General features: G+C 44.8%; 107 protein-coding genes, 1 tRNA gene and 1 pseudogene (1 of these 109 running past the window's edge). 12 read left to right on the top strand and 97 right to left on the bottom strand.

Translation table 11 applies throughout. From position 1 onward, the window contains the following. Window positions 1–100: 100 nt before the first annotated feature. From KH180_RS07030 to ruvA, 24 genes are all read right to left on the bottom strand, one after another. Window positions 101–940: a 3-hydroxybutyryl-CoA dehydrogenase gene (locus tag KH180_RS07030; protein ID WP_137329019.1), complete on the bottom strand. Its 840-nt coding sequence runs from the start codon at window positions 938–940 to the stop codon at window positions 101–103. 45 nt (window positions 941–985) lie between these two features. Next, window positions 986–1,762, bottom strand: coding sequence for an enoyl-CoA hydratase-related protein (locus KH180_RS07035; RefSeq protein ID WP_137329020.1), 777 nt, complete (start codon window positions 1,760–1,762; stop codon window positions 986–988). A gap of 25 nt (window positions 1,763–1,787) precedes the next feature. Then, window positions 1,788–2,969: an acetyl-CoA C-acetyltransferase gene (locus KH180_RS07040; protein WP_290758360.1), complete on the bottom strand. Its 1,182-nt coding sequence runs from the start codon at window positions 2,967–2,969 to the stop codon at window positions 1,788–1,790. Window positions 2,970–3,671: 702 nt separating this feature from the next. Further along, window positions 3,672–4,094 (bottom strand): DUF2000 domain-containing protein, encoded by a 423-nt coding sequence (locus tag KH180_RS07045; RefSeq protein ID WP_290758363.1) that lies wholly within the window; start codon window positions 4,092–4,094, stop codon window positions 3,672–3,674. 232 nt (window positions 4,095–4,326) lie between these two features. Beyond that, window positions 4,327–4,773, bottom strand: a complete 447-nt coding sequence (locus tag KH180_RS07050) for an Hsp20/alpha crystallin family protein (RefSeq protein WP_290758366.1) — start codon at window positions 4,771–4,773, stop codon at window positions 4,327–4,329. Between the two features lie 206 nt (window positions 4,774–4,979). Next, on the bottom strand, window positions 4,980–5,477 hold the full coding sequence (ilvN, locus tag KH180_RS07055) for an acetolactate synthase small subunit (RefSeq protein WP_290758369.1): 498 nt from the start codon (window positions 5,475–5,477) through the stop codon (window positions 4,980–4,982). Between the two features lie 11 nt (window positions 5,478–5,488). After that, window positions 5,489–7,228, bottom strand: a complete 1,740-nt coding sequence (gene ilvB / locus KH180_RS07060) for a biosynthetic-type acetolactate synthase large subunit (RefSeq protein WP_290758372.1) — start codon at window positions 7,226–7,228, stop codon at window positions 5,489–5,491. Window positions 7,229–7,241: 13 nt separating this feature from the next. Further along, window positions 7,242–7,817, bottom strand: coding sequence for an SMC-Scp complex subunit ScpB (gene scpB / locus KH180_RS07065; protein WP_290758375.1), 576 nt, complete (start codon window positions 7,815–7,817; stop codon window positions 7,242–7,244). Beyond that, on the bottom strand, window positions 7,792–8,562 hold the full coding sequence (locus KH180_RS07070; RefSeq protein WP_290758376.1) for a segregation and condensation protein A: 771 nt from the start codon (window positions 8,560–8,562) through the stop codon (window positions 7,792–7,794). Before KH180_RS07070 ends, scpB begins: the two co-directional genes overlap by 26 nt. A gap of 10 nt (window positions 8,563–8,572) precedes the next feature. Further along, window positions 8,573–9,442, bottom strand: a complete 870-nt coding sequence (locus KH180_RS07075; RefSeq protein ID WP_290758379.1) for a metallophosphoesterase — start codon at window positions 9,440–9,442, stop codon at window positions 8,573–8,575. A gap of 178 nt (window positions 9,443–9,620) precedes the next feature. Continuing rightward, a complete protein-coding gene (locus KH180_RS07080) occupies window positions 9,621–9,974 on the bottom strand; it encodes a PTS glucitol/sorbitol transporter subunit IIA (protein WP_290758382.1) in 354 nt (117 codons plus the stop codon). Between the two features lie 29 nt (window positions 9,975–10,003). Further along, window positions 10,004–11,017: a PTS glucitol/sorbitol transporter subunit IIB gene (srlE, locus tag KH180_RS07085; RefSeq protein ID WP_290758385.1), complete on the bottom strand. Its 1,014-nt coding sequence runs from the start codon at window positions 11,015–11,017 to the stop codon at window positions 10,004–10,006. A gap of 23 nt (window positions 11,018–11,040) precedes the next feature. After that, window positions 11,041–11,592: a PTS glucitol/sorbitol transporter subunit IIC gene (srlA, locus tag KH180_RS07090; RefSeq protein ID WP_290758388.1), complete on the bottom strand. Its 552-nt coding sequence runs from the start codon at window positions 11,590–11,592 to the stop codon at window positions 11,041–11,043. A gap of 15 nt (window positions 11,593–11,607) precedes the next feature. After that, a complete protein-coding gene (locus tag KH180_RS07095; RefSeq protein WP_290758390.1) occupies window positions 11,608–12,063 on the bottom strand; it encodes a transcriptional regulator GutM in 456 nt (151 codons plus the stop codon). A gap of 17 nt (window positions 12,064–12,080) precedes the next feature. Next, window positions 12,081–14,003: a BglG family transcription antiterminator gene (locus KH180_RS07100; RefSeq protein WP_290758392.1), complete on the bottom strand. Its 1,923-nt coding sequence runs from the start codon at window positions 14,001–14,003 to the stop codon at window positions 12,081–12,083. Between the two features lie 38 nt (window positions 14,004–14,041). Then, the gene (locus tag KH180_RS07105; RefSeq protein ID WP_290758395.1) at window positions 14,042–14,857 is read right to left on the bottom strand and encodes an SDR family oxidoreductase; all 816 of its coding nucleotides are present in this window, start codon (window positions 14,855–14,857) and stop codon (window positions 14,042–14,044) included. Window positions 14,858–15,114: 257 nt separating this feature from the next. Next, window positions 15,115–16,299 (bottom strand): D-alanyl-D-alanine carboxypeptidase family protein, encoded by a 1,185-nt coding sequence (locus KH180_RS07110; RefSeq protein ID WP_290758398.1) that lies wholly within the window; start codon window positions 16,297–16,299, stop codon window positions 15,115–15,117. A gap of 205 nt (window positions 16,300–16,504) precedes the next feature. Further along, window positions 16,505–16,957, bottom strand: a complete 453-nt coding sequence (locus KH180_RS07115) for an NUDIX hydrolase (protein WP_137329036.1) — start codon at window positions 16,955–16,957, stop codon at window positions 16,505–16,507. A gap of 105 nt (window positions 16,958–17,062) precedes the next feature. Next, window positions 17,063–18,547, bottom strand: coding sequence for a peptidoglycan D,D-transpeptidase FtsI family protein (locus KH180_RS07120; protein ID WP_290758403.1), 1,485 nt, complete (start codon window positions 18,545–18,547; stop codon window positions 17,063–17,065). After that, on the bottom strand, window positions 18,441–19,856 hold the full coding sequence (locus KH180_RS07125) for an FtsW/RodA/SpoVE family cell cycle protein (protein ID WP_290758405.1): 1,416 nt from the start codon (window positions 19,854–19,856) through the stop codon (window positions 18,441–18,443). The genes KH180_RS07120 and KH180_RS07125 overlap by 107 nt, the downstream gene beginning before the upstream one ends. 8 nt (window positions 19,857–19,864) lie before the next feature. Continuing rightward, window positions 19,865–22,240, bottom strand: coding sequence for a peptidase U32 family protein (locus tag KH180_RS07130; RefSeq protein WP_290758408.1), 2,376 nt, complete (start codon window positions 22,238–22,240; stop codon window positions 19,865–19,867). A 4-nt stretch (window positions 22,241–22,244) separates the two neighbouring features. Beyond that, complete coding sequence (zapA, locus tag KH180_RS07135; RefSeq protein ID WP_290758411.1) at window positions 22,245–22,631, bottom strand: cell division protein ZapA; 387 nt, start codon at window positions 22,629–22,631, stop codon at window positions 22,245–22,247. 12 nt (window positions 22,632–22,643) lie between these two features. After that, the gene (gene ruvB / locus KH180_RS07140) at window positions 22,644–23,642 is read right to left on the bottom strand and encodes a Holliday junction branch migration DNA helicase RuvB (protein ID WP_290758414.1); all 999 of its coding nucleotides are present in this window, start codon (window positions 23,640–23,642) and stop codon (window positions 22,644–22,646) included. A gap of 9 nt (window positions 23,643–23,651) precedes the next feature. Beyond that, window positions 23,652–24,248: a Holliday junction branch migration protein RuvA gene (gene ruvA / locus KH180_RS07145; protein WP_290758417.1), complete on the bottom strand. Its 597-nt coding sequence runs from the start codon at window positions 24,246–24,248 to the stop codon at window positions 23,652–23,654. A gap of 126 nt (window positions 24,249–24,374) precedes the next feature. On the opposite strand from ruvA, the gene KH180_RS07150 reads away from it, so the two are divergent. Genes KH180_RS07150 through KH180_RS07160 form a run of 3 tightly spaced genes read left to right on the top strand, consistent with a single transcriptional unit; the run spans window position 24,375 to window position 26,350 of the window. Beyond that, entirely contained in the window at window positions 24,375–25,307 is a 933-nt protein-coding gene (locus KH180_RS07150) for a ribonuclease H-like domain-containing protein (protein WP_290758419.1), read from the top strand. Window position 25,308: 1 nt separating this feature from the next. Next, window positions 25,309–25,686 (top strand): CidA/LrgA family protein, encoded by a 378-nt coding sequence (locus KH180_RS07155; RefSeq protein WP_290758423.1) that lies wholly within the window; start codon window positions 25,309–25,311, stop codon window positions 25,684–25,686. Beyond that, entirely contained in the window at window positions 25,667–26,350 is a 684-nt protein-coding gene (locus tag KH180_RS07160) for an LrgB family protein (protein ID WP_290758424.1), read from the top strand. The genes KH180_RS07155 and KH180_RS07160 overlap by 20 nt, the downstream gene beginning before the upstream one ends. A gap of 54 nt (window positions 26,351–26,404) precedes the next feature. Here KH180_RS07160 and KH180_RS07165 read toward each other — a convergent pair whose 3' ends face one another. Further along, on the bottom strand, window positions 26,405–27,127 hold the full coding sequence (locus KH180_RS07165; RefSeq protein ID WP_290758427.1) for a phosphatase: 723 nt from the start codon (window positions 27,125–27,127) through the stop codon (window positions 26,405–26,407). 69 nt (window positions 27,128–27,196) lie between these two features. Next, window positions 27,197–29,017, bottom strand: a complete 1,821-nt coding sequence (locus KH180_RS07170; protein WP_290758430.1) for a serine hydrolase domain-containing protein — start codon at window positions 29,015–29,017, stop codon at window positions 27,197–27,199. Window positions 29,018–29,206: 189 nt separating this feature from the next. On the opposite strand from KH180_RS07170, the gene KH180_RS07175 reads away from it, so the two are divergent. Both KH180_RS07175 and KH180_RS07180 read left to right on the top strand, forming a co-directional pair. Continuing rightward, a tRNA-Glu gene (locus KH180_RS07175) sits at window positions 29,207–29,278 on the top strand. Window positions 29,279–29,438: 160 nt separating this feature from the next. After that, the gene (locus KH180_RS07180) at window positions 29,439–29,702 is read left to right on the top strand and encodes an AbrB/MazE/SpoVT family DNA-binding domain-containing protein (protein WP_290758433.1); all 264 of its coding nucleotides are present in this window, start codon (window positions 29,439–29,441) and stop codon (window positions 29,700–29,702) included. A gap of 73 nt (window positions 29,703–29,775) precedes the next feature. Here the strand turns inward: KH180_RS07180 and KH180_RS07185 are convergent, their stop codons facing one another. The 37 genes from KH180_RS07185 to glf form a co-directional block, all read right to left on the bottom strand. Further along, window positions 29,776–30,624 (bottom strand): MerR family transcriptional regulator, encoded by an 849-nt coding sequence (locus tag KH180_RS07185; RefSeq protein WP_290758435.1) that lies wholly within the window; start codon window positions 30,622–30,624, stop codon window positions 29,776–29,778. A gap of 79 nt (window positions 30,625–30,703) precedes the next feature. Continuing rightward, window positions 30,704–31,720 carry a hypothetical protein gene (locus KH180_RS07190; RefSeq protein WP_290758438.1) on the bottom strand — a complete coding sequence of 339 codons (1,017 nt, stop codon included), beginning with the start codon at window positions 31,718–31,720 and terminating at the stop codon, window positions 30,704–30,706. A gap of 163 nt (window positions 31,721–31,883) precedes the next feature. Beyond that, window positions 31,884–33,167 carry an O-acetylhomoserine aminocarboxypropyltransferase/cysteine synthase family protein gene (locus KH180_RS07195; RefSeq protein WP_290758441.1) on the bottom strand — a complete coding sequence of 428 codons (1,284 nt, stop codon included), beginning with the start codon at window positions 33,165–33,167 and terminating at the stop codon, window positions 31,884–31,886. Between the two features lie 14 nt (window positions 33,168–33,181). Beyond that, window positions 33,182–33,976: an ABC transporter ATP-binding protein gene (locus tag KH180_RS07200; protein WP_290758444.1), complete on the bottom strand. Its 795-nt coding sequence runs from the start codon at window positions 33,974–33,976 to the stop codon at window positions 33,182–33,184. Beyond that, window positions 33,970–34,884, bottom strand: coding sequence for an ABC transporter permease (locus KH180_RS07205; RefSeq protein ID WP_290758446.1), 915 nt, complete (start codon window positions 34,882–34,884; stop codon window positions 33,970–33,972). Before KH180_RS07205 ends, KH180_RS07200 begins: the two co-directional genes overlap by 7 nt. A gap of 199 nt (window positions 34,885–35,083) precedes the next feature. Continuing rightward, window positions 35,084–36,100 (bottom strand): ABC transporter substrate-binding protein, encoded by a 1,017-nt coding sequence (locus tag KH180_RS07210; protein WP_290758449.1) that lies wholly within the window; start codon window positions 36,098–36,100, stop codon window positions 35,084–35,086. A gap of 226 nt (window positions 36,101–36,326) precedes the next feature. Further along, on the bottom strand, window positions 36,327–37,325 hold the full coding sequence (locus KH180_RS07215; protein WP_290758451.1) for an ABC transporter substrate-binding protein: 999 nt from the start codon (window positions 37,323–37,325) through the stop codon (window positions 36,327–36,329). A gap of 8 nt (window positions 37,326–37,333) precedes the next feature. Then, window positions 37,334–39,421, bottom strand: a complete 2,088-nt coding sequence (locus KH180_RS07220; RefSeq protein ID WP_290758454.1) for a polyribonucleotide nucleotidyltransferase — start codon at window positions 39,419–39,421, stop codon at window positions 37,334–37,336. A gap of 188 nt (window positions 39,422–39,609) precedes the next feature. Beyond that, the gene (gene rpsO / locus KH180_RS07225; protein ID WP_137329062.1) at window positions 39,610–39,876 is read right to left on the bottom strand and encodes a 30S ribosomal protein S15; all 267 of its coding nucleotides are present in this window, start codon (window positions 39,874–39,876) and stop codon (window positions 39,610–39,612) included. A 121-nt stretch (window positions 39,877–39,997) separates the two neighbouring features. After that, window positions 39,998–40,795 carry a pyrroline-5-carboxylate reductase gene (proC, locus tag KH180_RS07230; protein WP_290758461.1) on the bottom strand — a complete coding sequence of 266 codons (798 nt, stop codon included), beginning with the start codon at window positions 40,793–40,795 and terminating at the stop codon, window positions 39,998–40,000. Between the two features lie 15 nt (window positions 40,796–40,810). After that, complete coding sequence (locus tag KH180_RS07235) at window positions 40,811–41,728, bottom strand: RluA family pseudouridine synthase (protein ID WP_290758463.1); 918 nt, start codon at window positions 41,726–41,728, stop codon at window positions 40,811–40,813. Then, complete coding sequence (gene lspA, locus KH180_RS07240) at window positions 41,728–42,222, bottom strand: signal peptidase II (protein WP_290758466.1); 495 nt, start codon at window positions 42,220–42,222, stop codon at window positions 41,728–41,730. Before lspA ends, KH180_RS07235 begins: the two co-directional genes overlap by 1 nt. Further along, window positions 42,219–43,310, bottom strand: coding sequence for a 3-dehydroquinate synthase (aroB, locus tag KH180_RS07245; RefSeq protein ID WP_290758897.1), 1,092 nt, complete (start codon window positions 43,308–43,310; stop codon window positions 42,219–42,221). The genes lspA and aroB overlap by 4 nt, the downstream gene beginning before the upstream one ends. Further along, a complete protein-coding gene (locus KH180_RS07250; protein WP_290758469.1) occupies window positions 43,297–43,884 on the bottom strand; it encodes a DivIVA domain-containing protein in 588 nt (195 codons plus the stop codon). The genes aroB and KH180_RS07250 overlap by 14 nt, the downstream gene beginning before the upstream one ends. 10 nt (window positions 43,885–43,894) lie before the next feature. After that, the gene (locus KH180_RS07255) at window positions 43,895–44,593 is read right to left on the bottom strand and encodes a YlmH/Sll1252 family protein (protein ID WP_290758471.1); all 699 of its coding nucleotides are present in this window, start codon (window positions 44,591–44,593) and stop codon (window positions 43,895–43,897) included. A gap of 57 nt (window positions 44,594–44,650) precedes the next feature. Continuing rightward, a complete protein-coding gene (locus tag KH180_RS07260; protein WP_290758474.1) occupies window positions 44,651–45,184 on the bottom strand; it encodes a cell division protein SepF in 534 nt (177 codons plus the stop codon). A gap of 15 nt (window positions 45,185–45,199) precedes the next feature. After that, a complete protein-coding gene (locus KH180_RS07265) occupies window positions 45,200–45,892 on the bottom strand; it encodes a YggS family pyridoxal phosphate-dependent enzyme (RefSeq protein ID WP_290758477.1) in 693 nt (230 codons plus the stop codon). Between the two features lie 18 nt (window positions 45,893–45,910). After that, window positions 45,911–47,275 (bottom strand): HlyD family efflux transporter periplasmic adaptor subunit, encoded by a 1,365-nt coding sequence (locus KH180_RS07270; RefSeq protein ID WP_290758478.1) that lies wholly within the window; start codon window positions 47,273–47,275, stop codon window positions 45,911–45,913. Further along, a complete protein-coding gene (locus tag KH180_RS07275; RefSeq protein ID WP_290758481.1) occupies window positions 47,276–48,217 on the bottom strand; it encodes a TIGR01212 family radical SAM protein in 942 nt (313 codons plus the stop codon). It abuts the gene before it with no gap. Between the two features lie 4 nt (window positions 48,218–48,221). After that, window positions 48,222–49,196, bottom strand: coding sequence for a D-alanyl-D-alanine carboxypeptidase family protein (locus tag KH180_RS07280; RefSeq protein WP_290758483.1), 975 nt, complete (start codon window positions 49,194–49,196; stop codon window positions 48,222–48,224). Between the two features lie 76 nt (window positions 49,197–49,272). Continuing rightward, entirely contained in the window at window positions 49,273–49,665 is a 393-nt protein-coding gene (locus tag KH180_RS07285) for a methylglyoxal synthase (RefSeq protein ID WP_290758485.1), read from the bottom strand. Between the two features lie 11 nt (window positions 49,666–49,676). Then, on the bottom strand, window positions 49,677–50,792 hold the full coding sequence (locus tag KH180_RS07290) for an FtsW/RodA/SpoVE family cell cycle protein (protein WP_290758488.1): 1,116 nt from the start codon (window positions 50,790–50,792) through the stop codon (window positions 49,677–49,679). Window positions 50,793–50,807: 15 nt separating this feature from the next. Beyond that, window positions 50,808–51,074 (bottom strand): cell division topological specificity factor MinE, encoded by a 267-nt coding sequence (gene minE / locus KH180_RS07295; RefSeq protein WP_290758491.1) that lies wholly within the window; start codon window positions 51,072–51,074, stop codon window positions 50,808–50,810. A 15-nt stretch (window positions 51,075–51,089) separates the two neighbouring features. Beyond that, the gene (gene minD / locus KH180_RS07300; RefSeq protein ID WP_290758494.1) at window positions 51,090–51,875 is read right to left on the bottom strand and encodes a septum site-determining protein MinD; all 786 of its coding nucleotides are present in this window, start codon (window positions 51,873–51,875) and stop codon (window positions 51,090–51,092) included. 20 nt (window positions 51,876–51,895) lie between these two features. After that, window positions 51,896–52,633, bottom strand: coding sequence for a septum site-determining protein MinC (minC, locus tag KH180_RS07305; RefSeq protein WP_290758497.1), 738 nt, complete (start codon window positions 52,631–52,633; stop codon window positions 51,896–51,898). A gap of 15 nt (window positions 52,634–52,648) precedes the next feature. Next, window positions 52,649–55,564: a penicillin-binding transpeptidase domain-containing protein gene (locus KH180_RS07310; protein ID WP_290758500.1), complete on the bottom strand. Its 2,916-nt coding sequence runs from the start codon at window positions 55,562–55,564 to the stop codon at window positions 52,649–52,651. Then, a complete protein-coding gene (gene mreD / locus KH180_RS07315; RefSeq protein WP_290758503.1) occupies window positions 55,564–56,082 on the bottom strand; it encodes a rod shape-determining protein MreD in 519 nt (172 codons plus the stop codon). The genes KH180_RS07310 and mreD overlap by 1 nt, the downstream gene beginning before the upstream one ends. Before the next feature lie 9 nt (window positions 56,083–56,091). Then, a complete protein-coding gene (mreC, locus tag KH180_RS07320; protein WP_290758506.1) occupies window positions 56,092–56,958 on the bottom strand; it encodes a rod shape-determining protein MreC in 867 nt (288 codons plus the stop codon). Window positions 56,959–56,971: 13 nt separating this feature from the next. Continuing rightward, window positions 56,972–57,946, bottom strand: a complete 975-nt coding sequence (locus KH180_RS07325; RefSeq protein WP_290758509.1) for a rod shape-determining protein — start codon at window positions 57,944–57,946, stop codon at window positions 56,972–56,974. 29 nt (window positions 57,947–57,975) lie between these two features. After that, the gene (gene radC, locus KH180_RS07330) at window positions 57,976–58,674 is read right to left on the bottom strand and encodes a RadC family protein (protein ID WP_290758512.1); all 699 of its coding nucleotides are present in this window, start codon (window positions 58,672–58,674) and stop codon (window positions 57,976–57,978) included. 145 nt (window positions 58,675–58,819) lie between these two features. Further along, window positions 58,820–60,103, bottom strand: a complete 1,284-nt coding sequence (locus KH180_RS07335; protein ID WP_290758515.1) for a methionine gamma-lyase family protein — start codon at window positions 60,101–60,103, stop codon at window positions 58,820–58,822. Continuing rightward, entirely contained in the window at window positions 60,078–61,040 is a 963-nt protein-coding gene (gene miaA, locus KH180_RS07340; protein WP_290758518.1) for a tRNA (adenosine(37)-N6)-dimethylallyltransferase MiaA, read from the bottom strand. Before miaA ends, KH180_RS07335 begins: the two co-directional genes overlap by 26 nt. Beyond that, window positions 61,037–61,417 (bottom strand): cytidine deaminase, encoded by a 381-nt coding sequence (gene cdd / locus KH180_RS07345; protein WP_290758521.1) that lies wholly within the window; start codon window positions 61,415–61,417, stop codon window positions 61,037–61,039. Before cdd ends, miaA begins: the two co-directional genes overlap by 4 nt. 209 nt (window positions 61,418–61,626) lie before the next feature. Next, window positions 61,627–63,489, bottom strand: coding sequence for a DNA mismatch repair endonuclease MutL (gene mutL, locus KH180_RS07350; protein ID WP_290758524.1), 1,863 nt, complete (start codon window positions 63,487–63,489; stop codon window positions 61,627–61,629). Window positions 63,490–63,491: 2 nt separating this feature from the next. Continuing rightward, window positions 63,492–66,110, bottom strand: coding sequence for a DNA mismatch repair protein MutS (mutS, locus tag KH180_RS07355; RefSeq protein ID WP_290758527.1), 2,619 nt, complete (start codon window positions 66,108–66,110; stop codon window positions 63,492–63,494). Continuing rightward, window positions 66,103–67,515, bottom strand: coding sequence for a tRNA (N6-isopentenyl adenosine(37)-C2)-methylthiotransferase MiaB (gene miaB, locus KH180_RS07360; protein ID WP_290758531.1), 1,413 nt, complete (start codon window positions 67,513–67,515; stop codon window positions 66,103–66,105). Before miaB ends, mutS begins: the two co-directional genes overlap by 8 nt. Before the next feature lie 648 nt (window positions 67,516–68,163). Continuing rightward, window positions 68,164–69,267, bottom strand: a complete 1,104-nt coding sequence (gene glf, locus KH180_RS07365; RefSeq protein ID WP_290758534.1) for a UDP-galactopyranose mutase — start codon at window positions 69,265–69,267, stop codon at window positions 68,164–68,166. Between the two features lie 150 nt (window positions 69,268–69,417). Between glf and KH180_RS07370 the strand changes: the two genes are divergently transcribed. Continuing rightward, entirely contained in the window at window positions 69,418–71,052 is a 1,635-nt protein-coding gene (locus KH180_RS07370) for a Na/Pi cotransporter family protein (protein ID WP_290758538.1), read from the top strand. On the opposite strand, the gene KH180_RS07375 is transcribed toward KH180_RS07370, so the two are convergent. From KH180_RS07375 to pta, 15 genes are all read right to left on the bottom strand, one after another. Further along, complete coding sequence (locus KH180_RS07375) at window positions 71,047–72,972, bottom strand: glycoside hydrolase family 13 protein (RefSeq protein WP_290758541.1); 1,926 nt, start codon at window positions 72,970–72,972, stop codon at window positions 71,047–71,049. The two genes, KH180_RS07370 and KH180_RS07375, sit on opposite strands and share 6 nt — an antisense overlap. A gap of 15 nt (window positions 72,973–72,987) precedes the next feature. Beyond that, window positions 72,988–75,441 (bottom strand): glycogen/starch/alpha-glucan phosphorylase, encoded by a 2,454-nt coding sequence (locus KH180_RS07380; RefSeq protein ID WP_290758544.1) that lies wholly within the window; start codon window positions 75,439–75,441, stop codon window positions 72,988–72,990. A gap of 26 nt (window positions 75,442–75,467) precedes the next feature. Then, complete coding sequence (gene glgA, locus KH180_RS07385) at window positions 75,468–76,919, bottom strand: glycogen synthase GlgA (RefSeq protein ID WP_290758547.1); 1,452 nt, start codon at window positions 76,917–76,919, stop codon at window positions 75,468–75,470. Then, window positions 76,912–78,045, bottom strand: coding sequence for a glucose-1-phosphate adenylyltransferase subunit GlgD (gene glgD, locus KH180_RS07390; protein WP_290758550.1), 1,134 nt, complete (start codon window positions 78,043–78,045; stop codon window positions 76,912–76,914). The genes glgA and glgD overlap by 8 nt, the downstream gene beginning before the upstream one ends. Window positions 78,046–78,058: 13 nt before the next feature. Further along, complete coding sequence (locus tag KH180_RS07395; protein ID WP_290758553.1) at window positions 78,059–79,243, bottom strand: glucose-1-phosphate adenylyltransferase; 1,185 nt, start codon at window positions 79,241–79,243, stop codon at window positions 78,059–78,061. A 23-nt stretch (window positions 79,244–79,266) separates the two neighbouring features. Further along, on the bottom strand, window positions 79,267–81,528 hold the full coding sequence (glgB, locus tag KH180_RS07400; protein ID WP_290758556.1) for a 1,4-alpha-glucan branching protein GlgB: 2,262 nt from the start codon (window positions 81,526–81,528) through the stop codon (window positions 79,267–79,269). A 405-nt stretch (window positions 81,529–81,933) separates the two neighbouring features. Further along, entirely contained in the window at window positions 81,934–83,151 is a 1,218-nt protein-coding gene (ilvA, locus tag KH180_RS07405; RefSeq protein WP_290758559.1) for a threonine ammonia-lyase, read from the bottom strand. Continuing rightward, a complete protein-coding gene (gene ftsY / locus KH180_RS07410) occupies window positions 83,152–84,084 on the bottom strand; it encodes a signal recognition particle-docking protein FtsY (RefSeq protein ID WP_290758562.1) in 933 nt (310 codons plus the stop codon). 24 nt (window positions 84,085–84,108) lie between these two features. Further along, window positions 84,109–87,672 carry a chromosome segregation protein SMC gene (gene smc / locus KH180_RS07415; protein WP_290758565.1) on the bottom strand — a complete coding sequence of 1,188 codons (3,564 nt, stop codon included), beginning with the start codon at window positions 87,670–87,672 and terminating at the stop codon, window positions 84,109–84,111. Between the two features lie 2 nt (window positions 87,673–87,674). Continuing rightward, complete coding sequence (rnc, locus tag KH180_RS07420) at window positions 87,675–88,370, bottom strand: ribonuclease III (RefSeq protein ID WP_290758568.1); 696 nt, start codon at window positions 88,368–88,370, stop codon at window positions 87,675–87,677. 5 nt (window positions 88,371–88,375) lie between these two features. Continuing rightward, a complete protein-coding gene (gene plsX, locus KH180_RS07425) occupies window positions 88,376–89,386 on the bottom strand; it encodes a phosphate acyltransferase PlsX (RefSeq protein WP_290758571.1) in 1,011 nt (336 codons plus the stop codon). A 109-nt stretch (window positions 89,387–89,495) separates the two neighbouring features. Continuing rightward, window positions 89,496–89,675, bottom strand: coding sequence for a 50S ribosomal protein L32 (gene rpmF, locus KH180_RS07430; protein ID WP_006565851.1), 180 nt, complete (start codon window positions 89,673–89,675; stop codon window positions 89,496–89,498). Window positions 89,676–89,680: 5 nt separating this feature from the next. Further along, complete coding sequence (locus KH180_RS07435) at window positions 89,681–90,199, bottom strand: YceD family protein (protein ID WP_290758581.1); 519 nt, start codon at window positions 90,197–90,199, stop codon at window positions 89,681–89,683. 63 nt (window positions 90,200–90,262) lie between these two features. Then, window positions 90,263–91,456 carry an acetate/propionate family kinase gene (locus KH180_RS07440; RefSeq protein WP_290758583.1) on the bottom strand — a complete coding sequence of 398 codons (1,194 nt, stop codon included), beginning with the start codon at window positions 91,454–91,456 and terminating at the stop codon, window positions 90,263–90,265. Window positions 91,457–91,483: 27 nt separating this feature from the next. Continuing rightward, on the bottom strand, window positions 91,484–92,488 hold the full coding sequence (pta, locus tag KH180_RS07445) for a phosphate acetyltransferase (protein WP_290758585.1): 1,005 nt from the start codon (window positions 92,486–92,488) through the stop codon (window positions 91,484–91,486). 244 nt (window positions 92,489–92,732) lie between these two features. On the opposite strand from pta, the gene KH180_RS07450 reads away from it, so the two are divergent. Continuing rightward, a complete protein-coding gene (locus KH180_RS07450; protein WP_290758587.1) occupies window positions 92,733–93,956 on the top strand; it encodes a tRNA(Met) cytidine acetate ligase in 1,224 nt (407 codons plus the stop codon). Window positions 93,957–94,097: 141 nt separating this feature from the next. Further along, window positions 94,098–95,006: a sporulation protein gene (locus KH180_RS07455; protein ID WP_290758590.1), complete on the top strand. Its 909-nt coding sequence runs from the start codon at window positions 94,098–94,100 to the stop codon at window positions 95,004–95,006. Here KH180_RS07455 and KH180_RS07460 read toward each other — a convergent pair. The 9 genes and pseudogenes from KH180_RS07460 to KH180_RS07500 all read right to left on the bottom strand — a co-directional run bounded on the left by KH180_RS07460 (window position 94,989) and on the right by KH180_RS07500 (window position 102,071). Further along, complete coding sequence (locus KH180_RS07460) at window positions 94,989–95,594, bottom strand: hypothetical protein (protein ID WP_290758593.1); 606 nt, start codon at window positions 95,592–95,594, stop codon at window positions 94,989–94,991. The genes KH180_RS07455 and KH180_RS07460 overlap by 18 nt on opposite strands. Continuing rightward, complete coding sequence (coaD, locus tag KH180_RS07465) at window positions 95,591–96,088, bottom strand: pantetheine-phosphate adenylyltransferase (RefSeq protein ID WP_290758596.1); 498 nt, start codon at window positions 96,086–96,088, stop codon at window positions 95,591–95,593. The genes KH180_RS07460 and coaD overlap by 4 nt, the downstream gene beginning before the upstream one ends. Before the next feature lie 3 nt (window positions 96,089–96,091). Beyond that, a pseudogene (gene rsmD, locus KH180_RS07470) lies at window positions 96,092–96,664 on the bottom strand (16S rRNA (guanine(966)-N(2))-methyltransferase RsmD); the annotation flags it as partial. Window positions 96,665–96,854: 190 nt separating this feature from the next. Then, window positions 96,855–97,079, bottom strand: coding sequence for an alpha/beta-type small acid-soluble spore protein (locus tag KH180_RS07475; protein ID WP_006565871.1), 225 nt, complete (start codon window positions 97,077–97,079; stop codon window positions 96,855–96,857). 114 nt (window positions 97,080–97,193) lie between these two features. Next, the gene (locus tag KH180_RS07480; protein WP_290758601.1) at window positions 97,194–97,664 is read right to left on the bottom strand and encodes a helix-turn-helix domain-containing protein; all 471 of its coding nucleotides are present in this window, start codon (window positions 97,662–97,664) and stop codon (window positions 97,194–97,196) included. A 1-nt stretch (window position 97,665) separates the two neighbouring features. Then, the gene (locus KH180_RS07485) at window positions 97,666–97,938 is read right to left on the bottom strand and encodes an acylphosphatase (protein WP_290758604.1); all 273 of its coding nucleotides are present in this window, start codon (window positions 97,936–97,938) and stop codon (window positions 97,666–97,668) included. Between the two features lie 15 nt (window positions 97,939–97,953). Then, window positions 97,954–99,984, bottom strand: coding sequence for an ATP-dependent DNA helicase RecG (recG, locus tag KH180_RS07490; RefSeq protein ID WP_290758607.1), 2,031 nt, complete (start codon window positions 99,982–99,984; stop codon window positions 97,954–97,956). Window positions 99,985–100,056: 72 nt separating this feature from the next. Continuing rightward, window positions 100,057–101,697, bottom strand: coding sequence for a DAK2 domain-containing protein (locus KH180_RS07495; RefSeq protein ID WP_290758610.1), 1,641 nt, complete (start codon window positions 101,695–101,697; stop codon window positions 100,057–100,059). A 17-nt stretch (window positions 101,698–101,714) separates the two neighbouring features. After that, window positions 101,715–102,071 carry an Asp23/Gls24 family envelope stress response protein gene (locus KH180_RS07500; protein ID WP_022260796.1) on the bottom strand — a complete coding sequence of 119 codons (357 nt, stop codon included), beginning with the start codon at window positions 102,069–102,071 and terminating at the stop codon, window positions 101,715–101,717. Between the two features lie 193 nt (window positions 102,072–102,264). Between KH180_RS07500 and rpmB the strand changes: the two genes are divergently transcribed. Then, window positions 102,265–102,450, top strand: a complete 186-nt coding sequence (gene rpmB / locus KH180_RS07505) for a 50S ribosomal protein L28 (RefSeq protein WP_006565876.1) — start codon at window positions 102,265–102,267, stop codon at window positions 102,448–102,450. A gap of 89 nt (window positions 102,451–102,539) precedes the next feature. Here rpmB and KH180_RS07510 read toward each other — a convergent pair whose 3' ends face one another. From KH180_RS07510 to KH180_RS07545, 8 genes are all read right to left on the bottom strand, one after another. Beyond that, window positions 102,540–102,677, bottom strand: a complete 138-nt coding sequence (locus KH180_RS07510; RefSeq protein WP_006565877.1) for a hypothetical protein — start codon at window positions 102,675–102,677, stop codon at window positions 102,540–102,542. 116 nt (window positions 102,678–102,793) lie between these two features. Next, complete coding sequence (locus KH180_RS07515; protein ID WP_290758622.1) at window positions 102,794–103,171, bottom strand: GerW family sporulation protein; 378 nt, start codon at window positions 103,169–103,171, stop codon at window positions 102,794–102,796. Between the two features lie 4 nt (window positions 103,172–103,175). Further along, window positions 103,176–104,102 (bottom strand): DUF2953 domain-containing protein, encoded by a 927-nt coding sequence (locus tag KH180_RS07520; protein ID WP_290758624.1) that lies wholly within the window; start codon window positions 104,100–104,102, stop codon window positions 103,176–103,178. 4 nt (window positions 104,103–104,106) lie between these two features. Then, window positions 104,107–104,418: a hypothetical protein gene (locus tag KH180_RS07525; protein WP_290758627.1), complete on the bottom strand. Its 312-nt coding sequence runs from the start codon at window positions 104,416–104,418 to the stop codon at window positions 104,107–104,109. Window positions 104,419–104,468: 50 nt separating this feature from the next. Further along, window positions 104,469–105,902 (bottom strand): pyruvate kinase, encoded by a 1,434-nt coding sequence (gene pyk / locus KH180_RS07530; RefSeq protein WP_290758630.1) that lies wholly within the window; start codon window positions 105,900–105,902, stop codon window positions 104,469–104,471. A gap of 47 nt (window positions 105,903–105,949) precedes the next feature. Continuing rightward, entirely contained in the window at window positions 105,950–106,846 is an 897-nt protein-coding gene (locus KH180_RS07535; protein ID WP_290758633.1) for a rhomboid family intramembrane serine protease, read from the bottom strand. A gap of 12 nt (window positions 106,847–106,858) precedes the next feature. Beyond that, window positions 106,859–107,791: a magnesium transporter CorA family protein gene (locus tag KH180_RS07540; RefSeq protein ID WP_290758636.1), complete on the bottom strand. Its 933-nt coding sequence runs from the start codon at window positions 107,789–107,791 to the stop codon at window positions 106,859–106,861. Between the two features lie 86 nt (window positions 107,792–107,877). Further along, window positions 107,878–108,222: a LysM peptidoglycan-binding domain-containing protein gene (locus KH180_RS07545; protein WP_290758639.1), complete on the bottom strand. Its 345-nt coding sequence runs from the start codon at window positions 108,220–108,222 to the stop codon at window positions 107,878–107,880. Between the two features lie 200 nt (window positions 108,223–108,422). On the opposite strand from KH180_RS07545, the gene KH180_RS07550 reads away from it, so the two are divergent. Then, on the top strand, window positions 108,423–112,637 hold the full coding sequence (locus tag KH180_RS07550) for a 2-hydroxyacyl-CoA dehydratase (RefSeq protein ID WP_290758642.1): 4,215 nt from the start codon (window positions 108,423–108,425) through the stop codon (window positions 112,635–112,637). A 143-nt stretch (window positions 112,638–112,780) separates the two neighbouring features. On the opposite strand, the gene KH180_RS07555 is transcribed toward KH180_RS07550, so the two are convergent. Then, on the bottom strand, window positions 112,781–113,680 hold the full coding sequence (locus tag KH180_RS07555; protein ID WP_290758645.1) for a LysR family transcriptional regulator: 900 nt from the start codon (window positions 113,678–113,680) through the stop codon (window positions 112,781–112,783). A gap of 40 nt (window positions 113,681–113,720) precedes the next feature. After that, on the bottom strand, window positions 113,721–114,131 hold the full coding sequence (locus tag KH180_RS07560; RefSeq protein WP_290758648.1) for a C-GCAxxG-C-C family protein: 411 nt from the start codon (window positions 114,129–114,131) through the stop codon (window positions 113,721–113,723). Between the two features lie 144 nt (window positions 114,132–114,275). On the opposite strand from KH180_RS07560, the gene KH180_RS07565 reads away from it, so the two are divergent. Both KH180_RS07565 and KH180_RS07570 read left to right on the top strand, forming a co-directional pair. Further along, window positions 114,276–114,665: a GntR family transcriptional regulator gene (locus KH180_RS07565; protein ID WP_290758651.1), complete on the top strand. Its 390-nt coding sequence runs from the start codon at window positions 114,276–114,278 to the stop codon at window positions 114,663–114,665. Continuing rightward, on the top strand, window positions 114,655–115,343 hold the 5' portion of the coding sequence (locus KH180_RS07570; RefSeq protein WP_290758655.1) for an ABC transporter ATP-binding protein. Its footprint extends 172 nt past the window's final position; only the first 689 of its 861 coding nucleotides appear in the window; the start codon lies at window positions 114,655–114,657; the stop codon falls past the right edge of the window. Before KH180_RS07565 ends, KH180_RS07570 begins: the two co-directional genes overlap by 11 nt.

The raw sequence follows: 115,343 nt of genomic DNA on the forward strand, positions 1-115,343 counted from the left end.
AAGAGGCTTTACTTCATTTTCGGCGAACTCTTTGAACAGAGTTCTTGCCATTTCGTGTTTCTTACTTAATGCGAAATCCATTTCTTATTCCTCCATTTAATTATTTACTATAATCGTAGAATCCTTTACCAGTCTTCTGTCCTAACATACCGCCACGTACCATTTTTCTCAGCAATGGATGCGGACGATATTTGGTATCTCCAAACTCGTTGTAAAGTACTTCCATGATAGCAAGGCAAACATCTAATCCGATCAGGTCACCTAATGCTAACGGTCCCATTGGGTGGTTAGCTCCTAATTTCATTGCTGTATCGATACCTTCTACAGATGCAACTCCGTCTGCATAAATACCGATTGCTTCGTTGATCATAGGAATAAGGATTCTGTTTACAACGAAACCAGCTGCTTCTTCTACCTGAACCGGTGTTTTTCCGATTTCTTTAGAGATCTCGATGATTCTGTCAACAGTTTCCTGAGGAGTATTGATTCCTGCGATAACTTCAACAAGCTTCATAACTGGAGCCGGGTTGAAGAAATGCATACCGATCATCGGACGGTCAAGCCCTGCTCCGATTTCAGTAATAGAAAGGGAAGATGTATTGGTAGCAAAGATTGCTTCCGGTTTGCAGATATCCTGTAACTCTTTGAAAGTCTGCTTTTTAATTTCCATGTTTTCAATTGCTGCTTCCACAACCAGGTCACAGTCAGTGCAGATATCTTTCACACCTGTTGTGATCTTTGCTAAAATGGCGTCAGCTTTTTCCTGATCCATCTTGCCTTTTGCTACTCTCTTTTCGAATCCTTTGGCGATTCTTGCTTTTCCGTTTGCTGCGAATTCTTCATTGATATCGCAAAGACAAACTTCATAACCTTCTGTCTGCGCGAATGCCTGAGCAATTCCGCTGCCCATTGTTCCAGCACCGATAACTCCAACTTTCATTGTGATTCCTCCTGTATTTAAACTGTAATTGTTGCCTGCCACTGATTATTTGTTCTTGAATCCATCAACCTTCGTCTTGTTTAAGAAAGCTTCCATACCTGCTCTCTGGTCTTCACTCTCAAAGCAGCTTCCGAATGCTTTTTCTTCCACAACGATAGCCTGATCCATGTCAACATCCAGTCCGTCATTGATCGCTTTCTTGGAAGCACGCACTGCGATAGGCGCATTCTTTGCGATCTTTGCAGCCATTTTCTTTGCTGCATCTAAAAGATCTGCCTGTGGATATACAGCATTTACAAGTCCGATTCTGTATGCTTCATCTGCTTTGATGTTGAAAGCAGTATAAATCATTTCTTTTGCTTTTCCGGCTCCTACAAGACGGGCAAGTCTCTGTGTTCCTCCAAATCCAGGAGTAATTCCAAGACCAACTTCCGGCTGTCCGAATACTGCATTTTCAGCGCAGAGACGAATGTCACAGCTCATAGAAATCTCGCATCCTCCGCCCAGTGCAAATCCATTGACTGCTGCAATGGTTGGGATTGGGAATGTCTCTAACTTGCGGAACACGTCGTTTCCTTTTTTACCGAAGGCTTCTCCTTCTGCTTTTGTCAATGTACTCATCTCAGCGATGTCAGCTCCGGCCACAAAAGATTTGTCTCCTGCTCCGGTAAGAATTAAGGCTCTTGTATTTTCCAAATCAACGGCGTCCAGTGCTTCTTCGATCTCACCAAGAACCTGGCTGTTTAACGCATTTAATGCCTTTGGACGGTTGATTGTGAGGATCCCTACAAAACCTTCTGTTTCATATGTGATGAATTCCATGGATTCAATCTCCTTTCAAATTAAATTAGTCCATTTCAACGATGGTAGAGCATCCCATACCGCCGCCGATGCAAAGAGTTGCCAGACCTTTCTTAGCTCCCCTGTCTTTCATTGCATGAAGAAGAGTAACGAAGATACGGCATCCTGAAGCTCCAACCGGATGTCCGATTGCGATTGCTCCTCCGTTTACATTTAATTTGCTTAAATCGAATCCTAAGTCTTTTCCTACTGCTACAGACTGAGCTGCAAATGCTTCGTTTGCTTCGATCAGATCAAAGTCAGAAATGTCCATTCCTGTTCTTTCTAATACTTTTCTTGTAGAAGCAACCGGTCCGATACCCATGATCTTAGGATCTACACCGCCAAGAGCTCCGGCAATCCATGTAGCCATCGGTGTCACACCTAATTCTTTTGCTTTTTCTTCACTCATAACGACAACTGCTGCTGCACCGTCATTGATTCCTGAAGAGTTTGCTGCTGTAACCATTCCGCCCTGTTTGAATGCAGGTCTTAATCCTGAGATACCTTCTGCAGTTGTTCCCGGACGAGGTCCTTCATCTTTATTTACAATGATTGTTTCTTTTTTCTTTTTAACTTCTACCGGCACGATCTCTTCATCGAATTTTCCGGCTTCCTGAGCTGCAACTGCCTTCTGCTGGCTTGCTGCTGCAAACTCATCTAATTCTTCACGGGTAAGTCCCCACTGGTCACAGATATTCTCTGCTGTCATTCCCATGTGGTAATCATTGAATGCACACCATAATGCATCGTTTACCATGGCATCTTTTAACACACCGTTGTTCATACGGTATCCGAAACGTGCCTGATCTAATACATATGGAGCCATTGACATGTTCTCGCATCCGCCTGCTACAACGACGTCAGCGTCACCGCTTCTGATCATGTCTGCAGCCATGTTTACTGCCTTCAGTCCGGAACCGCATACAACGTTGATTGTTGTTGCCGGAACTTCGATTGGAAGACCTGCCTTGATCGATGCCTGACGAGCAACGTTCTGTCCTAAGCCGGCCTGGATAACACATCCCATGTATACTTCATCAACCTGCTCTGGCTTTACATTAGCTCTGTTCAATGCTTCTTTGATTACGATTGATCCTAAGTCAGCAGCCGGAGTTGTGCTCAATGCTCCACCCATCTTACCTACTGCTGTACGACAAGCACTTGCAATAACTACTTTTCTTGACATATCAATTCCTCCATAATAATTCTCTGTTCTATAGTGTTTGGCAGTTTCCCGCCGATATGTTAATAGTATCACAATCACTTTTTCATTTCAATTACAAATTTGTTTCATGCTTTCATTCAGCATTCATATCATCTTAAAAACTGCGGATTTAAGCCATTTGTTTTAGTGTTTTGTATGCAGTATAGATTGTACTTTTTTAAATACAGCCATATGTTCGCTTTTTTATTTAGAAAATTTTTATATATTTTTAGACATTCGATTCCTTAAAATTAACACAAAATCGTCACAAAATTAACAATATGAGTGTTGGATATGGGAAAATAAAACAAAGTCATCAAACCTCTCATTCATTTGAGAAGCTTGATGACTTTACGGGCTAAATAAAATTAGACGAATATAAATGATATTACTATAAGTTTTTCTTCACTATCTCCAGTCGGCTCTGGAAAGGCCTCCTTCCGACAGTGAAGAAAAACTTATCTCTAAAAGGAACCTTCTGTTTTATGGCTGCCCTTCTCCAGCAAACATTACGTCCATTTTGACCAGTTCGGAGGTCTTACATTCCTGAGACAGCAAGCCGGAGAACTGGTCAGAATGTCATACTTTATCGTGCGCAGGCACGCTCATCCGAAGGATATAAAATACGGTGTGCCCTGTGGGTATACTTTTATTTGCATTTTGTCCGAAAAATTTTGCGTTAATTTATCTTAAAAGAGGTAAATTTCCAGTTAATTTATTCACCAACTTTTTGGGTCCGCATATAGCAATTCCGAGGTAATTGAGCTGTTCCTCCGGTGTTCTTGATATTTTTTCCATAAACTCACTGTAAACTCCGCAGCTCTGGGCAACGTCAGAAAAATCTGCTGACAGCAGTTCTTTGAATTCAGGCTGGTTTAATTTATCTCTCAATTCCTTCAGCACTTCCCTGCCTGCCTTCAAAACAGGCACAGGAAATGTAATGATTCCCCTATGCTCATTGCCGTCCCCATCTCTCACATCAGGGCCGATGGCTTCCGGCATATGTTTCCCCATCGTCAGGCCGAGAATAACTCCTGTATTTACTGCAATTCCTGAAGGAAGGGCTTCATCAACCACTACGGCACACTTTTCTTTTTCAATATTCATTTTGATACCTCCGTTAGTAAAGAACGTCTTATTACTGATAGCCTGCTCTGATTTTAACGCAGAGACACAGAAAATGCTTGTATGATATTGCATATGCTACAGGCAAATAATTTCTCTGTGTATTTGTGCGCATCCTGCACGGAGTGCTTTTTATTTCATGGGACGCACTTTCCCATGAAATAAAAAAACCGGGATGCCTTTTTCAAAGCACCCCGGCCGTTTCTTGCTGTGTTTAACCTTCTATGGAAATATATTCATCTGCCGGAACTTCTTTTGTTTCCTCAGCCTTAGGAATTTTAAGTACCAGTTCACCATTGTCAAACTTTGCTTTGATGTCTTCCTGTTTTACCTCTGTTCCTACATAGAAGCTTCTGCTGCACTGTCCTGAGTAGCGTTCCTTGCGGATAAAATTACCCTCTTTGTCTTTTTCATCTTTTACTTCATTTTTAACTGCACTGATGGTAAGATAACCGTCCTTCAGCTGGGCAGACACATCCTCTTTTCTAAATCCCGGAAGCTCCATACTCAGTTCATATCCGTCTTCTGTATCTTTGATATCTGTCTTCATGCAGCGCTCACCGTCTCCAAACCCAAACTGTCCGGCCGGAAATGCATTTTTAAATGCTTTGTCCATCCAGCCTTCAAAAAGATTCTCTCCAAAAATACTTGGCATCAACATAAGTCATTCCTCCTATTCTATCTTCGATACAGGAAATCCTGTATTGTTATATGTTGTTTATTTGTTCTATATGTAATATAACAATTATATTTCAATATGTCAATGTCCTTTTGAAAGTTCACATTTTTTTCACATTTTCTACAGCAAAATAAGACCAAAGAGTATCAGATACTCCCTGGTCTTATTCATAATTATATTATTTTAAACTATCTGTCCTGCATGCTGATGGAGTCAATCGCAACACTTCCGCCCCGCACAACCTCAATACTGGAAAACCTTTTTTTGAATACATTTAATATAGAATTGTTTTTTGCTTCGGTCCGTACAGATTCAATCAGTATACTGTCTTTTCCCATATCCTTTACAAGGAACCGGAATACCTGGGCCATCTGGAAAACTTCATTCCTGTCTTTCTGCGTACAGCCCTTGACCTTGATAAACATAATCTCTTTCATGCGGATGGACATGTTTGTGTAATCCATGACTTTAATAACTTCCACGCTGCGGTTCAGCTGCTTTTTGATCTGCTCAAAAGTAGCATCATCGCTTTCCACGCTTATCGTCATTCTGGAAACTGTCTCATCTTCCGTCGTTCCCACCGTAAGGCTCTGCAGGTTATAGGATTTTCCTGAGAACAGACCCGCAATCCTTGCCAGCACTCCCACACGGTTTTCAACATATAAGGATAACCATCTTTTTTCCATAGAAAAACCTCCTATCGATCCATAATCATTTCGTTGATGGAACCGCCTGTCTTCATCATCGGGAATACCAGCTGCTCGCTGTCAATAATGAATTCTATCAATGTCGGTCCGTCGGTCTTTTCTTTCGCCTTCTCAAATGCCGCATCAATTTCCTCCGGTTTGGTTACACGGATTCCCTGAGCGCCGTAGCTTTCAGCCAGTTTTACAAAATCCGGCGTATACGGAGGACAAGGATGATGTTCCGGCGTACAATTTCCTTTGCAGCTCTTTCTGTATTTCAGGCATGTGCTTGCAAACCTTCTATTATAGAAGAGATCCTGCCATTGTCTCACCATGCCCAGATACCCGTTGTTAAAAATACAGAACACAACCGGAAGCTCCTGCACCACTGCGGTAGCCATTTCCTGGATATTCATCTGTGCTCCGCCGTCTCCGCTGATACAGACTACTTCTCTGCCTGGATTTCCAATACTGGCACCCAATGCCGCCGGGAATCCGTAGCCCATAGTGCCGAGCCCGCCTGATGTCAGCAGCTGGCGATTTCCGTGAAGCTCCACATACTGTGTGGCCCACATCTGGTTCTGACCGACATCTGTGACAACAATCGGTTCTTTAAAGTCCTTATTGATGGACTCTATAATCATCTGCGGAGTCAAAACTCCCGCTGCATCTTCCATTTTGATCGGATGAGACTTCTGCCAGCTTTCCATCATAGATATCCAGCGTTCTACATTAAGCGCAGGTTCCTTCTGTGCCAGTTCTAAAATATCCAAAATAGCTTCTTTGGCATCAGCAACAATCGGAATATCCACTGTAACATTCTTAGAAATTGCGGCAGTATCAATATCAATATGTATGATCTTTGCATTAGACGCAAAAGTACCCAGCTTTCCTGTGATCCGGTCATTGAACCTGGTTCCGATGGAAAACAGGATATCACAGTTGGCAATCGCTTCATTGGCAGCAAAATTTCCATGCATTCCGATATTACCAAAATAAAGAGGATGATCTGTAGGCAGAACTCCCCGGCCCATAATCGTAGATACTACAGGAACCTTCAGTATCTCTGCAAGTTTCGTCATCTCTTTGTGGGCTCCGGCAATTTTTGTTCCTCCGCCGATAAGAAACAGCGGCTTTTTGGACTTATAAAGAGCTTTCATTGCCCTCATCACCTGTCCGTGGTGCACTTTCGTATTCGGCTTATATCCTCTGATATTTACACTGTCCGGATACTCATCGCTTCCGAATGTTCCCATCACGTCTTTCGGAAGATCAATTAATACCGGGCCCGGTTTTCCGGTTCTTGCAATATAAAAAGCTTCTTTAATAACACGGGCTAAATCTGCCCGGTTTCTGACTACAATTACAAACTTTGCGATATTTCTGGTCACACCGACGATGTCTACTTCCTGGAAGGTATCATTCCCGATCAAAGGAAGTGCTACCTGTCCGGTAAAGCATACAAGCGGCACACTGTCATAATTTGCCGTGGCAATTCCTGTTACCAGGTTTGTTGCCCCGGGTCCGCTGGTGGCAAGACAGACACCCACCTTGCCGGTTGATCTGGCATATCCGTCTGCCGCATGAATCAATCCCTGTTCATGCCGCGGAAGAATGACATCAATCGTGTCATCTTTATATAGCTCATCAAAAATATCGATGACACAGGCTCCCGGATACCCAAAAATGGTATCTACGCCTTCTTCTTTTAATGCTTTAACCAAAAGCTGGTTTCCTGTAATTTTTCCCATATGCTGTCCTCCCTTAATTTTGTTCTAGTTCCTCTAATGCATACTTTATTTCCTCCTGAGCCTCTTGTTTCAAGTCCTCTACCTTATCCTGCCCGATTTCAGGAAGCTCTTTTATGGATTCAACTCCAAAACAGCGCAAGAATTCTTCCGTTGTCCTGAATAATATTGGTCGTCCGACAGCATCCAAACGCCCTGCCTCCCGGATCAAGTTGTACTCTAACAGCTTGTTTACCGGATGGTCGCATTTGACTCCTCGGATGGCTTCTATCTCTTGTTTCGTAACCGGCTGCTTGTATGCAATGATGGACAATGTCTCCATCATGACATCCGTAAGCCTAGGTTTTTTCGGCTGGTTTACTATTTTAATTAATTGATCATAATATTCCGGCCTGGTACACAGCTGGTATGCTCCATCGAGTTCCAGGAGACGAATCCCGCTGTCTTTTCTGTTGTATTTTCTTTTAAGCTGATCAATTAAGTAAAAAAATAAATCCTCCGGGACATCCAGAGCCGTCATCAGCTGTTTTTTCGAGACACTCTCCCCCATGGAAAATAAAATAGCCTCAATCATTGCCTGCTTCTGTTTCATGCTTCTCTAACACCTCTATTATAATTTCCTGTCCGTTCATCTCCTGAACGGCCCGGATCTTTCCAACCTTCATAAGCTCTAATATAGAAAGAAATGTGACCACGATCTGTTCCTTGCTTATCTGTCCTTCCAGAAGCTGCCGGAACGAAAGACGCCTTTTGGATGATACCAGATACTCAACCTCATCCATCTTGTCTTCCAGCCGGACTTCCTCCTGCTTGATCTCCCCGAACTTGCTTCTGATCGGATCTATTTTATCCTCCCGCTTGCGCATAACAAACTGAAAAATGCGGTTCAGATCCTCCATCGTCACATCCCTGGTAATCTCCTGAATATCGATTGGCTGACGGTATTTTAATACCTCTTCCGGAACAGCACGTTCCTTGAAAAAGGTCTTCTCTGCCTCATATTCCCTGGTTTTCAGCTCTTTGGATGCATACTTATAAATCTTATATTCCAAAAGCCTCCGTACCAGTTCCTCTCTCGGATCCCCTTCTTCTGCCTCTTCTTCCTTAGCCGGAAGAAGCATCTTGGCTTTGATTCTTAACAGCGTAGCCGCCATCACAAGGAAGTCACTCATCACATCCAGATCTTCTTCCTCCATCTGGCGGATGTAAGTCAGATACTGCTCCGTAATCTCAGAAATAGGGATATCATAGATATCCACTTTATTCTTCTCGATCAGATGAAGCAGAAGATCCAGCGGCCCTTCAAATACATTCAGTTTTATATCAATTGATGCCATATACAATGTCCTACTTTTTCTTTAATGTAATACACGATACCTCAGGCCTGTTAAAAAGCCTGATCTTAATGGAATGATTCCCAAGCCCGCGGCTTAAAATCATAATGGATCTTCCAATCTGGTATTCCCCGGAATCATACCTGGGAAACAGCTGAAACTGCGGTGAAATCACACCGCCGACCTTCGGAAGCCTGATCATCCCCCCATGAAAATGTCCGGATAAAACCAGATCACATCCCCACTTGGAGTACTCTCTGAAATAGTTTGGATTGTGTGCCAGCAGCACCTGGAAAAAATCCGGATCCGGTTCCCCGATGGCATCGAGCATATCCTCCGATGAAGGGGCTGCCGGATGGAACTTGCGGTACTGCTTTTCCTCCATATCGTAAGCCGTGAGGCAGATAGCTGAGATTCCGCTGTCTACCATGACACTTTCATTTGACAAATGAATGACGCCGAACTCTTTTAACTGATGGACATAGTCCTTATAAGCCACGCCGTATACTTCTTCATTCCGCTTAAGCCTCAGTTCATGGTTCCCGTCTGCATAGTAAATGCGGTATCTTAAAGAAAGTTCTTTCATCAAATCCAATGCTACATCGTAAGATGAGTCGGTACTGCTCACAAGCATATCTCCGCCTACAAAAATGGCGTCCGGGCTGCACTCGTCAATCATGTCGATGAGCGCTTTATTCCGGTAGTCAAATTCATTGCAGTGCAGGTCCGTCAGAAACACGATCTTATATCCATCAAAATCTTCCGGAAGCTTCGCTGATACGATCTTATATTCTTCCAATGACAGGTTTTGGTTTTCATTAATGCTTGCCAGACAGACGGCGGCAATTAAGATCAAAACCCCGGTTAAAATTATAAACAACATACGCTCTCACTTTCCCGGTATTTTAAAAGCCCTATTTCCAAAAAAGGACATTCCCGCACCTTTCTTTACGGTTCGGGTATACCTTTCCCTATTTTACTAAATAATTAGAAAAAAAACAAGGGGACGGATGCCCATCCGGGCTTCCGTCCTCCATTGTCCATTGTTATGAAGATGTAAATTACTCTGCGATGGAAATTGTGCTTCCTACTTTTAATGACGGTACGTCTGCCTTCTCTACACAAATGCTTCCCGGAAGGCATTCCCCGCTTCCGTTGAAAGAATATGTTACATGTCCCAGGTTGTTCAGGTTTTCTCTGGCTACGTCTCCGACCATAGTAATCGTATATTCCTGTCCGTCAATGACAAGCTTGCTGCCAGGTTTGATGTCCCCCTGAACAGGAGTCACGTCTACTGTATAGCAGAAATCTGTCAGAGTATCCGGAGCATTGTCCCCGAATGTTACAAAAATCCCTTCTCCTACGAATGCTTCTACCTGATCTCCCATTCCTTTGATTGTTGTCTGATAAATCATTTTCTTCTTCCTTTCATGCTAAAGCTGAATTATTTATATAATCCGATACTTGCCACGAATGCTACGAGCACACGGGGCACACCTATAATGAACCTTGAGTATAGCACAGATGGCACACCAACTTCAACTGTTTCCGGATCTGCCTCTGCAAGTCCCAGACCTACCGGGATAAAGTCACATGCACACTGGGTATTGATAGCGAACAATGCCGGAAGTGCAAGCCCTGGTGCAATATTTCCTTTACCGATTTCGACACCGATCAGAGTACCAATGATCTGAGCGATAACTGCTCCAGGTCCTAACAGACAGGACAGGAACGGAATAGAACAGATCAGTCCCAAAATTACAAGTCCTACGATATTTCCGCAGAGAGGTTTTAACAGCTGTGCAAACCAGTTACCAAACCCGGATCCCTGAATAATACCGATCAGCAGTGATACGAATCCCATGAATGGAAGGATTGTATGTAACACTGTGTTTACAGATTCTTTGGCAGCTGCATTGAATGTAGCTACGACTTTACCTGCTCCCATACCGATTTTCTGGATGAAGCTGGATTTTCCGCCGCCGTTTCCGCCCATCTGTTCAGAAACTTTCTTATCTGCACTGTATTTGAACTCTCTTTCTTCAGCCTTCGGAGCTTCCTCTTTGATCGGAGCTGCAGATCCGTCTGCCGCACTGATCTGGTTCATGCCGACTCCTGAAACGTAAATATCTTCTGTGATATATTTAGCCATCGGCCCTGATTTTCCAACCGGATTGACATTGATGGTCGGAATTCTTTTCTGAGGATAAATTCCGCAGCGAAGTGTTCCTCCGCAGTCAATAATCACAAGAAAAATTTCTTTTTCCGGTACTGTTGTCTTAAATCCGTTTACTGCACGGCATCCGGTAAGGTTTACGATCTTCTCAACGATCTCAGGTTCTGCTCCTCCTCCGGTGATAAATAATAAAACGTCTTTTCCTTCTTCAGGTTTTACTGTTAAAGGTCCGCCGAATCCGCCGCTTCCCTTTTCAATTGTAATTGCTCTGTAATCTGCCATGATGAATCCTCCTTTTCTTTCAATTAATCCTCTAACTTAATCTCGTTGCTTAATTCGATTCCCTGCTGTTTCATAACCATCTTTGTAGTAAAGTCTGTCACCCATCCTGCGAAGAAGTTCATGACAAGACCGACTAACAGATAGCGGAGAGCAAGATCTGTCTCATTTAAACCGAGTTTCTGGATTCCGGCTGCGATTCCCATGTAAATGAAGATTTCACCCGGATTGATATGAGGGAAAATACCGCTGTTTGTATGGCAGTGATAAGCTGCTGAAGCATAGTAGCTTGGTTTCTGGCGTTCCGGTAAGAATTTACCCATGGAAAGTGCCATTGGGTTTCCTAACATGAAGGCTGCGATAAAAGGCAGCACCCCATAAGCCAAAATAACATTTTTAGAGCACACCTTTGCAAATTTGTTGATCCTGTCCTGTCCGACCAATGCAATGATCGTATTCATTAAGATCAGTAACAGTAATACCTTTGGTACAATTCCTGACACCCAGCTGATAAATGTTGCAGCACCAGTATCAAATAATCCCATAAATCCTGACGCAAATTTTACAATAACGTTCATATATATTTCTCCTTCCTACTTGCAGGCTTTTCTGGATTTGCCGAGAAGCATATCTGCCACTCTTGTTAAGAGCCCCGGCGTCTCCGCTACTTCGCCTCCGTCCATGATCGTGTTATAGTTAGAGGCTGCATTGAGAACGGATCTTCTAAGGGAATATTCCATCCCTTTGCAATCTTCTTTTGTGATCAGTCCCACGTTCTTTCCGTTGAAATCATCAAACTGTTTAAATCTTGCAAAGATCGTAAATCCCCGCATGAAACATCCTTCTTTGATCATGCCACGTTTATCAATTGCAAACATTACCATAGCTCCGGCATGAAAACCGCCTTTGCTCTTTCCGATCGCCACTCTGCCGATCTTCCTCAGTCTGCCGTAATGGACATTAAAGGCCTTCATCTGAATCATTGAAAACAGAAACTGCAGTATAAATGCCGTAAGCAGTGCACCTGCAATCAATAAATAGTATGACATATGCATCCTCCTTAAACTTATTTAAAAATATTGTTCTCTTCCACAAAATACAACAGTAAATCCCGGTAAGTCTTCATCTGCCGAAGCTTCTTCACCACGTCTGGCTCATGGGCAATGGCCAGCATGTTGTCGTAAAGCTGGATCAGCACCGAATCATTCTTCATTTCTTCCGGTATGGCCAGCAGGAACACCAGCTGGACTTCGTCCTTCCCTTTTGCTTTCTCTTTTTCCGGAAATACTCCGAAAGCGAGGGCCAGCTTAGGCAGTTTATTCGTTGTGTGGGGAAAAGCAATATTTTTCTCAAATATCATTGTCGATTCCTCTTCCCGGAGCCGGAGCCTTTCGTTAAAGTCTTCATCCACAAGCCCTTGCTTAAAGAGCTCTCCGACCATCTTGTCTACATTTTCTTCATAGCCAAGTTCCGGATCCAGTACAAAGAACCGTTCCTCATCCAGCATATTTAAAAATACTGAATCGATTCCGCGGCGGATAGGGATCCCCATCTCCACCATGTTTTTTACACTTTCCACCTTGCTTTTCAGCAGATTTTTGTCAAACACCTCATCAATATCGATAATAGGCGTATTGCCTTTTGCTTTTAAATTTGTTGTCGTAATAATCAAGTCATAGGAATCTTCTTTTTCTGCTTCAAAGTCTCCGTTAAAATAGTAATCAATGGCCGGCTCCACTTCAAAAATATTTTTCAGCTGGCTGGCAATCAATCTACCGATGATCTTTCCTGACCCACAGACGATGGCAATCCTGTACTGTTTTTGTTCCGGCACCTGTTCCAACAGAAACACGCCGAAATACATAGCCAGAAATCCAAGCTCGTCCCTGGTCACTTCAACTCCGGTCCTTGTCTCGATGACATCTTTGGCAATGCCGGCCATCGTATAGGCCACGGAGTATTCATCTTTTACTTCTTCCACCAGAGCATTCCGGATATGAAATCCATACTTCAGACGGTTGATCATAAAAAATACATGATAGACAAAATCGTCAAACAGTTCATTTACAATGACTGTGACACCGATCTCATCCCGGATCCGGTCCAGGATCTCAATGATCAGGTCCGCCGCTTCCTCTGAAATCTGAATATAGTTTTCAATCCCCTCTGTATTAACCGGAGTCCTCATCCCTGCAATAGGCAGGCAGAGGAAAATTCTTTCCGGCTTTGGAATTTTAAACGGTACGGCTTTTTCTACTCTGTCCGCAAATTCGTCTGCAATCTCGTAAACCTTGCTGTCATAAAGCTCCAGGTACCTGTGGTCCAGAGACTCGATCGTATGTCCGTTTCCAAGCCGGTCAATCATAACCACAAAGGCCCTGAAAAACTGCCCGAATCCTAAAGCATCCAGGGAATATTCTGTCTGCATATCATACAGAATCTGTCTCAGCTGACTGCCCAGAGGATAGTTCAGATAAATCTGTTCGTAGACATTTTCCAGCAGAAACATGCGGATCTTAATCTCTTCTCCGCACAGAACAAGTCCTGTATTGGCTTTCCCTTCCACTGTCAGATTATACTTTTTTATCTGTTCCCGGATACGGTTCAAATCTCCTACGGTAGTTGTTCTGCCTACCTTCATTTCTTCCGACAGGTCATCGATCAGATATGGCTTTTTGGCATCCATCAGCTGCCAGAAAATATAAGCCATCCTTGTCTGGGGTGAATTAAAATATTCTTCCTGTTCATAAATCTTGTCGCGGATTTCTTCGTAACCCTTCTGATCGAATACAATAAGCTTATACTGTCCTTTTTTATTGCTGATGACTGCATAGCCGCCCATCAGGCAGTTCAGCTCTTTTACATCGTTTCTCACTGTTTTTGTGGAAACATTAAGCTTTGCTGCGATGCGTTCTACATCAGAGGAAGTCTGTACCTCTACGTTTCTTAATATTGCAGCCATTCTGTTTTCATCATTAAAAAGTTTCATAAGCTTACTTCACTACCACCTTTTCTCCGTATGTAGAATTAACCTCTGGTTTTTCCGCCGGCTACGTTGATGGTCACTCCATGTACATAGGATGATCTCTGGCTTGCAAGATATACACACATATCTGCCACTTCGGATAACTTTCCGGACCGGCCAAGCGGTGTTGTGGAGGTCTTGCTGTATCCTGCTCTTAACTCATCCACTGTGATTCCTCTTGTGTATGCCAGCGCTGATTCGTATGCCAGTGTTCTCAGCCCCGTTGCTTCCATGATTCCCGGTGCCACTCCTACCACACGCACTCCCTGTTTTCCTAATTCCTTTGCCCAGCTTCTGGTCAGGGAATTTACTGCATTCTTTGTCGCTGCATATACGCTCTGTCCCTCGGATCCTTCCAGCCCGCTCTCTGAGGACATGTTGATGATGACTCCCTCTCCCTTTTCCACCAGGATTCTTCCCACTGCCTGCGCACAGAAGAACACTCCTTTTAAGTTGACGCTGCACACTTTATCCCACACTGCTTCGTCTAACTCATACTGTCCTTTCGGCTCTTTCGGATCCACCAAAAGTCTTGGAATGTTGATTCCCGCATTGTTTACTAACACATCCACCGTGCCGAATGTATCTACTACTTCTTTTACCATGGCATCCACATCTTTGGCGCTGGTCACATCCGTCTTCACATAATGGAACTTTCCGTTTGCCGTATCAAACTCCGGCGCTTCCGGTGCCATATCAGAGACAACCACATTGCAGCCAACGTTTAAAAATTCCTGGGCTACTGCCTTTCCGATTCCGGATGCCCCTCCAGTTACGATGACGGTCTTGCCGTTAAGTCCTAACCATGATTCGCTCATAAATAATCCTCCTAACATGTGACTTGTTTACTTGATGGTTTTATTATAAAGACAAAAATGAAGAAATTTAATTCTGTCTTTTTCCACGCCAATGAAAAGAAGTGTCTTATTTATGAAATTAGCAGAAACATTACTTTATATATAATTCATATTTGTTTACAAAATATTTATATCCTTCGGATACAAGTGCTCCGTATAAGGTATTAGCATTATAACTGATTGTGTGATCATAATCTACTATTTTAGTTCACTTTCATCTAAAAATATTGCCTGGCCAGGCGTGTCAGACTTGTCAGATAGTTCATTTTTTCCACACTTTCCGCAGCCTTCACCGGCTTTTTCAAAAGGACTTCATCCCCTCTTTTATAGATAATATATCCCAGCACCTGACCCTTTTTCACAGGTGCCTTCACCTGTCCGATGCGGATCTGCTTCTTTACATCATTTTTGCTGCCCTTGACCAGAACAATTTTGGCCGGGATATCCTGATCGTAAGAAACCGTTTCTTTTTTTCCTTTTGCCACTGTAATTTTTCCGATGTCTTTTCCTTTTGTGTGATCCTCCATTACCTGACAGTGCGAAAACCCATAATCCAACAGTGCACTGGCATCTTTTACCCTGGCTTTGGAGTCATCACTTGCCATAACAACTGCAATCAGGCTGACACCGTTTCTTGTAGCCGTGGCGCTTAAACAGAATTTGGCCGTACTTGTGCTTCCTGTCTTCAATCCGGTGCAGCCATTGTACTGTTTTAACAGCTTATTTGTGTTGCTGAGCCCGAATTCTTTTGTTCCCTTTTTCGTTTCATGGGTAAATTTGTCCATCCATATTTTCGTATATTTAAATATATCCGGATGCTTGGTCGTCAATTCTCTGGACATTAAAGCAATGTCAAAGGCAGAAGTCTCATGCCCTTTGATATCCAGGCCGCAGCTGTTTTTAAAGACCGTATGCTTCATTCCAAGCTGTTTTGCCTTTTCATTCATTCGTTTTACAAAAGCCCCTTCACTGCCGGCAATATGTTCTGCCATAGATACTACCGCATCATTGGCACTGGAAATTACAATACATTTCAGCATTGTATCCACAGTCTGGCTTTCTCCCGGCTCTAAAAACACCTGTGATCCTCCCATGGATGCCGCATGCTCGCTGACGGTGACTTTGTCCGTATATTTTAAGTTTCCTTTGTCTATCTCCTCAAAAATCAGAAGCAGAGACATTACTTTTGTAACACTGGCCGGCGGCAGTTCTAAATCTTTGTCTTTTTGATACAGTACGGTGCCGCTTCCGGCTTCCATCACTACCGCAGATTTGGCTGTCAGCTCCAGGCCCTCCTCATCCTGGGCTACTGTGAGCAATGTTTCCGGCTCCGTGGCAGACACAACAGTTCCGGATGATATGCATACCAATAAAGAAAGAATAAAAATCGCTGCTTTTTTCATAAAATAACCTTTCACCTCTTATGTTACAGTTTAATAAGGAACAAGCCGATTTATTACAAAAAAAGCGCAAAACAAAGCGGACGAGGCCTCTCACTCTTTGAGAGGCTTGTGCGCATCCTGCACAGAGTGCTTTTTATTTCATGGGATGCACTTTCCTATGAAATAAAAAAAGAACCATAGACGGATCTCCATCTACAGTTCCTTTTCATCTTCTTTGCCTTATTCCCCATTGATTTTTTGATTTTAACTTTTTGTATTCTTCGTATGCTTCCTTTAAAATCTCTTTTTCATTCGGGAACTTCAACAAGTGGTAGGCTTCGTGATATTTGTAGTACCCAGAGTCAACGAAAAACTCTTCTTTCTGCGGTTTTGAATGATATCCCTCTGCCTCCATCAAATACCAGTGAACGCTTTTTACAATCTGTTCATGGAACGAATAAAAAGAATACTCACTCTTTCCTACATATTTGATGATACGGGCATTGGCATCTGTCTCTTCTTTTACCTCACGCAAAGCGGTTTGTTCGTGCGTTTCCCCTTTTTCAACTGTACCTTTCGGAAGTACCCAGCCGTCGTATCTGTTCTTGTAGCTTTTGTACAACAGCAATATCTTCCCTCTGTAAATTACGACACCTCCACAGCTTGTTGCCTCTGTCATTGCAGCCTCCAATCATCCTGCCTCAACGCTATTTTGGGTCTCTCTAGAAAATATTATAACGTTAATGGCAGTTCATTTCAACATTGGATTTTGCTTTCCCTTTACTTACCTGAAATAAGCATCAAAAACATCTTTTGCGATCGGCGCCGCCACTCTTCCCCCGGACCCGCCGCCTTCCACAATAATGCTTACCACAATTTTTTTACCGTTATGCTCTGCACAGCCGATAAACCACGCATGAGAATCCTTATCACTGTTATACTCTGCCGAACCGGTCTTTCCGTAGACTTTATATCTGGAAGAGTAAGCAGATGTGCCGGTTCCGCTTGTCACGACCTTTCTCAGCATTTTTTTCAGTGATTTACACTCTTTCGCACTCAATGGGCTGGCGATCTCTTTCGTCTTCGTCTCTTTGATGATGCCGCCGTCCACATTTTTCACCTTATCCACCAGATACGGCTCCATCATGACACCATCATTTGCAATCGTGCTCATAACAGCCGCATTCTGAAGCGGAGTGATCAGCGTACTTCCCTGTCCGATGGCCGTCTGCGGAACCTGGCTGTCCTTAGAGCTTCCGTCAAACGAAAACCTGCTGGAAACAGCTGCCAGGTTAATCGGGATTTTGGAATTATACATCATATCATCTGCAAGAGATGCAAGCTTTCCTTTATTCAGCCGGGCAGCCATATGAACAAAAGCAGTGTTGCAGGACTTTTCCACAGCCTGCTCTAAGTTTACTGTCCCGTGGGCGGTTCCCCCATAGCAGCGGATCTTTACATTGTTAATCTTTGTATATCCTGTACAGTGATAGGAAAAGTTTTTATAATTCTTGTTTTCTCTCATATACTCCAGAGCCGTAATCACCTTGAATGTGGAACCCGGAGGATACAGCCCCTGTGTCGCCCGGTTAATCAAAAGGGCATCACTGTCAGTATTTAACTCTTCCCAGTTCTCTTTTACCAACGCCGGACGGAAATCCGGCTTAGAAACCATGGCAAGAACCTTTCCGGTTTCCGGATCCATGGCAACCACTGCTCCCTTTTCACCGCTCAGAGCATTATATGCAGCGCTCTGTACTCTTGTATCCAAAGTGGTATAGACATTGTCCCCAATACTCTTCTCCCCCCTCAGATTGCTTTCGATCTGAGACAGAAGATTGGCATTGGACTTTAAGAGATCAAAATTACATTTGGACTCCAAACCTGATTTTCCTTTGGCATTGTATCCGACCACATGGGCAAACATCCGGCCATAGGGATAGTCTCTGACTTCGTTATCCCCGTCATTGACCGTCTGGGCCAGCACCTTTCCGTTGGCACTGATAATCTTTCCTCTCACCACATGCTTCTCCAGTTCCTGAAGCCTTAAATTGTGGGAATCTGTGATGACACTCTGGCTGTCCCTGACAACGAAATGAATAATATACCCGATCAGCACCAGAAACAGCCCTACAAAGATATATGTAATCTGCAGGATCTGTCTATTGGCGTGCTTTTTCTTTTTTCCCTCTTTTTGTTCGGTTTTTTGGGAGGGAGATCTCTTTGGTATCTCCGTTTCCGCTTTCTTTCTTCGTTTGAATATTTTCATTTTCTTCTTCCTCACTATCTGCTAACATGTGTAATCCCTGAATAACGCTCAAAATAATCAATGTACTCAGCACCGATGTTCCCCCGTAGCTGACCAGAGGAATTGTGACACCTGTAGACGGTATAAATTTTGTCACTCCGCCGATACTCAGAAATACCTGAAAGATAAAACAAATGCCGAATCCCAAACAGAGCAGTTTGTTAAACAAAGTACGGCTTCTTGTGGAAATATCCATAAACAAGATAAAACAGCTGATCAGCACAAAAATCAGGCAGATACCGAAAATAACGCCGAATTCTTCACTGATAACAGAAAAAATAAAGTCTGATTCCCGGACCGGAATGTCAAACGGTCTTCCCTGGGTAAGCCCCATTCCAAACCAGCTCCCTGTACCGATGGCAAACAAGGACTGGCAGACCTGTGCTCCCCTTCCCTCGATCATAGAAAACGGATCCTTCCAAACAGCCACACGTACCTGTACATGGGAAAACAAATGATATGCCACCACTGCTGCCAGAGCGCCGCCTCCCAGTCCTCCCAGCAGGTAACTCGGCTTTGCCGTAGCCACATACAGCATCATCAGATAGATCATGAAGTACAAAAGTGCTCCTCCAAGATCCTTTTCCACTACAAGCACCAGCACGTAAAGTGCAGCTATGACTGTGATCTTTACAAGATCTTTAAATTCCTTTGCCTTGCTCAGCATTGCCGCTGCGAAGAAAACAAAGATGATCTTAACGAACTCTGACGGCTGGAATGCAAGGCTTCCGAACTGCACCCAGTTATAAGCACCGTTTTTCATAACACCGAAAACAAAAACGGATGAAAGCAGTGCAAAACCGCCGATGGCATAAACCCATCCAAGCTTATTCCAGAAAGATAATTTGTGCATCATAAGCGGGATCAGTCCCGTGACAAGCACACCGATGGCCACAATGGCGAACTGCTTCATAGCCAGCTCAAAAGAAAGCCTGGTGAGAATGACAAAGCCGGTTCCCAGCAGAAAACACATATTGTTGATCAGAAGCCTTGAAGATCTCTTATATATTTTCGGATACAGGATCATAACGATCTCAAAGAAAACGATCTGTGCCGCAAAAAATATGAGAACTTTTAATTCCAACGTTCTTAAAAACAGAACCAGATTGCACAGAAACAAAAATACAAACATATAAATGACCTGGTTGTCCAGAAGTTCCTCCTGCCGTTTTTTATTCTTCGGCCGGAACATTGTAAAACAAGAAAATGTATAAACCAGGCACATAATCAGTATCAGGTATTTCGCAACCACTGCAATGATTTGAACCATATTACCACCTATAATATTCCTCTCTTAAAGTGTCCTTTTGTAAAATGCGGGAATGGGAACTCGGAAGCCCTGCCGTCCAGCGCTTTTAGTGCAGCTTCGTACACCAGGCGGGCCTCCTCCCTGTTTTCTTTGGTAAAGTGCAGACGAAGATTTTGGGGAGCAAGATTTTTAAGTTTTTCGGTCTCTGCTCCAAGCCACAGGGGCTCTCCATTGTAAATTTCATTAAAACATCCTTTACACTGATTTTTGACATAAAAATCTTTTCCATACCGGTCTTTTAACACAAGCCAGGAACTTTTTCGGTCACAGCCTCTGCTGTTTTTCCTCTGGCACTGGGCCGAAACCATCAGCGGCAGATGTCCGTAAAACAAAATATCCGCATCCTGCAGAGACAATGCCAAAAGCTCATCATAGTTAAGTTCTGCCGGCATCGTCGACCGGAAATTCTGTCCGTAAACTTGATTCAGTGTCCGGTATGCCTCATTGTTATAACAGTAGACCGTATAATCAGCCAGGATCTTTTTGGTACATCCCTTATCCCTGAGCCATATAAGCTCTTCCAGGCTCCGGATACAGATTTCATCCACATATGGACCGGCCAGCAGATCCCAGCACTGCTCCATAAGCTTAAGTTCCGGAACTCTAACAATCTGGGGCAGCATGACAGTAACCCGGCGTCCGGCTTCTCTGCACTGCTGCAGAATCTCCGGTTCCTCTGCCGCCTCGTAAAGAGACAGATAAATCTTTTCTGCCCTGTCCCATGCAAGAACCTCCGGAAGCAGTGTCCGATCCTCCAGAGAAACACTCAGCGCAGGAGACTTCAAGGCATGGTTATGCTTCTGTGCCGGCGCTGTAATTTCCAGAGATTCAGCCGGTTTCCTTCTGCTCTTTTTCAAAATCTCCTGTGTCAGTTTTTCAAAGCCGTCCCTTCTCAGCTGTTTTAAAGCCGCTACCGGAAGAAATACATCTCCCCGGACCTCTGCCCTAAGTTCTTCAAAGGTAAAATCACTCTCGCCGGTTTTGGATATCTGCTTTATAATATCCTCACTTGAGAGAGGCCGCTTCTGGGCTGCTTCTGCCAAAGCACCCGAAACCTCTGCTGTCACTTCCCCTGAAGTTAACACAAGTTTAGCACACTTCCCAGGAGAAATTATAATTTTTCCCTTAATATTTTCTTTCGATTTCTGTTTCAGGTTTTCCGCCATTTTATCTTTCAGGCTCTGGTTCTTTGTCCTGAAAATGCGCATTCCCGGTTTCAGATATTTAAGCTTCTGTCCATTTAACCGGACCTGATCCCCCTTTTTCCATCCATCCGGACAAGTGAGCTCTGCTTTGTCTCCATTTGCCAGGGAAATCTCCAGCACATCCCCTTTTCCAAGGTCTTCCGTTGTCTGGAATATCACATGTTTCCCCCGGACCGACTGAATTTTTCCTACATAAATCCCCTGATGGTTGGGCCTGTTAAGAGACATCATATCCCTGCCGTTATGCTTTTTATAATAACCGGACGTAAAACCTCCTCTGTTAAAAAGCTCCAGCAATTCTTTTTCATCTTCCTCAGAAACCTGATATGGACGGCCGCTTTCATAAAGATCCACATACTTCCTGTAAATCCGGGTCACTGCACCTACGTATTCAGGCTGTTTCATTCTGCCCTCGATTTTTAAAGAATCCACGCCGTGCTCTATCAATTCAGGAAGTTCTCTGATTGTGCAGAGATCCTTTGGGCTCAGCAGAAAATTCTCTCCTTTGCGGTTTTGCTTTGTACCGTTTTCATACAGATCAAACGGCAGCCTGCAGGTGCCTGCACAGCGTCCCCTGTTTCCGCTTCTTCCTCCCAGCATACTGCTCATGAGACATTGTCCTGAATAACAATAACAAAGGGCCCCATGGACAAAACACTCCATATCCAGCCCTGTTTCTTTTTTTATTTTATAGATTTCATTTAAGGAAAGTTCTCTGGCAGGCACGACTCTGCTGGCCCCCAGTTCCTTCACCAGCCTCGCCCCGTGAATTCCGGTCACAGTCATCTGGGTACTGGCATGAATCTCCATGTCCGGAAAACATGTGCGGATGATATTCACCGCTCCCAGATCCTGGACAATAACTGCATCAAGGCCCCTCTCATAGTATGGTTCTAAAAACCTTGAAAGTCCGGAGATTTCGTCCTGCTTCATCAGCGTATTCACCGCCAGATAAACCCTGCGTCCAAAAAGATGGGCATAATCAATGGCCCAAAGCAGCTCTTCTTTATCGAAATTATTGGCATAGGCCCTTGCTCCGTACAGGCTTCCGCCTAAATACACAGCATCTGCCCCGTTTTGTACAGCAGCCTTCAGGCTCTCTGCCGAGCCGGCCGGTGCCAGCACTTCTGTTGACTTCATACTTCTACCGTTCCTTTTTAGCAACTGATTCTTCCTCTAATACCCGGATTCTTTCCCGGTATTCGTTCAGCTGCTTTTCCAATGATTCATTCTTAATCTGCAGTTCCACCAGTTCATTTTTCATCCGGTACATCTCTGAATCCTGCTGATCCATATCTGCCCGGCTTTTCTCAAGGGTATTTTTCATGCACATATACTCATCTGCTACACTGAGTGCCAGATGGAAACTCTGCATGTCCGGAGGCAGCTTCAGATAGTGATCCGAAGCCTTCAAATCCCGGATCTTTGCATTCAGATAAGATGCAATCTGATGCATAAACTCTTCCGGCTCTTCTCCGCCCAAATAATATAATTTTCCGTCAATTACAACCTCTACGACATTTTTTCTCATAAGTAAGCCCTCCTATTCCGGGATTGGCAGTCCAAAATGCTGATAGGCGGCTCCGGTCACAATCCGCCCTCTCGGAGTTCTCTGAATCAGGCCGTTTTGGATCAGGTATGGTTCATACACATCCTCTATAGTCCCAGAGTCCTCGCCGATCGCAGCTGCCAGCGTATCAAGCCCTACCGGGCTGCCGTGAAAGACATCAATCATCGTCCGAAGCAAAGTCCGGTCAATCTGATCCAGGCCCAGAGTATCCACCTCCAAATGGTTTAAGGCTACCATGGCAACATCCTTAGTAATCACTCCGTCATACTTTACTTCTGCAAAGTCCCTGACTCTTTTTAACAGACGGTTTGCAAGCCTCGGTGTCCCCCTGGATCTTCTGGCAATCTCACGTGCCCCTTCCTCTTCAATCGCAATGTTTAGCACAGCGGCTGAATTGATGACGATGGTCATGAGTTCCTCTGTCTCATAGAAGTTCAGCCGGTTGACAACACCAAACCGGTCCCTTAACGGGGCTGTCAGCATCCCTGCCCTCGTAGTGGCCCCCACCAGAGTAAATTTAGGAAGTTCCAGACGGATTGACCGTGCAGCCTGTCCCTTTCCCACCAGAATATCAATTGCGAAATCCTCCATGGCAGGGTATAAAACCTCCTCCACCTGGCGGTTCAGGCGGTGGATCTCATCGATAAACAGTACATCCCCCTCCTGAAGGTTATTGAGCAGTGCCGCAATCTCACCCGGCTTTTCTATAGCGGGTCCGCTGGTCACTTTCAGATGCACATCCATCTCATTGGCCACAATGCCTGCAAGTGTTGTCTTGCCCAGTCCCGGAGGCCCGTAAAGCAGCACATGATCCAGGGATTCCCCCCTGCTTTTGGCGGCTTCAATAAAAATCCTCAGATTCTGCTTGACCTTTTCCTGTCCGATATAATCATCAAGGTTCTGCGGCCTTAAGTTATTTTCTATTGTAATATCTTCTTCCACCAGCTCAGTGGAAATCATTCTATCTAACATAATGTCCCTCTATATCAGTTTTGTCAGCGCCTTTTTCAGCAATTGCTCAGGCCCGTACTCTGCTGCATTCTCTACTTTCTTGATGGCCATCATTGCCTCAGACCTGGAATAGCCAAGACTGACAAGCCCCTGTGCAGTGATTGCCACAGAATCCTCTGCCGGAACTTCTCCTTCAAAACCTGCCGGGTCATCCTGCTGGAATTCTTCAAAATCCAGCTTGTCCCGCAGCTCCAGGATCAATTTCTTAGCCCCTTTCGGACCAAGCCCCGGTGTCTTTGCAATCGTCTTGGAATCATCACTCATCACTGCGATCTTTAATTCATAGACAGACAGGGTGGACAGCACGGAAAGTCCCACCTTCGGCCCGATACCGCTGACTCCGATCAGCAGTTCAAATGCTTCCAGCTCGTCCTTTGTACGAAATCCAAATAAACTCAGATCATCCTCCCTCACATGCATATGGGTATATATCTTGACTTCCTGGCCAATGCCGCCCGGAAACTCCTGACCGGCAGGCATCATAATGTCATACCCGATGCCGTGATTCTCTACCACCGCTCCCCCAGGCGTCATGGAAACTAAAATGCCCTTAATATACGAAATCACTCCATATCCTCCTTGCGACGTTTTGAAGTAATTATAACATAAATCTTTCACCTGTGGTTAGGGATTGAAAAAAATTCACACAGGAACTATAATGAAGGACAGCAGTTTTTGAAAGGAGCCCAACCCTTGAATACAAAAGAAAATCTTCTATATCTGGATATTGAGACTACCGGTCTTTCTCCTGAAACCTCTGCCCTGACTGTCATCGGATGCTGTGAAAAGGACGGAACGGCTGTTCAGTGGTTTAATGAATCCGGATTGGAACAAAAGAATATTCTATCTTCTTTTCTCTCCTATGCAGAGGCATTTGACGGATTTGTTACCTACAATGGAGGAACTTTTGACCTTCCTTTTCTTAAAAAGAAATGTGAAGAATACGGTCTCTCCTATTCCATAGAAGATAAACACTGCATTGATCTTTATAAACATCTCCGTTCCTGGAAGCATCTGCTGCCATTGCAGAATTTAAAACAAAAAACCGTTGAAGAATACCTTGGCATTAAACGAAGAGACCGCCTGTCCGGCAGACAGCTGATAAAAATTTACCAAGAATACATAAAAACCAGGCAGCCGGAATTAAAATCTATGATTTTGCAGCATAATAAGGATGATGTCTCATCTCTTCCCCGGATTCAGTCATTGTTGATTTTGGGGCTGCTGGCTGACGGCGGCTTTTCGGTAAAAGATTATCAGATGGAGGGACATATATTTTCAGTCCGCCTGTCTCTTCCGCTTGAATCCCCCAAAGCGCTTTCCATCGAAAAATCAGGCCACCTCCTTACCATCTCCCGGTCGGAGGCCTGCCTGTCCTGTCCATTAATTAAAGGACAGCTGAAGCACTATCATAAAAATATAAAGGATTACCGCTACCTTCCGCTGGAAGATCTGGTTATACCAGTTTCCATGTCTTCTTTTGTGGACCAGTCCTCAGTTGAGAAGGCAGTTCCTGAAAATTGCTATACAAGGTTTTGTCCGGATGAATCTTTTTTGTCTAATCAGGATGACCTCTATAAATACTGTACAGATATAATTTTTTACTTACTTAGAAAGGATAAATAACATGAGACACTTATTACAAATGAGCTTTCTTTTCTTCGTCTGTTTAGCCGGGGAAGGCCTGGCTAAGCTGCTCCCTTTTGCATTTCCAGGAAGTATCATCAGTATGTTCCTGCTGCTTTTGCTCCTGCTTTCAAAAATAGTGAAGGAACACCAGATTCAGGATATCTGTGACTTCCTCCTTCATCATATGGCTTTTTTCTTTCTCCCGGCCGGCATCGGCATTATGGAAAAATATCAGCTGCTTCAGGGTAAAATAATTCCGTTTCTCCTGATCTGTCTGCTCACTACCATTTTTACCTTTTTTACCACATCGCTTTCCATGCGTCTGATCCTTGGACTGCAGAAGAAAGGAGGAACCAATGAAGGAACTGATTGCTAATCCCATGTTTCCAATCGCACTTTCTCTGTGTGTATATGAAGGTTTCAGGGTATTGCAGAAAAAAACAAAAATCGCAGCATTAAACCCGCTGCTTCTCTCCATAGCTTTTATCATCCTGTTTTTAAATATATTTTCTATTCCCCTTGAGGATTATAACAATGGAGGCGCCATAATCTCCATGTTTCTGGCACCTGCCACGGCTTCGCTGGCACTGTCCATTTACAGGGAATTTGAACTGCTGAAAAAACACTGGCTGCCGATCCTTATCAGCTGCTTCGTAGGCGCTGCCACATCCATAGCCAGTGTCTATGTACTCTGCCGGCTTTTTGGATTTGACGAACACCTTACCGTCTCCTTGCTTCCCAAATCTGTGACTACACCGATCGCCATGGAAGTCAGCAACCAGCTCTCCGGTATTCCTTCCATCACAGTAGCCGCTGTAGTCATCACCGGTATCCTGGGAGCTGTTATAAGCCCTGCATTAATTAAAATCTTTAAAGTCACCGATCCTGCAGCAGCCGGCGTCTCCATCGGTGCGTGCAGCCATGCTGTCGGAACTTCAAAAGCAGTGGAACTGGGCGAGATCGAAGGAGCCATGAGCGGAATCTCCATTGGTATTTCAGGCATTATCACCGTTATTCTGGCATTAATCTTCTTTCATTAAGGATTTTACAGACATAATAACAAAAGCCCGTGCAAAACTGCGCGGGCTTTTATACTATTTACGTTTTTTCTGCAGCGCTTCCTTAAACGTCTTAACAGAGCGGTTTACAACCAGTTCCTCCGGAAAGTCTGTCTCTCTGAGCAATTTCTCCGCCTCATTGAGATCTCCCACTGCATATGGAGCATGTGCATCACTGTTGACAATCACAGGAACATTGTACTTCCTGCATAAATCCAGCATTTCAAAATAATTTTCCCTTGCATTCACCCGGAAGCTTTCAGGGCAGAGAGAACTGTTGTTGACCTCCAGCAGTGTCTTAGTCTCTTTTGCTCCCATGACCAATGCCTTATAATCAATCGGTATCTTTCCGTCATCCGGATGGCTTATGATGTCCACGAACGGATTTCTCATAGCTCCCAGATATGCCGCTGTATTCTGTTCCCTGTTTCCCACTTTATAACATAAATCGTGAATCCCTGCGATCCTGATATCCAGAAATTCCTGCATCAGATCATCATCCAGGCTCAGTCTGCCGTTGTAATCAATGATGTTGATCTCTGAACCAAACATCATCTCTATGCCATACATCTGTCTTGGAAGTACTCTTAAATTCTTAAAATACACATCCGTACAGGTTCCGGGGATCCCTTTGGCATGTTCTGTAATCCCAAACAGCTCAAATCCGCTTTCAGCCGCTGCGCTGGCCATTTCGCTTACGGTTCCGAATGCATGTCCGCTGGCAATGGTGTGAGAATGCACGTCTAACTTAAACTCCATAAATTGCTACTCCTTCTTTCCTATCACTCAAAAATCATCCCCTTGCGGGGCACACTATGTTTTATCATACTATAAAGTCAAAGAAATTGGAACCTCTCTTAAAAATCTGTCTTTGACCATGTCATCCTCTTCTCCCTTTACTTTTGGAGAGATTGTCTGGTCCAGAAGCAGATCAATCAGGCCTATCGTATCCTTCTCCATCAAACTGTCCAGAAGAAAACTGCTGGTTCCCTCGGACATAATGGAATCCAATCCGGTCATCAAAAGATCTTTCCCCGGACATTCACTCCACATCAGCTCCAAGTGATGATCCGTGAACCGTATTTTCAGAAGCCGTGAAGACGCCTCTTCTATGAAGGAAAACTTCAGCTTCAGCATAGTGTTTCCGTCCTCATCAAATGCCGCCTGTCCCTTGACTGCCACCAAATAGGGTTCTCCGTGCATATCAAGTTCAGTGATCTTTGCTTCCTTCCATCCCACTTCCATCATACAGGCCTTCCGGCCTTCTCTAAAACAGAAATAGAACTTGCGGTCCTTCAAAATAAATCCCACCTCGCTGATTCCATCTGTAAAGTTATTATGGAATACCTGCATAATCAGCGGAAAAATTCCTACATGCTGCTTCTCCAGCTTATAAAACCGTCCTGCTGACTGTAACATCATCTTTTTCCTTTTGTAGCTTTCACTTCCATACCAGAGCACCCTTTTTAACCCTTTGCAGGACACGGCCGGAAACCGGGTATCATGAATGCCTGTTTTTCGCTGAAAGCTTTGAAGCTTGCGATATGATACCGGATCTTTTCTGACATGCTCTTCCGGAATAAAATCTCCTTCAAAATACTTTGCAACGGTGTCTGACAGCAAAGAGGTATGAAACAATTCATTGCTCCCTGCATTCGTAACAATGACCATATCCAAATCCGGATATACCAAAACATTTTGTCCCAGCATGCCGTTAAATACATAGCTTCCGGGCCTGCCTGCCATCCACATCTGGTATCCGTAGCCATATGCCCCAAACTGCTTTGGTGTCTCTACATGGCAGATGCAGGCTTCTTCAAGCCACTGTTTCGGCACAAGCCGGCGCTGATTCCAGACACCCTTCTGAAGACAGAGCTGTCCGATCTTCGCCGCATCTTCCGGGCAGAGAAACAGGCCCCATCCGCCTTTTGTAATACCCTTAGGGCAGCTTTCCCAAAAGATTCTTGTTATCCCCAGCGGCTCAAACAGTCTTGGCTTTAAATAATCCATCAAAGATTCTCCGGTCAATTCTGTTACAATCGCCGACAGCATGTATGTATTCATGCTGTTATACTCAAATTTGGAGCCTGCTGTTCCATTTACCGGGGAATCGAGAAATCCCCGCACCCAGTCATTGCAGGATACTGCTCCTCTTTCATTAAACTGCACCAGGCTGGTCATTGTAAGCAAATGTTCCACGGTCAGGTTTCTCTGCTGAAATCCCCGGATAGAAAAAACGCTTTTATCAAATATATCTAATATTTTATCGTCAAGCTTCAGTTTTCCGTCTTCAATCAGCATCCCCACAGCCATCCCTGTAATACTTTTGCACAGGGAATGGGTAATATGCCATAAATTTTCCGGATAGGGAGCGTAATGACACTCTCCGATCACATGCCCGTGTCTCAGAATCATGATTTGATGAATATCCACCTTATTCAGACTTAATAGTTCTTTCATAAGCTCCATAATCCGGGCAGACCGGATCCCCTGCTCCTCAGGTGATGATCTGGGCAGCCTTTGTTCTGACTCCGGCATTTTGGTAAATGACGGCTTCTGCGGAGTAAAATCGACTTTACTGATATGATCTGTATTTCCTCTGATTAGATTAAAAATCAATTCCAGCATTGCCTGCTGTTCTTTTAACATAATGCTGCACCCTTTTCTCTTCTGCTTGTTCTTCTTTTGCCATTTATTTAATATACCATATATTTAAAATCAGAAAAAGCTTCCTAAGTATACCCTTCTTATATGTTTGAAAAAATATACAAAGAATTTTAAATTTTGTCTTTACTTTTTCTAAAAAACCTATATAATAGATAAAGGTAACAGCAAAAAGGCCCCATGGTCAAGAGGTTAAGACGCGACCCTCTCAAGGTCGAATCACGAGTTCAATTCTCGTTGGGGTCATACAGCCGGAACATCGTATTTATGCGGTGTTTCGGTTTTTTTGATTTTGGAGGGAAAAGTACCTGCCAGAGTTCCATAATGTACCATCATCATTTTCTGGATAATTATGTTATTATAATTGTGGAGTTATAAATAAATACATATATAGAAGGGAATCATTATGAGAAGTACAGGGATCGTAAGAAAACTTGACGAACTGGGCCGCATTACACTACCGATTGAACTAAGGCGCAATCTGGACGTGAAAGACAAAGACCCTCTTGAAATCTTTGTGGATGAGGATACCATAATTATGAAAAAATACAGCCCTGCGGATATATTTACGGGCCGCATAGATGATCTTATAGAGTATAAGGGAAAAAAGATCTCAAAAAATTCTATCATAGAACTGGTCAGACTTGCCGGTTTAAATATTTCTGAATAGAAAGAAACCCAGGACAGATTGATTCAGTGTCCTGGGTTTTAATTTTAAAACTTTCCTTCTGTAACCGTGAAGTTTATCCTTGATAAAATGCTTTCAATGCCTGACCGATATACACGGTTGTCCCCTGTCCATAGATCTTATCCAGCCTCTGCTGCATCTTTTCGTCCCTTTGGTATCTTTCTGCCATTTCCAGCATAAATGCGGACATATCCTTCATCTGATAAAGCTGTTTTGATACAAAATCCAGCTCGCCTACAATCTCCTTGACCTCAAAAGAGCTAACATCCATACCGGCCTTTGCTGCCAGCCTTTTGATAACATCTTCATACCGCTTGGAATACGCCTGCATGATCTTAGAATTATCCGGATTTGCAGATGCCTTCAGGGCACTTTCTTTGTCTCCGTACCATTCCACGACTTTTGCATAATTTCTTTGTGCCTGCTCACTGGATGCACTTTCCATAAAATGCTCTTCAAATTGTTTTAAACTTCCATATTCTTTGATAAAAACATTTTTCTGTTCATCGGACATGTTACCGATCATTTCACTGTACATGCCTTCAATATCTTTTTTACTGAAAACTTCAAAATCCATCTTGTTTTCTCCTTTCAGAATCTCATCAATACTTGCGATGATCCGCTCAAATCTCTCCTTCTTTAAGATCAAGATCTTTTTTTGGTCGTTCAGCAATTGCTTTTTATCAAGATCAGGATTCTGCATAAAAACTTTGATCTCCTTCAGAGGCATATCAAATTCTCTGAAAAACAAAATCTGCTGCAGAGTTTCCAGCGCTTTATCGTCATAAAGCCGGTATCCCGCTCTGCTGGTTTTTGTGGGTTTTAACAGTCCGATCTCATCATAATAATGAAGCGTGCGCACGCTGATCCCAGTGATCTCGGAGACTTCTTTTACTGTTTTCACTCATTGCCACCTCCCTTTCCTGATAAATTTATCATACCCTATCACGTAACGTGAGGGTCAACATAATTCATTAAAATATTTAAACCGGATATGAGATGTCTATGCCAACCCAGTTAATTGTTCCCGTAAGTTCAGATCCGTCAGATAATTTTCTCACCCATTCAAGATTTATTGCTCCGTCACTACCGATAATATAACGGCTGGTCACATATCCGGTCGCCGTATTCGTAAAATAATAATATCCCTCATATGAACTCCGGAACCCAACAGGCAGCTGACAGATCTTTATCAAGGTGCCTGCGGCTTTCCCTGTTACTTTAACCGTTCCCGTAATAAAAACAATGCCGTTTTTCTTTCTGTAGCGAAGTCTGCTGCCGGCTGTTCCCGGAGATGTAATACCGCTTTCCAGCGGCATGTCCAGCCAGCCTGTATCATCCGTCTTTCCCTGTAAAATGCGGATATCATTGTTTGTATTCTGCAGCGTCTGATTTGTCAAATTCAAACCATCCCCCAAACTGACGGCTTTATCACTGACTTCATTGACTGCTCCCGTAATGCTTGACTTCTCCCCCGTTTTCAGATCTTCCAGCTTCCCTATAGAGTTCTTTAAGTGTTCAATCTCGTGTGTATGAATTTGATATTCTTCCATGCTGACCAAACCTTTGGAATCTACAAGAATTTCAAATTGAGGTGAATTAGAAGTCTGAAAATAAAAATCCCATGTAATAGAAAAACCAGGACTTTCTGATTCTGCCGGAATATTCTTTCCTTTCGACGCCTGGGAAATGCAGTATAATATCTCCCCTTCATCCGGATCCTCTGCATAAAATCCAACCTGCCATAATTCATATCCTTCCTCCAGCCCTTTATTCTCCAGAAGAACCGGAATGACTACTCTATTTCCCTCTGTTCTGGACGGCTGAAGGCTGATCTTCTTCCCTCCCGCTGTAACACTTGTCTGCCCCCTTAAGTTCACTGCCGGGACTCTGCCTGCTCCGGTCTTTGCCGATGTGATTTTTAATGTCTGTCCATCCACCAGCTTAGAATGCAAAAGTGCTCCTTTATCAGTTAAAACTGTTTCTTCCCAAATATTCATGCTTTATCTCCCCTTTCTGCAATCCAATGCTTCATGAACAAATATAGCATGATAGATCCGGACTTTGTGGGCAAATATTTTAATCCCGGGTACTGTTTGCCCAATATAAAGAATGCCCGGGACTTTCTCACGAAAGTCCCGGGCATTGCCATAAAAATGGTTTTTAGCCTATCTGCTGCAGTGCCTGGTCAAGATCTGCAATGATATCCTCAGCGTTTTCAATTCCCACGCTGAAGCGGATCAGATCCGGCTGTACTCCGGCTTCCAGCAATTCCTGATCATTCATCTGACGATGGGTATGGCTTGCCGGATGAAGCACACAGCTTCTGGAATCTGCCACATGCGTCACAATTGCGACTAATTTTAGGCTGTCCATCATCTTGATAGAAGCCTCACGGCCGCCTTTCAGTCCGAAAGTAAGAACGCCGCAGGTACCATTCGGCATATATTTCTGTGCTCTGTCATAGTACTGGTCTTCTTCCAGCATCGGACAGTGTACCCAGGCTACTTTATCATTGTCTCTAAGCCATGCAGCCACAGCCTTGGCATTCTCACAATGCCGTGCTACCCTGAGATGCAGGGTCTCCAGTCCTATATTTAAATAAAATGCATTCTGCGGGGACTGGATTGATCCCAGATCACGCATCAGCTGTACTGTAGCTTTTGTAATATATGCACCTTTCCCAAACCGCTCCGTATAGACAACACCATGATAGGTCTCATCCGGCCGGGTCAGACAGGAGAACTTATCCTTATATGCATCCCAATCAAAATTTCCGCTGTCAACAATGGCTCCTCCCACACATACTGCATGTCCGTCCATATATTTAGTGGTCGAATGTGTCACAATGTCCGCACCCCATTCAAACGGGCGGCAGTTTATCGGTGTTGCAAAGGTATTATCAACGATCAAAGGCACTCCGTGTGCATGAGCTGCTTTTGAAAACTTATCAAAATCCAGAACAACCAAAGACGGATTTGAGATGGTCTCCCCGAATACTGCTTTTGTATTTTCTCTGAAGCAGCCATTTAATTCTTCTTCGCTGACTTCTGGATCCACAAACGTAGCTTCCACACCCATTTTTCTCAGTGTGTGTGCAAACAGATTGTAAGTTCCCCCATAAAGGGCTGTTGTACAGATGATATGGTCTCCTGCCTCTGCGATGTTCATGATGGCATAGAAGTTGGCTGCCTGGCCGGATGAAGTAAGCATTGCCGCCACTCCTCCTTCCAGATCACAGATCTTTGCTGCCACTGCGTCGTTGGTTGGATTCTGAAGCCTTGTATAAAAATATCCGGCATCTTCCAAGTCAAAAAGACGGCCCATCTGTTCACTTGTGTCATATTTAAATGTTGTGCTCTGATATACCGGCACAACTCTCGGCTCGCCCTTTTTTGGCTCCCATCCGGACTGGATGCATTTTGTCTCAATTTTGTAATCGCTCATCTTCCTGCTTCCTCCTATGATAATAACATTCTGTCATTTGCAAAGTCTTCTCCGCTTGTTTCTTCAAACTTCTGCAGAAGATCCGGAACCTTCAGATTCTTTTTCTCTTCTCCTGAAACATCGTAGATAATCTGTCCGCTGTTCATCATAATGAGGCGGTTTCCGATACGGATCGCATCTTTCATATTATGAGTTACCATCATGGCGGTCAGTCCGTCCCTTGCAATGATTTTCTCCGTAAGCTCCAGCACTTTTTTGGCAGTCTTAGGATCCAGTGCTGCTGTATGCTCATCTAAAAGCAGAAGGCTTGGCTTATTCAGCGTCGCCATGAGCAGTGTCAGAGCCTGTCTCTGTCCTCCTGACAAAAGTCCCACCTTGGATGTCAGACGGTCCTCCAGTCCCAAATCCAGCATCGCCAGTTTTTCTTTGTACAGCTTTTTTTCACTCTTCGTGATACCCCAGCGCAGTCCGCGGTTTTTCCCCCGGCGGTGTGCCATAGCCATATTTTCCTGAATCTCCATCCCTGCCGCAGTACCCATCATAGGATCCTGAAACACACGCCCGAGCATATAAGCGCGTTTATGTTCCGGCAGATCAGAAATATCTTTTCCATCCAAAAGAATCGTTCCCTGGTCAATCGGATATACACCGGCGATCATATTAAGCATCGTTGATTTACCGGCTCCGTTTCCTCCGATCACAGTCACAAAATCACCCGGATTTAAGTGAAGATTGATCCCGTTAAGCGCCTTTTTTTCATTGACGGTCCCTCTGTTGAATGTCTTATGCACATCAATGATGTTTAACATGTGGTGTTCCCTCCTTTTCCAGGAATTCTTTTCTGGGAATATCTCGCCCTGATTGCCGGGATTCCCAAAGCCAATGCTACGACTAATGCTGTAAACAGCTTCATATCATCCGTGCTCAGTCCCATATACAGAACAAGCGAGATGATCATACGGTAAATGATTGATCCGAACACAACGGATGCCAGAATATACATAAAATTAAACCGCTTGCCGAAAATAACTTCCCCTATCACAATGGATGCCAGACCGATGACGATAGCCCCGGTTCCCATCTTAATGTCGCCGTAGCCCTGGCTTTGTCCCACTAGTGCGCCGGACACAGAGATCATTCCATTGGAAATGACCAGGCCAATCACCTTAGATGTATTTGTATTTGCTCCCAGAGCGCGGACCATATACTCGTTATTTCCGGTTGCCCTCAGGGCACATCCAATTTCGGTTCCGCAGAACCAGTAGATACACAGCACTACAAAGATACTAATGACAGCCCCCACAAGCAGGGTGGCCATTGTCTGATCCAGCTTCAGTGCATCAATCGCCTGGGTAAATGCAGTATCTTCTCCAAGCAGAGAAGTATTCGGCTGCCCCATGATCCGTATATTGACCGAATACAGTGCAATCATAGTCAAAATACCAGCCAGAATTGCAGGAATCTTTAACTTTGTATGTAAAAAACCGGTGACTGCTCCTGCTGCCATACCTGCTGCCAATGCAATAATAAGAGATACAAAAGGGTTCACCCCTTTTACAATCATAACTGCGCTGATGCAGCCCCCGAGGGCAAAGGTACCTTCACAGGACAAATCCGGAATATCCAGTATCCTGAATGTAATATAGACACCAAGCGCCATAATCCCCCACAGTGTACCCTGGGCAATCGCACTTTGCATGTTAACTGCTAAATCCATTCTTCTTCTCCTTTTCTTACTTTACTATTCACGAGAATTTATTATACCACGATTTAAGACTTTGCACCAGTAAAGTTCCGTGAACAGGGCTTTTTATTTCATAGGACACACTTTCCTATGAAATAAAAAAGCTGTCCTCTTTCCAGAATAAAAGAAGACAGCTTCTGCATTTTATTTTATGTCCAAAAGGGACACGCATTTATTTTTTCTTTTCTGTAATCGTTGTCACCATCTTGGCTTTTTTCTCTAAATCTTTCGGAACTTTAATACCCAGCTTCTTTACAGTATCTTTATTGATGATTAAGTCAGCATTTGTCTGATATTCAATTGGCATTGTCTTTGTTTCTGCTTTGCCTTCCAGAATTTTCACTGCCTGTGCTGCTGTCTGTTTTCCAAGTTCATAGTAGTTAATTCCGTATGTAGCAAGTCCGCCGCCGGTACACATACCCTCTTCTCCTACAATAACCGGGATCTTAGCCTCATTGGCAACCATGGAAACTGTATTCATTCCGGCTGCAATCAGGTTGTCGGTAGGTGCATAGATCGCATCAACTTTTCCCTTGAGAGATTCTACAACTTGACGGATCTCGCTGGATTCAGACACGGTTGCATCCACAGTCTCAAATCCTAATTTCTTTGCTTCTTTCTTTGCCATAGCAATCTGGATCTTAGAGTTAGCCTCTGCTGAACAGTATAACATCGCTACCTTCTTGGTTTTCGGAAGCATCTGTTTTAACAGTTCCATCTGTTTTTTCACAGGTGTCAGGTCAGAAGTTCCGGAAACATTATTTCCCGGCTCTTTATTGCTCTTGACAAGTTTGGATGCCGCCGGATCTGTGACTGCTGTCACCAGGATCGGAATATCTTTTGACTCATTGGCCATAGCCTGTGCTGCCGGTGTTGCGATTGCCAGCACCAGGTCACACTTGTCACTTACAAACTGGGATGCGATCGTCTGGCAGTTAGACTGCTCATTCTGGGCATTTTTATATTCAATCTTGATCTTGTCTCCATCTTTATATCCAGCCTCTTCCAGGCCTTCTTTAAAGCCTTTGTATGCAGCATCTAAAGCAGCATGCTCTGTCAGCTGAACAACTCCGACTTTCTTTTGTTCTTTGTCTGCACTTTCTTTCTTGTCTCCGCCCCCGCATCCAGAGAGTACTGCTGCACTCATCACGGCTGCAAGGCCCATAGCCATTACTTTTTTCATTCTCATAACTCTTTCCTCCGTCCTTATTGTTGCGCCGGCACTTCAGCGCTTTTATGTGCTAAATTATAGCACTGCCGCCTCCCAATGTCAAGCAGCGAAGATAAGTGCAGTTTTCAGAAGGCAAATAATTTCTCTGTGCATTTGTGCGCATCCTGCACGGAGTGCTTTTTATTTCATAGGACGCACTTTCCTAATAAAATAAAGGACTGCCCCGGTCACCCGGGGCAGTCCTTTATTTGCTCTTATTCTGTGTTTTGACAAATCTGGCTTTGGCCTTTAATTCATTGGGAACCTGTATCCCAAGCTTCTTTACCTGATCCTCATTGATGATCAAATCATATTGGTTCTGATATCCTATCGGCATCTCGGAGACATTTTTCCTGCCTTCCAGTATGTCCTCAGCCTGTTTTGCGGTCTGTTTCCCAAGCCGGTAATAATTGATGCCGTATGTGGCAAGACCGCCTCCTGTACAGAGTGCTTCCTCACCAACAATCACAGGAATCTTGTCTTCATTGGCAACCATAGTAACCGTATTCATGCTGGCGGATATAATATTATCCGTCGGAACATAGATCACATCTGCCTTGCCCTTTAAAGATTCAACGACCTGCCGTATCTCACTCGATTCAGACACAGTTGCATCCATTGTCTGAAAGCCTTGTGCCTCAGCTGCTGCTTTTGCCTGCTTTACCTGCAGGACAGAATTGGCTTCTGCAGAGCAATAGAGGAACGCTGCCTTCTTTGCTTTTGGCACCAGCTTTTTAATCAATCCGATCTGGTCTTTTACCGGGGCCATATCAGATGTCCCTGACACGTTCGTACCCGGTTTTTTATTGTCCTTCACCAGTTTGGATGCCTGATGGTCCGTCACAGCCGTAGCCAGAATGGGAATGTCCTTTGTCTCCGTAGCCATAGCCTGTGCTGCCGGAGTTGCAATCGCCAGCACCAGATCACATCTGCTCCCCACAAACTGAGAAGCGATGGTCTGGCAGTTAGACTGGTCATTCTGGGCATTTTTATACTGTATCTCTATCGTTTTGCCGTCCACATAACCGTCTTCTTTCAGACCGTCAATAAATCCTTTTCTGGCGTCATTCAGCGCATCGTGCTCTACCAGCTGCAGAATCCCGATCCGCTTTACACTGTCTGATTTTTTCTTTGCACATCCTGTAAAAGCCATCACAGCCGCAAACACTGCCAGGATGCCAAACACTTGTGCTTTTCTTCTCATAATCTGTCCTATGATAATTTTTCTTCCAGTTTTAAGTTAATTCTGCCCATCTTGTCAATTTCCAGAACCTTGACGGCAACACGGTCTCCGATGTTTACCACATCTTCTACTTTTTCTACGCGTTCCTTGGCAAGCTTGGAAATATGGATCAGTCCGTCTTTGTTCGGTGAAACCTGTACAAAAGCACCGAACTGCATAATTCTTACAACTTCACCCTCGTAGATATCTCCCACGTTCAGAGGTTCTACAATGGATTTGATGATGCCGATGGCTTTGTCGATCATTTCCTGGTCTTCGCTTAAAATGTCTACTCTTCCGGACTCATCAATATCAATTTTAACACCTGTCTCATCAATGATTGCATTGATGGTCTTGCCCTGTTTTCCGATAACCTCAGAAATTTTCTCAGGATCAATGGTGTACTGGGAAATCTTAGGCGCATACTTTCCTACATGGTCTCTTGCAGTTCCGATCACCGGATTCATAACTTCATGGAGGATATAAGTTCTTGCTTCCTTCGTTCTGGCAATAGCTTCACGGATAATCTGATCTGTCAGTCCGTGGATTTTAATATCCATCTGGATAGCTGTGATACCCTTGTCAGTTCCTGCCACCTTAAAGTCCATGTCTCCGAAGAAATCTTCCAGACCCTGGATATCCGTAAGAATCAGATAATCATCATCTGTGTCCCCTGTGACTAAGCCTACAGAAATACCTGCCACCGGTGCTTTCACCGGCACACCTGCTGCCATCAGTGACAGAGAGGATGCACAGATGCTTCCCTGAGAAGTAGATCCGTTGGACTCCATAATCTCAGATACAGTACGGATTGCATATGGGAACTCATCTTCTGAAGGCAGAACAGGAATCAAAGCACGTTCTGCTAAGGCTCCGTGTCCGATTTCTCTTCGTCCCGGCCCTCTGCTCGGTCTTGTTTCCCCTACTGAATAAGACGGGAAGTTATAATGGTGCATATAGCGCTTGCTTGTCTCTTCTTGGTCCATTCCGTCCAGTCTCTGGGCTTCTGAAAGGGAACCTAACGTGGTCACTGTCATAACCTGTGTCTGGCCTCTCTGGAACAGGGCAGAACCATGGACTCTTGGGAGACAGTCAACCTCTGCTGCAAGATGGCGGATCTGAGTGATATCTCTTCCGTCCGGACGTTTTTTATCCTTCAGGATCATTTTTCTTACCGTTTTTTTCTGGAAAGTATAGACAGCTTCTCCTATCTGGGAAAGCCATTCTTCCTTATCCGCATAGCGCTCTGCCAGCTTTTCTTCAATGCCGCGGATATTTTCCTCCCTCACCTGCTTTTCATCGGTGAAGACTGCTTCTTCCATAGCTTCCGGAGTAATAAAGGAAACCATATCTTCGTACATTTCCTGATCAATCTCATGATGTTCATATTCATGCTTTTCCTTTCCGCATTCCGCTACAATTGTATCGATAAATGCGATGATCTCTTTGTTCACCTCATGTGCTTTAAAGATCGCCTGAAGCATTACGTCTTCCGGCACTTCGTTTGCGCCGGCTTCAATCATGATAACCTTATCTCTTGTTGATGCCACGGTCAGTGCCATCTCAGATACTTCCTTCTGTGCCGCAGTCGGATTAATGATGAACTCTCCTTCGATCAATCCCACCATAGTGGATGCTGTCGGTCCGTCAAAAGGAATATCTGAAATACATGTTGCAATGGCAGATCCAAGCATGGCTGTCAATTCCGGGCTGCAGTCCGGATCCACAGACATAACAAGGTTGTCCAGCAGAACATCATTTCTGTAATCTTTCGGAAACAGAGGACGCATAGGGCGGTCGATCACGCGGTCTGTGAGGATCGCATTTTCAGAAGGTCTTGCCTCTCTCTTTAAAAATCCTCCCGGAATCTTGCCTACTGCGTACTGTTTTTCTTCATACTCAACACTCAGCGGAAAGAAATCAATTCCGTCCCTTGGCTTGTCGGAAGCTGTAGCTGTGGAAAGAACCACGGTGTCTCCGTAGTGCATAAATGCCGCACCGTTTGCCTGCGCAGCCACACGTCCCACCTCTACGGTCAATTTCCGTCCTGCAAGATCCATACTAAATTCTTTTACCATATTTATTTCTCCTTAAATATCAATATTTAAAAGACGCCGAAACAACTAAGCGGCCCACAGCTCTGTATCCTTTTATAGGTATGGACTCCTTAGTAGTCTCGGAATACGTCTTTTACAACTTTTTTATTGTATCATAACTATACCAAAAAAAGAAGACAGGAATTTCAATTCCTGTCCCCATAATTCGGCTATTTTCTCAGTCCGAGTCTCTCGATCAGTGCACGGTATCTTGCAACATCCTTATTTTTTAAGTATGCTAAAAGATTACGTCTCTTACCTACCATCTTTAACAGACCTCTTCTGGAATGATGATCCTTCTTGTGCATGTCAAAATGCTCCTGAAGTTCTTCAATCCTTGCAGTAAGAATTGCAATCTGTACTTCCGGTGAACCAGTGTCATTGGCATCCCTTCCGAAATCTGCAACGATCTGTTTTTTCTTTTCTGATGAAATCATTTTGTTTCCTCCTTAAATAAATTAGTTAGCCGCCAGATACTAAGACTTGGTCGGAGAACTCCGAAATCTGAGTACCGGTCAACTTGATGAGTATATCACAGAAAAATTCTCTTGTAAAGACTCACCCCATTTTTTTGCTGACTTCCACAGCTGCATTGGCTGCTTCGATCACTGCGCTTCTGAGTCCTTTTTGTTCCAGAACTCTCACCGCCTCAATGGTCGTTCCCGCCGGTGAACAAACCGCGTCTTTTAATTTTCCCGGATGCTCCTTTGTCTCCAGAACCATCTTGGCGCTTCCAAGCACCGCCTGGGCTGCGAACGTATAAGCTTTATCTCTTGGAATACCGCCCAAAACTGCCGCATCGGCCAGAGCCTCTATGAACATGTAGACGTATGCCGGTGAGCTTCCGCTGACACCCACAACCGCATCAATCAGCTTCTCATCTACGATCTCTACCTTTCCGAAGCTTTCAAAAATCTTTGTAACTTCGCAGGCCTCCTCTTCCCTGACATATGGGTTCATACACATGCCGGTCATGCCTTCCCCTACCAGTGCCGGCGTATTCGGCATGGTGCGAATGATCTTTGTCTCTTTTCCGAAACTTCTCTCCACGGTCTCCATAGAAAGTCCCGCGGCTATGGTCACCACAATCTGGTCTTTACCGACTTCATCGCGGATTTCCCTGATCACCTTATCGTACATCTGAGGTTTCACAGACAGCACAAGGATCCTGGAATTTTTTGCTGCCTCTGTATTGTCTGTAGTTGTCCTGATTCCGAACTCTTCGGAAATCCCGTCCATTTTTTCTTTTGCAGGCCCGGAAGCGATGATTTCATCCTTCTGAAATGTTCCTTTTGCAAGAATTCCTGAAATCATGGCTTTTGCCATATTTCCGCATCCGATAAATCCAATTTCCATGCTGATCTTCCTTTCTTAACTCAAACGATTTAAAAGCTCTTCAAAATATACAGGAAGCTCTGACTCAAACTCCATGTATTCCTTCGTCCTCGGATGAACAAACCCGAGGACCTTGGCATGAAGACATTGTCCCTCCAGAGAATATTTTGACTTTTTCGGCCCGTAAACAGTGTCTCCCAAAAGCGGGTGGCCGATCGACGCCATATGCACCCGGATCTGATGAGTCCTTCCCGTCTCCAGACTGCATTCGATATAAGTAAACCCTTCCTTCAGTCGTTTTAACACCCGGTAATGTGTGACAGCATTCCTGCCTGTCTCACGGTCCACCGCCATCTTCTTCCGGTCCTTCCTGCTTCTTGCGATAGGTGCATCCACTGTTCCGGAATCTTCTTTTATGTTGTGGTACACAATGGCATGGTATCTCCTGGTAATGGTATGGTCCTTCAGCTGTTTCGCCAGACACTTATGGGCCATATCATTTTTACAGATCATAAGGATCCCTGTGGTATCCTTATCAATCCTGTGGACAATACCGGGCCTTAAGACCCCGTTGATCCCGGAAAGATCATCTTTGCAGTGCTCCATCAGGCCATTGACCAGAGTCCCCTCATAATGTCCCGGAGCCGGATGTACTACCATGCCCTTCGGCTTATTGATCAGGATGATATCCTGATCCTCATAGACAATGTCCAAATCCATTTTTTCCGGCTTGACAGAAAGCTCTGCAGGTTCCGGAACAGCCAGAACAACCCGTTCCCCTTCCGTAACCTTATAATTGCTTTTTTTTGCAGTGCCTTCCACTGACACAGAGGCATTCTTACAGAGCTTCTGAAGATAAGATCTGGTAAACTCAGGAAACCTGCCTGCAAGACAGACATCCAGCCTTATTCCTGCTTCCTTTTCTGAAACTGTAAACTCTCTTTCCTGTTCCATCAGATCTGCTTCCTTTTTTCTAAAAATGCAAAATCATCTTCCTTGTAAAATACCAGAATAAGGAAGAACAGTACTGCCATTGATACTGTGACATAGATATCAGCCACATTAAAAACAGGGAAATCAATCGCCTTAAAATAAAAGAAATCCACCACATATCCCCTGACAGCCCTGTCAATAAGATTCCCTGCTGCACCTGCACACAAAAATATATAACACATGCGGAGAGGAAAATATCTTTTCTCCTCCGGAAGTTTTAAATATACGATAGTCAGCAGTACCACTGCCAATACTGTAATAATGAAAAACAGCCACTGCTGGTTCTGAAGAATCCCAAACGCCGCTCCCCGGTTTTCTACATACTGCAGTTCAAATACATCTTTAAGGATTGAAATCCCCTCTTTTCCTCTCAGGCATGCTGCCGCTGCCGCCTTGGACACCTGGTCAGCCGCCAAAAGCAGGATGATTGAAACGAACACTTTTATATGCTTCATTTTAGTTCTTCCCCTAACACTTCAGTCATTTCTTCATCACTGACCGTCAGGTCGATACAGGCTTCCCCTATGTTCCTTAACAGAATAAAACGGATATGCCCGCCTGACATTTTCTTATCGGACTTTGTTGTTTCTATAATCTGCTCCGGGGTAAGCCGGTCAAATCTTTGATCCAGATGAAAGTCATCAAACAAAGCGCCGGCCTCTTTCGTTTCTTCTGCTGAAATCATGCCGCGTTTTTCAGAAAGCTTCAGTGCCAGCCGGCACCCGATGGCCACACATTCCCCATGCAGAAGCGAAAAATCCATCAAAGTCTCTACCGCATGGCCAAGTGTATGTCCAAAATTCAATAAAGCTCTTTCCCCCTGCTCTTTGGGATCCGCCTCCACAACCTGCCGCTTAATATCACAGCTTTTCTTAATCATTTTTGTCAGAATACCCGGATCCTTGGAAAGGATTTCGGATTTATGGCTTCTGATCCAGTGGTAGTATTCCCGGTCTTTAATCAGGCCGTGTTTGATAACTTCCGCCATGCCGGAGGAAAACTCACGTTCCGGCAGGGTTTTTAAAGTATTTACATTGATATAGACCAGCTTAGGCTGATGAAATGCCCCTACCATATTTTTGTACTGGATAAAATCTACTCCGGTCTTGCCGCCGATGCTGCTGTCCACCTGAGACAACAGTGTTGTGGGAACCTGAATAAAATCAATCCCTCTTAAATAGGTAGCTGCCGCAAATCCGGCCATATCTCCCACTACGCCGCCGCCCAGGGCAACGATTAAGTCCTTTCTGTCAAAATGATTTCGGATCAGCTGCTCATATAAATGTTCAATCGTTTTCAGCTGTTTGTGGGCTTCCCCCGCACTGAAGCTGAATGTGGTCACTTTTGCACAGACAGGGCTTAAAAGATCATAGATCTCTTTTAAATATAAAGGAGCCACATGACTCTCTGTTACGATACAGATCTTCCGGCCGGACAGATGAAGCCCCGACATGGCCTCTGTAAGGTCCTCAAAAGAATCCCTGAAATAAATATCATAAATCTTCTGTCCCTGTTCTCTGACTTCCAGTTTATTGTTCTTCATCATACGCCGGCTCCTCTGTGACTGCTGCCTCCGTTTCTTCTTTTTCCTGATTTTTAGATAATTCCAGCTCGTAGACCGGGTTATTCAGATAATCCAGCTGGCCGTTGATAAACTGCAGCATTCTGGATTTATAAGATATATAGTCTCCGTTTAATTTATTGATCTGCTTTTCCAGAGCATCAATCTCTTCCTGCTTTTCCTGGTTCTCTTTGTCAAAGGCTTCTCTGGCCTGTCTTGCAAAATCTTCGGCCTCTCTTCTTGCCTTATCTATGATCTCGCGTGCCTCCATCGCCGCCTGCTCTTCCATGGATTTTGCCGCCTTGTCGGCATTTGCGATGGTTTCTTTTGAAGTCTCTTCAGCAAGCACCAAAGCCTTTTTCAGTGATTCTTCAATGACCCGGTAATGATCCAGATTCTCTGTCAAAGCGGAAACTCTCTCTTTTAACTCGTTATTTTCTTTGTAAACCTTTTCGTAATCTCTGGCCACTTCCTCCAGGAACTCATCCACTTCAATAGCCTTATAGCCAAATCCTCTTTTCAGTTCCTTCCCTAATAACTCAATTGGTGTAATCATGTGCGTCCTCCTATTTATAAATTTGCAGCTTCACGTGATACCTGCCTTTTTTGGTCTCCCTTCCCAGCTCCGAAAACCGGAACTTTCCGAATCCCCGGACAGATATAACGTCTTCTGGTTTTGCCTGGTAACTGTTCCTCGTCTCCAATTTGCCCCGGATAAATACTTTCTGGCTCTGAAACAGTGAAAGAGCCTTGCTTCTTGAGAGGCCAAATGCCAGCCCAACAAGCGCATCCAGCCTTGCTGAAGACACAAAGCCATCTTTTGTAATGTACTCCTGCCGGTAGTGTATCTCCTGAAAGTCCACGGAGGCAGTTTTTACTTGAGTATTTCTCACCTTCGTAAGTTCATGGCACAGAAACTCAGCCATATGTTCAAAGCAGAAAATATACGCTTCCTTCCCCGTGACTAAAATATCTCCAATCTGGTTTCTCTCAATTCCGAGATTCATCAGAGCCCCGAGATAGTCTCTATGTGTAAGAGCTTCTGCGTACTTTTCAAAAAGAGGCGAGACTTTGGCACAGGCCAATGGAATCTCACCTTCATATCCAAACATTTCCTTTGATCCGAACACAACAATACAGCGGTCATAGTCTTCATGGCCGCCATAAAGTGAGGCATCTGCAAAGGACAGTTCCTTTCTCATTCCGTGAAAGAGGCTCTGCTCCCTCTCCGATAAAAACGGAGTATGGGTATACACCGAATTCATGTATGCATTCTCTGCCAATTCTTCTAAGCGTTTTTTAAACAGCTGCTCATCCATCGCTTATTTTAACTGTGGGGAGATGATATTCTCATTCATAATCTCACTTCTTAAATCCCCGTTGACCTCAATACTGTCCGGTGCTGCAATAAAGATATTGTTGGAAACAGCCTGTAAGGATCCGTCAATAGCGTAAGTCGCTCCGCCCACAAAATCAATGCTTCTCTGGGCCACTGTAAGTTCAACGCCCTCTAAGTTGATGACAACCGTCTTGCCTTCTTTTAAAAGGTCTGCTGCGGTCTGCGCCTCTGCAAAATCCTGAGGTTTGATCACATAAACTTCTACACCGTGTCCGTTCATAGATACCACTTTCCCTGTTCCAAAGCGTCTCGGCTTTGGCTCTTTGTTTTCTCTGCTTGTGTACGCAATCGGTTCGATCACATTGGATTCTTCTCTGACTGTTTCTTTTTTTCGAAAGAAAGAACGCCGCTCAGCCTCCTCCTCTTCGTCTTCATCTTCTGCATATTCATCGTATTCATCATACTCTTCGTCTTCTGTAAGCTTCATAAAATTTAACAGCTTATCTACTGCACCCATACTCTCTATCCTCCACTATTTGCTGTAGTCTCTTTCCCCAAAAATACCTGTTCCTACCCTCACCAAGGTAGAGCCTTCCTCCACTGCTACCTGATAATCATTTGTCATTCCCATGGACAGGATGTTCATAGATATATTATCAAAGTTTTTCTCTTTGATGTCAACAAATAATTGCCGCATACGCCTGAAATATATTCGGTTATTTTGGGGATTTTCCACGAATGGTGCGATCTGCATAAGCCCCTCTGTCTGAATGCCGGGAAGAACAGCAATTTCTTCCAGCGCATCAAAGAGTTCTTCTTCATAAAATCCGGACTTGGATTCCTCCTTTGCCAGGTTTACCTGAAGCAAAACAGGAACCTTTACCTGATGCTTTACTGCCTCTTTGCTGATCTGTCTGGCCAGCTTAACAGAATCCACGGAATGGATCAGAGCTGCTTTGTCCACGATATATTTGACTTTATTCGTCTGTAAATGGCCGATCATATGCCAGCGGACCGGTTTCGTAATCTGTTCATATTTGTTTATGATTTCCTGGACCTTATTTTCCCCGAAATCCATAACGCCGCAGTCTCTCAGTTCCTCAATCATAGAGAGAGGTTTTGTCTTGCTGACTGCAATCACGGTTACATCTTCCGGGTTTCTCCCTGACCGTTCACATGCCGCCTTCACATTTTCCTTCACTTGATTATACTGGTCGATTAACATAACAAACACTTCCTATCTTTAATATATCATCTGGTTTTCTTTGATCGTCTTGCTGTCAAGGACGACAAAATCATAAAGGCGGATGCCTTCCCGCGTATCTGTCTTTACGATGGAATAACCGTCTTTGTTTATAATAATCTGGACAGGCCGGAAATCGGCATACCCCTGATTAGTGCAGTAAACTCCTTTAATGTTCTTCTTCTCCCCTACGGTAAACCTGTCTCCGGCGTCCATAGCTTCAAATGTGGTGCCCTCATCCACCTCTTCCGGATCCAGATAGCAGTAATCCTTTGTTTTTTTGTAAATCTTAAATTCCTTCTGTTCTACCTTGACATTTCCGTCCTTGGACGTAGTTCTTACACTGAATCCTTCGCTTACTCCGTTATTGCCTTTTGTAATGTATCTGGCCGGTACCTGGTAAAATTGTTTTGAGACAACAGAAGAATCAGGAATCTTTAATCCCTGATAAGTGTCCAGAATCAAATCGATATCCACGTACCTCTCGCCGATATAGCGGATCAGATACTGGTCCAGGGACAGATAAGCAAAATAACCGCCCTTTTTCTTCGCTGTCCTTATGCCTGCCTCTGCCTTCATCTGGTCATCAGCAAATTTGACTGTCACTGACTTCCGGGTTTTGAGACTCATATACTGTTCTTTATCCAGCAGAACTGCCAACGTCCACTTCTCATTGGCGGTCACACGGCATACAGTATCTCCCTTTTTCACTTTGTCTGTGGAATTCAGTTTGGTTATTCTGTAATTTTCCTTCTCAAAATCGCTCGCCTTGATCTGGGATGCAGTCTTATCATCAAAGGAATCCGAATAAAAGCTTGCAATACCGCTGATACTGCTTTTTCTCGTGGAAAAAGCAGCATTGCCGACCTGCTCCTTTACCTGCTCCAGGACCTTTTTCAGGGACTTTTCGTTGATCCCCAGAACTGCATTTTTCAAATCATATTTCAGGTCATATACATCCTCAAAATCCTTGTCTTCATAGATAGATTTAAACTCAGAAAGCCGGTTCTTGACCCTGGAATTCTCCTGGATACTGCCCTTTCCCTTCATCTCCTCTATCTGATTTGCAAACTCCTTCTGTACCTTGCCGTTCTTGTCTAGCACGTATAAAGTACCCGACTTTTTGACCCGTTTCCCCTCTTCCGTATAATATGTAATATACCCGTCATCTTCCGCTTTCAGCAGCTTTTCATTTCTTACGGCGATGCCGGTCAGGGAGTATGTGGTTGATATTTTATCTTCTGTCACCTTATAAACCGTCAGCTTTTCTTTGCCCACAAAGATCAGCACATTGATGATCACATAGATAAGCAGTACAAGAAAAACAATGGTCCCGATATTCCATCTTGATTTTTTTCTAGCCATCTAAATCCTCCAGCGCCTTAAAGCTGCCCCGTTTAAATAATCACATTTACATCCCTGGACATATCCTTTTTGTTCCATCTTTTCGTCAAACAGATCCTTAAGCTTCCACCAGCTCACTCCCCAGTTTGAAAACACTGCATCCTCCTCGGGAACCCGGCTGAACAGGCGCTCAATAACCATATCTTCTCTTATATTTGCCACAAATTCAGTCAGCCGGTCCAGGTATTCTTCTTTGGTACACAATACAATCTTGCCGTCCCGGTAGTCCTCATACATCACAGAATTCTTTGGAATATAAAGCGAATGAGCCTTAACCACATCCACAGGCAGAGCAGAAACCACCCTGGCAGTCTCCACCGCATCTTCCATTGTATCCCCTGGAAGATTTAAAATGACGTGGGTACAGATCTCAAATCCGAACGGCGCTGTGAGCAGCACAGCATTCAGATACTCAGCCAGAGTATGCCCCCTGCTGATACTCTTCAGCGTATGATAGTTGACGGTCTGAAGGCCAAGTTCTATGGTCACTGCATAACCGCGGTCCAGCACTGCTTCTTTTAAAAACTTAAGGTAATCCTCCCGGATGCAGTCCGGCCTGGTTGAGACAGAAATCCCTACAATATCCTCTGTCTCCAGAGCTTCCAGCACATAAGCCTTAAAATCAGAAAGAGGAAGAAATGTGTTGGTATAGTTCTGAAAATATGCCAGGAACTTCTTTGCCCCATACCGTCTGCCGATCTTCTGCTTAGTTTCCTCAAGCTGTGCCCTTACCGGTACTTCTTCGGACATGGCCTCAAAACCGGTTCCCACACCTGCGCAGAAGCTGCATCCCCTGCCCTCCATACGGTTGGGGCAGGTCACCGGAAGATTCACCGGGAGCTTATAGACCTTCTCACCGAACCTTTTCTTCAAATGTGCCGAATAAGTATTGTAACGTTCCATCCTTTTAATTTTCCTTCTTCAGTATTTCCGTCATGGTGTGGTAAAGGGTCTGTTTGCTGGACGCCTTCAGTATCACAGAGATAAATTCTTCTCCGTCCTCATTCCTGGTAAGGATAATCAGGCAGGAACCCGCTTCGCCTGTGGTTCCTGTCTTTCCTCCCAGCATAAAAACCTTGTGCGGCAGATTATAATTGCCCAGCAGATATTGGTTTGTGGCAGACATATCAAATGCCTGAAGCTTATTTTTTTGATTGGTATATTCAATATAGCTGCTTGCTTTTCCTGCAATGGAAAGAAATTCATTATGCTTCACCAGTTCCTGAAAAATCAGATACAGATCATAGGCCGTGGTGTAATGATTTTTCAAATGCAGGCCGTTGGGATTGGCAAAATGGGTATTGGTAGCTCCCAGTTCCCGTGCTCTTTTATTCATCATTGCCAGAAACTTTTTATCGCTGCCCGCCACTTTCCTTCCCAGTGCAATGGCTGTATCATTGGCAGACATAACGATGAGACCGTTAAGGAGTGCCTCCACCGTAATTTTATCACCCTTTTTCAGATGCAGGCTCACCGCTGCCGGATCATCAAACGTAATATCCTTATCAATCGTCACAACATCGTCCAAATTACAGTTTTCCAACACAAGGAGAGCCGTCATAATCTTGGTGATACTGGCCGGATAAGCCTTGTCAAATACTTTCTGTGCAGTGATGACTTCATTTTTTGTATTATTGACGAGCAGAGCTTCTTTTACCCCGGAATAATTCCGTACATCGGCATCCTCTCTGGATACAACACCTACATAGGCACCCTTGGACTTCCAGTTATCACCCAGGGTCTCTGACCTGAGTTCATCATCCTTGCTGCTCAAGTGGTCTTCATAGGTCACTGAAAGCTGTGTCACCGTATTGACAGCACTGCACCCTGTCAACAAAACAAGGAATGCCGCCATCCATATGCATATTATTCGCTTTTTCATTCTGTCCTCCTGATATGAGTATAAATATTGTCTGCCTGATCCCGGGAAATGTACAAATAGACTGTCAGATGACAGCCTATTTGTACATTTCTCTCCAGTCCAGATCTCCCCGGTCCAAAGCCATGATCAGCGCTTCCGCTGTAGGCAGATTGGTTGCACATGGTATATTATGTTTGTCGCAGAGATTCAGCACATCATAAAATCCCTGGGTCCTCTGCTTGTTGTCCGGATCCTGCAGGAAGATCAGCAGATCCATCTCATTATTCTGAATCAGTGCGCCGATCTGATGCATGCCGCCGAAATGACCCACCTGAAACTTATGGATGGACAGGTTCGTCACTTCTTCTATCACTTTTCCAGTGGTCGCCGTGGCATACAGCGCGTGTTTTCTTAAAATATCCTGATATGCAATGCATAAATTCTGCATCAGCATCTTTTTCGCATCATGTGCAACTAATCCTACGTTCATAACGGTTCCTCCTAATACTTTTTACGTTGAAGATATATATTCAGCAGCAGGCCGATGGCAATGGAAGCCGACAAAAGCGAGCTTAACCCATAGCTGATAAACGGCAGCGGAAGTCCTGTATTGGGCAGGGTTCCGGTGGCAACTCCAATATTGATAAATGACTGAAATCCCATGTAAGCAGACACACCCACAGCTACCATTTTGGCTGATGCATTGTCCGCCTTTCTGGCCACGTTCAGGCACTGTGCTACCAGGAGCACAAGCAGTCCGATGACCACCAGACATCCCACGAATCCAAATTCTTCACCCACAACAGAAAAAATAAAGTCTGTCTGTCTCTCTGACACCAGATTCACATCACTGGCCGATACATCAGAGATGGTGTTGGACCCAAATCCTTTGCCGAACAATCCTCCGGATCCTATAGCCATGACAGAATTTGCCGTCTGCAGTGCCGTGGAATCCGCATAAGCGGCCGGGTTTAAAAAGGACATAATCCTGGCCACCTGATGCGGCTCCAGAAGAATCTGCCCCGGTGTCTGGACATACCATATAAAAATTGCAAAAAGAGGAATCCCAATAATCAAAACCCTGAGGATCAGCTTAGAACTAAGACCGCCTACGAACACAATGGCGAGAATAATAAAAACAATATCCAGCGTCGTAGACAGATTCGGCTGTTTCAGGATCAGATATAAGGGCGGTGCACATAAAAGCGCAAGTTTTCCCAAAACTTTCGGCTCATTCAGATCGTCCTCGTGGCGGATAACAAAATCTGCAATCACGATGATCATTATAATCTTGCTGATCTCCGACGGCTGCAGTGTCCCCAGAGGGCCCAGAGAAAACCATCGTTTTGCCCCGTTGACATCTTTTCCGAACAGCTTTACGCCGATCAGCAGTAAAAGGTTGAAAATATACAGCAGACTGGAGCTTCGAAGCCACGTCTGATAATCAATGAGAGAAACTACTGCCATGACCCCAAAACAGAGAACCAGCCCCAGTCCCTGCTTCATCACAAAGGACGGATTTGCGCTGTGAATAAAAATAATTCCTAATGTGGCCAGCACCAATACATTGAGAACCAGCTTTATATTGTAGTTTTGCAGTCGGTAGTTTCTAAGCATTTTATCACTCCATGTCTATTTTTTCTTTTTCATTTCCCGGATCGGAATATTTGCGAATAGCGCCGGTCCGCTGTGTTCCTCATCATTCTGGGTGATCTGGATGTCCAGTCCCTGGGCATCGATCTCCATATATTTTGAGATCACTTTGATGATGTCATTTTTAATAAGTTCCATCGTTTCCGGAGAGCAGTTGGAGCGGTCTGAAACAAGCAAAAGCTTTAACCGGTCTTTGGCTTCATCAGCGGAATTTTTCTTTTTAAAAAAGCTGTCAAACAAACCCATTCTTCTACCCCTCTCCTATTTCTTAAAAATACCGGCAAGTTTCTCGAAGAATGATTTGGTATCCAAATCCAAAAACGGTACTTCTTGTCCCATAACTCTCTTACAGATATTCGTATAGGCTTTTCCTGCTATACTGTCACTGCCCACAAGAGGTTCCCCCTGATTTGTGGAGACAACAATATTTTCATCGTCCGGCACAACACCGATCAGCTCGATAGCCAGGATATCCAGCACATCATCCTTGGAAAGCATGTCCCCCCTCTTGACCATGTCCATTCGGATTCTGTTGATAACCAGATCGATCTTATGTATATCATTTGCCTCTAAAAGTCCGATGATCCGGTCTGCATCGCGGATCGCGGATACTTCCGGCGTGGTGACAATCAGGGCACGGTCAGCTCCTGCGATAGCATTTTGGAATCCCTGTTCGATTCCTGCCGGACAGTCCAGAAGAATGTAGTCAAACTCTTCCCTCAGCTCATCCACAACCTTTTTCATCTGCTCAGGACTCACAGAAGATTTGTCCCTCGTCTGTGCAGAAGGCAGCAGATAGAGATCCGGATACTTTTTATCCTTAATCATAGCCTGTTTGATCCTGCAGTTTCCCTCAACCACATCCACCAGGTTATACACGATTCTGTTTTCCAGCCCCATGACCACATCCAGGTTCCGAAGTCCGATGTCTGTATCAATCAGCACTACTTTCTTTCCTTCTTTTGCAAGTCCGGTTCCTACGTTCGCCGTTGTGGTTGTTTTTCCAACGCCGCCTTTTCCTGATGTGATAACGATTACTTCACTCATTGTTTTCTTCCTCCATTGTTTTAAGCTGTAATTTCATTCAGAAGTGATTTTGATATAGGTTCTATGTAAATATTTTCGTCTTCGACAAATGCGATCTTGGCTTCCTCTTCACCGCTCTGTTTTGCCCGTTTTCCAAACCATCTTTTTTTGGCTGATTCTTCATCGGAAGACCTTGCAATGTGGCTTCCGATCCGGATCTGCATGGGCTTCATCTCCAAAGCAGCGATAAAGGCTTTATCATTGCCGTCTGCCCCGGCAAATACATAGCCTTTCACACATCCCAGTACTACAATGTTTCCTTTTGCCCTCACAGTAGCCCCCGGATTTACATCTCCTATAACCACCACGCTGGCATCAGATTCCAGGCTCTGTCCTGACCTTAATGTCCCCTGGTAAAACTGTCCGAAAGACACCCCGCCGTTTTTTAAACGGGCTTCACTCTCAGACTCTTTCAGCCTGATGGACCTCTCTTCTATTACTTTTTTAAATTTTGTTTCCAAAACCTGGTCCCCCTCCATCACATATGCGATGGAAAGAGAACTGTTTTTTGTTATTTTTTCCAGAACCCGTTCGGTTTCCTCCACGCTTAAAACCCTTCCCTCGATCTTTAGAACAACCTGGGTCTTCGTATTGAAAAATTTAGCGGCTTCCACAAACTTCTGCTCAATCACCGTGAGCAGCTCCTCAAATTCTATCTTGTCATCCAGGACAATCGTCAAACCAAAATTGTTTCCTTTCAACAATACTGGTTCTTTCATATATTTTCACCTCTCTTAATCGGATACTGAACCTGCCGCGGAAATTACTTTCTTGTCCTTCTTTAATTTCGCCTTCTCTTTATCATTTGCAAAATAATACTTATAGACATCCTTTGCCGCTGCCGCCGCATTGGATGAGGTATATCCATAGGGGATAACAGCCGTGACCGTAATCTCAGGATCTTCATACGGTCCGAAAGAAATGAACAGCGCATGGTTAGGCCGTTTCTTGTCTTCCTGAGCCGTTCCTGTCTTTCCTGCCACTTTGACATTCAGCCCTTTAAACAGACTGGTTACAGCACCTTTCTTTCCGGATACGACCCGGCGCATTCCGGACCAGACTGCATCCCAGTAAGAGTCATCCTTCAGGGTTAATTTGCTCTTTTTCTTCACCCCGTACTTCTTGACAGTTTTTCCTCCGCTTGTAGTGACTTTATCTAAAATACTCAAATCATATACTGTTCCCTTGTTGGAAAGGGTTGTCACATAATTGGAAATCTGGCTCGGCGTGAAGCTGTTTGTTCCCTGTCCGATGGCTGAACGCACGGAAGTCTCATCAGAAATATGCGGCGCCATTTCACTCAGTTCAATGCCGGATTTTTTATTCAGCCCAATCTCTGTGGCATATTTTTTCAATGCTTCCAGACCCTTTTTACTGCTGTATGATCCGCCTGTCATTCCTAAATCATATCCTACCTCATAAAAGAAGCAATTACAAGAGACTTCTAGTGCACCGGCTACATTATTATAACCGTGCTTTCCGTTAGGATAGATCCAGCAGTGCGCCTCCGGGCTGATCTTGTCAAACACACCGGTACACTGGATCTGGGTTCCGGTTGTAATCGTACTTTCATTCAGCGCCGTAATAGCAGATAAAGGCTTAAATGTAGATCCCGGAGCCGTTCTGTGGTTCAGCACCTGATTGTAAAGCGGAGTCGCTGTAGAATTGGCCAGCTGACGATAGTAATCGCTGTCGATCCCGTTGGACAGCTTATTGCTGTCATATCCCGGGTAACTGACCATAGCCTTTACCTTTCCTGTATCGGGATCAGTGATCACAATGGAACCTGAACAGGGGTCCAGCCCCAGCTGCGCCGGTGTAATTTCCCTGGAGGAAAGCTTTTTGCGTATAAAGGAGTATGCATCCAGAGAACCGTTTTTTAAACTCTGATAAGTAGATGCATCTTTCTTTTTACTCAGGCTCCCCTGCTCGTATAGCAGGAGACATACATCTTTTCCGCTGAGTTCACCCGTGCCGATCTTTTGTTCACACACTGTCAGATCAAATTCATCATCCTTTTCAAGCTGGCTTCCGACATAAGACACCAGTGCCTCAAAAATCTTATCGGTATCACTGTATTTAGATGAAATGTCCAGCATGGAAATATCAATCCATTCTTTGTTGATGGCATATTTTAAAAACTCTCCCAGACCGATCTTCTCATCTTTCCATTTCAGATAGGTTTTGTCCTTTGTATCAATGGAGCCTGTCAAAAGAACTTTTTTCCTGGAAAGCATCTTATATACATAGGTTGCATAGTTCTGCTTTTCTTCGCTCTCACTCTTGTATGCTTTTTTACTGTCCGTGAGATTCCTTTCAATGGTTCTGATACTGTCCTTTTTCAGTCTCTGTATTTTTTTATACATGCTTTTTTCATAGGAGGTTGCATGTTCTCCGTTTAAGCCTGTGATATCTACAACGCTGTTTCCGATCAGTGAATAGTAGACGTCCTTAATCGGAATCCTGATATCACTCCGGTCTCCTTTGGAATCAGAAGTGGTGAGCTTGGAGAGCACAATTCCTGTGATTCTTCTCTCCAGCAGATTATAGGCATATTCCTGTAAGTCACTGTCTATGGATAAGACTACATTATTGCCTGTACCTGCCTTCTCCGTTTTTGTGGTCTTTACGATCTTGCCTATATTATTGACAATCATTTTCTGGCTTCCGCTGCTGCCGTGCAGATAGGATTCCAGTTCCTTTTCTATGCCCGCTTTTCCAACCGCATCGTCCATGGCATAGTAATCCTTGTCACTTTCCTTTTTCCCTTTGTTATAGTCTTCCAGCTCTTCTGTATTGATGGTGCCGGTATAACCGATGACATGGGACATTGCCTCGCTCTTTTTGTAGACACGGATGGATTTTGTGCTCACATCGATACCGGTCAGCTCATTGGATCGTTCCTCGATCTCTGCAATACTTTTACTGCTGACTTCTGTTGCAAATGTCACCTTCATATATTGTGAGTAACGGCTTAAATAAGCACTGTAGCGCACAGACATGATCTTTAAGGCATCCTTATCGGAATACTTCTCATCAATGTCAAACATTTTTCCCACTCCGGGGCTTCCCATTGTTCCGTTCCTCAGATATTCAAACACTTCCTCCGCACTGGCATCCAGCTGCTGCTGGCGGAGCTTCAGTCGTTCCTTTGAAAGGCCCTTCGTATCTGTCCCGATGCCGAATGCTTCCCGCTTAAACCGTTCCAGCTTCGATCCCTTTTCAGTGAAACGGAACGTACCGTTGCCTGTGATCTCAATCGGAATATCACTCTTAAAAGAATCCTTATTTTTCTCCAGGATCTTAATCACTTCATAAATAACCTTATTCTTTTCATAGCTCTCTGAAGTATCGTTCTTTTGGGCCAGGGTTTTAAATTTGCTGTCATTTTGGAAGTTTACAGTATAAACCAGTTTGTTGTAGGCCAGAAGCTTTCCGTTGCAGTCATAAATATTCCCCCTTGTCCCGGAGGTCTTGACCGTTTTCTCTACCTTGTAAGTAAAATCATCCTTGTGCGACTGTCCCTGGACGATCTGAATCACAAACAGACGGTAGGCCAGTACAAAGAAAAGTACCGCAAACAAAACAGCCATTACCATAAGCCTGTTTGCCAATAATTTTTCAACTCGGTTTTGTATTTTTCTAAACACTAGAACATGCTCCTTTTTTCTGAATCGCTGATGCGTACGTCGATGAACAGAAGCAATTTATACAGCGGCAGCGCAATCAGCCCTGTATAGACCGCTTCCGGTATCATAATATCTTTTAAGTAACTGAAAAATGCAAATCTTCCCCTCAGTGCAAAGAAAAAGAAAAAAATCACAAAGCTGTAAGCCAGGGTATTGATGACTAAAAGCCCGAATGGCAGAAGGACATCATCCTCATAAAAAAGAGAATTAAAACATCCGTTGATATAGCCGATGAGCAGATATAGAAGAGCATACTGCCCGAGAACGTCACCGAAAAAAATGTCAATTAAAAGGCCGCTGGAAAATCCAATGCCGATACCGGCTTTCTTCCCTCTGATCAGCCCAAGGGTAACCGTGAGAATCAGCAGAATATTCGGCATCACATCAGCCAGCTTTAAAAATTGAAATACAGCTGTCTGCAGCAGAAAACACAAGATCACAGATAGAATATAAAATATTGTCCTTTTCAGTCTCATCATTCCACCGCCCTATTCTTTTGTATCTTCATCCAGATTGACATTTTCTTTCAAATCAGTGATCACCAGTACTTCTTTCAGATGCTTGAAGTCCACAATCGGCGTCACTCTTGCAGTCTTTGTAAGCTTTGTGGAATCCAGCCTGATGTCGGATACTTTCCCGATGGAGAGTCCCTCCACAAATTTAGAACTTAAATAAGAGGTTACCAGTTCATCGCCTTCTTTTACTTTGGCGTTTTTATCGATGTAAACCACATCCAGATATCCGTCGGACATGGTGCTCAGGCTGCCCTTTACAATACAGGAATCCTTTGTTTTCATAAACATGGCGCTGACCATACTCGTATCGTTGATGATAGTTCTCACCTTTGCATAATGGTCGGAGACATCATACACGATCCCCACCAGCCCATTGTCCGCAATGACGTTCATGTTCTTCTTAATACCGTCCTTGCTGCCTTTGTCAATGGCAAAGATCTCAAACCAGTTGCCGGATCCCTTGCTTATGACCCTAGCCCCCACCGTATTGTACTTTTTATACTTTGCCTTCAGCTTCAGGAGATCCTGCAGCCGGTTTAACTCCACCTGGTCCTGGGAAAGAATCCGGTTCTGCATCCTCAGTGAATCAATCTTTTCCTGCAGGACTTTATTCTCCTCTTTTAACTGCTGCTTTGTCTTTATATTTTCATTCCAGGAAAAAATGCTGTTCCCTACGGAATTGATCCCTTTCTGCATAGGGCTTAAGACCCCTGTGGCCACCGCCTTGACAGGGGACAGTACACCCCCTGCAAAAACACTGATTCCGATCAATAAAAAGCATATTCCTACAAAAATGAACAGGTAATGCCTTGAACGCATATTTTTCTTCTGAAATTTCATTTCACTTTCCTCACTAGTATTTGTTGTCTTTGTTCATAATCGTCTTTAAGCCGCGTATGACGCTCTCCTCCGGCTGTTCTGCAGCTCGGACACGGATGCCTATGGCTTCCTCCATCCACTCGGGAATCTTTGCAAAGGAGGAATTCCCTCCGGAAAGATAGATTCCTTCCACCATGATATCAGATGCCAGTTCCGGCGGAATCACTTCCAACATAGCTTTAGCTTCAATGATAATATCATTGACATAATTTCTTATTTTCTCTTCCGCCAAATCCCCCGGAACCTGAATCTTTTTCGGCAGGCCGCTGACAAGATCACGGCCTTTCACATAAACATCCTTCCCTTCTTCTTCCCTTCTGGAGTAAAGAAGCTTCAGACGCTCTGCACTTTTCATGCCAATCTCGATGTTATGGTTCCGCTTCAGCTTGGAGATAATCCACTGGTCGATCTGGCTTCCACCCTGCTTGATCAGACGGCTTCTTACGATGCCTCCCAAAGAAACCACGGAAATCTCCGTAGTGTCTGCCCCCATATTGATCACCATATTCCCGCAGGGAGCTCCTGCGTCAATACCCAGCCCGACCGCATCCGCCATTGGTTTGGGCCAGAGCTTTACTTCTCTTACCGAACGGAAGGACTCGATCATAAGATCATAAAATGCCCGGCGCTCCACTCCTGTAATATCTGACGGCACCGCCATATAAAATTCATATTTTTTCAGTTTTCTCAGATAACGTCTGAGTATCTCAGAAAGAAGCCTGCGCATATTCGTATAATCACCGATGACTCCGTGAACCATCGGTGTGATAATCTGAATCTGGTGCGGCTCTTTTTCGTACATGGAAAACGCTTCATTTCCCACTGCTGCCGTTTCCGAATCTTCGGTCAGGGCAATGACATTCTTGAGCCTTACAATCTGGTCTTTTTCTCTCGAATAAATCCTAAGATTCTTTGAGCCAAGCTCGATTCCAATCAGTCCCTTTTTCATAAACACTCCATTCCATACCGCCTGTCAGGCTATAGTAATTGCTGTTCTTTAAAACTAACGTAAGAACGGTCTCCTATAATGATATGGTCGGACAGATAAATACCAAGCAGCTCTCCTGCTTCTTTTATCCGGTTTGTGACAGAGACATCCTGCCTGCTCGGGGTTGGATCCCCGGAAGGATGATTGTGCAGTAAAATCAAATATACCGCCTCATACTTCAAAGCTTCCAAAAACACTTCCCTGGGCGACGCCACTGTCTGGTTGACCGTACCAACGGATACCTTCAGTTCTTTAATGACTTTATTCTTCCCATTAAAAAGAATTAAAATCATTTCTTCCCTGTTCAAGTGACGCATTTTCTCCATATAATAATCCGCGATGGACTTTGGAGTATGAAAACTGATTTTCTTATGTACTTTCTGTGAGGACAGCCTCCTGGAGAGTTCTGCAATACAGAGAATCTGTATGGCCTTAACCTTCCCGATCCCCCTGATCCTCATCAGTTCATTCATGGATGCGTGGCAGATGCCAAGCAGCCCTTCGTAATAGGGATGCAGTCCCAAAACCTCCACAGCCAGTGCCGTAGCCCGCTTGTCTTTTGCGCCGCTTCTTAAAACAGCTGCTAAAAGTTCTGCATCCGTCAGCGCTTCCGGGCCCAGCCGCTCACACTTTTCATAGGGGCGTTCAGACTCTGGAAGCTCTTTTATTGTGTAATGTCTCTTTTCCATAGATTCCTTTCCTCAAAGGAATACGCAAAAAAACATTTCTCATTAATAAATCTTACCATAAGATCTTTTTCTTGTATAGCCAGGAACTATGACGGTTTCCTTAAGTTTTTCTTATTGCTCAGACACAAAAAACCGGCATCCGACATTACAGACGGATCAGACCTTTTTCCGTCATTCTCTGCAGGGACATGGTTATCCCATATTTGGCGTGGGGATAGGTAAGCCCTCCCTGAAAATAAGCCGCATACGGAGGCTTCATAGGGCCGTCTGCACTGAGCTCAATCGAAGATCCCGATACAAATGCCCCCGCTGCCATAATAACCTGGCTGTCATAGCCCGGCATATCCCACGGCTCCGGTGTCACATAGCTGTCCACCGGAGAGGCCGCCTGAATCCCCTCGCAGAAAGCAACCAGCTTTTTGGGATCGCCGAACTCCACTGCCTGAATGATATCATGGCGGCTTTCACTCCCGTTCGGAACCACCGTAAATCCAAGGCTCTCGTAAAGATTTGCCGCAAATACAGCCCCTTTCAAAGCGCTGTTGACCACTGTAGGAGCCAGAAAAAGGCCCTGCAGGAACTGGCGGTTCACTCCAAGAGAAGCCCCTACTTCCTTTCCAAGCCCCGGTGTTGTAAGCCGGTAAGCACACTGTTCGATCAGTTCTTTTCTTCCGCAGATATAACCTCCGATAGGCGCAAGTCCTCCTCCCGGGTTTTTGATTAATGACCCCACCACTAAGTCAGCCCCGGCCTGGGAAGGCTCTGTCTGTTCCACAAACTCCCCGTAGCAGTTGTCTACCATAACAATAACGGAAGGCTTTATGCTTTTCACAAAGGAGATCAGCTCCCCGATCCGCTCAACAGAAAGCGTAGGGCGGGTTGCATATCCTTTCGACCGCTGGATTGTGACCAGTTTTGTTCTTTCATTGATAGCTTCTTTTATGGCTTCATAGTCAAAAGATCCGTCTTTCTTTAAATCTGCCTGGGCATAGGTGATCCCATACTCCGCCAGAGATCCTTTGGAAGGCCGGATGCCGATTACTTCCTCCAGTGTGTCATAAGGTTTCCCCACCGGAGACATAACTTCATCTCCCGGCCGCAGGTTTGCGCTCAGGGCAAGTCCCAGGGCATGAGTCCCGCAGGTAATCTGAGGGCGGACCAGGGCATCTTCCGTCTGAAAAATATCCGCATATACTCCCTCGATAGCCTCCCTGCCGATATCGTCATAGCCGTATCCGGTTGTTTCTCCTAAGTGTGCCTCGGAAATACGGTTTTTCTTCATAGCCTTCAGCACTTTCAGCTGGTTAAACTCTGCAGCTGCATCAAACTCTGCAAACCTTCCTGCTAAAGATGCTTCGATTTTTTTGGCATAGTCGTAAACCTCCCCGGATACGCCAAGTTCTTTATAGTATTGTTTTAACTGATCCATCCCAAATGCCTTTCTCTTTTATTTTTCCCAGCATAAATGCCAGAATTTCATCTTCATTTTGATAATCCTGCCTGTTGACCATAGTGACATCCTTTTCCCGGCGGAACCAGGTGAGCTGCCGCTTTGCAAAATGCCTCGTATCTTTTTTGATGCGCTCTGCCGTCACATCAAGGTCCTGTTTTCCCTCAAGATAATCAAACACTTCTTTATAACCGATACCCTGCATGGATACCATATCCTTTGTGTATCCCTGTCCGGCAAGCTGCTCTACTTCACCGATCAGCCCTGCTTCCAGCATTTTATCCACTCTCTTGTTGATCCTGTCATAGAGGATCTCTCTGTCATGGGACAAAACAAAATAGACATAATTATAGCAGGACTCCTTTTTTCTTTCTTGTTCATTGTGCCGGGAGATCTTACTCCCCGTCTTTTCGTAATATTCCAGCGCACGGATCACTCTCTTTATATTGTTTTCATGAATAGCCTGAGCTGATTCCGGATCCACCAAAGAGAGCATCTCATGCAGATATGTGTTTCCTTTTTCCTCTGCCAGCCGGCGGAGTTTTTCCCGGTATTCCGGGTCGGAATCTTCTTTAGAAAAATCAATATCATATAAAAGTGCCTGGATATAAAATCCGGTTCCTCCCACAACAACAGGGATCTTTCCTTGATCGTATATTTTCTTTAATGCCTGCTTTGCCATCTGCTGAAACCGGACTACGTGAAACTCTTCATCCGGATCCAGTTCGTTTACAAGATAATGAGGAATCCCCTCCATCTCCTCCGGCATAATCTTTGCAGTCCCGATATCCATTTTCTTATAGATCTGCATAGAGTCGGCAGAGATGATCTCTCCTCCAACTGTTTTGGCAAGCTTTATGGACAGCTCAGTCTTCCCGGCTGCTGTAGGTCCGGTCAATATAATCAACGGCTTCATAACTCATCAAATCCTTTCGGCAGCAGTTCTTTCAGTCTGAAAACCTGGTAATTGTCTCTGTCCTGGCAGATCACTTTCATATCTTTTGAAAACTCATTCATCACCTGCAGGCAGATTCCGCATGGATATACACAGCCCTTTCCCTTTGCAGCAATGGCAATGGCTTCAAAATCCCTCTTTCCCGCTGCCACCGCAGTGCTCACCGCGTTTCGTTCTGCACAGATAGCCGCACCGTAGGAGGCATTCTCCACATTGCAGCCCGTATAAATACTTCCGTCCGCACAAAGAAGAGCTGCCCCCACCATAAAACCGGAATATGGCGCATAGGCCTGTTCTCTGGCCTTCTTAGCCAATGCCAGTAATTCTTTCTCGTTCATAATCCCATCCTTTTCATATCACATTTTTGTGGTGAACCTCTCATGACATCTTGACCAGTTCTCCGGCTTGCATTCGAACTGGTCAAAATGGACGTAATGTCTGCTGGAGAAGGGCAGCCATAAAACAGAAGGTTCCTTTTAGAGATAAGATTTTCTTCACTGTCGGAAGGAGGCCTTTCCAGAGCCGACTGGAGATAGTGGAGAAAAACTCATAAGATTCGCTTGAATTTCTTTTCTATTTCATATTTTGTCATTTTGATCATAGTAGGCCTTCCGTGGGGACAGGTGTATGGATTCTCACACTCCATCAAAAGATCCAAAAGATTTTTCACCTCAGGCACTGACATTCTCTGGTTTCCTTTGGCTGACATTTTGCAGGCCATGGATGCGATTTTGTCCGTAATCATCTCAGGAGCCTTTTTCACTCCGTCAGCAGTGAGAGTATCCAAAAGCTCCATGAACAATTCTTTTTCTTTCAGGCCGTATAAGTTCGCCGGCACCTGGCGGATGCAGAATTCATTGCCTCCGAAGGCCTCAATGGTAAATCCCAGTTCTTCAAAGATTCCCTTCGTCTCTGAAAGCACCTTCGCCTCTGCCATGGACAGTGTCACCACATAAGGAGGCTCCACTCCCTGGCTGTATATCTTTTTCTCTCTGAATGCCTTCATAAGCTTTTCGTAATTCACCTTCTCATGGGCAGCATGCTGGTCCATGATAAACAGCTGGTCATCATACTCAATCATCCAGTAAGTTTTAAACAGCTGGCCAATCACTTTCCGGTCGGGCTTCGCCTCCTCGTCCAGCAGGGATGTCTCATGAAGGGTCATCTGCTTCATTTCATCCTGTTTTGCCTGCTCATAATAGTTGACTCCTGCGGACACACTCTTTTTCATCTGAACAGCCGGCTGCTCTGCCCTTTGAACTGTCTTTCCCATCGTCCACGGCTTAGGGGAAGCTTCCTTTTCAGGCCCTTTCGGCGCGCTTTCTTCCCTTTTGGCCTGCTCAAACGGCTCCGGCATTTTTGACGGAAGCACTGTCTTTTCTTTTTTTTCAGGCTTTCCGATTTCTGCTTTGGGAATGATTTCTTTGTGGGCCAGTGCCTCTTTAATCCCTGACTCCAACAGCTCATACAGTTCCTTTTCATTGCGGAACCGGATCTCCATCTTCGTCGGATGGACGTTTACATCCAAAAGCTCCGGTTCCACCTGGATATTCAGGCATACAAAGGGATACTTATGTGCCATGGTAAAGGTCTTATACCCATCCTCAATTGCTTTAAAAATAATCTTGCTCTTTATATACCTGCCGTTGATAAAATAGCTCTCATAGTTCCGGTTTCCCCGGGAAATAAACGGCTTTCCGATGTAGCCGTCTACGCTGACTGTCTGGCTTCGGACGGAGATCGGCAGAAGGGCTGCCGCCACCTCTCTTCCGTACAGGTGGTAAATAATATCTCTTACATTTCCGTTTCCGGATGTATACATCTTATTTTTGCTGTTATGGATAAATTTAAACGCAATGTCAGGGTGGCTCAGAGCCATATGCACCATAATCTGCTCCACATATCCTGCCTCCGTCACCGGACTTTTCAAGAATTTCCGCCTGGCAGGAGTATTATAAAACAGATTCCTCACGAGAAAAGTCGTCCCATCCGGTGCGCCGATCTCTTCAAATCCCTGTTCTTCCCCGCCGAAGATCTTATAGGATACCCCGGAAAAAGCACCGGCTGTCTTGGTGATGACTTCCACCTGCCCTACCGCACTGATACTTGATAATGCTTCTCCCCGGAATCCCAGAGAAGATACACATACCAGATCCTCCACTGTACGGATTTTGCTTGTGGCATGCCGCAGAAACGCAGTTTTTACATCCTCCTTGGCAATGCCGCATCCATTATCCGTCACCCGCATAAGCGTCATGCCGCCGTCCTTGATCTCCACAGTGACTGCTGTAGCTTTGGCATCTATGGCGTTCTCCACCAGTTCCTTCACCACTGAGGCAGGCCGCTCAATCACTTCCCCGGCTGCAATATTATCGATTGTCTTTTGGTCCAATAACTGAATTTCTGCCATAACTATTCCTCTTCTCTAAGCTTGTTCTGCAGAATATACAAATAGTTCAGCGCCTCCAGCGGAGTCATGCAGGATAAATCCTTTTCCCTGATCTCCGCCATGAACGGATGCTCCATTGTAGGCTCACCGTCGTTGGCAAACAAAGAAAGCTGCTGCGGTTCGTCGGAAACCTGAATTTTCTGCGCTTTGGAAACAATATCGCTGTCGCTCAATTCAGCCACGATCTCTTTTGCTCTCTGGATCACCATATCCGGCACTCCTGCAAGCTTCGCCACCTGGATTCCGTAGCTCTTATCCGCCCCGCCTTTTACAATCTTTCTTAAAAATACAATATTATCGCCCTGTTCCTTTACAGCAATACAGTAATTGTTCACACTGGAAATCTTTCCTTCCAGTTCTGTCAGCTCGTGATAATGAGTGGCAAACAAAGTCTTTGCTCCCAAAAGCTTGGAATTACTGATATACTCCACAACGGCCCAGGCAATGCTCAGGCCATCGTAAGTGCTCGTTCCCCGGCCGATCTCATCAAGAATCAGCAGGCTGTCCTTTGTGGCATTCCTGAGGATATTTGCCACCTCACTCATCTCCACCATAAAGGTGCTCTGGCCGCTGGCCAGGTCATCGGAGGCCCCTACTCTGGTGAAAATTCTGTCCACGATGCCGATGTTTGCTTTCACAGCCGGCACAAAGGAGCCGATTTGGGCCATAAGGACAATCAGTGCCGACTGCCGCATATAGGTTGATTTTCCGGCCATGTTCGGACCTGTGATGATAGATACACGGTGCCGTTTGCTGTCCAGATAGGTGTCATTTGCAATAAACATATCATTGGACATCATCTGCTCCACCACCGGATGGCGCCCCTCTTTAATATCAATCGTTCCCTTTGTATTTAATTTCGGCCTCACATATCCGTTTCTCTCTGCCGCATAAGCCAGAGAGCAGAGCACGTCCAGGTAGGCAATAACTCCGGCGCTTTTCTTAATTCTTTCCATTTCTCCCGCCAATGTTTCCCGGATTGATACAAAGGTTTCATATTCCAGGGCATACAGCCTGTCCTCAGCTCCGAGAATCGTATCTGCCAGCTGGTTAAGTTCCTCCGTGGTATATCTCTCCGAGTTGGCCAGCGTCTGTTTTCTTATGTAATGTTCAGGTACTCTGTCCTTGTAGGAGTTGGTGACATCCAAATAGTATCCAAACACTTTATTAAATTTTACTTTCAGTGTCTTGATACCGGTAGCTCTCCGCTCTCTCTCTTCTAATTCCATGAGCCACTGCTTACCGTCAGTCTTGGCACTTTTTAGCTGGTCGATCTGCTCTGAGAACCCGTCCTTGATAATGCCTCCTTCTTTGATGGCAATGGGCGGCTCTTCCAGTACTGCAGCCTCTAAAAGCCCTGCCACATCCTCCAGAGTATCCAGTTCTTCCCTAAGCTCAGACAGCAGCCCATCGCTGCATTCTTCAAGAATGGTCCTGATCGGAGGCAGCCACTGAAGAGATACTTTCAAAGCAATCATATCTCTCGGATTTACCGTCTGGTAACTTACTTTTGTCATAAGCCGCTCCAGATCATAAACCGGGTTCAGATACTCCCGGATTTCTTCCCTGACAATGGCCTGCCTGGTCAGAGTGGTCAGCGCCTCATATCTCTCTTCAATCTTATCCCGGTCGATCAGAGGCTGTTCGATCATGCTTCTTAAAAGCCTGGCCCCCATAGCCGTCTTTGTCTTATCCAGAACCCCCAGCAGGGAACCCTTTTTTCTTTTGTCCCGGAGAGTTTCGCAAAGTTCCAGATTTCTCCGGCTGGAACTGTCAATAATCATATATTCGCTGGTCTCATACGGTGAGACAGACATAAGATGATTCAGTGCGTTTTTCTGGGTCTCATGAAGATATAGAAGAATAGCGCCGGTGGCGATGACCCCCATAGGATGGTCTGAAAGACCCAGGCCGCTCAGATTCCCCACATGAAACTGAGACTTAATGGCAGCTGTCCCCTGCTCTTCATCAAAATAATAATGATCAATACTGGAAACGGATACCCCAAGCTTATCTTTGATCAGTCCAATATCTGCACCGCTGATCAAAAATGCATCGTTGCAGATGATCTCTGCCGGAGCAAACTTAAAAATCTCATCCACAACCTTGTGAAGTTCATCCATGGATGTGGTGCGGAAATCTCCCGTAGTGACATCCACCACGGACAGCCCAAAGCTGTCATCACTGCAGAAAATACACATGAGATAGTTGTTTTTTTCGTCATCTAAGCTTTGCTGGGAAATGTTTGTTCCCGGCGTCACAATTCTGATAACTTCCCTCTTCACAATTCCTTTGGTCTGTTTAGGATCCTCCACCTGCTCACAGATGGCCACTTTATATCCCTTTTCCACCAGTTTATTTAAGTAGGAATCCACCGCATGAAACGGAATGCCGCACATCGGAGCACGCTCCTCCATCCCGCAGTTTTTCCCTGTCAGTGTAATTTCTAATTCCTTGGAAGCTGTCATGGCATCCTCAAAAAACATTTCATAAAAATCTCCCAGCCTGTAAAACAGGATGCAGTCTTTATTCTGCTCTTTGATCGCCATATACTGTTCCATCATTGGAGTTAATTTAGCCATTTACCTGTTCTCCCATATAATAAAAACCTTTTTCTTCCGTAATCTTCACACGGACGATCTGACCAATCAGACTGTCCCCGCCCTTAAAATGTACTAAAATGTTGTTGGAAAGACGGCCGGTAACCATACCGTCCTGGTGGGTATTCTTCTCCTCCACCAGCACCTCTTCCACTTTTCCGACTCCGTCCTTTCTGTTGTCCTTTGAACTTTCCTTAATCACTTCAAGAAGACGCTGGAATCTTTTCTTCACCACGAAAGGCTCCACCTGTTCTTCCATGGCGGCAGCCGGTGTTCCTGTCCTTTTTGAATAGACAAACGTATAGGCACTGTCAAACTTGACCTTTCTCACCACATCCAGGGTTTCTTCAAAGTCTTCTTCTGTCTCCCCCGGAAACCCTACAATAATATCTGTGGTCATGGCAATCCCCGGTATTTTTTCTTTGATTTTTTCAGCCAAAGCAAGATAGTCTTCCTTTGTATAATGCCGGTTCATCAGCTTTAAAATCCGGCTGCTCCCGGACTGAACCGGCAGATGCATATGGCGGCAGACCTTTTTGGAGGAAGCCATCACGTCAATGAGATCATCTGACAGATCCTTCGGATGGGGTGTCATAAACCTGATGCGTGAAAGCCCTTCGATTTGTTCAATCATTGTCAGAAGTTCTGCAAAGCTGACCGGCTTATCCAGGTTCTTGCCGTAGGAATTTACATTCTGCCCAAGCAGCATTACTTCCCTCACTCCTTCTTTCACCAGTCCTTCAATCTCCCGTACTATATCTTCCGGCTTCCGGCTCCGCTCCCGTCCTCTCACATAAGGAACAATACAGTAGCTGCAGAAATTGTTGCAGCCAAACATAATATTTACCCCGCATTTGAAGGAAAACTTCCGGTCACTGGGAAGGTCCTCCACAATCTGGTCCGTATCCTTCCAAATATCTACGATCATTCCCCCGGACTCAACCCTGGCCTTTAAAAGCTCCGCCAGTTTGAAAATATTGTGCGTCCCGAAAATAAGATCTACAAACGGATAGCTTTTTCCAATCTTCTCCACAACCTGTTCTTCCTGCATCATACAGCCGCAGAGACCTATCATCATATCAGGGTTCTTTTCCTTTGCTTTTTTTACGTGCCCCAGATGTCCGTACAGCTTTGTGTTGGCATTTTCCCGGACTGTACATGTATTAAAGAGAACCAGATCCGCATATTCCGTGTCAGTTTCCTGGTACCCGATTGTCTCCAGAACCCCGAGAAGCTTTTCAGAGTCTTTCTCATTCATCTGGCATCCAAAGGTAGTGATATGGCAGGTGAGAGGCCGGCCCAGACGTTCTTCCTGTGTCTTTACCCATCCTTTCATCTCTTCCATATAGGCGTATTGTTTTTGTGCTTCATTTTTATATGTTGGCATTGGTATTTCTCCGTTCTTTTTCATTTCTTGGCATATGGAATCTATTATAACAATATTTAAAAAATCGTGCAAATTTCTATGACATTTTGACCAGTTCTCCGGCTTGCTGTCTCAGAAGCATAAGATTTTCTAACCTTCAGCAAAGCCTTTCCGGTGGCCCGTTCGGAACTCACTTGCGTTGGCCTAGAGCACTTAGGGAAGGCAAACAAAGTGCAGACTGAGCTTAGTGCGAAGGCCGTTCAAAGGAACTTCATGAGCAGGAGCCGCAGGCGAGATGCGAATTTAGTGAATCGAACCTCATTGCCTACAAGTCTTTGCTTCAGGAAGAAAAACTAATACTCCTTCGAATGCAAGTCCTCCGAACTGGTCAAAATGGACGTAATGTCTGCTGGAGAAGGGCAGCTATAAAAGAGAAGGTACCTATTACCGATAAGTTTTTCTTCACTGTCGGAAGGAGACCTTTCCAGAGCCGACTGGAGATAGTGAAGAAAAACTCATCTCTTAGGCCCATTGCTCTTTGATGAGCTTGTGCGCATCCTGCACGGAGTGCTTTTTATTACAATAGGGAGGTTCGGAGAACTATCCTATTGTAATAAAAAATACCGCTCAAAATCTTAATAAAAGAATTTGAGCGGCATAGATTTCTGCCTATAGCTTTAACTGGTCTTTTGCAAAACAAAGCGCTGATTCTATGACTTTATCCATGTCATAATACTTGTATTCCCCAAGTCTTCCGCCGAACAAAACTTTTTCTTCCTTATCGGCCAGGGTACGGTACTTTTGGAATAACTGATTATTTTTCTCATCATTTACCGGGTAGTATGGTTCCATGCCGTCTTCCCACTCCACCGGATACTCCTTTGTGACTACTGTATTCTTCTGGGTACCGAATGCAAAATGCTTATGCTCGATCTTTCTCGTATACGGAGTCTCACGGTCTGTATAATTCATGACAGCCACTCCCTGATGATTCTCTTCTTCCAAAACCTGATGTTCAAACTTCAGACTTCTGTAAGCAAGCTTTCCGAACTGGTATCCATAGTAAGAATCAATCGTACCTGTATAGATCACCTTATCTCCAAGCCCTGAAAGTTCTTCTCTTTTTTCTAAAAAGTCGGTGGAGAGCATAACATCGCAGCCCTCATACAGCCTGTCGATCAGCTTATTGTATCCCTCTTTTGGGATGCCCTGATGCGGATCGTTAAAATAGTTATTGTCGTAAATATACCGGACAGGTATTCTCCTGATAATAGAAGCCGGAAGGTCCTTACAGTCTCTTCCCCACTGCTTTTCAGTATAACCTTTGATCAGCTTCTGATAAATGTCCGTGCCTACCAGGCTGACCGCCTGTTCTTCAAGATTTGAAGGTTCCCCTTCTACAGCCTGTCTCTGGGATTCTATGATCCTTTTGGCCTCAGCCGGAGATGCAATCCCCCACATCTTGCTGAATGTATTCATGTTAAAAGGAAGATTATACGTCTCACCATGATAATTCGCCACCGGACAGTTGATATAATGGTTGAATTCTACCAGCGAAGTTACATACTTCCATACTTCCTCATTGCTTGTATGAAATATATGCGCTCCGTATTCATGGACCATGATGCCTTCCACATCCCTGCACATGATATTTCCTCCCAGGGCCTCTCTCTTTTCTACTACCAGACAGGTTTTCCCCTGTTTTCCTGCTTCTCTGGCAATGACTCCGTTAAAAAGTCCGCCGCCGACTAAAATATAATCATAATGCTTCATAAACTTCCTCCTTATATTTGGTTTATTATACCCTGTCCCGGGAAAAATGACAATCTGTTTTTCTTGTCTCCCGGCTTCTTTTAAAGTAAAATAGAAGTAACGAGTTTGTAAAATCTGTGTAAATTTTTATACAAAATCAAGGAGGCAGCAATGAGTTCTTTTCTATTACCGATGGCCGGCGGTCTTGGCCTGTTTCTGTACGGAATGAAACTAATGAGCGACGGTCTTGAAAAAGCAGCCGGAGCAAGACTTCGGGGGATCCTGGAGTTCTTCACAACGAACCGTTTTTCGGGGATGCTGGTGGGCATCTTTTTTACCGCCATCATTCAGTCGTCGAGCGCTTCAACCGTCATGGTCGTCAGCTTTGTTAATGCAGGGCTTATGAATCTTTCCCAGGCGGCAGGCGTTATCCTGGGAGCCAACATCGGAACGACAGTGACCTCCCAGCTGGTGGCATTTAACCTGTCAGATGCCGCACCTATTTTTTTAATGTCCGGTGTGGTCATGGTTATGTTTATTCAAAACCCCAGAATCAAGAAGACCGGTGAAGTGGTCTTAGGCTTCGGTGTTTTATTCACCGGCCTTACAACCATGTCCTCCACCATGTCCTTCTTAAAAGATTCTCCTGCCGTCATGAATGCACTGGCAGGATTGGACAACCATTTTGCCGCTGTCCTCATAGGCTTTGTGATCACTGCCATCCTCCAGAGTTCCTCTGTAACCGTCAGCATTGTACTTCTGATGGCTTCCCAGGGTCTCCTGAGCCTGCCTATCTGTTTCTTTATCATCCTGGGCTGCAATATGGGGTCCTGTGTATCTGCCCTTTTAGCCAGCTTAAGCGGAAAGAAAAATGCAAAACGCGCGGCAGTCATCCACTTCTTATTCAATGTGTTCGGAAGTGCAGCCATTTTTACACTCCTCACCTTTTTCCTGCATCCGATCGCCGAGACGATCTTACATATATCAAATGGAAATATGGGACGAAGCGTAGCCAATGCCCATACATTTTTTAAGATTTTTGAAGTGCTGATTATGTTTCCGAGCACCAGCCTGATTGTCAAATTGGCAGAAAAGATTGTTCCGGGCGATGAAGAAAAGCCTTCTCCTTCCGAACTGAATTTTATTGGTGAATACCACTCTCCCATATCTGCCATTCCCCAGGTCCGCCAGGAGATATCCCGTATGGCGGAGCTTGCCAACAAAAACCTTGAAATGGCCTTTCAGGCATTCTTAAACTGCAGTACAAAACATCTCGGTGAGATTTATCAGCGGGAAGAGGAGATTGACAGTCTGAGCCAGAAGATTACGGACTTCCTTGTTGATTCCAATCTTCAGGAACTTCCCGTAGGTGACCGGGAAATCCTGGGCAGTATGTTCTATGCGGTCGGAGATATTGAACGTATCGGTGACCTGGCTGAAAACTTTGCTGACAGCGCCCGGTCTGCTGCCGATCATAACTCCCGTCTGAGCAAAGATGCCAAGAGGGAACTGGTCAATATGTATAACGCTGTGTCTGCTCTTCTGGAAGATGCTGTGGTGATTTTTAAAGAACATAAAAAAGAAATGATCCCTGAATTTTATAAACATGAACAGGCCATCGATGCTATGGAACGCCGCTATCAAAAGCGCCATCTCAACAGAATGGCCCAGGGCATCTGTGAGCCCCGGGCCGGTCTTCTGTTTTCTGATATGCTTTCATCCCTGGAACGTATTGCCGATCATGGGACAAACATTGCATTTTCTGTGATGGATCCATCTGATGAAGAAATGCTCACAGAATCATGACAGATGCATGATTTTATAGTCTAATCTCTGTACCTTTGTGTGAACACGGGTGTTCTCAAGCATTTTGATGAGCCGCCTGTGTTCCTCTTCCGGTACCCCTTCCTTATAATCTGAGAAATCAAAATCAATCTCTTCTTCCTCATCTCCCGCATTGACAAGCAGCAAATAAGCTCCCTGACTGCACGGTTCTCCAAAAACATCTTTTGTTCCCGGCACAAACCGCAGAATAGCCAAAACATGTTCAGATGCGGCAATATACAAAGCATAACCTGTCTGAAGGATTTTTTCCCGGCTTCTGAAAACGGAAACGGTTTTTAATTCTTCAAATATCTTTGTATCATGCTTAAACATGGGACCCCTGTTAAACGGATCCATCAGCCCGTTCATTCCATACTCATCCCCATAATAAATCGACGGGATTCCCGGAATAAAAAACTGGATTGCAAATGCCAGCCTGGAAAGTACTGCTCCTTTGCGGTCGTTTTCCGAAGTGACTACGTAGTCAATCTGGTTCTCCCTGGACGGCAGCATCTCATTCATTCCTGAGGCCAGAGTAGTCCGGATCCTCGGGATGTCATGGGATGACAGCAGATTCATCACGCTGTAATAAAACGGCTTTGGATAGTTGCACTGCTGTCCCAGCAGAAACTGCTGCATGCCATAAGCATCTTCATTTCCCAGCAGATAGTTGACACAGTTTACCTTAAACGGATAGTTCATCGTACTGTCAAGCCCCCTGCCGAGAGCATACTTTCTCTTGACCCCGTAGCTTTCTTTTGTGGTGACGTCTTCCCATACTTCTCCGATTAAAGCATAGTTTTTAAACATCTTTTTCATTGTCTTGCGCATCAGAAAAATAAACTCGTCCGGAAGCTCATCAGCCACATCCAGCCGGAACCCGGAAGCTCCAAGCGTAAACCAATGTTTAAGAACTGAGTCCCTGCCCGTAATAATATAGGACAGGAAACGTTCGTTCAGTTCATTGACCTCCGGAAGACTCCGGAATCCCCACCAGCTCTTGTAATCTCCCTTGCTGTCAAAGGAGTACCAGTCATAAAACGGTGAATCCTGGCTCTGATAGGCCCCCACACTCTTATAATTTCCATTTTTATTGAAATAAAGACTGTCGGCTCCCGTATGGGAGAAAACTCCGTCCAGGATAATATGAATTCCTTTTCTTCTGGCGATTTCGCATAATTCTCTGAAATCTTCATTGCTTCCCAGGAATGGATCTACTTTTTTGTAATCACCGGTATTATACCGATGATTGGAACTGGACTCTACAATGGGGTTCAGATAAATACAGGTGACGCCTAATTTTTTCAGATCGTCTAAATGCTTTTTAATCCCTTCCAGATCTCCGCCGAAGAAATCACACGGATCATAAAATTCTTTCCCCTCCATCGGTCCGAAAAGCGGGCGTTCCTCCCAGCTTTTGTGCACGTAAATATCACGGCCCATTTTTCTATGGTATTCTTCTCCCTTTACGGTATTCTGCCAGTTTCCCCGGCAGAACCGATCCGGAAATATCTGATACATAATGCCTTTTGAAAGCCACCTGGGCGTTTCAAACCCTCTTTCGTATACAGTCATCTGAAAGCCGTGCACATCTTCTTCTACCCGCATGCCTTCTCCGCAGGTACGTCCCGGCTTTGCTCCGTAATAATACGTGTAATTCCTCTCTGTGATCCTGAAGTAATACCAAAGGATACACGCTTTTTCCGGCATCTCTATGATACATTCATAGAAATCCTTCCTCTCTCTCATTGGAAATGTCTTATGGTAATCTTCCGAAAATAAGACCACTTCCACATTCGCAGCCGTCCCCTCTAAGGCAAAAAGGCGAAGTCTCACTTCTTCGCCTTTTGTAACAGCCCCAACAGGTTTCCTATACTGCTCAATTGATGCATTATGGATCATGTTCTCTCACCCTGCCTATTTATATGTTGGTAAATTCCAGACTTTTTCATTGTACTCTTCAATCGTGCGGTCAGAAGAGAAAAATCCGGATTTGGCGGTATTGATCACCGCTTTTTTCACCCATTCATCATGGTGATTAATATAAGTGTCATAGACCTTCTCAAATTCTTCCACATAAGAAGGCAGATCATACAGGACAAAGTACTGATCCGGTATATTAGAATCTCCAAACAGCAGAGACTGATAGATATCAGAGTATTTTCTCCTGCCGTACCTCGGAAGTTCTCCTGCGATCAGACAGTTGCATACCTCACGTATCATTGGGTTTTGCTCAAAAATGGTACCCGGATTATAAGTCCGGTACTGTTTCATGGAATTAATTTCATCTACCGTTGCCCCGAAAATAAAGATATTCTCGGCTCCTACCTGTTCAAAGATTTCTACGTTTGCTCCGTCCATGGTTCCAAGTGTCAGTGCACCGTTCATCATAAACTTCATGTTTCCGGTTCCGGAAGCTTCCAGCCCGGCCGTAGAAAGCTGCTCACTGATATCCGCTGCCGGAATCAGCACTTCTGCCACAGATACAGAGTAATTCTCTACGAAAACAACCTGCATCTTATCTTTGGTATCAGGATCATTGTTGACCATATCCCCGATAGAGTTGATCAGACGAATGATCTCCTTGGCCCTCTGGTATCCAGGTGCCGCTTTTGCCCCAAAAATAAAGGTGATCGGCTTGCTCAGGAAGTTTGGATTTTTCTTCACCTGCTTATACAGATAAATGATATGAAGGCATTTTAAGAGCTGTCTCTTATACTCATGAAGCCTCTTGCACTGTACATCAATCAAAGAATCCGGGTTGATCTCTATTCCCTGTTTCTTTTTCAGGTACTTGGCAAGCCTTTTCTTATTGCGCTGTTTGATGGCATCATACTTTTTGCAGAACTCTGCATTATCTGCCATTGGCATGATCTTCTCAAACAGACGGTAGTCTGCAAGTACATCTCCCCTTACATTTTCCTGGATCAGGTCACATAATTCCGGGTTTGCCAGGGCAAGCCATCTTCTGTGAGTAATTCCGTTTGTGATCGCAAGATACTTCTGAGGGAAAATATTGTACGAATCATGAAACAGATTCGTTTTTAATATGTCTCCGTGAAGCTGTGACACGCCGTTTACCCTGTGGCAGACTGCCACACAAAGGTTTGCCATGCGGATCTGGTTATTTCCGATAATAGACATGTAGGCAATCTTCGCCTCGTCATTCGGATAATAAGTCCTTAAGCGCTCACAGTATTTCTGGTTCATAATGCAGATGATCTGATAGATCCTCGGCAGCAGAAGTTTGAACATATTTTCATCCCAGCACTCCAGGGCTTCTGCCATGATCGTGTGGTTTGTATAATTGAAGATCTGTCCGATGATGTCCTCTGCCTCTTCCCAGCCAAAGCCTTCCTCATCCATAAGGATTCTCATGAGTTCCGGAATTGCCAGTGTCGGATGGGTATCGTTGATCTGTACTGCCGCATATTCAGGCAGTGTATGAAGATCCCCTCTCTTTTCCTTGTGATGTTTCACCATAAGCTGCATAGTTGCAGATGTCAGGAAATAGAACTGCTTTAATCTGAGCAGTTTCCCCTGCATATGGTCATCCGCCGGGTACAGAACCTTGGAGATAACCTCCGCAAATTCTGAATCAGCGGAAGCTTTCTCATATCTTCCCTCATTGAAGGAGTGCAGGTCAAAATTCTGCTTGCTTTTTGCACTCCAGAGTCTCAGTGTCGCAGGAGCATTGGTCTTATATCCCACCACCGGTACATCGTAAGGAACTGCAAGCACGGTGTGGTAGTTATAGTGTTCGATCTTTAATCCGTCCTCTGTCCAGTTTTCTTTGATCTCACCGTTAAAGCGGACCTCCATGGTGAGTTCCGGACGTTCCACCTCCCATACGAATCCGTCTCTGAGCCAGTCATCCTCTACTTCCACCTGGCTGCCGTCAATGATCTTCTGCTGGAATAATCCGTATTCATAACGGATGCCGCATCCGATGGCCGGCAGATTCAGTGTTGACAAGGAATCGAGAAAACAGGCGGCCAGACGTCCCAGTCCGCCGTTTCCAAGTCCAGGATCGCTCTCTTCGTCCAAGATGTCATCAAAATCGATTCCCATCTTCTCAAACGCCTCTTTGTAGTCCTTAAAAACTCCGGAATTGATCAGGTTATTGCTGTATGCTCTGCCCATCAGGAATTCTGCTGACATATAATATAACTTTTTCAGTCCCAGATCCTCTGTCTTTTTCCGGCTTTTTGTCCAAAGATGCATAATATCATCCCGGATGCACCCAGCTCCCGCTTTGTAAAGCTCATCCCTGGTTGCCTCCTCCAATGTTGTTCCGAAATTATTGTTCAGTTTGTTTTCAACATTGCTGATGATTTCCTGAACTTTGCTGTTATTGTTTACAATTTTCATCCTCTGTTGCTCCTTTCACCAGTTGTCTAAAGAATGCTCTGGTATAATTCTAGATATTTTCTGGCTGATGACGCAAAACTATTGTCAGACTCCATCGCCCTTTGGATCAGGCCTTTCCTGCGCTTTGGACTGCGCAGCGTATTCAATGCGTAACGGATGACTCCAAGCATCTCGTGTGCATTGTAATTTTTGAAAGAAAATCCGTTTCCTGTTTCTTCAAACTCATTGTAGCTTTGAACCGTGTCACAAAGCCCTCCTGTTTCACGGACAATCGGCAGAGTTCCATACCGAAGTGCGATCATCTGGGAAATACCGCATGGCTCAAACTTGGAAGGCATAAGGAACAGGTCGCTGGCCGCATAAATCTGATGCGCCACCGCATTATTGTATGCGATGTATGAGCAGACTCTGCCCTTATACTTATTCTCCATAAAGCGGAAAAATTCTTCGTAGTCGTGGTCGCCGGTGCCTAACACAACAAAGGCAATATCCTCCGTGCACATCAGTTCATCCAGGATATATTTGACTAGATCCAGCCCTTTTTGTGCTGTCAGACGGCTTACCATGCCTATGACCGGAACCCCAGGGGATATATTCAGCCCCAGGTCGCTGATCAGTTTTTCTTTGTTCTTCTTTTTACCCGTCAGATCATCTTTGTTAAAATGATATTCCAGATACGGATCCGTCTCCGGATCAAACTCTTCTGTATTGATGCCGTTTACGATTCCCCATGTATCCCACGCTCTGGCATTTAATATTCCTTCCAGCCGGTAGGAGAATTCCGGAGTCTTGATCTCCTGCGCATAGGTCGGGCTGACAGTGCTGATACGGTCAGCAAATACAAGTGCTGCCTTCATAAAGCTGGCACACTCATAATTATGCATAAATTCCGGAGTATCATATCTCGGATCGATCCCCAGCCAGTGATGAAACGCTTCAAAGCTGTACTCGCCCTGATACATCATATTATGGATTGTAAAAATCGTCCTGGCACGGCCGATTTCCCAATGGCTGTACTGAGTTTTTAACAGCAGCGGAATCAGGCCGGTCTGCCAGTCATTGCAGTGCAGTACATCCGGAAGGAATCCAATCCTTCCGGCAGACTCTACCACCGCACGGCAGAAAAATGCATACTGCTCTCCTTCTGCGTTTCCGCCTCTGTAAACTGCATCGCCAAAATACTCTTCATTGTCTATAAAATAATATGTGACATCATTAAAAAACAATCCTTCAACACCCACATAGACTTCTCTCCCGGCAAAAGTCACAAAGAAATCTGTCATATGCTTTGTCTGTGCAGCGTACTTATCTTTTATCTGACGGTGGAACGGCATCATGACTCTGGTATCCACATGGAGCTTATTCAGCTCCTTGGGCAGAGTACCGATGACATCGGCCAGGCCCCCCAATTTCACAAAGGGAGCACATTCCGCTGCAACCATCAGTACATTCATCATACACTCATTCCTTTTATTCATTGACACTGGCTCCCTTCGGTATGAACACCGGATGCTGTCTGGATCCGGATAAATGGGCATTGGAGTATATCTTTACGTGGCGGTCCATAATCGTATGATTAATGTCTGCGCCTTTTCCGATAAAGCCTTCTGCCATAACAATGGAATTTCTGATCACTGCACCTTTTTCAATCTGACATCCGCGGAAGATGACAGAATTTTCAACAGTTCCGTCCACTTCGCAGCCGCTGCTGATCAGACTGTTCCTGATGTCCGCCTCAATGCCGTAGCGGGCAGGAGCGCTGTCACTTGTCCTTGTATATATTTTATTCTTACCGAAAAACAGCTCTTTTTGCACATCCTGTTTTAATAAGTCCATATTGATGTTGTAGTACGCCTCCACTGATGTGATGCATCCCACATAACCTTTATACTCATATCCCTGGATATAAAGACGGTCAAAGTTCGGTACAAGCACATCAAAGAAGAAATGCTTCCTGTTATGGGACACTGCTTCCTGAATGAAATCAATCAGAAGCTCCCGTTTCATAATGTAAACATCCATACTCTTCTTGCCGTAGCGGTGCTTTGTCTCAGAATAACACATATCAGTGATGCGTCCGCTCTCGTCCGGCTTCAGATATACACCGTCATAGTCGCAGTTAGTTGCATCATCGCTGTTGTCAAAATACATCATGGAAATGTCTGCTCCGCTTTCAATATGCTTTTCCAGCATTTCATTAAAGTCAGAGTTAAAGATGACATAAGAGCGTCCTAAAAGGATATACGGCTCTGAGGCTTTCTTCAAAAATCCAAGTGTTCCTCTCAGACCGTCCATGACACTTGCATATCCGCCGGTTCTCCCGCTTCCTGAAATGTAAGGAGGAAATGTATAAAGTCCTCCCCGTTTTCTGTTAAGGCCCCAGTCCTTTCCTGAACCTACATGATCCATCAGAGAACTGTAATTATATCTTGTCATGATTCCGACATTTTTAATTGCTGAATTTACCATATTGCTCAGGAGGAAATCTATGGTCCGATATCTTCCGCCCACCGGAAGTGCCGATAAGCTTCTGGTACGCACCAAATCCTGAAGTTTTCTGTTTTCTTCTCCTGCATTTATAATTCCAAGCATTTGATTTTCCATAGTTTCTACCTCCCTAGTGTAAAATAGATTCCGGATAGATCATTGCACCATCCTCAACGACAGCATCTTCAAGCACCACACTGTGATAGCCGATAACGGTAACTTCATTGCCTTCTCCGACTTTGCTTCCTTCTTCCACAACAACTTCCTCGTCAATAATCGCTTTATTGATCTCGCTGTTTTCCCGGACGATGGAGTCTTTCATAATGACACTGTTTTTTACCACAGCTCCCTTTCCGATCTTTACGCCGGAATGGATGACACAGTTTTCCACGGTTCCTTCAATGAACGAACCATCTGCTATGATGCTTTTTTTCACACTGGCACCATCTGCTATGTAATGAGGCGGAAGTCCGTAGGTCCTTGTATAGACTTTCAGCTTGTCGTCATTTAAGTTCAGCTGGGGATTTTCCTCCAGAAGCTCCATGTTGGCTTCCCACAGGCTGGAGATTGTTCCTACATCCCTCCAGTATCCGTCAAAGCTGTAAGCATACATCTTCTTTCCTTCTTCCAGCATTCTCGGGATGATATTCTTTCCAAAATCATGCTCTGAATCCGGATCATTGGCATCGTCAATCAGATACTGGCGGATCAGTTTCCATTTGAACACATAGATACCCATAGATGCTTTTGTGCTCTTAGGATGCGCCGGTTTTTCTTCAAACTCCTCGATCCTGTTTTCCTCATCCGTATTCATAATACCGAAACGTTTTGCTTCCTCCAATGTAACTTCCAGTACAGAGATTGTGCAGTCCGCTCCTTTTTTCTTATGGTAGTTCAGCATCTTCTGATAATCCATGCAGCAGATCTGGTCACCGGACAAAACAATGATATGATCTGGATCATAGTTATCAATAAAGTTGATATTCTGATAAATGGCATCGGCTGTACCCCGGTACCAGTTGCCTTGCTCACCTCTTACATACGGCGGAAGGACAAAAGCTCCTCCGTTCATATTGTCAAGGTCCCAGAACCCTCCGGTTCCGATATAAGAATTCAGCTCCAAAGGTTCATACTGAGTCAGGACACCTACCGTATCAATGCCTGAATTCGCGCAGTTGGATAACGGAAAATCTATAATCTTATATTTACCGCCGTAGGGAACAGCAGGCTTTGCCTTCTTCTGGGTCAACGCAAATAATCGGCTTCCCTGGCCGCCTGCCAGTAACATTGCCACACACTCTTTTTTTGTAATCATAGTTTTCCTCCTTCTCACAATGCCTATTTTGCTTCTTTTTTATCTGCACTCTTCGCTGCTGTTGTCTTTTTAGTAGATTGTTCGGTCTGCTGCTTTATTTCTTTTTTGGACTCCTCCTTCTTAGGTTTTTGTTTATCTTTTGTTGCTTGTTCTGCTTTCGCTTCTGGCTTTTCTGCTTTTTTTGCTGCTGCCGGTTCTGCGGTCTTAGGAGTCTCCTTTTTCACCGCTGCCGGCTCCGCTGCTTTTAAAGCCTTCTCTTTTTCCGGCGTTTTCACAGCCTCAGCCTTTGCTGCTTCTGCTGCTTTCGGCGCTGTCTTCCTGGCTGCTGTTTTCTTTGGTTCCGCCTTCTTTTTCGCCGGTGTCTCTTCCAGCGTATATTTATACATAACAACACTGAGCGGTTTCAATGAAAGCACCGCATAGTGTTCGTAGGCGTTTCTCTTTCCTTTGATCTTCTTTTTGCGCACTTTTGCAGACTTCTGGCTCACTTCCCCGTTTCCTCCGAAAGCCTTCTCGCTGCTGTCCAGGATCTTTGTAAGCTTGCCGTCTTTCGGCATCGGAATATGGTATTTATCCCATTCAACCGGTGTGAAGTTGCAGACACAAACGATCTGTTCCTGAGGTTTCCCTCTGCGTTTTTTTGATTTCCTGATAAATGCCACCACACTGTGGTCCGCATCCTTCTGAAGCAGCCATTCAAAACCTTCCGGTTTATTGTCCAGCTCATAGAGGGCCGGTTCGCTGCGGTAAAGCGCATTTAAGCCGGCTACATAATCATTCATCGTTTTATGTGTTTGGTATTCGTCAATCAGGAACCAGTCTAATTCTTCTTTGTCCCGCCATTCTACAAACTGGGCAAAATCATCTCCCATAAAGAGCAGTTTCTTTCCGGGATGGGCATACATAAAGCCATACAATGTTTTCAGTGATGCAAACTTCTGCTCGTATTCGCCGAACATTTTGTTGATCATAGAGCCTTTTCCATGCACGACTTCATCATGGGAATACGGCAGGATATAATTCTCACTGTAGGCATAATCCATAGAAAATACGATGGCCCCATGGTTCTCTTTCCGGAACAGGGAATCCAGTTCCATATAATAGAGGGAGTCATGCATATATCCCATATTCCACTTATATGTAAAACCAAGTCCTTCTTCATCGTCAATGTCGCTGGTCACTTTCGGATAGGCTGTAGATTCTTCCGCAACCGTAATAAATCCATCAAAGTTGGAGCGCAGAGTGTGATTTAAGTTTTTCAGAAAATCTACGGCTTCATAGTTTATATTGGTGCCGTCTTCATTTGGGACAAACTCTCCCGGCTTCTTGCCGAAATCCAGATACAGCATAGCGCTGACCGCATCAATGCGGATACCGTCAATGTGATATTTTTCCGCAAAAAATACAGCACTGGAGATCAGGAAGCTCTGCACCTCCGGTTTGCCGTAATTAAACAGCAGGGTGCCCCAGTCAGGCTGGCTTCCTTTTCTCGGATCCGCATGATCATAAATGTGGGATCCGTCAAACAGGGCAAGGCCGTGTTCATCCCTTGGAAAATGAGCAGGAACCCAGTCCAGGATTACGCCGATATCGGCCCTGTGGAGTTTGTCAATGAAATACATGAAATCTTCCGGTTTCCCGTAGCGTGAAGTTACAGAGTAATAACCAGTCACCTGATACCCCCAAGACAGGTCATACGGATATTCCGTCACCGGCATCAGCTCAACATGGGTATATCCCATCTTCTGCAGATACGGAACAAGCATGTCTGCAATCTCACGGTAATTGTAAAATTCCCTGTCTTCCTCTTTCGGCATCTTCCATGTTCCTAAATGCATCTCGTAGACAGACATAGGCTGGCTTATGTCCTGTTTTTTCTTTCTGCGGCTTATGAAACGCTTGTCCCTCCACGAAAAATTGTCCAGTTCATCCCAAACCACAGATGCTGTGTCAGGCCTGTTTTCAGAATGGAACGCAAACGGATCACTCTTATACCTGCATTTGCCGTCCATACCCTCTACATAATATTTATATAAATCCCCCTTTTCCAGACCCTCAATCTGGATTGAATAAATCCCTTCTTCTGTCTGCTTCATCGGATGTGACAATGGATTCCACTGGTTAAAATCTCCGACTAAACTGACAGACTTCGCATTTGGAGCCCATACTACAAACTCATGGGCATCCGCTTCCTTCAAGTAGTGGCATCCAAACATTAAATATGCTTTCTGCGCTTTTCCCGTCTGAAATAAATATAAGTCCTCTTTACTAATGTTTGTTTCCATGGGATATATCCTCCTCCTTCAGATACATAATAGTTATTATATGTACAAGCTAATAAAAAAAGTGCAAATTTCACCATTTTGTCCTTGCAAATGGTCAAAATCACACTTCCTAATCTACTTAAAAACATTTTCTGTATAGCTAAGAACGTAACCGATGCTGTCCTTTACAAGATCAAATTGCTGACATCTGTTTCATGAACCTATTATAACATAAAAAGGGGACTTCATACAACAAATTGTACGAAATTTAATACACTTTTTCCGTCCTTTTTTTGTTAATTTTTAAAACTTCAATTCTGCACTTTTTTATGCAGCCAAAAGCACTAAAAAGTGCAAAAAAACAGTTTCTGTTCTGAACGGAAACTGTTTTTTTGAAAGCCGCCAATTTATCTTTTGTTAAAACTGTTAAAATACACTTTTGGAACTTCTTATCTCAGGTTTATACCCTGTATCCTGAAGTGCTTTGATAATTTTATTTTTATGTTCTGTGCCGAAAGCCTCCATTGTAATTGTCAGCTCCACTGCACTGTTTCTGTTAATGCTGACAAACTGGTTATGGTCCAGTTTTACAATGTTGCCCTGGGCCTGTGAAATAACCTTTGAGACCCTTGTAAGCTCTCCCGGCTTATCCGGAAGAAAAACAGAAACTGTGAAAATTCTGTCTCTGATAATCAGTCCATGCTGTACCAAAGATGCAATTGTGATGACATCCATATTGCCGCCGCTGATGATCGGAACCACTTTCTTTCCCTCCGCTTTCAGATGCTTCAGCGCTGCGATCGTAAGAAGCCCTGAATTCTCTGCAAGCATTTTGTGATTCTCCAGAAGATCCAAAAAGCACGGAATCAGTTCTTCATCTTCCACTGTAATAATATCGTCAATATTATTCTGTATGTACGGAAAGATCTTTTTGCCCGGAGTCTGAACAGCAGTACCATCTGCAATCGTATTTACATGTTCGCACGAAACTACTTTCCCTGCCTCCAGGGAAGCTTTCATGCAGGCAGCCCCTGCCGGTTCCACACCGATCACTTTGATCTTCGGATTTAAAAGCTTTGCCAGAGTAGAAACACCAGTTGCAAGGCCGCCGCCGCCGATCGGCACCAGGATACAATCTACTGTAGGCAGCTCTTTAAAGATGTCCATTGCAATGGTTCCCTGTCCTGTAGCCACTGTCAGGTCGTCAAACGGATGAACAAACGTCAGCCCCTTTTCCTCTGCCAGCTTCAGTGCATATTCACAGGCTTCATCATAGACATCTCCGTGGAGAACTGCTTTGGCACCCAAATCCTTTGTGCGGTTTACTTTCAGCAGGGGAGTTGTGGTTGGCATGACAATAGTAGCTTTCACTCCCTGCCTTTTTGCAGCCAAAGCTACTCCCTGTGCATGATTGCCTGCGGAAGCGGTAATCAGCCCTTTTGCTTTTTCTTCTTCATTCAATGTGCTGATTTTGTAATATGCGCCGCGGATCTTATAGGCTCCGGTCAGCTGCATATTCTCAGGCTTTAAATAAACCAGATTTCCTGTCTGCTCCGAGAAGTATTCACTTTTTATCAGCTTTGTGGGAAGAACGATCTCTTGTACCTTATCATACGCTTTTTCGAATTTGTTTAATGTTAACATCTACTCATCTCCTCTTTCAAACAGTGCGTTTACAAACATATCCGGATCAAATGGCTGAAGATCATCCACCTGTTCGCCGATGCCGATATATTTCACCGGAATTCCAAGCTCTGCCTGAATCGCTATAGCGATCCCGCCCTTTGCTGTCCCGTCTAATTTGGTGAGAATAATGCCGGAAATATCTGCTGCCTCTTTAAACTGTTTTGCCTGTGCAAGAGCATTCTGTCCTGTAGTGCCGTCCAGAACGATCAAAGTCTCCTTATACGCTTCCGGATATTCCCGCTCTACAATGCGGTTGATCTTTTTAAGCTCATCCATCAGGTTCTTTTTGTTATGAAGCCTTCCCGCCGTGTCACACAAAAGCACATCCACATTTCTTGCCTTTGCTGCGGAAACCGCATCATACACTACTGCTGCCGGATCTGCTCCTTCAGCCTGGCTGATAATGTCCACGCCTGCCCTGGCTGCCCATTCTTTCAGCTGTTCAATGGCTCCTGCCCGGAACGTATCCGCCGCCGCCATCATAACTTTCCTGCCCTCGCCTTTCAGCAGGGATGCCATCTTGCCCACAGATGTTGTCTTTCCCACTCCGTTGACGCCGATGACCAATACAACACTTTTCTTATCTTTAAAATCGTATGCCTCGTCTCCAAGCTTCATCTGCTCTTTGATAGACTCTATAAGAACCTGTCTGCACTCCTCAGGTTCCTTGATCTTTTCTTCTTTGACTTTCTTTTTCAGATTCTCAATGATGCTCATGGTCGTGTCAATTCCCATATCGCTCATGATCATGATCTCTTCCAGTTCTTCATAGAAATCATCATCAATGCTGGAAAATCCTTTAAAAATAGAATCAAATCCTGAAGCAATATTGTCTCTGGTCTTTGTAAGCCCCTCTGCCAGTCTGCTGAAGAATCCTTTCTTTTCTGCCATTTCAAATCTCCTTCCCGTCTTTGATTACTCGTCCAAATCGTTTTCAATCAGACTCACGGATACCAGTGTTGAAATACCTTTTTCCTGCATGGTGATCCCGTATAAAATATCCGCTGCTGTCATTGTACCACGTCTGTGGGTAATTACAATAAATTGTGTCTCTTTTGTAAGCTTATGCAGGTATTGTGCAAATCTTGCCACGTTGGAGTCATCCAGCGCCGCCTCAATCTCATCCAGCAGACAGAACGGCGAAGGCTTCAGATTCTGAATGGCAAACAGAAGAGAAATCGCTGTCAGTGCTTTTTCTCCTCCTGACAGCTGCATCATATTCTGAAGCTTCTTGCCCGGCGGCTGTGCGATGATACGGATACCGGATTCCAGCACGTCATCATCTGTAAGTTCCAGACGTGCATACCCGCCTCCGAACAGTTCCTGAAATACATTTTGGAACATATCCTGAATATCTTTAAACTTCTCTCTGAACTGATGCTTCATGGCCGCTTCCAGTTCGTCGATGAGCCCTACAAGATGGGCCTCCGCCTTTACAATATCTTCGTGCTGCTTGTTCAGAAATTCATATCGTTCCAGAACGTCCTTATAGTCATCAATTGCATTCACATTGACCGGTCCCAGATCTTTCATCTGTCCCTTGATCTCTGTGATTTTCTTTTTCAGGTCCTGAAGACTTTCCTCCGGCAGTTCCCCTCCGGCTGATGCTGCTGCCTGGTGGTATGTAAGCTCATAGTTCTCCCACATATAGTTCAGAAGTTCCTGCTGCTTTTCATCAAACTTTTCTCTGGAAGATGTAAGCCTGTAAACTTCCTTATCAAAACCGTTCATACGCTCCATGAGCTCTTCTCTGGCTTTCAGGCTCTCTTTGTACCTTTCCTCGGTTTCCCCGAGTTTTGCCTGCAGATTCCGGATCTGCTGCTCCTCTGTTTCGATCCACCGGCTTTTTAAAAGAACAGCCCGGTTCTTTTCTCCTGTCTGCCTCTCGATCTCCTCCATAGATGCATCAATGGAGCCTGTCTGTTTTTTCAGCGCAGCCAGATCATCCTCTGTCTTTGCAATCTCAAGACGGATCCGCTCACCGTTGCTCATAATAAAGTCCTGCTGCTGCTTAAACTTCCCGGCCTTCATATGCGCTTCCGTAACTTCCCTGGCTTTTTCCTCTGCCATATTTCTGGACTCGTCCAGCTTTTCTGAAAGAATTTGGATCTTTTGCTCCTCCGACTGGTTTGCTTCCTCCAGCACCTGTTTTTTTCCTGACAAAGAAGCCACGTCGCCTTCCATGGATTGGTATTCCTGTCGCAGCCCCTGTGCCTGGTCTAAAAACTCCTGTTCCCTCTTTGCTTCCTCATCCATCTGCTTTTCAATGGACTTAAGCGTCATAACTACTGTGTTTTCACGGAGAGAGTTTTCCTGAATTCTGCTCTGCAGACTTCTGATACCTTCCTCTGCTTTCTGAAGCTCTGCTGTCTTTTCATTCAGCATTGCAGAAAGAGCTGAGATCTCGTCTCTGTCTTTCTCCAGTTTCTGCTTCAGTTCTTTTAACTCCCGGTTTCTTCCCAGGAGATTGCTTTTATTTTTGTAAGCACCTCCGGACATAGAACCGCCGGGATTCAATGCGTCTCCTTCCAGGGTGACAATGCGGAAGGAGTGCTTATATTTTCCTGCGATCCTGATACCGTCATCAATGGTTTCCACTACGAGCACACGTCCTAAAAGGGAATGAAACAGATCCGAAAACCGGTCTTCATAACTGGCGAGCTGGTCACAGGTGCCGATGACCCCTTCTTCGTTCAGCGCCTCCGGCCTTGGGAATCCTCCCCTTGCCTTAACGGCGTCCAGCGGCAGAAAGGTAACTCTTCCGTACCGGTTTCTTTTCAGAAATCCAATCATTTCTTTTGCCGTCTGCTGGGAATCCGTCACTACATTCTGTATCGCTCCTCCCAGTCCGGTTTCCACGGCAAGTTCATACTTTCTCTTTACCTTCATGATATCAGCCACTGATCCGATAATTCCCGGATACTTGGCTTTCTGTTCCATAACCCTTTTAATTCCGAAACCGTATCCTTCATAGCGCTCTGCCATATTTCTAAGGGTTTCATAACTTGACTGGCTTCTGTGAAAGCTCTCTTTTTGGGCGGATAAGTTTTCCTGTGCTGCTGATCTTTCTCTTTCCAGTCCGCTGCTGATCTTTCTTTCTGCTTCCAGTCTCTCTAAAAGATTTTTCTTCTCTTCTTCCAGCTGGTGTTTTCTCTGCTCTTCCTGATGCTTTCTCTGCTCCTGCTCCATCCTGTGCTGTCTGGATTCCTGAGCCTGGGAATCGGCATAACCAATCCTCACATTCAGCTGCTCACGTACCGTCTCCACGTGCTGCAGCCTGTTGGAGAGATTCATCTGGTTGTTGGCAAAGCTTTGCTGGTTTTTCCTAAGCTTTGCAAGCTCTTCTTCCGTGTCCTGAATCTCTTTCTGAAGAAATGCAACTTTGCTTTCACTCTCTACGGTTTCTTCCAAAGCTTCCTTAACCGCTTCTTTGATCTCCTCCTGCTCTCTTAAAAGCCGGGAAAGCTGATTCTGCTTTTCTTCCTTCTCTTTTGTAAGACGCCGGATATCAGAATTCAGATGAGTCTCCCTCATCCTTTCCGTATTCATCTGTTCTCTCAGAACCTGAATCTGGCCTTCCTGCTTTTCTTTATCGACCCTGGCTTCAGAGAGCCCTTCCGTCCTTATCTCAATTTCACGCTTCAGCTCATTTAGTGCCAGATCCTGCTTTTCATACTCAGCCTTTGTCTGCTCCAGCCGCCTGCCAGCATCGTCTGCTTCTCTCTGGGCAATCCTGATCTTTTCATCCAGAGATTCCATCTCTTCTGAGAGCCTGCCGTTTTCCAAAAGGAACATGGAAGTATCGTATTCTTTCAGCTTATCGCGGTATCCAAGATACTCTCTTGCCTTTTCAGACTGCTGCTTCAGCGGGCCTACCTGGCGTTCCAGCTCAGCCAGAATATCTGTCACCCGGTTTAAGTTCTCCCGTTCTGCCTCCAGGGACTTTTCAGTCTCCAGCTTGTTTTTCTTGTACTTGACAATCCCTGCAGCCTCGTCGAAGAGTTCTCTCCTGTCTTCCGGTTTTCCGCTTAAGATCTGGTCGATCTGGCCCTGTCCGATGATAGAGTATCCTTCCTTGCCGATTCCGGTATCGAAAAACAGCTCTACTATGTCTTTGCGCCTGCACGGACTTCCGTTCATTAAATATTCACTCTCGCCGGAACGGTAAACCCTTCTGGCCACTGTCACTTCATCAAACCCAATGGGAAGGCTTTGATCACTGTTGTCCATTGTGATGGCAACATAAGCAGAGCCCATAGGCTTCCTCATCTCAGTGCCTGAGAAAATTACATCCTCCATCTTGGCACCCCGGAGCTGCTTGGCACTCTGTTCTCCGAGCACCCAGCGGACTGCATCCGCCACATTGCTCTTGCCGCTCCCGTTAGGTCCCACGATCCCTGTGATGCCGCTGTCAAATTTAAAAATCATTTTATTAGCAAAGGATTTAAATCCGTTTACTTCAATGCTTTTCAGATACATAGCTACCTCAATATTCTGTCCTTATGTTTCATTGCCTCATAAGCCGCCATCTGCTCCGCACTTTTCTTGCTTCTTCCGGCCCCGGTCCCGATGACCGTATCACCCAGCTTGGCCTCCACTGTGAATGTCTTTTGATGATCCGGCCCTTCTTCTTTCGTCAGGCTATAGGAGAGCGGTTCCCTGGATACACTCTGCACCAGTTCCTGAAGAGAGGTCTTGGCGTCGTAAAACAGCACCTTTTCATCTACATCCTGAAGAAGATAAGTTTCCACAAACTTTCTGGCCTGTTCAAAACCCTGGTCAAGATACACAGCACCTATGACAGCCTCAAATGCATCTGACAGAATGGAACTGCGCTCTCTTCCCCCGGTCAGATCCTCTCCTTTGCTGAGCAGCAGATAATCCCCCAGCGCGATATCCCTTGCACAGAATGCAAGAGTGGGCTCGCAGACAAGACTTGCCCTCATTTTCGTCAGTTTCCCTTCCGGTTCGTCTTTGTATGTCTTAAACAAATAGTCACTCATAATCAGCTCCAGCACTGCATCCCCTAAAAACTCCAGACGCTCATTGTCTTTCCCCCGGGGCAGTTTTCTCTCATTTGCATAAGAACTGTGTGTCAGTGCCGTTGTCAGCAGTTTCTGGTCATGAAAACGAATCCCGATCTTTTTCTGAAAATCTTCCTGATTTGATTGATTCATACCTTTTATTTTTCCTTTACAATCTGTTCTTTGATCTTTTCATTGATTTTAGCTTCTGAAAATGCAATACACTGAATAATTGCATTCTTTGTCTCCTTTGCTTTGGAGCTTCCGTGCATTTTTACCACCAGGCCGTTTAACCCAAGCAGAGGTGCCCCGCCGTGTTCTGACGCATCAAAACGTTTCAGGGTCTTTTTAAGGGACGGTTTTACCAGCAGGCCTCCGATCTTGCCCCGGAAACTCTGCATCATGCCCTCTTTTACGATAGAGATCAGAGTGGATGACAGGCCTTCGGAAAGCTTCAGTATTACATTTCCCACAAACGCATCACAGACTACCACATCAGCCTGTCCTGAATGAATATCCCTTGCCTCAATGCTTCCGGTAAAGTTAATCTCCTTACATTCTTTAAGGAGAGGGAATGTGTCTTTTACCAGTGCATTTCCTTTTGCTTCCTCAACACCTACATTTACAATGCCGACTTTCGGGTTTTTAATTCCTACTACGTCTTCCATATAGATAGAACCCATCTTGGCAAACTCCAGAAGATATTCCGGCTTTGCATCCATGTTGGCACCGCTGTCGATAATCAGAGAAACTCCCTTTGTTGTCGGCATCAGAGCAGCCAGGGGCGCACGTTTGACTCCTTTGATTCTGCCTACCACAAACTGTCCTCCTACAAGGATCGCTCCTGAACTTCCCGCTGAGACAAACGCATCTGCAGTCTGGTCTTTCACCATTTTCATTCCGACTACCATGGAAGAATCTTTCTTCTTACGAATCGCCTCCACCGGTGATTCATCACAAGAAATTTCTTCTTCTGCATTGACTACTTCAACCTGCTCACTCTTATAGCGGTATTTTTTCAGTTCCTCGTGGATCCTCGGTGACTTCCCTACAAGGTAAACCTTGATATTGCTGTTTTCATTGACCGCATCCACCGCTCCTTTTACAATCTCTACAGGCGCATTATCTCCGCCCATGGCGTCCAGCGCAACTTTTACTATCTTATCCATATGCAACCTCCTTGATACAATATTTTTAGATTAAAAGAAATGCCATCCGCTTAAACTAATATAGTCTAAACGCATGGCAATTCATGACAACATGTGCTGCTGTCAACTCTTACTGAGCATTTACGATTTCTCTTTTATTGTAAGATCCGCAGGCTTTGCACACTCTGTGAGGCATCATTAATTCACCGCACTTGCTGCACTTTACTAAAGCCGGTGCAGTCATTTTCCAGTTGGCTCTACGTTTATCTCTTCTCGCTTTTGAAGATTTATTCTTTGGACAGATTGACATTGGTATTACACCTCCTTAAAATTCTTAAAAATATCCTGGATAGCTGCCATCCGTGGATCCTGGACCGTCCGGTCGCAGCCGCACTCTTCTTCGTTCAGGTTCGCTCCGCACACCGGACAAAGCCCTCTGCAGTCTTCACCGCATAATACCTTTGTCGGCAGCAGGGGAATCACTTCCTCAAGAATAAGTTCATCCACGTCCAGGCTGCTTCCATCTAGGAAAGACACTTGATCCTTACAAGTTTCTTCTATGTCATCAAAATCCAATGTTTTAAAAACATTGAGCCTAATCTTTTCCGGAACCTCGGTAAGGCACCTGTCACAAGGCATCCCGGCTGTGATGCTTGTCTCAAATGCAATGGATACCGTCCGTTTCCCTTCATTTCTTAGAACAATGGGAAAGGAAGACTTCTCAAGGATCGGATAACTGCCTCTTTTGAGGACAAGTTTGTCCATATCCATGGAACACTCCACTGTCTCTTCATGATTTGGCATTGACAATAATTTTGATAACTGAATTAGCATACTATCTCCTAAAATTTCATACTTGTCTATTATACAAACGTCATATTTGTTTGTCAAGTAATTTTATTTTACAAGAGCAACCGTGTCTCTTGCAATCATTACTTCTTCGTTGGTCGGAATACAGAGCACTTTTACCTTGGAGTCATCTGTTGAGATCACTGCGGCTTTTCCGTGTACATCGTTCTTTTCTGCGTCGATCTTGGCACCGATACACTCTAAGTATTCTCCGATGGCAGCTCTCGTCGCATCGTCGTTTTCACCGAGCCCTGCGGTAAATGCAATGGCATCCACTCCGTTCATTGCTACAGTGTAAGCTCCGATGTATTTTGCCACACGGTATACATAGGCATCCAGAGCTGCCTCTGCAACTTTGTTTCCATCTGCTTTTGCAGCTTTTACATCTCTGAAGTCAGAAGAAACACCGCCTGACAGTCCAAGCACTCCGGATTCTTTGTTTAAGATATTTACAACTTCGGATACTGTTTTGTTCTCTTTGTTTGCAATAAACTCAAGAATCGCCGGATCCAGATCTCCGGAACGTGTTCCCATGATCAGTCCTTCCAAAGGTGTCAATCCCATGGAGGTATCCACTGATTTTCCTCCCTTGACGGCTGTAACACTGGCTCCGTTTCCTAAATGGCATACGATGATATTGATGTCTTTGATGTCTTTTCCGAGCATTTTGGCAGCTTCTCCGGAAACAAACTGATGAGAAGTTCCGTGGAATCCATAGCGGCGGATTCCGTCCTCATCATAGTACTTTCTCGGAATTCCGTAGAGAAATGCTTTTTCCGGCATTGTCTGATGGAATGCAGTATCGAATACAGCTGCCATCGGTTTATCCTTCATAAGCTCCCTGCACGCTTCGATTCCAATCAAAGCAGCCGGGTTGTGAAGCGGCGCGAATACGTTGCACGCCTCAATCTCTTTTAATACATCTTCTGTGATGATGCAGGAGCTTGTAAACTTTTCTCCGCCGTGTACAACTCTGTGTCCGACAGCACTGATCTCGTCCAGGGAACTGATCACTCCGTTTTCTTTGTCTGTAAGCTGTTCTAAGACAATACCGATGGCTGTCTTATGATCCGGCATAGCCGGAGATGTCTTGATCTTATCTTTTCCTGCAGGCTCATGTGTCAGGGCTCCGTCGATTCCGATTCTCTCACAAAGGCCTTTTGCCAAAACGTCTTCTGTGTCAGAATCAATCAGCTGATACTTCAGTGAGGAACTTCCGCAATTAATAACTAAAACTTTCATTCTTAATTCTCCTATATACTCTAATCTCTAATGATTCTCTGTGAGCTGTGCCTGTACCGCTGTAATGGCCACAACACCGACAATATCTTCTGCTTTACATCCGCGGGACAAGTCATTGACCGGCTTTGCGATACCCTGGGTAACCGGGCCGTAAGCTTCCGCTTTGGCAAGTCTCTGGACTAACTTATATCCGATGTTTCCGGCATCCAGATCAGGGAATACAAGAACATTGGCTTTTCCTGCCACCTCACTTCTCGGTGCCTTGGAAGCTGCAACTTCAGGCACAATAGCCGCATCCAGCTGCAGTTCTCCGCAGATCAGAGTATCCGGATAATCTCTTTTTGCAATGGCAGTGGCTTCGACTACCTTTGTGACATCATCATGCTTGGCGCTTCCCACTGTGGAATGAGAAAGCATGGCAACTCTCGGTTCCTCTCCCACGAGCTGTTTAAAGGTCTGGGCTGAACTTCCTGCAATGGCTGCCAGCTGTTCTGAATTGGGATTCTGGTTCAGTCCGCAGTCTGCAAACACAAAAGTGCCGTTGGCACCCAGGTCACAGTCCGGCACTACCATCAGGAAAAAGGCAGAAACGATCTTTGTTCCCGGAGCTGTCTTCACAACCTGAAGTGCAGAACGCAGAACGTTTGCAGATGAGTTTACGGCACCTGCCACCATGCCGTCCGCATCCCCGGACCGCACCATAGTGGCCCCGAAAAACAGAGGGTTAGAGAGCAGGATCTCTTTTGCATCTTCCGGAAGAAGTCCTTTGCTCTTTCTTGCTTCGCATAAAGATTCAATGTATGTATTGAGTCTCTCGCAGTTATTTGGATCTACAAAGGTTGCCTGGGAAAGATCAAACCCTTCTGCACGGCTTAAAATCTCTTCTTTGTTTCCCACCAGAATGACGTCGGCAATCCCTTCCTTTAATACTGTGTCAGCCGCCTCAATGGTACGGGGATCTCCGGTCTCCGGCAAGACAATCTTCTTTCTCTCATTTTTAGCTCGTTCTTTAATCACATCAATAAAACTCATTACGTTGCTCCTTCCAACTTTCTACAAAGATGAATTCTTCTCATGGAAATTATACAATATTCGTTAGTTGTATACAATATGCCTTGTTGTACTTTTCCCAGTACATCTCATCTCATAATGTTTTCATTTTACTATCTTTTATTTTTAATAGCAAGTTTCAGCCTTTTATTTCCTCTTTTTTGTGCAATTTTACCTTTTTGCAGTTCTTTGTTATAATGATTTCACAAAAGAAAGGAGACCAGCGATGAAGACTGCGGCAATCATTTGTGAGTACAACCCGTTTCACAACGGGCATCTTTACCATATTGAGAAGACGAAGCGTATTTTAGGCGCTGATTATATCATTGCTCTTATGAGCGGAAATTATGTACAGCGGGGCGGACCGGCTGTCATGGAAAAAAAAATCAGAACGAAGACGGCTCTGATGAACGGGGCTGATCTGGTGCTGGAGCTTCCGCTGTGGTTTTCTGTTGGCAGTGCACCCTATTTTGCTGACGGAAGCACAGCCCTGTTGGATTCATTGGGTGTTGTAGACATCCTTTCCTTCGGAAGTGAATGCGGCTCATTAAGCCGCCTGCTTTCCCTCGGCAATTTTCTGGCGGACAGGGAACAGGATCTGTCAGAACAGATTAAAAAACTTTTAAAAACCGGCATTTCGTATCCCAAAGCCAGGGAAAAAGCATTTCTTTCCCTCGGATGCTCGGAAAGCGATACCGAAATACTCAGAGAGCCCAATAACCTGCTGGGCCTTGAATATATTATGGCACTGAAACGGAGAAACAGCAGCATCCGTCCTTTCTGTATCCCAAGAAAACAGAGCAGCCACCACAGTCTTGAACTGACCGGGGATATCAGCTCTGCCTCTGCTATCCGGTCGAGGCTGGCTGTTTTTGACGGACTGAATAAATCTCTCGGAAGCCTCCCGGAAAATCTGCACCCTCTGCTGAGGGACACATATCAGCGTCAGTTTCCGATCCTGCTGGACGATTTTTCTGACCTTCTGTCCTATAAACTCTGCACGGAACCTTCCTTTGAGGACTATTGGGACATCTCCGAAGATCTCAGCGACCGCATCAAAAATATGACGATACCCGGTCAGCCGTTTTCCTGCCAGATCGAAGCTGTAAAAAATAAAAGTCTCACCTGGAGCCGGATCAGCAGAGGACTTCTGCATATTCTTCTTAATATGAAGCAGTCTGACAGTGATCAGTATATCAGCTCAGGACAGCCTCTATACTTTCAGATTCTCGGTTTCCGGAAGGAAGCTTCCGTATTAATACGTGAGATCAAAAAGAAGAAAAAATGGCCGATGGTCCGCCATCTGAGACCTCTTGAAGACCCTCTGACCAAGATTCAGGAACAGATGCTTCACACAGAACAAAAAGCAGACGCTCTCTATCAGATGATGCTCCGCTCAAAATTTAAAACCCAGCTGAAAGAAGAACAAATCATAATATCCTCCACATGATTTCCGTTCGGCTCTTAAAATGCCTCACTCCAACCATGTGGAACATATCAGAAGGAGGCCTTTCCAGAGCTGAAGATCGTAAAGAAAAACTCATAATGAACTCTTCCTTTTCATAGTCTGTAGAGGACAGGGGGTTTTTCTATGGGTAAATACTTTTATCAGTTTTGTTTGATTTTAACTGCATTCCTATTATTTTTATTTCCGGAACAGTGTGTGGCAGGTGCTAAAAACGGCCTGCTGCTTTGGTCCGGCACTATTGTTCCCACACTCCTGCCGTTTTTCCTCCTGACCAATCTGATGATGAAATACCAGACAGTTCATTATATTTCCTATCTGTTTTACCCTTTATTCAAAATATTCCCGCGGCTGAATAAGGATCTGGCTTATACCATTCTTATGGGCTTTTTATGCGGATATCCCCTGGGCGGCAAAATTATCAACGACCTGGTACTGTCCGGTTCCTATACAAAAAAAGAAGGGGAAGCCCTTCTTGTATTATGCAATAATGTAAGCCCCATGTTTTCCATCGGGTTTACCCTCACTTTGATCTTAAAGGGTTCTCTTTCTGTGCCCCTTTATTTTTGCTGCCTTTATATCCCAAATCTGCTGTATTTTATTTTTATCCTGTTCAAAAATAAAGGCACCGGATTTCTGCATATCCATCAGGAAAAACCCATGACTGCGGTGATCAAATCCTTTGACGATATTGTTTTTGACAGTTTAAAGACCATCTTTACCATCGGTATTTTTATTATGGTATTTTCTATTGTATCCGCCCTGCTGCAGAGCGGGATTCTTCCTGATGCCGTCTCATCCCCGGTCATCGGTATGCTGGAGATCACAACCGGAATCTCTCATGTAAGCCTTCTGGCTCTGAACTTCAGACAAAAAGCAGCTGCCATTCTTGCAGTGAGCTCTTTCGGCGGCCTGTGCAGTATGGCACAAGTCAAGAGCGTCTGTCAAAAATCGCAGCTGTCCATGAAAAGCTATCTGATCTTTAAAATGATATTTGCTGTTATAAGCAGCGGTATGCTACTCTTCCTCCTGTGACACAAAATCTTCCACTGTTCTTGGTTTTGTCCGGGAAGCGCTGTCAAGCTGCTGCTTGATTTCTTCATAATTAGTGCTGATGGAGCCCATATCACTTTCCAGAGTGGAAAGCAGCTGGTCAAACAGGCTCTGCTGCCCTTCCTTTACTTTGGCTATGTAATCCTGTACATCCTCCATAATATCACAAGTGTACTGGAGTGCGCCGTATCTCACCTGATCCGCTTCCTCATTGGCATTGTGGATCACCTCATTGGCATGTTCCAGTGCAGCTTCCTCAATTTCTCCTGCACGCATCTTTGCCATCTCTACGATCTCATTTTCATCAATCAGCTCGCCGGCCTCTCTGGCCGCCTGATCTACGATATTCTGAGCCTTAATCCTGGCATCCTCCAAAATCGCGTCCTTGTTCATCATGACTTTATGGCTGCGCTCCACCTCACCCGGAATCTGCTTTCTCAGTTCCTCGATCACCGTAATCAGCACATCTCTGTCGATGACAACTTTTCCCGGATTAAATCTGGCCGGCTTGGCTTCATCGATCAGAATCTCAATGTCGTCAATCATTTCATGCAAATATTTCTCACTCATGCTTCTCCCTCTATACTTTCTCTAAATTTTTGCTTCATCTTCTGTTCCACATAAGGAGGCACCAGCTCACTGATATCCCCGTGATAGGATGCAATTTCTCTTACGATCGTTGAACTTAAATAAGCATATTCCGTACTGGTTGTAAAAAACATGGTATCCAGGTTAGAGTCCAGCTTATTATTAATCTGGGCAATCTGCAGTTCATATTCAAAATCCGTCACAGCGCGGAGGCCCCGGACCGTGATATCCGCATGGTTTTCCCTGGCGAAATCCACCAGCAGGCCTGAAAAAGATTGAACTTCAACATTGTCCATATCTTTTGTAGCTTCCAGCAGGAAGTCAACCCTTTCCTGGGTTGAAAACAAAGGGTTCTTTTCACTGTTGATCAGTACGCCGATAATTAATTTGTCAAAGACTCTTATAGAACGCTTAATAATGTCCAGATGTCCATAGGTCACCGGGTCAAAGCTTCCCGGATATACTGCAATGCTCATTTATCAGTCCTCCTGCAATTTCTGCAAAAAAGTATGTTTGTTTGTTTTATATTCTTTTATCTTACATATCTTAAGGTGGTCAAACATTCTGTCCTCAAGCTCTGTCTGCAGACTGGATTCCACAATAACAAAAGTCTGTTCTCCGCACACAGAAGAATGATCGAGTTCTCTGAGCACTGCTTCCTCCATCCCTTTATTGTACGGAGGATCCATAAATATATAATCAAAGGTTCTTCCTTCTGTCTCAAGCTTTCTCAAAGCGCTTAAAACGTCTGTCACAAGGACCTGGGCATTCTCAGCCAGTTTTGTATGTATCAGATTCTCCCGAATACAGCCGGCCGCCTTTTTATTGTTTTCCACAAACACAGCGTGCCCGCATCCGCGGCTCAGCGCTTCAATGCCTATGGCACCGCTTCCGGCAAATAAGTCGAGAAAACTCTTTCCCGCCACTTCATGCTGAATCATATTAAACAGCGTCTCTTTGATGCGGTCCTGGGTCGGTCTTGTATCCATGCCCTCTAATGTCTTAAGCCTCAAACTTCTGGCTTTTCCTGAAATCACTCGCATATTTTTATCTTCCTTTGTTTTTTCTCCCTACTATTGTATTATATTCAGATAATTTGTCAACTAAATAACAAAGAATTTCCTGTGAATCAAATACAACCTGAAAAGGAGCAATCAGAACTGCTGCTCTGATTGCCCCTCTTTTTTCTTTCGTTCTTTCATCGAAATTACGAGTAAAAACTAATTCGTTTTAATCCGCGGACTAACGTCCAGACATTTCTTCTTCCTGTCTGCGGATCATTTTACGAACCATTTCTCCTCCAACAGAACCTGCCTGAGCAGTTGTTAAATGTCCGTTGTATCCTTCTTTTAAGTCTACACCGATTTCGTTAGCAACCTCGAATTTGAATCTGTCCAGTGCTTCTCTTGCCTCTGGAACTTCCACTCTGTTGTTACCTTTGCTGTTTGCTGAAGTACGTTCTTCCATTTTGAAAGACCTCCGTTTCTTTTGTTGTTTTTTGTTACGAAGATAGTATGTTTAATAACACAAAAGATACACTGAGAGTTTTTACATGGAATAACATTTTTTTCAAAACAGATTTTAACGGTCATTTTTTGCGGCCGATGCAGCATAAAGACTGAGTCCGTAGGCGAAAATACAGACGCCCACAAGCTTGGTTCCGACAAAGACACCGCTGGCAAAACCGCTGATAAACGTCCCTTCTTTAAGCCCGGAAATCCACGGCATCTGTTCCGCGCACTGAACTGCCATTGCAAGAAACAGGCCAATCAAAGCAATTGACAGCTGTCTGGCCTTCTGGGACACCTTAAGAAGCCTGATCAGAACTTCATCACTCTTCGGATAGTCTTCTCCGTTGATAAATGCATAAACACTGATATCCAATAATCGGCAGAGCGATTGGATGGAAGATGCATCCGGCAGCTTTTTTCCGTTTTCCCAGTCAGCCACATTTTTTTCTTTCACTCCGAGACTGCCTGCTATCTGAGCCTGTGTCAGATTTTTTTCCAATCTTTTCTCCGCAATATAGTTGCCTATTTTCTTTTCATCCATATCAATACTTCACCCTGAAATCCTTTTCTCCTTCGGCAAGCGGACATTCTTCTACAGTCACGCGGTCAACCTTCATAAACCGATGTCCGTGTTTCATAGCCTCAATAAATTCTTCAATCTGTTTCTGCGTTCCCTGGGCCTCCGCTGTGACAGAGCCGTCATACATATTTTTCACCCATCCTGTCACGTGGAACTGGGAGGCGTTCATCTGGGCAAAATAGCGGAATCCGACTCCCTGGACCCTTCCTGTAAACCGCAAACGTACACGAATCATGGCAATTCCTCCTTTTTATATCCTGTTGGCAAGTGAGATCTGTTTCTCCAGACGGCTGTTTCTCAATACAGAGAAATCAAATCCTTCCTCACACAGCTGATGCACTGCATCACTTGCCTGTTTCAAAAGATCGGCATTGGTATAAATATCAGCCAAAACAAAATCCATCATGCCGCTCTGACGGACACCGAAAAAATCACCCGGTCCCCTCAGCTTCAGATCCTCATTTGCAATAAAAAAACCATCGTTGGATTTGTTCAGCACTTCAAGACGCTCCATGGTCTCTTTCTTTTTAGCTCCGCTCATAAATATGCAGTAGGACTGATGCTCTCCTCTGCCCACCCTGCCTCTCAGCTGGTGAAGCTGGGCAAGACCGAATCTCTCTGCATTTTCCACCATCATCACTGTAGCATTTGGTACATTGACCCCTACTTCAATGACTGTGGTAGACACCAGTATATCGATACGGCGCTCTGAAAACTCTTCCATAATTTTTTGTTTTTCCTTTGGTTTCATTTTACCATGAAGCACCCCTATATGTACACTGGGCGGGAACTGTCCTTTCAGCATATTGGCATATTGAACCACATTTTCACCTTCCATGGCTTCGCTTTCTTCTACCATGGGGCAAATGATATAAACCTGCCGCCCCTCTGTCACCTGCCGTTCCATAAAACGGTAGGCATTCGGGCGGTAACTCTGGTTCACCACACAGTTTTTAATAGGAAGACGGCTGCTTGGCAGTTCATCAATGATTGACACGTCCAGGTCCCCATACATAATAATAGCCAGTGTCCTTGGAATAGGGGTGGCACTCATGACAAGGACATGAGGCTCCTCCCCCTTCTTGGAAAGAATTTCTCTCTGTCTCACTCCAAACCTGTGCTGCTCATCGGTGATGACCAATGCAAGCTGGTCGTACTCCACTGCATCCTGGATCAGGGCATGGGTTCCGATCACAATATCATACTCATGATTTTTGATGCCCTGGTAGATCTCCCTCTTTTCCTTCGCCTTCACAGACCCTGTGAGCAATGCCACAGAAATGCCAAACGGCCCCAGAAGTTCAAGGAATGTCTCATAATGCTGGCTTGCGAGCACTTCCGTGGGAGCCATCAAAACACCTTGATATCCTGCTTTGGCACACATCAGCAGAAGAATGACGGCGAGGATCGTTTTCCCTGATCCTACGTCCCCCTGAACCAGACGGTTCATGACCTTTTCTCCCATCAAATCTTCCTGCATCTCCGAAAGAGCCTTTTTTTGCGCTCCGGTCAGTTCATACGGAAGAGAGGCTGTCAGCCTGTCCACTTCACTGCACACCGGAATCCGGTAGCGGTTTTCCTCCTCCCGCTGCTCCTGCTTCATCAAGTTCATACCAGCCATGAATATAAAAAATTCATCAAAAATCAGCCGCTTTTTAGCTTCTATCAGTGTCTTTTTATCCTTTGGAAAATGAACATTCCAGATGGCCTGGCTGTAGTCCATAAAACGGCTTTTTGAAAGAACCTGATCCGGCAGATACTCCCTGATGCTCCTGATGTATTCTTCGGTCTGTCCAACCGCTTTGCTCACCGTCTTATTGGTAATCCCTGAAGTCAGGGGGTAGACTGGCTGCAGAGTCTCCTGCTTCGCTTTGTAATCCTCCTCATGAAAAATTTCCGGATGCTCCATCAGCAGACGTCCGTTTTTGAATACAGGCGTTCCGACAAAGATATAGTCCTCTCCCCGGTGTATCTGCTTTTTTAAGTACGGCATGTTAAACCATGTGAAAGTCATGGTGCCGGAACTGTCTTTTCCCAAACACGAAACAATTTTAAGCCCCCTCACATACCGGATATTCACATCCGATGTGATCCTTACCTGCACTGCTGCCCTCTCTCCGGCTGTAAGTTCAGACAGAAAGACAGGGTCCTCATATGTCAGATAGTATTTCGGATACATTGTGATCAGGCTGTCCACCGTCTCCACTCCAAGCTTTTGGAATCCTTTATATGTTTTCTCACCGACACCCTTCAGGCACTGTATATTCGTATCCCCGTTCATGAAATAATAGCTCCTTTAAAACACGAAAAGGGAACATCCGCTGCTCCCTTTTCTGTCATAGTTACCGTTTTCTTATTCTACAGACAGCAGGAAATAGTAGATCGGCTGTCCTCCGTATTCCACCTGGACTTCACAGTCCGGATAGAGTTCCTCTGCCTTCTTGGAAAGCTCCAGCGCCTTTTCCTCCGGTGTCTCTTCCCCGTAATAAATACAGATCAGCTCACTGTCTTCATCTACCATGCTTCTTAAAAGTCCCAGCGTCGTTTCCTGGACATCTTTTCCCACTTCCTGAATTCCGTCATCATCGATGCCCATAATGTCATCTACTTTGATTTGTTTCCCGTCAATGGTTGTATCCCGGACAGCATAGGTGACCTCTCCGGTTTTAACGCCGTTCATCATCTCTGTCATAGCTGCTTCGTTGTCTTCCACACTGCTTTCCGCTTCAAATGCAATCAGCGCAGAGATCCCCTGCGGAACCGTCTTTGTCGGAATGATAATAATCTCCTTGTCCTCCACGAGGGCTTTAGCCTGCTGGGCAGCCAGTATGATATTTTTATTATTCGGAAGGATGAACACATGGTCAGCATTTACCTGCTTGATGGCATTGAGCATATCCTCTGTACTTGGGTTCATGGTCTGTCCGCCTTCAATCAGATAGTCAGCTCCCAATTCTCTGAAAATATCATTGAGGCCGCTTCCTATGGATACTGCCACAAAGCCCATTTCCTTTCTCGGAGCCGGCTCTTTTTCTTCTGCCTGGCGGCTTAAGTTTAAGCGCTCTTCGTGTTCTTCCCTCATATTGTCGATCTTCATACTGGTAAGAGATCCGTAGCTTAACCCTTTTTCAATGGCTTTGCCCGGATGATTGGTGTGGACGTGGACTTTTACAATATCTTCATCTGCCACAACCACGATGGAATCTCCCATGGCCGTCAGATAGTCTTTAAACTCCTGCTCCTGCCCTGAGCCGAATTCCTTTTCCAGCATGACAATAAATTCGGTGCAGTAACCGAATGTAATATCTGCCGTCTCTCCCACAGCAGCACCTATAGACTTCTGCTTCGGCCTGGCAGCAGGAACGACTTCAAGATCCACTTCTTTTCCCATCAAGACATCACAGGCACCCTGGAGAACCTCCATCAGTCCCTGTCCGCCGGAATCTACAACTCCCGCTTCTTTTAAAACCGGCAGCATATCCGGTGTCTTTAAAAGGACTGCGTTTGCCTCCTGCATGACAATCTTTGCAAATTCTTCAAAATCCTCTGTCTTTTTTGATGACCGGAGGGCACTGTCCGCCGCAGCCTTGGCTACCGTAAGAATTGTGCCTTCTTTTGGCTTCATAACTGCTTTATATGCAGTGTCCACCGCCTTTTTAAAACCTGCCGCCACATCTCTGGTCGTCAGGCTGTCCAAATATTTGATCTGCTTTGTAAATCCCCGGAACAGCTGGGACAGAATCACCCCTGAATTCCCTCTGGCTCCCCTCAGGGATCCCCCGGAAATTGCTTTCGCCAGTTCCTCGATAGTTGGGTCCTCAATGGCCCCGACTTCTTTTGCCGCCGACATGATCGTCATGGTCATGTTCGTTCCCGTGTCGCCATCCGGCACCGGGAATACATTTAATTCGTTAATATGCTCTTTTTGAGCTTCCAGTCTCTTTGCTCCGCCGATGAACATCTTCTTGAGCAAAGCCGCGTCGATTTGCTTCATTTATCCTGCCTCCGTAATTATCCTATATCTTTCACACCTTCAACGTATACATTGATTCTCTCCACTTCCAGGCTGGTGAACTCTTCTACCCGGTACTTCACAGAAGACATCAGGTTGTCTGCCACCGCGGAAATGGATACTCCATAAGAAACAATAATGTGAAAATCTATAGAAATTTTGTTGTTCTTCACAGAAACAAAAACGCCTTTTCTTATATTATCTCTGGTCAGCAGCTTTACGATTCCGTCTTTCATATTTACCATTGCCATGCCGACAATGCCAAAACATCCAAGGGCACAAATCCCGGCATACTTGGCGATTACTTGATTTTCAATAGAAATCTCGCCGTTCTTTGTGTTCATATGTCCTTTCATCGCTTTACCTCCATACTTCGTATTCTTTTGCGCTCCTATAGGGGGCTGTCTTACCCCGAACGCTACTTAGATTATACTATTTACCTCCGAAAAAGAAAAGAGAATTTCTTCTTGATTTTTGTAAATCAATCTGTTAGAATGAAATAGTTGTCAGTCCCAGAGAGGGATAAGATCGAGTTAAGGAGGTGCTAACATGGCAAAATGTGCTATCTGCGGAAAAGGCGCTCATTTTGGTAATGCAGTCAGTCATTCACATAGAAGATCAAATAAGATGTGGAAATCAAATATCAAATCTGTAAGAGTGAAGGTAAACGGTGCAGCTAAAAAAATGTACGTTTGTACTTCTTGTCTGAGATCAGGTAAAGTCGAAAGAGCATAATCTTTCCCGATTGATTATAAACCTTAGGGGAGCTGGAATTTCCGGCTCTTTTTTTCATGTCCCGGTGCAGCATTCCAGCTTTCATTATCTTATTGGAAGAAAAGAAAATAGGACAGCGTGATGCTGACTCCTGTCATTGCAAACTGGGTAAAATCTCTTTGAATAAACATACCTATAAACAGTCCAAGCCCGAAAAAGAAAAAAGCGACTCCGCAAACACGTTTCATACATACACACCTATTTAAGCTTATTAACTAGTATATGCAAATCAACTCAAAGTATTGAATAAAAATACCCTGTATTATAAATTTCACATAATACAGGGTATTTCCCAACAGGGAGGTTATCTTTCGTTTTCCAGGTCTTCCACAATATCTTCCAGTGTCTCTTCCTTTTTTGTAAACTTGTCGATCACATCCGGAACCATATCCAGCAGCTTCGTAATGGTCTCCTGGTTTTTCACATTCACAAGCTTCGTCTGTCCGTCGCGGATCACAAGAACGGCGCTTGGCGTCATCTTTCCTCCGATGCCGCCGTACCCGCGGGCCTTCCGGTCTCCCCGGTAATCTCCGGCTCCCATGCCGAAGGATACATCTACCAGCGGCAGAATGATCGTGTCCTTCACATAAATCGGGTCACCGACTACAGTCTTTGAAGTCATAAATCCTTCAATGCCCTGGAATAACGAGTCCACGGTCTCATTAAACTTTTCTTTGCTCATTAAACTAACCTCCTATTGTTCTTAAGATACGCTCCTTCTGCCTCCAAAGCTCTTTATCCCTGTAGATATCCCAGGCAAGCTTCAGAAAATGAAACGCATATATCCGTCCTGAAACGGTCAGGTCGGCCTCAAATCCTGCTTCCTTAAAATCCGGCTCCACAGACAGGCTCCCTTCAAACAGCGGCATTAAAACGCTCACAGCGGCAAGTGCCTGTCCTGTTGCGGCGGGATCTTCAAAACCAAAGGCGATCTCACCTGAAAGCTTTTTAGGCAGGAAATGCCTGATTCCTTTCTTACTGTATCCAAACACACGTCTGACTGCACGAATCAGTTCTTCATCTTCCAGCAGTTCCTTAAAAGAACCGATCCTTTTTGAGATGCCTTTTAATGTCCTGAACAGACGCTTACCTGTATTATAGCATCTTTGCAGGAAATTTTTCACCCTTTTTCTGAAAGTCAGCTTTCTTGGCTGTTCCTCCGGAAGGGATTCCAGATCTTCCCCGTCACCGGTATAATCCAGTATATCGTCGGGAAGCCCGGCTTTCTCATTCACAGAGGTTTCCTTCTCAGAGTGCAGAGCCTTTGGGGATTTTTCCGCCGGTTCTTCTTTATTCTTCCCAGAATCTATGATTTCTACCACATCCTCATGCATTTTCCCGTTGAGAAAAGACCAGCGCCCCTCATCAGAATTGTAAACCGGAAACCCCAGAATCCTCAAAGAAATGCCCGGCTCATCTCCTTCTGTCCAGACCACCTTCATGCGGACAAAAAAGAAAAGCCATGAAATACGTCCCTTTGCCCATTTCCCACTGTCCTTCCAGACGCCCCGGCAGCGATAGCCCACAGGTGCAAACAGAATCAGCAGCAAAAATACAAGAAGACAGAGCAGCAGTATTCCGATGATTTTTAAGATGATCCATAAAACTGCCATTGTCTCACTCCTTCTCAAAAAATTCAGGAATCTGCAAAAGGCAGTCCCGCGCTTCCATCTCTTCTACAATCCTTCTGACCAATACAAGGGCATCCTGCTTTGAAACTGCACACCCTACAACCGTTATATCTTTTTCCCGGTAATAGTCTTTTAACAGCTCCCGGTATTCGTAAATTTCCAGTATGCCGGCATTGCCAAGCGGCAGCGTAATACAATATAACGAAGGAATGCTTTTCCCTTTTACAATCCGCTTTATTAACTTCGCTTTTGTTATCGTTAAAATTTCTGATATGTAAACTTTTTCAGCAACCTTCATAATTTATCACCTTACCAAAAAGGGGATGCTTTCACACCCCCTGTCCATCCTTATTCGCCGATTTTTACTACTTTCAGCATGTTTGTTACGCCTTGTCCGCGGTGGTCAGCAGGACCTCCTCCGGTCAGAACCAAGATATCATTTTCCTGTGCAAGATCTGCATTCAGTACAATATCTTCAGCCTCATCCAAAAGCTCACGTGTAGAGGAAGCTTTATGAGATTTGAACGGACGGACTCCCCAGTAAAGCTGCATCTTGCGCACAACCGCTTCATCCGGAGACAATCCGATGATCTGTGCATCCGGTTTAAACTTGGATACAATCCTTGCAGTAAATCCGGACATACTGGACGCCAGAATACATTTTGCATTGATATTATGCGCAGTCTGAACAGCTGAATAAGCAACTGCTGCTGAAATTCCGCGGTTTACATAAATAGAGCGGAAATCTTTGATCTTTGTATCTAAATGCAGTTCTGTAGAAATAGCGATCTGGTTCATCATTTTAACTGCTTCCACAGGGTATTTTCCTTTTGCTGTCTCTCCTGAAAGCATGATCGCATCTGTTCCGTCATAAATAGCATTGGCAACATCTGTTACTTCCGCTCTTGTAGGACGCGGATTGCGGATCATAGAGTCGAGCATCTGTGTAGCTGTGATAACCGGCTTGAATGCGTTGTTGCATTTTTTGATGATGGCCTTCTGCATGAACGGAACTTCCTCTGCAGGAATTTCCACACCTAAATCTCCGCGGGCTACCATGATGCCGTCTGAAGCCTGGATGATGGATTCAATGTTTTCCACACCTTCCACGTTCTCAATCTTGGAGATAACTCCTACTTCCATGTTGTGGGCTTTTACAATATCCTTGATCTCATTGACAGCATCAGCATTTCGGATGAAAGAAGCGGCGATGAAATCAATGCCGTTTTCCAGTCCGAACTCAATATCACTCTTGTCCTTTTCTGTGATAGAAGGAAGGTTTACGCGCACATTCGGTACGTTTACTCCCTTACGGCTTCCTAATAATCCGCCGTTTACAATCTCACATACGATGTCTGTTCCGTCTTTGATCTCTTTAACTCTCAGTTCGATCAGTCCGTCATCAATCAGGATTGTATTTCCTTCTACAACATCCTGCGGAAGCTCCTCGTATGTAATTCCTACGATAGACTCATTTCCTTTGATATCTCTTGTAGTCAGGACAAATTCATTTCCTTCTTTTAATTCCACATCTCCGTCTGTCTCCAGAAGTCCTGTACGGATCTCAGGTCCTTTTGTATCCAGTAAAATTGCAATCGGGATATTCAGTTCTTCACGGAATCTTTTAATTCTCTTAATTCTTCCAAGCTGTTCCTCATGGTCACCGTGAGAAAAGTTCAGTCTCGCAATATCCATTCCTTCCAGCATCAGCTGTTTGAGCACTGCATCATCATCTGTAGCAGGCCCCATTGTGCAAACAATCTTTGTTTTCTTTGTCAGCATAGTTAATCTCCTTTTCATAACAATGTATAATAAATTAATTGTAAAAATTAATTATTTCCTTTTTCGTCTTTTTTCACATGGACATGAGTAAACAGATGATCCTGGCAGTACTCATAATTCCCGTCACATTTTGAACAGTACCGGAATTCCAATGTGGGATCATCAAGCTCTGTCCGGTGGCAGACGGCACATTCATGTCTTGCACCGTTTTTCTTCGGCTCCACATGGCCCGACGGCTCTCCGAACTGTACCTTCCGCTTCCTCTGTTTTACTTTCTGGCCGAATCTGGCCCCCTTTGCCTTCATCTTCTTCGTTGAGAAAAAGAACAGAACAAAGTTAAGCAAAGCGACTGCTATAGATACTTTAATCGAAATTCCCACAACTGTAAAGTCTGTTGCAATAAAAAATGTATAAAAAAGGTATGCGGCGTCAAGATATGCCAGCCATTTAACCTTCAGCGGGATAATCATATAAAAAAGCACCTGCATATCCGGAAACATCATGGCGTAGGCCAGAAACAGGGATAAATTCAGATAGAAAGTATCCATCTGCACGAACGCGGCACTCATCTGCCCTCCTGCAGCTGTGAGGATCAGATATGTAAGAAAAGCACCTGCCACTGTTCCCACTGCTCCGATCAGGTAGTACATGGTAAAACGGAAGCTTCCCCATACCTGTTCCAGTGATGATGCGATAGAATAGTAAAACAGAAGCACAAAGATCATAAAGAACAAATTGGTAGAAGGCGCAATCAGTAAGAATGTAAACAGCCTCCACACTTGTCCATGCAGTACGAGATAAGGATTCAGTGCAAACTGACTGTACAGTTCCGGTGCTGCATACTGTACCAGAATCCCCACTGCGTACATAAGAATAATATACTTTGGAAGTCCGGGAATGGAAAATCGTCCAAACTTCCTCTCCAGCTTATTTAACCAATTCATAAAAAACCTTTCCTAAAATGTTTTTTTCTTTCCCAATACAATGCTTCCGATCACGGTCAGTACCAAAGATGCCCCGACTAGTCCGAAAAAACCGAATGGGCTGTCCGCAAAGGGAACCGGCACGTTCATTCCCCAAAAGCTGGCGATCATAGTTGGAATGGACATGACGATGGTAATCACCGCCAGAACCTTCATGACAATGTTCAGATTATTGGAGATGACAGAAGCATAGGCATCCATTGTACCGCTTAAAATATTGCTGTAAATGTCGGACATCTCAATCGCCTGCTTGTTCTCAATGATAACGTCATCCAGCAGTTCCTCATCTTCTGGATACTGTTTGATCTTTTCAATCTTTAACAGGCGCTCTAAAACCAGTTCATTTCCCCTCAGTGATGTGGAGAAATAAACCAGACTCTTTTCCAGTTCCAAAAGTTCGATCAGTTCCTGGTTCTTTGTAGAGATGTGAAGCTGTTTTTCAACCTCGTCACTTTTTTTATCAATAATCCGAAGATACTGAAGATAAAGAGAGGCATTGCGGAACAGGATCTGAAGAATAAATCTGGTCTTTTTATAGGTCCAGAAGTTTCTGACCCGGCCCTCTTTAAAGTTAGAAAGCACCGGCGTGTCCATCAGGCAGATCGTGATCAGACACAGATCTGTGAGGATAATCCCGCACGGGATCGTCACAAAGTAGTTCTTTTCTTTTCTCTCTTCTGTGATCGGCACATCCACAATGATCAGCGTGTAGTTGTCCTCCACTTCGATACGGGACCGCTCTTCCTCATCCAAAGGTGCCTTTAAATGATCCAAATCTATCTGGTACTTTTGGGACAGTTCCACCAGCTCTGAGGCTGTAGGGTCCACCACAGAAATCCAGCAGCCCTCTATGGCCTCTGAAATTTCGTTGATCCGACCGTCCATTGTCCGAAAAATTTGTATCATTTAGGTCTCCTTCCACTGGGCTGCGGTAGCAGGCAGATGAGATCATCTGCCTGTTTTCCACGAGTTCACGTTTCATTATAGAGATATTATTTCTCTTTGTCAATTAACAGCACCGTCCCCACAGGCAAGGTGAGCTCTCTGACACTTTTGTTTGATTTGGCTAATTTTTCAAAGGAAACATTCTTATTTTTCATAATATTCATAAGTGTGTCGCCTTTTTTTACTACATATGGCTCAAAAGCGCCTGAAATTACCGGTCCGGCTGCCGGAATACATAGCTCATCACCTATCTGCAGATTGTAAATGTTCACATAAGGATTCTTCCTCATGATGTCCTTTACTCTCACATTATACTGTTTAGCAATCTGATATAAGGTATCTTTTTCCTTGATTACATAAACAATTCCATTACAGTTTCCCCGTTCTGCCATATTTTATTCTTTCCTTTGCCTTTTTCTTATAGACTATGCCTTGTTTTTTATTTGTTTCCGATTATTTTTAGTGAATTTTTTTCTCATCATGTTTTTCTTTTCCTTTTTAATAGGTAAGAAGTGAACACTTGAATCTTGTTATTTCAAATTCTTTATTTTATAATAAGACTACTATCGAAAAGAAAGCAGGTTACAATTAGATGAAACGATTAGGAATTGATATCGGCTCTACCACCGTCAAAGTGGCGGTGATCGATGAGCAGCACAATATACTGTTCTCAGACTATGAGAGACATTATGCAAATATACAGGAAACCCTGGCTTCCCTTTTAAGAAAGGCCAAGGATCAGATAGGTGATCTCACTTTTGCACCGACGGTTACAGGTTCCGGCGGACTTTCCATTTCTTCTTATCTGGAGATTCCGTTCTGCCAGGAAGTTGTGTGCGTATCCACAGCACTCCAGGACTATGCTCCGCGGACTGATGTAGCGATCGAACTGGGCGGTGAGGATGCAAAAATCATTTACTTCACCAACGGCATTGACCAGCGCATGAACGGCGTCTGTGCCGGCGGTACCGGTTCTTTCATTGACCAGATGGCATCCCTGCTGCAGACAGACGCCGCAGGCCTGAATGAATACGCCAAAAATTATGATACGATCTACCCTATCGCAGCCCGCTGCGGTGTATTTGCCAAATCAGACATCCAGCCTTTGATCAACGAAGGCGCCACAAAAGAAAACCTTGCAGCGTCCATCTTTCAGGCTGTTGTCAATCAGACGATCAGCGGTCTGGCCTGCGGCAAACCAATTCGGGGAAACGTAGCATTTTTAGGCGGCCCCCTGCATTTCCTCTCTGAACTGAAGGAAGCTTTTATCCGCACTCTCGGGCTTGAAGGCGAGGCAATCATTGCCCCGAACCACTCCCACCTGTTTGCCGCTGTAGGTGCCGCTCTGAACTCCAAGGACGAGGTAACTACCAATTTTACAGATCTTCTGGAGCACTTTAACAGGAAGATTGAACTGAATCATGAAGTTGACCGGCTGGAACCTTTATTTAAAGACGACCAGGAATACCAGATGTTTTTAAAGGACCATAACCGCCATATTGTCAAACGCGGGGACCTTTCTACATATGAAGGCAGATGTTTTCTTGGAATTGATGCCGGATCAACCACGACGAAAGTAGCATTGGTCAGCGAAAAAGGTGATCTTCTTTACAGCTACTATACAAATAACAACGGAAATCCTCTGAATGCAACCATAGACGCCCTAAGGGAAATCAACGCACAGATGCCAAAACAGGCATCCATTGTGTCTTCCTGTTCAACAGGCTACGGCGAACATCTGATCAAAGCTGCGCTGAATTTAGATTACGGTGAAGTTGAGACCATCGCCCACTATTATGCAGCCGCATTTTTTGATCCCAACGTAGACTGTATTCTGGATATCGGCGGTCAGGATATGAAGTGCATCAAGATTAAGAATGGGGTTGTGGACAATGTACTGCTCAATGAGGCCTGTTCTTCCGGCTGCGGATCATTTATCGAGACTTTTGCAAAATCCCTGAACTATTCTGTACAGGACTTTGCCAAGGTGGCTCTCACAGCCAGAAATCCCATTGATCTTGGTTCCCGCTGTACTGTATTTATGAATTCAAAAGTAAAGCAGGCCCAGAAGGAAGGTGCCAGTGTAGGGGATATTTCTGCCGGCCTTGCATACTCTGTTATCAAAAATGCCCTTTTAAAGGTCATCAAGCTGACAGATCCCAAATCTCTTGGAGAACATATCGTTGTCCAGGGAGGGACCTTCTACAATGACGCTGTTTTAAGAAGCTTTGAACGAATTTCAGGGTGCCACGCCATCCGTCCCGACATTGCCGGCATTATGGGAGCTTTCGGAGCTGCACTGATTGCCAAGGAGCGTTTTCAGACAGAACATACAAAAACACAGATGCTGTCCATGGAAGAGATTTTTGCCCTTTCCGTGGATACTTCCATGACCCGCTGCAAAGGCTGTACCAACAACTGTCTTTTAACAATCAACAAGTTTTCCAACGGCGGCCGCTACATCACAGGAAACCGCTGTGAACGGGGAGTAGGCGGGAAAGCCAACAAGGATAATATACCAAACCTATATGACTACAAGCTCAAACGGACCTTTGGTTATGAATCTATCCCTGAGGGTGAGGCAAAGCATGGGGTCATCGGTATCCCGAGAGTTTTAAATATTTATGAGAATTATCCGTTCTGGCATACATTCTTTACGAAGCTTGGATTCTCCGTAGTCCTGTCTCCTGACTCTTCCAGAAAGATTTATGAGCTTGGCATTGAATCCATTCCGAGTGAATCTGAATGTTATCCGGCTAAGCTTGCCCACGGGCATGTTATGTGGCTCATTAACCAGGGTATTAAGGATATTTTTTACCCTTGTATTCCATATGAACGCAATGAGACAGAGGAAGCCAACAACCACTACAACTGTCCGATCGTTACTTCTTATGCGGAAAACATTAAGAACAACATGGAAGAACTCAGGACAGAAAATATTAACTTTATGAATCCTTTCCTCGCCCTTGATAACGAGGAAGCCCTGAAGCCAAGGCTTTTTGAGGAACTGGGCGAAAAATACGGCATCACCGCACCAGAAATCAATGACGCTGTGAGGGCCGCTTTTGAAGAACTGGATACTGTCCGAAAAGACATTCAGAATCAAGGGGAGGAGGTTCTTGCTTACCTGGCAGAAACCGGACGCACCGGCATTGTGCTCTGCGGACGTCCATACCATATCGATCCGGAGATCAACCACGGGATTCCTGAGCTGATCAATTCCTACGGTATCGCTGTACTTACGGAAGATTCGATCTCTCATTTGTCAAAAGTGGACCGTCCTCTGAATGTATCCGACCAGTGGATGTACCACTCCAGGCTGTATGCAGCTGCCAACTACGCCAAATCCAATAAGCAGCTGGAAGTAATTCAGCTGAATTCCTTCGGATGCGGACTGGATGCGGTGACAACCGATACAGTCAACGAAATTCTGACACGTTCCGGAAGGATTTATACAGTCTTAAAAATTGATGAAGTCAACAATCTGGGTGCAGCCAGAATCCGGATCCGCTCTTTGATCAGTGCAGTCCGCGTAAGGAAAAAACACAACATTGAGCCAAAACCGGTATCCGCTGCCATGAAGCGGGTTGAATTTACAAAGGAAATGGCAAAGGACTATACAATTCTTGTGCCTCAGATGTCACCGATCCACTTTTCCATGCTGGAGCCTGCCTTAAAATCCTGCGGATATAAAGTAAAGGTTCTGAAACAGGGCGGAATGGACGATGTAAATACCGGGCTCAAATATGTAAACAATGATGCATGCTACCCTTCTCTGATCGTTATCGGACAGCTGATGAATGCACTTTTATCAGGCAAATACGATACGGATAAGATTGCTCTGGCTATCAGCCAGACCGGAGGCGGCTGCCGTGCCACAAGCTACATCAGCTTCATCCGCAGGGCGCTTCAAAATGCCGGATACGGGCATATCCCGGTCATCGGCATCAGTACCCAGGGCATCGAAAAGAACAGCGGATTTAAGCTCTCCCCGGGTCTTTTAAACCGGGCCGTCCAGGCGATTGTCTACGGAGACTTATTCATGAGAGTGGTCTACCGGACCCGTCCGTACGAAAAGGAAAAGGGTTCTGTAAACCGTCTTCACAAACGCTGGGAAGCCAAATGCAAACGTGATGTGATGAAAGGCAGCCTTACTACCTTTTCAAAAAACATCAAGGGTATCATCCGCGACTTTGATCAAATACCTTTGACAGATGAGAAAAAACCAAGAGTCGGAATCGTAGGCGAAATCCTTGTGAAGTTCCTTCCGGATGCCAACAACCATTTGGTGGAGCTTCTGGAACGGGAAGGTGCCGAGGCGGTTGTCCCTGACCTTCTGGACTTCTTTATGTACGGTTTCTACAACAGCAACTTTAAGTACCGCTATCTTGGAAAGTCAAAGAAAACAGCCATTATCTGCAACTCCGGTATTTGGGTAGTGGAACAGTACCGGAAAACCTTAAGAAAAGAGCTTGCCAAAAGCAAACGTTTTGACGAGCCGGCCTACATCAAAGATCTGGCCGCTTATGCCAAACCGTTTGTATCCATCGGAAACCAGACCGGTGAAGGCTGGTTCCTCACCGGAGAGATGGTGGAGCTGATCCACAGCGGTGCACCGAACATCGTATGTACCCAGCCATTTGCATGTCTGCCGAACCATGTGGTAGGAAAGGGTGTCATCAAGGAACTCCGCCAGGCATTCCCTGAGTCTAATATCGTTGCCATTGACTATGACCCGGGAGCCAGCGAAGTCAATCAGATCAACCGGATCAAGCTCATGCTGTCTGCCGCTGTTAAAAATCTTTGAGTTTGGTTTTGCGGCTTGAAAAACAGCTCGAATTATGGTATTATAATTACATACAAAAGAGAAAAAACAGCAGTCTGTAGGATATACAGACTGCTGTTTCTATTTAATTCCCAATATCTCTTCTCAATTCTTAAGTAAAGTATTTATTTTCTATCTTTCATAAACATCTGCCGCAGAACTTCTGCAAATTCTTCAATATAAGAGCCGCCCCGTTCCTTTTTCCAATATGCACAATACTTTCTTTTTATCTGTTTTCCGTTCCGGCAGACTGGAATCCGGCAGACTGGGGCTTCCGGCTGAGATGAATCCACAGAAGTGAACTCCACAGGCAGGAACCCTTTGTTGGCTGCCGCCAAAAGCCTTCCTTCATCCAGAGTATCCGCATACAAGAAATTATCAGAAACCCCCAGTTCATTTACATAATACTCCTTTTCCCTGTCCTGTTCTCCTTCTGAGGCGATCAGGATACACGGTATTTTCCGCAGGTCTTCCATGGTAACATATGTTAAAGCACTCAGAGCACTTTTTTCTGATATCTCAATAAAACAGCTGCTTGTAACCAGCCCGAGGCTTTCGTAATCCTCAGAAACTGTCCTTCTATGATCATTCAGGATCAAGTCAGCTCCGTCAAAGCGCAGCATTTCATATAATTCCTCATGACTGCCCGTGGCGATTTCTAATGTAAGCTCCGGATATTTCCCGGAAAAAGCTGCTGCTGCCTGACGGAATTCCATACCCCCGTAACATGAAAGATATCCGATCTTCAGATGTTCCTCTTTATGGCTGCCGATCCGTACTGTTTCTCTTTTCAGCCGTTCTGCCTCATCCAGCAATACCAGCCCATGCCGGTAAAAATAATCTCCGGCGGGAGTCAGCGAAAATTTTCTGTTCTTCCTCTTTATCAGCTCAACACCCAGACTTTCCTCCAAAGCACGAATCTGCTGAGATATGGCAGACTGGGATATCGAGCATCTCTCTGCTGCTTCCGTAAAACTTCCGCATTTTATGACCTCTGTAAAATACTTTAATTGTTTGAATAACAAGAAAACCTCCTCCCGCTGCTGATGACACTTCTGCAGACCCTTAGTTTCTTTTGTCCAGAATATCCTCAAGGATCTTCACCGCATCCTCTATACATCCACGGCAGCTTCTGAGCATTGTACCTGTTGTCATTCCTTTTAATTCTCTGCATACCACACTCTGATTCTTTATCCTGAAACGTCTTGCCAGCTCTCTCGTCAGCTGATAGGTCGCTCCTTTGGAGTCCGGTTTGCTGAGATTTCCTGTACTGTTCAGCCTTCCCAAGACTAAAACCGCACCGGAGACCGCACCGCAGGTTCCTTCCATTCCTCCCATTCCGAGGCCGAACCCTTCCGCAAGTTCAAACACGGTCTGTTCATCAATGCCCATCTCCTCAGAGTAACAGCAGGCAACTGCCTGGGCACAGTTGTATCCTTTCTTATGCCTTTCAATTGCTTCTTCTCTTTTGCTCATCACGATTCCTCCTCTGTCTGCTGATCCTTTCCTAATTAAAACATATTCATCCTTTAAATACAACTGGTGTGATTTTTCCTGTGTATCTATTGACAACTGTATATATTCCGTATATACTGTATATATACAGTTAGGAGGTGCCTTGTGAATATTATTATAAGCAATCAAAGTGACTTGCCCATATATGAACAGATTGCAGAAAGCTTCAAAGAAAAAATCCTGTCCGGCGAACTTTCGGGCGGGGAACTGCTTCCATCGATTCGTTCTCTTGCCAAAGACTTAAGGATCAGTGTCATTACTACCAAGCGTGCCTATGAAGAGCTGGAAAAAGAAGGATTTATAGAGACCATCCCCGGAAAAGGCTGCTTTGTGAAAACAAAAAGTACAGAACTGCTCCGAGAGGAAGTTTTAAGAAAGGTGGAGGAACACCTTATGAACGCCGTACATATTGCGGCATCTTACGGAATTGATCAGGAAGAATTAACTGAGATTCTTTCATATCTATACGAGGAGGGCGGACGCCATGAAAAATAATATAGAAATCAGACAGATGACCAAGACGTATCCGAATTTCCGGCTGAATCATGTGGATCTGGCTGTCCCTAAAGGTTCCATAGTAGGTCTGATCGGAGAAAACGGAGCCGGAAAAACAACGCTGATTAAAGGAATGCTGGGAATTCTCCATCCCGAGGAAGGTGAGGTTTTGATCTTCGGAAAAGATACGCATTCCTGTATGAAGGAGATCAAAGAAGACATCGGTGTTGTACTGGATGACAGTTTTTTTATGGAACTTTTAAAGGTTCAGTCTGTCGATGTCATCATGAAAGGAATATATAAACAGTGGGACACCTCCTTTTTTTACAGCTGCCTGGACCGTTTCGGCATTGACCCGTCCAAAAAAATCAAAGAGCTGTCCAAGGGGATGAGAAAAAAACTGGAGATCATCACAGCTCTCGCCCACCATCCAAAGCTTTTGATTCTGGATGAACCTACCAGCGGCCTGGACCCCATTGTCAGAAATGAAATCTTAGACATCTTTCAGGACTTCATTGTAGATGAGGAATGCAGCATTCTGCTCTCTACCCATATCACCAGCGACCTGGAGCACATAGCAGATTATCTGGCCTTTATTGACAATGGAACTATGCTGTTTTTTAAAACAAGAGATGAGATCCTTGACAGCTACGGAATCTTAAAGTGTGATGAAAAACA

The organism is Anaerostipes sp. (genome assembly GCF_018381315.1).
Taxonomy (GTDB): domain Bacteria; phylum Bacillota; class Clostridia; order Lachnospirales; family Lachnospiraceae; genus Anaerostipes.

Coding starts and splice junctions, on each gene's coding strand:
- KH180_RS07030 (WP_137329019.1), bottom strand. CDS start 940: ATGAAAGTTGGAGTTATCGGTGCTGGAACAATGGGCAGCGGAATTGCT.
- KH180_RS07035 (WP_137329020.1), bottom strand. CDS start 1,762: ATGGAATTCATCACATATGAAACAGAAGGTTTTGTAGGGATCCTCACA.
- KH180_RS07040 (WP_290758360.1), bottom strand. CDS start 2,969: ATGTCAAGAAAAGTAGTTATTGCAAGTGCTTGTCGTACAGCAGTAGGT.
- KH180_RS07045 (WP_290758363.1), bottom strand. CDS start 4,094: ATGAATATTGAAAAAGAAAAGTGTGCCGTAGTGGTTGATGAAGCCCTT.
- KH180_RS07050 (WP_290758366.1), bottom strand. CDS start 4,773: ATGTTGATGCCAAGTATTTTTGGAGAGAATCTTTTTGAAGGCTGGATG.
- ilvN (WP_290758369.1), bottom strand. CDS start 5,477: ATGGAAAAAAGATGGTTATCCTTATATGTTGAAAACCGTGTGGGAGTG.
- ilvB (WP_290758372.1), bottom strand. CDS start 7,228: ATGGGAAAAATTACAGGAAACCAGCTTTTGGTTAAAGCATTAAAAGAA.
- scpB (WP_290758375.1), bottom strand. CDS start 7,817: ATGAAACAGAAGCAGGCAATGATTGAGGCTATTTTATTTTCCATGGGG.
- KH180_RS07070 (WP_290758376.1), bottom strand. CDS start 8,562: ATGGCATCAATTGATATAAAACTGAATGTATTTGAAGGGCCGCTGGAT.
- KH180_RS07075 (WP_290758379.1), bottom strand. CDS start 9,442: ATGTTGTTTATAATTTTAACCGGGGTTTTGATCTTAATTGCCGCCGTC.
- KH180_RS07080 (WP_290758382.1), bottom strand. CDS start 9,974: ATGATTTATCAGACAACAATCAAAGGAATGGGAGATCAGGTAGAAGCA.
- srlE (WP_290758385.1), bottom strand. CDS start 11,017: ATGGCAGATTACAGAGCAATTACAATTGAAAAGGGAAGCGGCGGATTC.
- srlA (WP_290758388.1), bottom strand. CDS start 11,592: ATGAACGTTATTGTAAAATTTGCGTCAGGATTTATGGGATTATTTGAT.
- KH180_RS07095 (WP_290758390.1), bottom strand. CDS start 12,063: ATGTCATACTATTTATTGATTGCAGGTGCACTGCTTACGGCATTTATA.
- KH180_RS07100 (WP_290758392.1), bottom strand. CDS start 14,003: ATGAAACTTTTTAATGATGAAAACAGAATGGCTGCAATATTAAGAAAC.
- KH180_RS07105 (WP_290758395.1), bottom strand. CDS start 14,857: ATGAGCGAATCATGGTTAGGACTTAACGGCAAGACCGTCATCGTAACT.
- KH180_RS07110 (WP_290758398.1), bottom strand. CDS start 16,299: ATGAAAAAAGCAGCGATTTTTATTCTTTCTTTATTGGTATGCATATCA.
- KH180_RS07115 (WP_137329036.1), bottom strand. CDS start 16,957: ATGACAGAGGCAACAAGCTGTGGAGGTGTCGTAATTTACAGAGGGAAG.
- KH180_RS07120 (WP_290758403.1), bottom strand. CDS start 18,547: ATGAAAATATTCAAACGAAGAAAGAAAGCGGAAACGGAGATACCAAAG.
- KH180_RS07125 (WP_290758405.1), bottom strand. CDS start 19,856: ATGGTTCAAATCATTGCAGTGGTTGCGAAATACCTGATACTGATTATG.
- KH180_RS07130 (WP_290758408.1), bottom strand. CDS start 22,240: ATGAAGTCAACAGAAGTGCTGGCACCGGCCGGCTCGGCAGAGAGCCTG.
- zapA (WP_290758411.1), bottom strand. CDS start 22,631: ATGAGAAAAAATGTCGTAGAGGTTGTAATTGACGGAAAATTATATTAT.
- ruvB (WP_290758414.1), bottom strand. CDS start 23,642: ATGTTAGATAGAATGATTTCCACTGAGCTGGTGGAAGAAGATATTACA.
- KH180_RS07155 (WP_290758423.1), top strand. CDS start 25,309: ATGAGACACTTATTACAAATGAGCTTTCTTTTCTTCGTCTGTTTAGCC.
- KH180_RS07160 (WP_290758424.1), top strand. CDS start 25,667: ATGAAGGAACTGATTGCTAATCCCATGTTTCCAATCGCACTTTCTCTG.
- KH180_RS07165 (WP_290758427.1), bottom strand. CDS start 27,127: ATGGAGTTTAAGTTAGACGTGCATTCTCACACCATTGCCAGCGGACAT.
- KH180_RS07170 (WP_290758430.1), bottom strand. CDS start 29,017: ATGTTAAAAGAACAGCAGGCAATGCTGGAATTGATTTTTAATCTAATC.
- KH180_RS07180 (WP_290758433.1), top strand. CDS start 29,439: ATGAGAAGTACAGGGATCGTAAGAAAACTTGACGAACTGGGCCGCATT.
- KH180_RS07190 (WP_290758438.1), bottom strand. CDS start 31,720: ATGAATATTTGGGAAGAAACAGTTTTAACTGATAAAGGAGCACTTTTG.
- KH180_RS07195 (WP_290758441.1), bottom strand. CDS start 33,167: ATGAGCGATTACAAAATTGAGACAAAATGCATCCAGTCCGGATGGGAG.
- KH180_RS07200 (WP_290758444.1), bottom strand. CDS start 33,976: ATGTTAAACATCATTGATGTGCATAAGACATTCAACAGAGGGACCGTC.
- KH180_RS07205 (WP_290758446.1), bottom strand. CDS start 34,884: ATGGATTTAGCAGTTAACATGCAAAGTGCGATTGCCCAGGGTACACTG.
- KH180_RS07210 (WP_290758449.1), bottom strand. CDS start 36,100: ATGAGAATGAAAAAAGTAATGGCTATGGGCCTTGCAGCCGTGATGAGT.
- KH180_RS07215 (WP_290758451.1), bottom strand. CDS start 37,325: ATGAGAAGAAAAGCACAAGTGTTTGGCATCCTGGCAGTGTTTGCGGCT.
- KH180_RS07220 (WP_290758454.1), bottom strand. CDS start 39,421: ATGGTAAAAGAATTTAGTATGGATCTTGCAGGACGGAAATTGACCGTA.
- rpsO (WP_137329062.1), bottom strand. CDS start 39,876: ATGATTTCATCAGAAAAGAAAAAACAGATCGTTGCAGATTTCGGAAGG.
- proC (WP_290758461.1), bottom strand. CDS start 40,795: ATGGAAATTGGATTTATCGGATGCGGAAATATGGCAAAAGCCATGATT.
- KH180_RS07235 (WP_290758463.1), bottom strand. CDS start 41,728: ATGGAACAGGAAAGAGAGTTTACAGTTTCAGAAAAGGAAGCAGGAATA.
- lspA (WP_290758466.1), bottom strand. CDS start 42,222: ATGAAGCATATAAAAGTGTTCGTTTCAATCATCCTGCTTTTGGCGGCT.
- aroB (WP_290758897.1), bottom strand. CDS start 43,310: ATGAAGAACAATAAACTGGAAGTCAGAGAACAGGGACAGAAGATTTAT.
- KH180_RS07250 (WP_290758469.1), bottom strand. CDS start 43,884: ATGATTACACCAATTGAGTTATTAGGGAAGGAACTGAAAAGAGGATTT.
- KH180_RS07255 (WP_290758471.1), bottom strand. CDS start 44,593: ATGAATTCGGTGTATACCCATACTCCGTTTTTATCGGAGAGGGAGCAG.
- KH180_RS07260 (WP_290758474.1), bottom strand. CDS start 45,184: ATGGGTGCAGTAGATAAGCTGTTAAATTTTATGAAGCTTACAGAAGAC.
- KH180_RS07265 (WP_290758477.1), bottom strand. CDS start 45,892: ATGTTAATCGACCAGTATAATCAAGTGAAGGAAAATGTGAAGGCGGCA.
- KH180_RS07270 (WP_290758478.1), bottom strand. CDS start 47,275: ATGGCTAGAAAAAAATCAAGATGGAATATCGGGACCATTGTTTTTCTT.
- KH180_RS07275 (WP_290758481.1), bottom strand. CDS start 48,217: ATGGAACGTTACAATACTTATTCGGCACATTTGAAGAAAAGGTTCGGT.
- KH180_RS07280 (WP_290758483.1), bottom strand. CDS start 49,196: ATGAAAAAGCGAATAATATGCATATGGATGGCGGCATTCCTTGTTTTG.
- KH180_RS07285 (WP_290758485.1), bottom strand. CDS start 49,665: ATGAACGTAGGATTAGTTGCACATGATGCGAAAAAGATGCTGATGCAG.
- KH180_RS07290 (WP_290758488.1), bottom strand. CDS start 50,792: ATGCTTAGAAACTACCGACTGCAAAACTACAATATAAAGCTGGTTCTC.
- minE (WP_290758491.1), bottom strand. CDS start 51,074: ATGGGTTTGTTTGACAGCTTTTTTAAAAAGAAAAATTCCGCTGATGAA.
- minD (WP_290758494.1), bottom strand. CDS start 51,875: ATGAGTGAAGTAATCGTTATCACATCAGGAAAAGGCGGCGTTGGAAAA.
- minC (WP_290758497.1), bottom strand. CDS start 52,633: ATGAAAGAACCAGTATTGTTGAAAGGAAACAATTTTGGTTTGACGATT.
- mreD (WP_290758503.1), bottom strand. CDS start 56,082: ATGATGAGACTGAAAAGGACAATATTTTATATTCTATCTGTGATCTTG.
- mreC (WP_290758506.1), bottom strand. CDS start 56,958: ATGAAATTTCAGAAGAAAAATATGCGTTCAAGGCATTACCTGTTCATT.
- KH180_RS07325 (WP_290758509.1), bottom strand. CDS start 57,946: ATGAAAAAGGGACTGATTGGAATCGAGCTTGGCTCAAAGAATCTTAGG.
- radC (WP_290758512.1), bottom strand. CDS start 58,674: ATGGAAAAGAGACATTACACAATAAAAGAGCTTCCAGAGTCTGAACGC.
- KH180_RS07335 (WP_290758515.1), bottom strand. CDS start 60,103: ATGGATCAGTTAAAACAATACTATAAAGAACTTGGCGTATCCGGGGAG.
- miaA (WP_290758518.1), bottom strand. CDS start 61,040: ATGAAGCCGTTGATTATATTGACCGGACCTACAGCAGCCGGGAAGACT.
- cdd (WP_290758521.1), bottom strand. CDS start 61,417: ATGAACGAGAAAGAATTACTGGCATTGGCTAAGAAGGCCAGAGAACAG.
- mutL (WP_290758524.1), bottom strand. CDS start 63,489: ATGGCAGAAATTCAGTTATTGGACCAAAAGACAATCGATAATATTGCA.
- mutS (WP_290758527.1), bottom strand. CDS start 66,110: ATGGCTAAATTAACTCCAATGATGGAACAGTATATGGCGATCAAAGAG.
- miaB (WP_290758531.1), bottom strand. CDS start 67,515: ATGCCAACATATAAAAATGAAGCACAAAAACAATACGCCTATATGGAA.
- glf (WP_290758534.1), bottom strand. CDS start 69,267: ATGAAGCATTATGATTATATTTTAGTCGGCGGCGGACTTTTTAACGGA.
- KH180_RS07370 (WP_290758538.1), top strand. CDS start 69,418: ATGAGTTCTTTTCTATTACCGATGGCCGGCGGTCTTGGCCTGTTTCTG.
- KH180_RS07375 (WP_290758541.1), bottom strand. CDS start 72,972: ATGATCCATAATGCATCAATTGAGCAGTATAGGAAACCTGTTGGGGCT.
- KH180_RS07380 (WP_290758544.1), bottom strand. CDS start 75,441: ATGAAAATTGTAAACAATAACAGCAAAGTTCAGGAAATCATCAGCAAT.
- glgA (WP_290758547.1), bottom strand. CDS start 76,919: ATGAATAAAAGGAATGAGTGTATGATGAATGTACTGATGGTTGCAGCG.
- glgD (WP_290758550.1), bottom strand. CDS start 78,045: ATGGAAAATCAAATGCTTGGAATTATAAATGCAGGAGAAGAAAACAGA.
- KH180_RS07395 (WP_290758553.1), bottom strand. CDS start 79,243: ATGATTACAAAAAAAGAGTGTGTGGCAATGTTACTGGCAGGCGGCCAG.
- glgB (WP_290758556.1), bottom strand. CDS start 81,528: ATGGAAACAAACATTAGTAAAGAGGACTTATATTTATTTCAGACGGGA.
- ilvA (WP_290758559.1), bottom strand. CDS start 83,151: ATGTTAACATTAAACAAATTCGAAAAAGCGTATGATAAGGTACAAGAG.
- ftsY (WP_290758562.1), bottom strand. CDS start 84,084: ATGGCAGAAAAGAAAGGATTCTTCAGCAGACTGGCAGAGGGGCTTACA.
- smc (WP_290758565.1), bottom strand. CDS start 87,672: ATGTATCTGAAAAGCATTGAAGTAAACGGATTTAAATCCTTTGCTAAT.
- rnc (WP_290758568.1), bottom strand. CDS start 88,370: ATGAATCAATCAAATCAGGAAGATTTTCAGAAAAAGATCGGGATTCGT.
- plsX (WP_290758571.1), bottom strand. CDS start 89,386: ATGGATAAGATAGTAAAAGTTGCGCTGGACGCCATGGGCGGAGATAAT.
- rpmF (WP_006565851.1), bottom strand. CDS start 89,675: ATGTCAATCTGTCCAAAGAATAAATCTTCAAAAGCGAGAAGAGATAAA.
- KH180_RS07435 (WP_290758581.1), bottom strand. CDS start 90,199: ATGCTAATTCAGTTATCAAAATTATTGTCAATGCCAAATCATGAAGAG.
- KH180_RS07440 (WP_290758583.1), bottom strand. CDS start 91,456: ATGAAAGTTTTAGTTATTAATTGCGGAAGTTCCTCACTGAAGTATCAG.
- pta (WP_290758585.1), bottom strand. CDS start 92,488: ATGAGTTTTATTGATGTGATTAAAGAACGAGCTAAAAATGAGAGAAAG.
- KH180_RS07450 (WP_290758587.1), top strand. CDS start 92,733: ATGAAGACTGCGGCAATCATTTGTGAGTACAACCCGTTTCACAACGGG.
- KH180_RS07455 (WP_290758590.1), top strand. CDS start 94,098: ATGGGTAAATACTTTTATCAGTTTTGTTTGATTTTAACTGCATTCCTA.
- KH180_RS07460 (WP_290758593.1), bottom strand. CDS start 95,594: ATGAGTGAGAAATATTTGCATGAAATGATTGACGACATTGAGATTCTG.
- coaD (WP_290758596.1), bottom strand. CDS start 96,088: ATGAGCATTGCAGTATATCCGGGAAGCTTTGACCCGGTGACCTATGGA.
- KH180_RS07475 (WP_006565871.1), bottom strand. CDS start 97,079: ATGGAAGAACGTACTTCAGCAAACAGCAAAGGTAACAACAGAGTGGAA.
- KH180_RS07480 (WP_290758601.1), bottom strand. CDS start 97,664: ATGGATGAAAAGAAAATAGGCAACTATATTGCGGAGAAAAGATTGGAA.
- KH180_RS07485 (WP_290758604.1), bottom strand. CDS start 97,938: ATGATTCGTGTACGTTTGCGGTTTACAGGAAGGGTCCAGGGAGTCGGA.
- recG (WP_290758607.1), bottom strand. CDS start 99,984: ATGAACGGGGATACGAATATACAGTGCCTGAAGGGTGTCGGTGAGAAA.
- KH180_RS07495 (WP_290758610.1), bottom strand. CDS start 101,697: ATGAAGCAAATCGACGCGGCTTTGCTCAAGAAGATGTTCATCGGCGGA.
- KH180_RS07500 (WP_022260796.1), bottom strand. CDS start 102,071: ATGAAAGGACATATGAACACAAAGAACGGCGAGATTTCTATTGAAAAT.
- rpmB (WP_006565876.1), top strand. CDS start 102,265: ATGGCAAAATGTGCTATCTGCGGAAAAGGCGCTCATTTTGGTAATGCA.
- KH180_RS07510 (WP_006565877.1), bottom strand. CDS start 102,677: ATGAAACGTGTTTGCGGAGTCGCTTTTTTCTTTTTCGGGCTTGGACTG.
- KH180_RS07515 (WP_290758622.1), bottom strand. CDS start 103,171: ATGAGCAAAGAAAAGTTTAATGAGACCGTGGACTCGTTATTCCAGGGC.
- KH180_RS07520 (WP_290758624.1), bottom strand. CDS start 104,102: ATGGCAGTTTTATGGATCATCTTAAAAATCATCGGAATACTGCTGCTC.
- KH180_RS07525 (WP_290758627.1), bottom strand. CDS start 104,418: ATGAAGGTTGCTGAAAAAGTTTACATATCAGAAATTTTAACGATAACA.
- pyk (WP_290758630.1), bottom strand. CDS start 105,902: ATGCTGACAAAGAAAACAAAGATTGTTTGCACAATGGGGCCTGCTACA.
- KH180_RS07535 (WP_290758633.1), bottom strand. CDS start 106,846: ATGAATTGGTTAAATAAGCTGGAGAGGAAGTTTGGACGATTTTCCATT.
- KH180_RS07540 (WP_290758636.1), bottom strand. CDS start 107,791: ATGATACAAATTTTTCGGACAATGGACGGTCGGATCAACGAAATTTCA.
- KH180_RS07545 (WP_290758639.1), bottom strand. CDS start 108,222: ATGGCAGAACGGGGAAACTGTAATGGAATTGTTTATGTAATCAAGGAA.
- KH180_RS07550 (WP_290758642.1), top strand. CDS start 108,423: ATGAAACGATTAGGAATTGATATCGGCTCTACCACCGTCAAAGTGGCG.
- KH180_RS07560 (WP_290758648.1), bottom strand. CDS start 114,131: ATGAGCAAAAGAGAAGAAGCAATTGAAAGGCATAAGAAAGGATACAAC.